The 115343-nt window shown below is 40.5% G+C and carries 125 protein-coding genes and 1 riboswitch; of the genes, 79 read left to right on the forward strand and 46 right to left on the reverse strand.

The features are described 5' to 3' along the window. Positions 1-104 precede the first annotated feature (104 nt). Together Q4567_RS01910 and tolC are read right to left on the reverse strand one after the other, a co-directional pair. Entirely contained in the window at positions 105-947 is an 843-nt protein-coding gene (locus tag Q4567_RS01910; RefSeq protein ID WP_216048981.1) for an ion transporter, read from the reverse strand. A gap of 125 nt (positions 948-1072) precedes the next feature. Beyond that, on the reverse strand, positions 1073-2410 hold the full coding sequence (tolC, locus tag Q4567_RS01915; protein ID WP_216048980.1) for an outer membrane channel protein TolC: 1338 nt from the start codon (positions 2408-2410) through the stop codon (positions 1073-1075). Between the two features lie 356 nt (positions 2411-2766). On the opposite strand from tolC, the gene nudF reads away from it, so the two are divergent. From nudF to Q4567_RS01950, 7 genes are all read left to right on the forward strand, one after another. Further along, entirely contained in the window at positions 2767-3402 is a 636-nt protein-coding gene (nudF, locus tag Q4567_RS01920) for an ADP-ribose diphosphatase (RefSeq protein WP_303499148.1), read from the forward strand. Next, positions 3389-3835 (forward strand): DUF1249 domain-containing protein, encoded by a 447-nt coding sequence (locus Q4567_RS01925; protein WP_216048978.1) that lies wholly within the window; start codon positions 3389-3391, stop codon positions 3833-3835. Before nudF ends, Q4567_RS01925 begins: the two co-directional genes overlap by 14 nt. An 11-nt stretch (positions 3836-3846) precedes the next feature. Further along, positions 3847-4602, forward strand: a complete 756-nt coding sequence (locus Q4567_RS01930) for a metallophosphoesterase (protein ID WP_303499149.1) — start codon at positions 3847-3849, stop codon at positions 4600-4602. Next, positions 4603-5178 (forward strand): YqiA/YcfP family alpha/beta fold hydrolase, encoded by a 576-nt coding sequence (locus Q4567_RS01935; RefSeq protein ID WP_303499150.1) that lies wholly within the window; start codon positions 4603-4605, stop codon positions 5176-5178. It begins immediately after the preceding gene. A gap of 178 nt (positions 5179-5356) precedes the next feature. After that, positions 5357-7246 (forward strand): DNA topoisomerase IV subunit B, encoded by a 1890-nt coding sequence (parE, locus tag Q4567_RS01940; RefSeq protein ID WP_216048975.1) that lies wholly within the window; start codon positions 5357-5359, stop codon positions 7244-7246. A 47-nt stretch (positions 7247-7293) separates the two neighbouring features. Further along, positions 7294-7803 carry a Tfp pilus assembly protein FimT/FimU gene (locus Q4567_RS01945; protein ID WP_216048974.1) on the forward strand — a complete coding sequence of 170 codons (510 nt, stop codon included), beginning with the start codon at positions 7294-7296 and terminating at the stop codon, positions 7801-7803. A gap of 128 nt (positions 7804-7931) precedes the next feature. After that, positions 7932-9251, forward strand: a complete 1320-nt coding sequence (locus tag Q4567_RS01950; protein ID WP_303499153.1) for a hypothetical protein — start codon at positions 7932-7934, stop codon at positions 9249-9251. Here Q4567_RS01950 and Q4567_RS01955 read toward each other — a convergent pair. Further along, a complete protein-coding gene (locus Q4567_RS01955) occupies positions 9246-9581 on the reverse strand; it encodes a hypothetical protein (RefSeq protein WP_216048972.1) in 336 nt (111 codons plus the stop codon). The two genes, Q4567_RS01950 and Q4567_RS01955, sit on opposite strands and share 6 nt — an antisense overlap. A 190-nt stretch (positions 9582-9771) precedes the next feature. Beyond that, positions 9772-10101: a hypothetical protein gene (locus Q4567_RS01960; protein ID WP_216048971.1), complete on the reverse strand. Its 330-nt coding sequence runs from the start codon at positions 10099-10101 to the stop codon at positions 9772-9774. A gap of 123 nt (positions 10102-10224) precedes the next feature. Between Q4567_RS01960 and Q4567_RS01965 the strand changes: the two genes are divergently transcribed. Then, positions 10225-10413, forward strand: a complete 189-nt coding sequence (locus Q4567_RS01965; protein WP_216048970.1) for a hypothetical protein — start codon at positions 10225-10227, stop codon at positions 10411-10413. On the opposite strand, the gene epmB is transcribed toward Q4567_RS01965, so the two are convergent. Beyond that, positions 10414-11439, reverse strand: coding sequence for an EF-P beta-lysylation protein EpmB (epmB, locus tag Q4567_RS01970; RefSeq protein ID WP_303499156.1), 1026 nt, complete (start codon positions 11437-11439; stop codon positions 10414-10416). It abuts the gene before it with no gap. 32 nt (positions 11440-11471) lie between these two features. Between epmB and efp the strand changes: the two genes are divergently transcribed. From efp to Q4567_RS01990, 4 genes are all read left to right on the forward strand, one after another. Beyond that, entirely contained in the window at positions 11472-12041 is a 570-nt protein-coding gene (gene efp, locus Q4567_RS01975) for an elongation factor P (RefSeq protein ID WP_216048968.1), read from the forward strand. A 52-nt stretch (positions 12042-12093) separates the two neighbouring features. Further along, complete coding sequence (gene epmA / locus Q4567_RS01980; RefSeq protein WP_216048967.1) at positions 12094-13071, forward strand: elongation factor P--(R)-beta-lysine ligase; 978 nt, start codon at positions 12094-12096, stop codon at positions 13069-13071. Between the two features lie 174 nt (positions 13072-13245). Then, positions 13246-14385: a GGDEF domain-containing protein gene (locus Q4567_RS01985; RefSeq protein ID WP_303499159.1), complete on the forward strand. Its 1140-nt coding sequence runs from the start codon at positions 13246-13248 to the stop codon at positions 14383-14385. Continuing rightward, positions 14382-14900: a GNAT family N-acetyltransferase gene (locus Q4567_RS01990; RefSeq protein ID WP_216048965.1), complete on the forward strand. Its 519-nt coding sequence runs from the start codon at positions 14382-14384 to the stop codon at positions 14898-14900. The genes Q4567_RS01985 and Q4567_RS01990 overlap by 4 nt, the downstream gene beginning before the upstream one ends. Before the next feature lie 23 nt (positions 14901-14923). Here Q4567_RS01990 and Q4567_RS01995 read toward each other — a convergent pair whose 3' ends face one another. Both Q4567_RS01995 and Q4567_RS02000 read right to left on the reverse strand, forming a co-directional pair. Next, entirely contained in the window at positions 14924-15523 is a 600-nt protein-coding gene (locus Q4567_RS01995) for a peptidylprolyl isomerase (protein WP_216048964.1), read from the reverse strand. A 12-nt stretch (positions 15524-15535) separates the two neighbouring features. Further along, positions 15536-16675, reverse strand: a complete 1140-nt coding sequence (locus tag Q4567_RS02000) for a methyltransferase (RefSeq protein ID WP_303499161.1) — start codon at positions 16673-16675, stop codon at positions 15536-15538. 24 nt (positions 16676-16699) lie between these two features. On the opposite strand from Q4567_RS02000, the gene Q4567_RS02005 reads away from it, so the two are divergent. Both Q4567_RS02005 and Q4567_RS02010 read left to right on the forward strand, forming a co-directional pair. Next, entirely contained in the window at positions 16700-17320 is a 621-nt protein-coding gene (locus Q4567_RS02005) for an alpha-ketoglutarate-dependent dioxygenase AlkB (RefSeq protein ID WP_303499162.1), read from the forward strand. Between the two features lie 140 nt (positions 17321-17460). After that, positions 17461-17784: a BolA family transcriptional regulator gene (locus tag Q4567_RS02010; RefSeq protein ID WP_216048962.1), complete on the forward strand. Its 324-nt coding sequence runs from the start codon at positions 17461-17463 to the stop codon at positions 17782-17784. Between the two features lie 67 nt (positions 17785-17851). Here Q4567_RS02010 and Q4567_RS02015 read toward each other — a convergent pair whose 3' ends face one another. Genes Q4567_RS02015 through Q4567_RS02025 form a run of 3 tightly spaced genes read right to left on the reverse strand, consistent with a single transcriptional unit; the run spans position 17852 to position 20623 of the window. Next, positions 17852-18760: a cobalamin-binding protein gene (locus tag Q4567_RS02015; RefSeq protein WP_303499163.1), complete on the reverse strand. Its 909-nt coding sequence runs from the start codon at positions 18758-18760 to the stop codon at positions 17852-17854. A 2-nt stretch (positions 18761-18762) separates the two neighbouring features. Next, entirely contained in the window at positions 18763-19791 is a 1029-nt protein-coding gene (locus Q4567_RS02020; protein ID WP_303499165.1) for an iron ABC transporter permease, read from the reverse strand. Continuing rightward, positions 19784-20623, reverse strand: a complete 840-nt coding sequence (locus Q4567_RS02025) for an ABC transporter ATP-binding protein (RefSeq protein ID WP_303499166.1) — start codon at positions 20621-20623, stop codon at positions 19784-19786. Before Q4567_RS02025 ends, Q4567_RS02020 begins: the two co-directional genes overlap by 8 nt. A gap of 126 nt (positions 20624-20749) precedes the next feature. Further along, positions 20750-20900: riboswitch (cobalamin riboswitch) on the reverse strand. 116 nt (positions 20901-21016) lie between these two features. On the opposite strand from Q4567_RS02025, the gene Q4567_RS02030 reads away from it, so the two are divergent. The 16 genes from Q4567_RS02030 (at position 21017) to Q4567_RS02105 (ending at position 36749) form a co-directional block, all read left to right on the forward strand. Next, a complete protein-coding gene (locus Q4567_RS02030) occupies positions 21017-21556 on the forward strand; it encodes a TRAP transporter small permease subunit (protein WP_303499167.1) in 540 nt (179 codons plus the stop codon). Further along, positions 21556-22914 carry a TRAP transporter large permease subunit gene (locus Q4567_RS02035; RefSeq protein ID WP_216048960.1) on the forward strand — a complete coding sequence of 453 codons (1359 nt, stop codon included), beginning with the start codon at positions 21556-21558 and terminating at the stop codon, positions 22912-22914. Before Q4567_RS02030 ends, Q4567_RS02035 begins: the two co-directional genes overlap by 1 nt. A 19-nt stretch (positions 22915-22933) precedes the next feature. Further along, positions 22934-24031 (forward strand): TRAP transporter substrate-binding protein, encoded by a 1098-nt coding sequence (locus Q4567_RS02040; protein WP_216048959.1) that lies wholly within the window; start codon positions 22934-22936, stop codon positions 24029-24031. A gap of 160 nt (positions 24032-24191) precedes the next feature. Then, positions 24192-25370, forward strand: coding sequence for an enoyl-ACP reductase FabV (fabV, locus tag Q4567_RS02045; RefSeq protein ID WP_216048958.1), 1179 nt, complete (start codon positions 24192-24194; stop codon positions 25368-25370). Positions 25371-25851: 481 nt separating this feature from the next. Continuing rightward, the gene (locus Q4567_RS02050) at positions 25852-27192 is read left to right on the forward strand and encodes a Na(+)-translocating NADH-quinone reductase subunit A (RefSeq protein ID WP_303499169.1); all 1341 of its coding nucleotides are present in this window, start codon (positions 25852-25854) and stop codon (positions 27190-27192) included. Positions 27193-27195: 3 nt separating this feature from the next. Next, positions 27196-28404, forward strand: a complete 1209-nt coding sequence (locus tag Q4567_RS02055) for an NADH:ubiquinone reductase (Na(+)-transporting) subunit B (RefSeq protein WP_216048956.1) — start codon at positions 27196-27198, stop codon at positions 28402-28404. After that, entirely contained in the window at positions 28394-29152 is a 759-nt protein-coding gene (locus Q4567_RS02060; protein WP_216048955.1) for a Na(+)-translocating NADH-quinone reductase subunit C, read from the forward strand. Before Q4567_RS02055 ends, Q4567_RS02060 begins: the two co-directional genes overlap by 11 nt. An 11-nt stretch (positions 29153-29163) precedes the next feature. Continuing rightward, complete coding sequence (locus Q4567_RS02065) at positions 29164-29796, forward strand: NADH:ubiquinone reductase (Na(+)-transporting) subunit D (RefSeq protein ID WP_216048954.1); 633 nt, start codon at positions 29164-29166, stop codon at positions 29794-29796. Between the two features lie 3 nt (positions 29797-29799). Beyond that, positions 29800-30408 (forward strand): NADH:ubiquinone reductase (Na(+)-transporting) subunit E, encoded by a 609-nt coding sequence (nqrE, locus tag Q4567_RS02070; RefSeq protein WP_216048953.1) that lies wholly within the window; start codon positions 29800-29802, stop codon positions 30406-30408. 26 nt (positions 30409-30434) lie between these two features. Continuing rightward, complete coding sequence (gene nqrF, locus Q4567_RS02075; RefSeq protein ID WP_216048952.1) at positions 30435-31667, forward strand: NADH:ubiquinone reductase (Na(+)-transporting) subunit F; 1233 nt, start codon at positions 30435-30437, stop codon at positions 31665-31667. Between the two features lie 80 nt (positions 31668-31747). Continuing rightward, on the forward strand, positions 31748-32779 hold the full coding sequence (locus Q4567_RS02080) for an FAD:protein FMN transferase (protein WP_303499172.1): 1032 nt from the start codon (positions 31748-31750) through the stop codon (positions 32777-32779). A gap of 27 nt (positions 32780-32806) precedes the next feature. Further along, positions 32807-33040, forward strand: a complete 234-nt coding sequence (gene nqrM / locus Q4567_RS02085) for a (Na+)-NQR maturation NqrM (RefSeq protein WP_216048950.1) — start codon at positions 32807-32809, stop codon at positions 33038-33040. Between the two features lie 163 nt (positions 33041-33203). Beyond that, positions 33204-34100 carry a hypothetical protein gene (locus Q4567_RS02090; protein ID WP_216048949.1) on the forward strand — a complete coding sequence of 299 codons (897 nt, stop codon included), beginning with the start codon at positions 33204-33206 and terminating at the stop codon, positions 34098-34100. A 59-nt stretch (positions 34101-34159) separates the two neighbouring features. Beyond that, positions 34160-35227: a DNA polymerase IV gene (gene dinB, locus Q4567_RS02095; RefSeq protein WP_303499174.1), complete on the forward strand. Its 1068-nt coding sequence runs from the start codon at positions 34160-34162 to the stop codon at positions 35225-35227. A gap of 143 nt (positions 35228-35370) precedes the next feature. After that, positions 35371-36540 (forward strand): MFS transporter, encoded by a 1170-nt coding sequence (locus Q4567_RS02100; protein WP_303499175.1) that lies wholly within the window; start codon positions 35371-35373, stop codon positions 36538-36540. Positions 36541-36542: 2 nt separating this feature from the next. Continuing rightward, positions 36543-36749, forward strand: coding sequence for a DUF1653 domain-containing protein (locus Q4567_RS02105; RefSeq protein WP_303499177.1), 207 nt, complete (start codon positions 36543-36545; stop codon positions 36747-36749). A gap of 96 nt (positions 36750-36845) precedes the next feature. Here the strand turns inward: Q4567_RS02105 and Q4567_RS02110 are convergent, their stop codons facing one another. Continuing rightward, positions 36846-39803: a TonB-dependent receptor gene (locus Q4567_RS02110; RefSeq protein WP_216048945.1), complete on the reverse strand. Its 2958-nt coding sequence runs from the start codon at positions 39801-39803 to the stop codon at positions 36846-36848. 456 nt (positions 39804-40259) lie between these two features. On the opposite strand from Q4567_RS02110, the gene Q4567_RS02115 reads away from it, so the two are divergent. After that, positions 40260-41342: a sensor histidine kinase gene (locus Q4567_RS02115; RefSeq protein WP_303499178.1), complete on the forward strand. Its 1083-nt coding sequence runs from the start codon at positions 40260-40262 to the stop codon at positions 41340-41342. After that, positions 41335-42090: a LytTR family DNA-binding domain-containing protein gene (locus Q4567_RS02120; protein ID WP_216048943.1), complete on the forward strand. Its 756-nt coding sequence runs from the start codon at positions 41335-41337 to the stop codon at positions 42088-42090. The genes Q4567_RS02115 and Q4567_RS02120 overlap by 8 nt, the downstream gene beginning before the upstream one ends. A 26-nt stretch (positions 42091-42116) precedes the next feature. On the opposite strand, the gene Q4567_RS02125 is transcribed toward Q4567_RS02120, so the two are convergent. Next, positions 42117-43847: a Na+/H+ antiporter NhaC family protein gene (locus tag Q4567_RS02125; protein WP_303499180.1), complete on the reverse strand. Its 1731-nt coding sequence runs from the start codon at positions 43845-43847 to the stop codon at positions 42117-42119. Between the two features lie 165 nt (positions 43848-44012). Between Q4567_RS02125 and Q4567_RS02130 the strand changes: the two genes are divergently transcribed. Together Q4567_RS02130 and Q4567_RS02135 are read left to right on the forward strand one after the other, a co-directional pair. After that, the gene (locus Q4567_RS02130) at positions 44013-44870 is read left to right on the forward strand and encodes an MBL fold metallo-hydrolase (protein ID WP_303499181.1); all 858 of its coding nucleotides are present in this window, start codon (positions 44013-44015) and stop codon (positions 44868-44870) included. Beyond that, complete coding sequence (locus Q4567_RS02135) at positions 44846-45331, forward strand: GNAT family N-acetyltransferase (protein WP_216048940.1); 486 nt, start codon at positions 44846-44848, stop codon at positions 45329-45331. The genes Q4567_RS02130 and Q4567_RS02135 overlap by 25 nt, the downstream gene beginning before the upstream one ends. A gap of 544 nt (positions 45332-45875) precedes the next feature. Here the strand turns inward: Q4567_RS02135 and Q4567_RS02140 are convergent. Together Q4567_RS02140 and Q4567_RS02145 are read right to left on the reverse strand one after the other, a co-directional pair. Beyond that, entirely contained in the window at positions 45876-47528 is a 1653-nt protein-coding gene (locus Q4567_RS02140; protein ID WP_216048939.1) for an amidohydrolase, read from the reverse strand. A gap of 14 nt (positions 47529-47542) precedes the next feature. After that, a complete protein-coding gene (locus Q4567_RS02145) occupies positions 47543-48526 on the reverse strand; it encodes a serine/threonine dehydratase (protein WP_216048938.1) in 984 nt (327 codons plus the stop codon). Positions 48527-48713: 187 nt separating this feature from the next. On the opposite strand from Q4567_RS02145, the gene Q4567_RS02150 reads away from it, so the two are divergent. The 3 genes from Q4567_RS02150 to Q4567_RS02160 all read left to right on the forward strand — a co-directional run bounded on the left by Q4567_RS02150 (position 48714) and on the right by Q4567_RS02160 (position 50402). Further along, a complete protein-coding gene (locus Q4567_RS02150) occupies positions 48714-49085 on the forward strand; it encodes a PH domain-containing protein (protein WP_216048937.1) in 372 nt (123 codons plus the stop codon). Between the two features lie 83 nt (positions 49086-49168). Next, a complete protein-coding gene (locus tag Q4567_RS02155) occupies positions 49169-49912 on the forward strand; it encodes a tRNA1(Val) (adenine(37)-N6)-methyltransferase (protein ID WP_216048936.1) in 744 nt (247 codons plus the stop codon). A gap of 112 nt (positions 49913-50024) precedes the next feature. Next, positions 50025-50402, forward strand: coding sequence for a hypothetical protein (locus tag Q4567_RS02160; protein WP_303499185.1), 378 nt, complete (start codon positions 50025-50027; stop codon positions 50400-50402). A 106-nt stretch (positions 50403-50508) separates the two neighbouring features. Here Q4567_RS02160 and Q4567_RS02165 read toward each other — a convergent pair whose 3' ends face one another. The 4 genes from Q4567_RS02165 to Q4567_RS02180 all read right to left on the reverse strand — a co-directional run bounded on the left by Q4567_RS02165 (position 50509) and on the right by Q4567_RS02180 (position 54475). Continuing rightward, entirely contained in the window at positions 50509-50919 is a 411-nt protein-coding gene (locus Q4567_RS02165) for a biopolymer transporter ExbD (RefSeq protein ID WP_216048934.1), read from the reverse strand. A 129-nt stretch (positions 50920-51048) separates the two neighbouring features. Next, a complete protein-coding gene (locus Q4567_RS02170; protein WP_303499186.1) occupies positions 51049-51831 on the reverse strand; it encodes a CLCA_X family protein in 783 nt (260 codons plus the stop codon). A 7-nt stretch (positions 51832-51838) separates the two neighbouring features. Then, complete coding sequence (fldB, locus tag Q4567_RS02175; protein WP_216048932.1) at positions 51839-52381, reverse strand: flavodoxin FldB; 543 nt, start codon at positions 52379-52381, stop codon at positions 51839-51841. A 177-nt stretch (positions 52382-52558) separates the two neighbouring features. Next, on the reverse strand, positions 52559-54475 hold the full coding sequence (locus Q4567_RS02180; protein ID WP_354667877.1) for an alkaline phosphatase D family protein: 1917 nt from the start codon (positions 54473-54475) through the stop codon (positions 52559-52561). A gap of 135 nt (positions 54476-54610) precedes the next feature. Between Q4567_RS02180 and Q4567_RS02185 the strand changes: the two genes are divergently transcribed. Next, positions 54611-55723 carry a hypothetical protein gene (locus Q4567_RS02185; protein WP_252729249.1) on the forward strand — a complete coding sequence of 371 codons (1113 nt, stop codon included), beginning with the start codon at positions 54611-54613 and terminating at the stop codon, positions 55721-55723. An 82-nt stretch (positions 55724-55805) separates the two neighbouring features. Here Q4567_RS02185 and msrA read toward each other — a convergent pair whose 3' ends face one another. Beyond that, positions 55806-56342 (reverse strand): peptide-methionine (S)-S-oxide reductase MsrA, encoded by a 537-nt coding sequence (msrA, locus tag Q4567_RS02190; RefSeq protein WP_216048930.1) that lies wholly within the window; start codon positions 56340-56342, stop codon positions 55806-55808. Positions 56343-56558: 216 nt separating this feature from the next. On the opposite strand from msrA, the gene Q4567_RS02195 reads away from it, so the two are divergent. Both Q4567_RS02195 and Q4567_RS02200 read left to right on the forward strand, forming a co-directional pair. Beyond that, positions 56559-57293: an SDR family NAD(P)-dependent oxidoreductase gene (locus Q4567_RS02195; RefSeq protein WP_303499188.1), complete on the forward strand. Its 735-nt coding sequence runs from the start codon at positions 56559-56561 to the stop codon at positions 57291-57293. Between the two features lie 194 nt (positions 57294-57487). Next, a complete protein-coding gene (locus Q4567_RS02200; protein ID WP_216048928.1) occupies positions 57488-58909 on the forward strand; it encodes a sodium-dependent transporter in 1422 nt (473 codons plus the stop codon). Between the two features lie 86 nt (positions 58910-58995). Here Q4567_RS02200 and Q4567_RS02205 read toward each other — a convergent pair whose 3' ends face one another. Then, complete coding sequence (locus Q4567_RS02205) at positions 58996-59808, reverse strand: SDR family oxidoreductase (protein WP_303499190.1); 813 nt, start codon at positions 59806-59808, stop codon at positions 58996-58998. A gap of 17 nt (positions 59809-59825) precedes the next feature. After that, positions 59826-60605: a DUF2884 family protein gene (locus Q4567_RS02210; RefSeq protein WP_216048926.1), complete on the reverse strand. Its 780-nt coding sequence runs from the start codon at positions 60603-60605 to the stop codon at positions 59826-59828. A 331-nt stretch (positions 60606-60936) separates the two neighbouring features. Here Q4567_RS02210 and Q4567_RS02215 point away from each other — a divergent pair, with 331 nt between their 5' ends. Continuing rightward, positions 60937-61119, forward strand: coding sequence for a hypothetical protein (locus Q4567_RS02215; RefSeq protein WP_216048925.1), 183 nt, complete (start codon positions 60937-60939; stop codon positions 61117-61119). Positions 61120-61228: 109 nt separating this feature from the next. Here the strand turns inward: Q4567_RS02215 and Q4567_RS02220 are convergent, their stop codons facing one another. From Q4567_RS02220 to Q4567_RS02235, 4 genes are all read right to left on the reverse strand, one after another. Beyond that, positions 61229-62470, reverse strand: a complete 1242-nt coding sequence (locus Q4567_RS02220; RefSeq protein ID WP_216048924.1) for a mechanosensitive ion channel family protein — start codon at positions 62468-62470, stop codon at positions 61229-61231. After that, entirely contained in the window at positions 62470-63366 is an 897-nt protein-coding gene (locus tag Q4567_RS02225) for an acyltransferase (RefSeq protein WP_216048923.1), read from the reverse strand. The genes Q4567_RS02220 and Q4567_RS02225 overlap by 1 nt, the downstream gene beginning before the upstream one ends. Positions 63367-63372: 6 nt before the next feature. Further along, on the reverse strand, positions 63373-64275 hold the full coding sequence (locus Q4567_RS02230) for an acyltransferase (RefSeq protein ID WP_216049200.1): 903 nt from the start codon (positions 64273-64275) through the stop codon (positions 63373-63375). Positions 64276-64375: 100 nt separating this feature from the next. Beyond that, entirely contained in the window at positions 64376-64933 is a 558-nt protein-coding gene (locus Q4567_RS02235) for an HNH endonuclease (RefSeq protein ID WP_216048922.1), read from the reverse strand. A 356-nt stretch (positions 64934-65289) separates the two neighbouring features. Here Q4567_RS02235 and Q4567_RS02240 point away from each other — a divergent pair, with 356 nt between their 5' ends. Further along, the gene (locus tag Q4567_RS02240; protein WP_303499421.1) at positions 65290-66585 is read left to right on the forward strand and encodes a ribonuclease J; all 1296 of its coding nucleotides are present in this window, start codon (positions 65290-65292) and stop codon (positions 66583-66585) included. Between the two features lie 19 nt (positions 66586-66604). Here Q4567_RS02240 and Q4567_RS02245 read toward each other — a convergent pair whose 3' ends face one another. From Q4567_RS02245 to Q4567_RS02255, 3 genes are all read right to left on the reverse strand, one after another. Next, a complete protein-coding gene (locus tag Q4567_RS02245; protein WP_303499193.1) occupies positions 66605-67174 on the reverse strand; it encodes a pyridoxamine 5'-phosphate oxidase family protein in 570 nt (189 codons plus the stop codon). A 109-nt stretch (positions 67175-67283) separates the two neighbouring features. Next, a complete protein-coding gene (locus tag Q4567_RS02250; RefSeq protein WP_216048920.1) occupies positions 67284-67808 on the reverse strand; it encodes a DUF6436 domain-containing protein in 525 nt (174 codons plus the stop codon). Between the two features lie 9 nt (positions 67809-67817). Further along, the gene (locus Q4567_RS02255) at positions 67818-69311 is read right to left on the reverse strand and encodes a methyl-accepting chemotaxis protein (RefSeq protein WP_303499196.1); all 1494 of its coding nucleotides are present in this window, start codon (positions 69309-69311) and stop codon (positions 67818-67820) included. A gap of 380 nt (positions 69312-69691) precedes the next feature. Between Q4567_RS02255 and Q4567_RS02260 the strand changes: the two genes are divergently transcribed. Next, the gene (locus Q4567_RS02260) at positions 69692-70813 is read left to right on the forward strand and encodes a zinc-binding dehydrogenase (RefSeq protein WP_303499198.1); all 1122 of its coding nucleotides are present in this window, start codon (positions 69692-69694) and stop codon (positions 70811-70813) included. 232 nt (positions 70814-71045) lie between these two features. Here Q4567_RS02260 and Q4567_RS02265 read toward each other — a convergent pair whose 3' ends face one another. Both Q4567_RS02265 and Q4567_RS02270 read right to left on the reverse strand, forming a co-directional pair. Next, a complete protein-coding gene (locus Q4567_RS02265; protein ID WP_303499199.1) occupies positions 71046-71606 on the reverse strand; it encodes a CBS domain-containing protein in 561 nt (186 codons plus the stop codon). A 147-nt stretch (positions 71607-71753) separates the two neighbouring features. After that, entirely contained in the window at positions 71754-72047 is a 294-nt protein-coding gene (locus Q4567_RS02270) for a hypothetical protein (RefSeq protein WP_216048916.1), read from the reverse strand. A gap of 322 nt (positions 72048-72369) precedes the next feature. Between Q4567_RS02270 and dusA the strand changes: the two genes are divergently transcribed. From dusA to Q4567_RS02335, 13 genes are all read left to right on the forward strand, one after another. Next, complete coding sequence (gene dusA / locus Q4567_RS02275) at positions 72370-73401, forward strand: tRNA dihydrouridine(20/20a) synthase DusA (RefSeq protein WP_216048915.1); 1032 nt, start codon at positions 72370-72372, stop codon at positions 73399-73401. Positions 73402-73624: 223 nt separating this feature from the next. After that, entirely contained in the window at positions 73625-73912 is a 288-nt protein-coding gene (locus tag Q4567_RS02280) for a hypothetical protein (protein ID WP_216048914.1), read from the forward strand. A 14-nt stretch (positions 73913-73926) separates the two neighbouring features. Next, on the forward strand, positions 73927-74088 hold the full coding sequence (locus tag Q4567_RS02285; protein ID WP_216048913.1) for a hypothetical protein: 162 nt from the start codon (positions 73927-73929) through the stop codon (positions 74086-74088). Positions 74089-74243: 155 nt separating this feature from the next. Next, on the forward strand, positions 74244-74663 hold the full coding sequence (locus tag Q4567_RS02290) for a MarR family winged helix-turn-helix transcriptional regulator (RefSeq protein ID WP_303499201.1): 420 nt from the start codon (positions 74244-74246) through the stop codon (positions 74661-74663). 454 nt (positions 74664-75117) lie between these two features. Then, the gene (gene pspA / locus Q4567_RS02295; RefSeq protein WP_216048911.1) at positions 75118-75777 is read left to right on the forward strand and encodes a phage shock protein PspA; all 660 of its coding nucleotides are present in this window, start codon (positions 75118-75120) and stop codon (positions 75775-75777) included. A 96-nt stretch (positions 75778-75873) separates the two neighbouring features. Then, the gene (locus Q4567_RS02300; protein WP_216048910.1) at positions 75874-76074 is read left to right on the forward strand and encodes a PspC domain-containing protein; all 201 of its coding nucleotides are present in this window, start codon (positions 75874-75876) and stop codon (positions 76072-76074) included. Between the two features lie 24 nt (positions 76075-76098). Next, on the forward strand, positions 76099-76428 hold the full coding sequence (locus tag Q4567_RS02305) for a hypothetical protein (protein ID WP_216048909.1): 330 nt from the start codon (positions 76099-76101) through the stop codon (positions 76426-76428). Between the two features lie 181 nt (positions 76429-76609). Further along, entirely contained in the window at positions 76610-77068 is a 459-nt protein-coding gene (locus Q4567_RS02310; protein ID WP_303499203.1) for a copper chaperone PCu(A)C, read from the forward strand. Positions 77069-77124: 56 nt separating this feature from the next. After that, entirely contained in the window at positions 77125-78117 is a 993-nt protein-coding gene (locus tag Q4567_RS02315; protein ID WP_216048907.1) for a DUF2333 family protein, read from the forward strand. Between the two features lie 4 nt (positions 78118-78121). Continuing rightward, entirely contained in the window at positions 78122-78880 is a 759-nt protein-coding gene (locus Q4567_RS02320) for a TIGR04219 family outer membrane beta-barrel protein (RefSeq protein ID WP_216048906.1), read from the forward strand. A 114-nt stretch (positions 78881-78994) separates the two neighbouring features. Next, positions 78995-80818, forward strand: a complete 1824-nt coding sequence (locus tag Q4567_RS02325; RefSeq protein ID WP_216048905.1) for an assimilatory sulfite reductase (NADPH) flavoprotein subunit — start codon at positions 78995-78997, stop codon at positions 80816-80818. Further along, positions 80818-82527: an assimilatory sulfite reductase (NADPH) hemoprotein subunit gene (gene cysI / locus Q4567_RS02330; protein ID WP_216048904.1), complete on the forward strand. Its 1710-nt coding sequence runs from the start codon at positions 80818-80820 to the stop codon at positions 82525-82527. Before Q4567_RS02325 ends, cysI begins: the two co-directional genes overlap by 1 nt. Next, positions 82520-83284 carry a phosphoadenylyl-sulfate reductase gene (locus Q4567_RS02335; protein WP_216048903.1) on the forward strand — a complete coding sequence of 255 codons (765 nt, stop codon included), beginning with the start codon at positions 82520-82522 and terminating at the stop codon, positions 83282-83284. Before cysI ends, Q4567_RS02335 begins: the two co-directional genes overlap by 8 nt. 71 nt (positions 83285-83355) lie before the next feature. Here the strand turns inward: Q4567_RS02335 and yghU are convergent, their stop codons facing one another. Next, positions 83356-84216, reverse strand: a complete 861-nt coding sequence (gene yghU, locus Q4567_RS02340; RefSeq protein WP_216048902.1) for a glutathione-dependent disulfide-bond oxidoreductase — start codon at positions 84214-84216, stop codon at positions 83356-83358. An 87-nt stretch (positions 84217-84303) separates the two neighbouring features. After that, positions 84304-85203 carry a TIGR03899 family protein gene (locus Q4567_RS02345; RefSeq protein WP_216048901.1) on the reverse strand — a complete coding sequence of 300 codons (900 nt, stop codon included), beginning with the start codon at positions 85201-85203 and terminating at the stop codon, positions 84304-84306. Between the two features lie 213 nt (positions 85204-85416). On the opposite strand from Q4567_RS02345, the gene Q4567_RS02350 reads away from it, so the two are divergent. After that, positions 85417-87642: an EAL domain-containing protein gene (locus Q4567_RS02350; protein WP_216048900.1), complete on the forward strand. Its 2226-nt coding sequence runs from the start codon at positions 85417-85419 to the stop codon at positions 87640-87642. 51 nt (positions 87643-87693) lie between these two features. Here Q4567_RS02350 and Q4567_RS02355 read toward each other — a convergent pair whose 3' ends face one another. Beyond that, positions 87694-88275, reverse strand: coding sequence for a uracil-DNA glycosylase family protein (locus Q4567_RS02355; protein ID WP_303499206.1), 582 nt, complete (start codon positions 88273-88275; stop codon positions 87694-87696). A gap of 100 nt (positions 88276-88375) precedes the next feature. On the opposite strand from Q4567_RS02355, the gene Q4567_RS02360 reads away from it, so the two are divergent. Next, positions 88376-88687 carry a pyridine nucleotide transhydrogenase gene (locus tag Q4567_RS02360; protein WP_216048898.1) on the forward strand — a complete coding sequence of 104 codons (312 nt, stop codon included), beginning with the start codon at positions 88376-88378 and terminating at the stop codon, positions 88685-88687. A gap of 230 nt (positions 88688-88917) precedes the next feature. Here the strand turns inward: Q4567_RS02360 and Q4567_RS02365 are convergent, their stop codons facing one another. After that, positions 88918-90033 (reverse strand): fatty acid desaturase, encoded by a 1116-nt coding sequence (locus tag Q4567_RS02365; RefSeq protein ID WP_216048897.1) that lies wholly within the window; start codon positions 90031-90033, stop codon positions 88918-88920. Positions 90034-90179: 146 nt separating this feature from the next. Between Q4567_RS02365 and fabR the strand changes: the two genes are divergently transcribed. Continuing rightward, a complete protein-coding gene (fabR, locus tag Q4567_RS02370; protein ID WP_216048896.1) occupies positions 90180-90797 on the forward strand; it encodes an HTH-type transcriptional repressor FabR in 618 nt (205 codons plus the stop codon). A gap of 6 nt (positions 90798-90803) precedes the next feature. Here the strand turns inward: fabR and trmA are convergent, their stop codons facing one another. Next, positions 90804-91904, reverse strand: coding sequence for a tRNA (uridine(54)-C5)-methyltransferase TrmA (trmA, locus tag Q4567_RS02375; RefSeq protein ID WP_216048895.1), 1101 nt, complete (start codon positions 91902-91904; stop codon positions 90804-90806). Between the two features lie 216 nt (positions 91905-92120). On the opposite strand from trmA, the gene Q4567_RS02380 reads away from it, so the two are divergent. Then, on the forward strand, positions 92121-93530 hold the full coding sequence (locus Q4567_RS02380; protein WP_303499209.1) for a DUF5610 domain-containing protein: 1410 nt from the start codon (positions 92121-92123) through the stop codon (positions 93528-93530). A gap of 68 nt (positions 93531-93598) precedes the next feature. On the opposite strand, the gene Q4567_RS02385 is transcribed toward Q4567_RS02380, so the two are convergent. The 5 genes from Q4567_RS02385 to Q4567_RS02405 all read right to left on the reverse strand — a co-directional run bounded on the left by Q4567_RS02385 (position 93599) and on the right by Q4567_RS02405 (position 96725). Further along, positions 93599-95821 carry a GspE/PulE family protein gene (locus tag Q4567_RS02385; RefSeq protein ID WP_303499211.1) on the reverse strand — a complete coding sequence of 741 codons (2223 nt, stop codon included), beginning with the start codon at positions 95819-95821 and terminating at the stop codon, positions 93599-93601. 62 nt (positions 95822-95883) lie between these two features. After that, positions 95884-96096: a hypothetical protein gene (locus Q4567_RS02390; RefSeq protein WP_303499212.1), complete on the reverse strand. Its 213-nt coding sequence runs from the start codon at positions 96094-96096 to the stop codon at positions 95884-95886. 4 nt (positions 96097-96100) lie between these two features. Beyond that, on the reverse strand, positions 96101-96313 hold the full coding sequence (locus Q4567_RS02395; RefSeq protein WP_216048891.1) for a hypothetical protein: 213 nt from the start codon (positions 96311-96313) through the stop codon (positions 96101-96103). A gap of 73 nt (positions 96314-96386) precedes the next feature. Continuing rightward, complete coding sequence (locus Q4567_RS02400) at positions 96387-96542, reverse strand: hypothetical protein (RefSeq protein ID WP_216048890.1); 156 nt, start codon at positions 96540-96542, stop codon at positions 96387-96389. A 15-nt stretch (positions 96543-96557) separates the two neighbouring features. Next, on the reverse strand, positions 96558-96725 hold the full coding sequence (locus Q4567_RS02405; protein WP_216048889.1) for a class IIb bacteriocin, lactobin A/cerein 7B family: 168 nt from the start codon (positions 96723-96725) through the stop codon (positions 96558-96560). 459 nt (positions 96726-97184) lie between these two features. On the opposite strand from Q4567_RS02405, the gene rpsJ reads away from it, so the two are divergent. The 13 genes from rpsJ (at position 97185) to Q4567_RS02470 (ending at position 104142) form a co-directional block, all read left to right on the forward strand. Continuing rightward, positions 97185-97496, forward strand: a complete 312-nt coding sequence (rpsJ, locus tag Q4567_RS02410) for a 30S ribosomal protein S10 (RefSeq protein ID WP_006002183.1) — start codon at positions 97185-97187, stop codon at positions 97494-97496. 18 nt (positions 97497-97514) lie between these two features. Next, entirely contained in the window at positions 97515-98153 is a 639-nt protein-coding gene (gene rplC / locus Q4567_RS02415; protein WP_216048888.1) for a 50S ribosomal protein L3, read from the forward strand. 17 nt (positions 98154-98170) lie between these two features. Next, the gene (gene rplD, locus Q4567_RS02420) at positions 98171-98776 is read left to right on the forward strand and encodes a 50S ribosomal protein L4 (RefSeq protein WP_216048887.1); all 606 of its coding nucleotides are present in this window, start codon (positions 98171-98173) and stop codon (positions 98774-98776) included. Beyond that, positions 98773-99075, forward strand: coding sequence for a 50S ribosomal protein L23 (gene rplW, locus Q4567_RS02425; RefSeq protein ID WP_216048886.1), 303 nt, complete (start codon positions 98773-98775; stop codon positions 99073-99075). The genes rplD and rplW overlap by 4 nt, the downstream gene beginning before the upstream one ends. Before the next feature lie 14 nt (positions 99076-99089). After that, positions 99090-99914: a 50S ribosomal protein L2 gene (gene rplB / locus Q4567_RS02430; RefSeq protein WP_216048885.1), complete on the forward strand. Its 825-nt coding sequence runs from the start codon at positions 99090-99092 to the stop codon at positions 99912-99914. Positions 99915-99929: 15 nt separating this feature from the next. Next, complete coding sequence (gene rpsS / locus Q4567_RS02435; RefSeq protein ID WP_014107406.1) at positions 99930-100205, forward strand: 30S ribosomal protein S19; 276 nt, start codon at positions 99930-99932, stop codon at positions 100203-100205. A gap of 11 nt (positions 100206-100216) precedes the next feature. Continuing rightward, positions 100217-100546, forward strand: coding sequence for a 50S ribosomal protein L22 (gene rplV / locus Q4567_RS02440; protein WP_008845781.1), 330 nt, complete (start codon positions 100217-100219; stop codon positions 100544-100546). Positions 100547-100556: 10 nt separating this feature from the next. After that, positions 100557-101258, forward strand: coding sequence for a 30S ribosomal protein S3 (rpsC, locus tag Q4567_RS02445; RefSeq protein WP_216048884.1), 702 nt, complete (start codon positions 100557-100559; stop codon positions 101256-101258). 5 nt (positions 101259-101263) lie between these two features. Then, a complete protein-coding gene (gene rplP, locus Q4567_RS02450; protein ID WP_216048883.1) occupies positions 101264-101677 on the forward strand; it encodes a 50S ribosomal protein L16 in 414 nt (137 codons plus the stop codon). Further along, positions 101677-101865, forward strand: coding sequence for a 50S ribosomal protein L29 (gene rpmC / locus Q4567_RS02455; RefSeq protein ID WP_216048882.1), 189 nt, complete (start codon positions 101677-101679; stop codon positions 101863-101865). The genes rplP and rpmC overlap by 1 nt, the downstream gene beginning before the upstream one ends. Next, positions 101865-102125 carry a 30S ribosomal protein S17 gene (gene rpsQ / locus Q4567_RS02460; protein ID WP_216048881.1) on the forward strand — a complete coding sequence of 87 codons (261 nt, stop codon included), beginning with the start codon at positions 101865-101867 and terminating at the stop codon, positions 102123-102125. Before rpmC ends, rpsQ begins: the two co-directional genes overlap by 1 nt. A 159-nt stretch (positions 102126-102284) precedes the next feature. Then, positions 102285-103052, forward strand: a complete 768-nt coding sequence (locus Q4567_RS02465; RefSeq protein ID WP_303499214.1) for an ABC transporter substrate-binding protein — start codon at positions 102285-102287, stop codon at positions 103050-103052. Positions 103053-103338: 286 nt separating this feature from the next. Next, positions 103339-104142 (forward strand): ABC transporter substrate-binding protein, encoded by an 804-nt coding sequence (locus Q4567_RS02470; protein WP_216048879.1) that lies wholly within the window; start codon positions 103339-103341, stop codon positions 104140-104142. Positions 104143-104189: 47 nt separating this feature from the next. On the opposite strand, the gene Q4567_RS02475 is transcribed toward Q4567_RS02470, so the two are convergent. Next, positions 104190-104744, reverse strand: coding sequence for a TMEM165/GDT1 family protein (locus tag Q4567_RS02475; protein ID WP_216048878.1), 555 nt, complete (start codon positions 104742-104744; stop codon positions 104190-104192). Positions 104745-105147: 403 nt separating this feature from the next. Between Q4567_RS02475 and Q4567_RS02480 the strand changes: the two genes are divergently transcribed. Continuing rightward, positions 105148-105684 (forward strand): prepilin-type N-terminal cleavage/methylation domain-containing protein, encoded by a 537-nt coding sequence (locus tag Q4567_RS02480; RefSeq protein ID WP_216048877.1) that lies wholly within the window; start codon positions 105148-105150, stop codon positions 105682-105684. Positions 105685-106057: 373 nt separating this feature from the next. Beyond that, complete coding sequence (locus Q4567_RS02485; RefSeq protein ID WP_303499216.1) at positions 106058-107923, forward strand: GGDEF domain-containing protein; 1866 nt, start codon at positions 106058-106060, stop codon at positions 107921-107923. Positions 107924-108145: 222 nt separating this feature from the next. Here Q4567_RS02485 and Q4567_RS02490 read toward each other — a convergent pair whose 3' ends face one another. The 3 genes from Q4567_RS02490 to Q4567_RS02500 all read right to left on the reverse strand — a co-directional run bounded on the left by Q4567_RS02490 (position 108146) and on the right by Q4567_RS02500 (position 109681). Continuing rightward, complete coding sequence (locus Q4567_RS02490; RefSeq protein WP_303471664.1) at positions 108146-108616, reverse strand: Dps family protein; 471 nt, start codon at positions 108614-108616, stop codon at positions 108146-108148. Positions 108617-108750: 134 nt separating this feature from the next. Then, positions 108751-109143 carry a DUF6768 family protein gene (locus Q4567_RS02495; RefSeq protein WP_216048874.1) on the reverse strand — a complete coding sequence of 131 codons (393 nt, stop codon included), beginning with the start codon at positions 109141-109143 and terminating at the stop codon, positions 108751-108753. Position 109144: 1 nt separating this feature from the next. Next, a complete protein-coding gene (locus Q4567_RS02500; protein ID WP_216048873.1) occupies positions 109145-109681 on the reverse strand; it encodes an RNA polymerase sigma factor in 537 nt (178 codons plus the stop codon). 267 nt (positions 109682-109948) lie between these two features. Between Q4567_RS02500 and Q4567_RS02505 the strand changes: the two genes are divergently transcribed. The 4 genes from Q4567_RS02505 (at position 109949) to Q4567_RS02520 (ending at position 113810) form a co-directional block, all read left to right on the forward strand. After that, complete coding sequence (locus tag Q4567_RS02505; RefSeq protein ID WP_216048872.1) at positions 109949-110770, forward strand: spondin domain-containing protein; 822 nt, start codon at positions 109949-109951, stop codon at positions 110768-110770. Positions 110771-110992: 222 nt separating this feature from the next. Further along, entirely contained in the window at positions 110993-111814 is an 822-nt protein-coding gene (locus tag Q4567_RS02510) for a LytTR family DNA-binding domain-containing protein (protein ID WP_216048871.1), read from the forward strand. 399 nt (positions 111815-112213) lie between these two features. Beyond that, positions 112214-112771, forward strand: a complete 558-nt coding sequence (locus Q4567_RS02515) for a helix-turn-helix domain-containing protein (RefSeq protein WP_303499217.1) — start codon at positions 112214-112216, stop codon at positions 112769-112771. Positions 112772-112874: 103 nt separating this feature from the next. Next, the gene (locus tag Q4567_RS02520; RefSeq protein ID WP_303471015.1) at positions 112875-113810 is read left to right on the forward strand and encodes a DMT family transporter; all 936 of its coding nucleotides are present in this window, start codon (positions 112875-112877) and stop codon (positions 113808-113810) included. A gap of 64 nt (positions 113811-113874) precedes the next feature. On the opposite strand, the gene Q4567_RS02525 is transcribed toward Q4567_RS02520, so the two are convergent. Then, positions 113875-114348 (reverse strand): 3TM-type holin, encoded by a 474-nt coding sequence (locus tag Q4567_RS02525; protein ID WP_216048868.1) that lies wholly within the window; start codon positions 114346-114348, stop codon positions 113875-113877. Positions 114349-114523: 175 nt separating this feature from the next. Continuing rightward, complete coding sequence (locus Q4567_RS02530) at positions 114524-115102, reverse strand: paraquat-inducible protein A (protein WP_216048867.1); 579 nt, start codon at positions 115100-115102, stop codon at positions 114524-114526. Positions 115103-115343 lie beyond the last annotated feature (241 nt).

Here is a 115343-nt window from a genome sequence, read left to right on the forward strand (position 1 = left end):
CTGATTTTACAGATATTTTTTGTTGATTGTTTTTATTAAGTTGTTGAATCTGCTCGTGAATGTCATTTAATTGTTTGTTTGCCAACACAACGGATTGGTGATGTTCAGTTACCTTCTGATTTTACAGATATTTTTTGTTGATTGTTTTTATTAAGTTGTTGAATCTGCTCGTGAATGTCATTTAATTGTTTGGATAAGTCAGCAATTGTCGGTTCGCCTAACTCCAACATCTTATCATTTCGTGCTTTTTGGTTTTCCTGTTCCATGACATTAACCACAATACCTATCACCATGTTTAGGAAAGCAAAGGCACTTAAAAATATGAAGGTTAAATAAAATATCCAGCTAAGTGGATAAACCTCCATGGTTTCATACATCACGTCAGTCCAATCTTCAAACGTCATGACCCTAAATAGAGTTAACATGGAAATTGTAATATCACCCCATAGCACAGGGTTAATTTCTTCAAATAAGGTGCTTCCAATTGCTCCATAAATATAAAAGATTATAAACATTAATAACATGACATAGCCGAGTTGGGGCATGGCTTTGACCAATGATGTTAACAGTAGGCGCAGTTCAGGAATAATAGAAACCATTCTGAGCACCCTAAAAACCCTTACCAAACGGGCTATTATTGCCATGTCGGTGTTGTCTGCAGGAATAATACTTACCAATACAATTAAGGTGTCAAATATATTCCAAAGACTTTTAAAAAAGTCTCGTTTACGAGGTTCCGCAAAAAAACGAATGGTTATTTCAGCGAAAAAGAAAAAGGTAATAAACCAATCCAAAAAGGTGGTGACCGATATTAGAGTCGGTGACATTTCATAAGTTTTCGCGCCAACTAGTAAGGCCGAAAAAATAATTACCGAAATAACCACAAGTTCGAAAATTTTGTTAGACCGAATCTTTATAAATTTAGCTTTTATTGCAGACGCATTCATGTCAGTTGGAGTCCAAAGAAAGAGTTAAACAAAGCGCCGATATATTATCAAACAGCATGACAAGGTGAACATAAAAAATCCGCTAGCGGCAAAGCCGGTAACGGATTTTTTGCACGTTAATGGGGTTAAGAAGCGGGTCTTAACCCTCGGTTAATATCTTCTAAGTCTTGTTCTGTTAGGTTACCTGCAGAACGTTTCAAGGTCATTACTGCGGAGATGAAATCATAACGTGCGCTGGCAAGATTCCGACGCGCATCAAACAGGTTACGAGTGCTGTTAAGCACATCAACTATGGTGCGCGTACCTACGTCAAATCCTGCTTCAGTGGCTTGGAGCGCACTTTGTGCTGAAATAACCGCTTGTTCAAAAGCGCGAATCGTTGACGTTGCTGCCACTACATCATTATAAGAACTGCGAATAGAGCGAACAGTCGAACGATGGGTCAACTCTAAATTTTCACTGGCTGCAATGAAATTGTATTTTGCTTGGGCCGTTTGCGAGCTCACACTGCCACCTGAGTAAATAGGCACATTTAAGCTTAGGCCTATCGAATCATTGTCTCGTGCCGGTAAGTCAATACCAAGAACTTCGGTATCATCACTGCCAATTGAGGCCGTGAGGCTAACTGTTGGATAATGGCCAGCTCGAGCGTGTTTAATGTCATCTTTGGCTATTTCAGTTGCCAATTTACTCACCATTAAATCCAGATTCTTTTCTTCGGCGATGGAAAGCCAGCCATCTACTCGCTCTGGAATGGGTCTTGAAGCTGAAAAGCTTTCAGTATTGAGTACCGACAAGTTATCGTGATACTTGCCAGTGATTTCTCGCAATTCTTCTAATCTAAGTTCAACTAAATTTTCAGCCACAATTTCTTGTGCAACCGTATTATCGAAATTAGCTTGAGCTTCATGCACATCAGTAATTGCAGTTAATCCTACTTCAAAGCGTTGTTTAGTTTGTTCTAACTGACGTTCAATCGCGCGCTTTTCTGCTTGCACAAATTCTAAGCCATCTTTGGCACGAAGTACCGCCAAATAGGCAATCGTGGTTCTAACAATAAGCTCTTGTTTGGCCAATGCAAAAGTGGTGTCACTTTGCTGAGCAATTTTTTCTGCTCGATTTAGACCAACCCAATTCTTATGGTCATATACCGACAACGAAAGGTTGATATCCCAACCCAAATTGGTTGTGTCAGTGGTAATTATTGATGGCGACGAACTGTCGTTTGAATAATTAAGTGATTCCTGAGAACTTTTACTATAGCTAATAACACCAGAAACTTGAGGCAATAAGTTCGCCCGACTGATTGATATGCCTTCAAAGGCTGCGTCGCGATCAGCTTTCGCTTTATTGATCGTGGGATCTTGTTCCAGTGCGCGTTGATACACCTGATAAAGATCATCTGCATAGGCTTGAGTGGCCACGCTAAAGCCAATAAGCAGAGACAGAATTGATTTTTTCATTTGCTTTCCTATTTATGTTCCGTAGTGTATTGCATGATGCTAGTTTATTCGATTATTTTTATTTCGATTCAAAGTGTAAGTAAATCAAGCGTTAACCGAAATCGATAAGTGGTAACAGTATCCCTTGAAGTGTAACAGAATATGTTAGCTAGAACCTATGCTCTGTTGCCATTTTACTTCGCTTTTGTACTTTGCTAAGCAAGCTCGCGTATTTTCCCCAATGTTTTGTGCAAAATATCGGTACTTTCTTGGGAAGCAAAGCTGCAGCGAAATTAATAATGCTATTAGGCTATGGGATAGGTTGTATATCAAGGTAATTGAACTGATAAATTAGCAGATCTGTATTAAATTTGGGGATGAATAAATTGAAGCCTTTTCCAACGTTTACTAAAAACGATGTAAAACTAACTAAAACTGCACCACTTTATAGTGGCTTTTTCAAACTGATCGATTATCAATTTAGCCATCGTTTATTTGATGGCGGGTGGAGTAGTTCAGTTAAGCGTGAAGTGTTAGAGCGAGGACATGCCGTTGCTGTCTTATTGTTTGACCCAATTCTAGATGAATTTGTTTTTATCGAACAATTTCGTATTGGGGCTTATGCCACTAGTGAATCGCCGTGGTTGATTGAGATTGTTGCTGGCATGATTGAGAAAGATGAAGCCATCGAAGAGGTATGTCGTCGTGAAGCTTTCGAAGAAGCGGGTGTTACCATAAAACGTCTACACAAAGCATTGAGTTACCTTTCAAGCCCCGGTGGGACCACAGAGCGGATTCATATTTATGTAGGTGAAGTGGACGCGTCAACTGCCCATGGTGTACACGGACTCGATCATGAAAGTGAAGATATTTTGGTACGTCGCGCGACTAAGTTAGAAGCAATTGATTGGCTAAACGAAGGGAAAATCGATAACGCTGCTACGCTTATCGCGTTACAATGGTTTCTTATTAACGAACAAAAAGTACGTAATACTTGGCATGAAAACACTTAGTCGACAACGCAAATATGTTCCAAACTTACCGTCATTGCTGGCGGTGTGTGAGGCTAATTATGCGCGTTTGCTGCGTTTGTTACCTGACTGTGACACTGTGACACTAAGTTATACTTTTGAAATTAACGATGGTTTGTATTATCGCGTAAAAATTATTGATAGTAGTCGTTATACCAGTACTGTTGAGTTAGCCCAGTTGGCGGATGGCGTGCCTGCTTTTTTACGTCCAGTGATGCAGATTCGGCTATATCATGACGCCAACGTAGCGGAAGTACTCAGTGCGCAACACATTGGCTCACTCAAACCCAGCTATGCCTACCCCAATACTAATATGCACCAGCCCAACGAAAAAGAAATGACCAACCGATTTCTTGCTGAATGGTTATCGTTTTGTTTGCGTCACGCTGAATCAATAGGCTCTTCAGAGATTTAGCGTAAATTATCATGGCAAAGATAGTCCAACTAAGTGATTGCCATTTGTTTAAAGACAAAAACAAATCTGGCTACAATAATATTAATCCCTACCAAACCCTCAAGTTATTGTTGTTACGGGTTGAGCAACTCAATCCCGACGGGATAATAGTAACCGGTGACATTTCAGGTGACGATAGCGAGCAAAGTTACCTGCACTTTTTGGATTTGATGGAACAGTTTAACCTATCCCACAACCTAAAAGTTATTGCTGGTAACCACGATCAAACTGGTTTATTTGATAGCCTGTTAGGCCAATTTGATTTAGCAAAGGGGCAACCTTGGCGACAAGACAACTGGTTTATTCATGGTGTAGACACTCGTCATCAAGGGACTTTGGGACAGGTTGGTGCTGCTGATTTACAAAGTTTGATAAATAAGTTGCAGAATCATCCTGACGATTTTCATATGATTGTTTGTCACCATCACCCGATTGAGTGTGGTGGTTGGATGGATAAACATGAATGGCTCAACCGTCACCAATTTGTTCATCAAATAAAGCAACTGCCGCAAGTGAAGTTAGTCGCATACGGACACATTCATAATGATATACAACAAAATCTGCATGGCTGTTGTTTTCAATCTAGTCCGTCTACTTGTTGGCAATTTGCGAATATGGCTGATTTTGCACTAAGCGAGGAAATGCCGGGTTTCAAGGTTTATCAATTGCATAACGATGGGACTATCGATAACCAAACTATCCGCTTGCAACAGGAGCAATTAGGTTAAATGGAAAATGTACTAATTTATATTCACGGTTTTATGAGTTCGCCGCAATCTGTTAAAGCTCAACAAACTCTAGCTTATGTGCGTCAACACCATCCAGAATTGACAATGGAAGTACCGCAAGTACCCAACTATCCGCTAGATGCAGCTCAAATGTTGGAAGCCTTGGCACGCAAATATGAAGGTAAAAAGCTAGGTTTTATTGGCAGTTCTATGGGCGGGTTTATGTCCACTCATTTGGTTGAAATGTTTGGTGGCAAAGCCGTGCTGATCAATCCTGCGGTGCGTCCCTTTGAGTTATTGAAAGGATTTTTAGGCACTCATATCAATCCCTACACTGCTCAAGAATTTACCTTACAAGAACCGCATATTCAGCAGCTTGTTGATTTAAACACAACTGAATTAAAGGATCCGCAGGCGTATTGGGCACTATTGCAAACTAATGATGAAACCTTAGATTATCGTCAAGCAGAACAAAAATATGCGAATAGTCGCCTGACCATTGAACAGGGAGGCGATCATAGTTTCCAAAACTACGGCGATCATTTGCCAGAAATATTTGAATTTTTGCTGACATAACTTAATTCATCTGCCCCTAGTCTTTCTTTGTCTTATTGGGAGGAAAAATTGAATGTTATTTTTGCCTAAAGAAAAACACAATATGTTGATTGCTCAGTGCATCTTGAGTTGGTAACATCAGTAGCAGTACAGGTGTGACCAATCACCTCCTTTTGGCAACAAAAATCGAATAAAAAGCATGTCAAACCAATATAATTCTGATGCAATTGAAGTCCTTAACGGATTAGATCCAGTTAAACGTCGTCCGGGGATGTATACGGACACCACTCGCCCTAACCACCTTAGTCAGGAAGTTATCGATAACAGTGTCGATGAGGCCTTGGCTGGATTCGCCAGTAATATCAAAGTCACTTTGTTTGAAGACCAATCAGTGGAAGTGGTTGATGATGGTCGTGGTATGCCGGTGGATATTCACCCTGAAGAAGGGATTTCAGGTGTCGAGCTGATCATGACTAAATTGCATGCCGGTGGCAAATTTTCCAACAAGAACTATCAGTTCTCTGGTGGTTTGCATGGTGTGGGAATATCGGTTGTGAACGCATTATCTACCCGTGTAGAGGTAGTGATTCGACGAGACGGTAATGTTTACAGCATGGCGTTCGAAAATGGCGAAAAGGTCGAAGATCTCAAAATAGTGGATACCTGTGGTAAACGTAATACGGGAACTGGCCTAAAGTTCTGGCCTGATCCAGTGTATTTTGATTCCGCTAAATTTTCAGTTACCAAGTTATTGCATATTTTGCGTGCCAAAGCGGTTTTATGTCCAGGCCTTAAAATTAAGTTCGACAATAAAATCAGTAAAGAAAGCCATGAATGGCATTATGAGGACGGCTTACGGGACTATTTATACCAGTCAGTCAGTGAATATATCTCATTACCTGAAGATGCACCTTTCGTAGGTAAACTGGCAGGTAATCATGAAGCCGCAGATTGGGCGGTGATGTGGTTGCCAGAAGGTGGCGAGTTAGTGACTGAAAGTTACGTGAACCTGATTCCAACAGCGCAAGGAGGTACTCACGTAAACGGACTGCGACAGGGGCTGCTTGAATCCATGCGAGAGTTTTGTGAATACCGAAACTTATTGCCTCGTGGTGTGAAATTATCACCAGAAGATATCTGGGATAGATGTGCGTATATCTTGTCAACAAAAATGCAGGACCCGCAATTTGCTGGACAAACTAAAGAGCGATTGTCCTCTCGGCAAGCCGCAGCCTTTGTTTCAGGGGTGGTTAAAGATGCCTTTAGTTTGTGGCTGAATCAACATACTGACGTGGCAGAATTGCTGGCTGATATGTGTATTAACAATGCCCAACGTCGTTTACGTCAAAGTAAAAAGGTCGCTCGTAAAAAGGTCACTCAAGGGCCAGCGTTACCGGGTAAGTTAACCGACTGTACCAACCAAGATATTGAGCGCTCAGAATTGTTTTTAGTGGAAGGTGATTCCGCTGGTGGTTCAGCTAAGCAGGCTCGAGATCGGGTTTTCCAAGCTATCATGCCGCTGCGCGGGAAAATACTGAATAGCTGGGAAGTTGATTCTTCACAAGTGCTGGCATCCCAAGAGATCCACGACATTTCGGTTGCTTTAGGCATAGATCCAGACTCAGAAGATTTAAGTGGGCTACGTTACGGCAAAATTTGCATACTTGCCGACGCAGACTCCGATGGATTGCATATTGCAACACTACTGTGCGCTTTATTTGTGCGTCACTTTAGAACGCTAGTTAATCGCGGGCACGTATATGTTGCCATGCCGCCGTTGTTTAGAATAGATGTGGGTAAAGAAGTTTATTACGCCCTCGATGAAGGTGAGAAGCAGGGGATATTGGACCGTATCGAGGCTGAAAAGAAACGCGGTAAGGTTAATGTGCAACGATTTAAGGGGCTGGGTGAAATGAACCCTATGCAACTTAGAGAAACAACAATGGACCCCAATACTCGTCGTTTAGTCCAACTTACTGAAGGCGATGCTGGTCAAATGATGGAGCTAATGGATATGTTGCTTTCCAAAAAGCGCGCGCCAGATCGGAAGGTATGGTTGGAATCTAAAGGCAATATGGCTGAGGTTTAAGTAATCATAATTAGCTACATAAAAGTGACAAATAGACAGGTGAATGTGTGAATTTAGTTCAACGTGGTTTTACGCTGATAGAGTTGATTTTAGTTATTGTGATATTAGGTATCCTAACGGTGTTTGCTGCACCAAAATTCGTCGGAATTTCAAGTGATGCAAAGATTTCGGTGCTAAATGGTATTGCTGGAAATATGCGTACCACCGTTCGTTTAGTGCAAAATAAAGCCAGAATCCAAGGGCTTGAAACGTCTACAGTGAATCCTGGTGATGGTCAATCAGAGCTGATTGTTGATTTTGGCTTTGCGGAGACTGAACTCTACTTTGGGAATCTTTGCCCGGAAGCCGAATCTGAATTAGGCGATTCTGTGGATTTCTTCGAATTCATGGATATTTCATCAGACGAAGATTTAGAAACGCGAACCACTAATCAATACGCATTAATAGGTTACGCTGTACCTAGTTCAGGTGTTCCTACTGACCAAGGTTGCTACGTGATCTATGATTCTTTTGCAGAGCCTGACTGTACTATAGAAGTCGTCGACATAGACTGTTAAAAAGTGACTTATAGTTCAGGCTTCAAGCAGAATACAGAGTTGGTTTCCCATCACATAAATTAAGTAAATCGGTAAAACAAGTATGAATTTTATCAGCTCGGTGTTGCAAGTTGTTTGGATGTCACCTTATGTCAAAAATCATTAAATTATGCAAAGTACTATTGCTAACTTTAGTTGCATGCTTAATTATTTTAACGGTGTTAATTGTTGAATCAAAGCCCATTGTCGTTGCTAACGCATCTGTACAAGTGGATGATGCAGACACCATAAATTTACTGCTTTCTCAAGCACGACAAGTCACTCGTAAGCGCTACATTCCCCAAACCATTGTTATTTCCAAAGCGCAAATGAACAGTATTGTAGGCTTTTTACAACGCGCTGTTCCGGAGTTCTCAGGGCAAATAGACACAAGTAAACAAAAGCTAGGCGTTAAATTTAGCTATAAAATTCCCATCAACTGGCTAACAGCTTATGTTAATTTCGAAGGTGAGTTAGTCCCAGCTCAGGGCATTAAAGTGGCTAATGTACATTTAGGTGATTTACCCATTTCAGGGGACTGGGCTATTTCGATGATGACGTTTATTATCAACCGCTGGACCAAAAGTGATTTGGGAGACTTGGCGTTAAATCAAGTCTCTGAAGTGACTGTTTCTGCTGATGAACTAAACGTTAGGCTAATTCCTATTCATGAGTTTTTGGTTAGTTTAAATGAAATTAAAAACGGTCTGTCAGGCAGCGGTGATGAGGAACTTAAACAAAGAGTTAGCTATTATTTGACGTATTTAGACGGATTGAGTTTTTCTCAACATCCAGCAGGGTTACCATTAGCAGATTACATCAATCCCTTATTCAAAAAAGTAAAGGTTAGAACGGCTAAGTCGTCAGCGGTACTAGAAAATGAATCGGCTTTACTAGCCCTAGCGATTTATGTAGGTCATCACCGCATGGCCAATTTTATTGGTGACGTGCAACCATATCAAAACAAAGTGGTTATGCCTTATTATCGGCCCCTTTTAAGAGGGCGTAGTGATTTAACTCAACATTTTGTTATTTCCGCAGCAATCAAAATTTTAACCCAACAGGGGATAAGCAATGCTGTGGGCGAATTTAAGGAGTTGATGGATAGGGCTGAAGGGGGATCAGGTTTTAGCTTCGCTGATTTAGCCGCTGATTTGGCCGGTATTAAGTTGGCAGTTATGGCGATAGATCCCCAATATGCGGAAGCATTGCAAGATGCTTTGGCACAAGTCCAAAGTGAAGATCAGTTCTTCCCTATCATTGATAACTTACCCGAGGGATTGAGTAAGGACGTTTTCAGCCGGCAATATGGCAATGTCGAAAGTGAGGAATACAAGGAGGTTGTGCGCAGTATTAACCGGCAGATCGAAAATCTTCCCCTGTACCAAGATCTTACTATCAAAGAAAGTGACAGTAATAACCTGCTATAGAAGATCTTGAATAGAGCGGTAGACTTCTGTGGCTTTTTCGGTAGTCAGATTATTGCGAGCAGCTGAACCAACGCTACTGGAAACGCGAATAAATTCAGTACCAGAAAGTGCCTCGGTTTGGTTACTTTGACTGTTCATTTGGGCACTTTGGTTTCGTTCATTTTGTGTTTGCTCGTTTTGTTGTAAAATCCGAGCCTGAGCTGACAGTTCAACTTCAGGTTTGTTGGCATTCCCAATGCCAAATGCATTCACACTAGACTCTCTACCGTTAGCAGCACTAGAAAGAGATTTAGATAGATTATTCAGGCTGTTACCTGCTGTAATTTCCATACTCATACCTCCAAATATTAAACATGCAAAACATTTATGCTCAGTTTATTTAATTTGCTTTTTATTGGTGAGAGATCCCTTTATTTATTATGGTCTAATATGCTCAAAAAACAACCTATCTTGTTGGTTATCAGTTACGCCATTTTGATAGGGGGCTCGGTGATTATTAAGCTATGGGAACAACCAGCACTTACAAGGTGGTTTTTAATTGGCTCAAGGTGCTCAATAATAATTCCATTTTTTTGACAATCTCAGGCAGCGAACTTTCAAATTGCGCTTGATCCGCGGTTTCCAAGCTGGCTACCTCAGCGGCGAGTTCTTTAACGTAGGGCATGAAACGTTTGCTTTGAACTGCAAAGCCGGCATCTTCAGCAAAGATATGATTAAACTTGCCTTTTCCAGATTGTTGCAATTTAGATAATGCTTCATCTGCATCTATCGACTTACGATAAATGAGCTGCATATTTTCGGTTAATTTTTCAAATAACGGGCGAAGTGTACTGTTCGATTGTGCGGACATGAAAAATGATCTCAATAAAGTGAAAAAAAATACTCAAGGAAGTTTTTTGTGGGCCGATAACGACCGTGGACGGGTAATTTTGCCTGTTTTTTTTAAATTGCTACAAGCAATGAGGTAATTGGTATGGAACTTCAGGGTGTAAATACATCTGGAACTACCGGTGCGTCCCTTGAAACAAAAGCCTTGCAACTCGCGAAATCAAATCAAGAGACACAAGGCCAGGCGACGCTTCAGTTGTTGGAATCAGCGGCTGACGTACCAAAAGTTTCTTCAAATCCTGCACTTGGGTCGAACGTAAATACATTCGCCTAATTAAGGATGAAGATGTAAGTCTAGAGGTGTCTTGCCAGGTTGTCCGCCAATTTCTCTAACGAGTTTTGGGACAAGAAATCCTGGCAAGCGCTTTATCATTTCAGCCATGATTTCCCTTGCCTGATTTTCGCTCACATCAAAATGCGAAGCACCTTTTACTTTATCTAGCATGTGCAGATAATAGGGCATCACCCCTGCTTCAAATAGGCGTTCACTTAACCCTATTTGACTCTCCGCAGTGTCATTCACCCCTGCGAGCAAAACGGATTGATTCAACAGTGTTACCTGTTTTTCCCGGAGTAAATTTAATTTTGCAATCAAATTTGAGTCTATTTCATTAGCATGGTTAACATGCAGTACCATAATTACTTTTAAACGAGACTGTGAAATCCAACTGGTCAATTGAGAGTCTATTCTATTGGGAATCACCACGGGTAAACGTGTGTGTAATCTTAGTCGTGTAATATGGGGAATTTGTTCAATTTGATTGGTAAGCCAAGCCAAAAAGTCATCTTTAGCCATTAACGGATCACCACCGGAGTATATAATTTCATTTAATTTTGAATCTTGCGCAATATAATCCAAGGCTTCCAACCATCCTTGTTTATTTAAACTATTTTGCTGATATGGAAAATGCCGGCGAAAACAATAACGACAATTGACTGCACAGCCACCACGCACCATCAGCAGAGCTCTGGTTTGATATTTGTGTAGTATCCCTTGCTGTGGGGTTTCTTGCTCTTGCAACGGATCCACAGTGTATCTGGGGTCTTCAAGGAATTCCTCATATAATGGGAAGACCTGCTTAAACAACGGATCTTGGGGATCTCCTTTGCTCATTAAACGAGCAAAGTGTCGTGGGACACGCATGGGAAAAAGTGATCTAGCCTTAATATTTTCGATCTGTTTTTCCACTGGAATATCAAGATATTCCAGCAGTTTTTGCGGATCATTAAAACTAGTTGCCAGTTCTTTTTGCCAGTTACTCTCTACAGAGATGGATTTTTTAGGTATTATCAGCGCCAAACGAGTACTCAATCGATTAATTTAGAGGATTTATGGCTAATTACAGCACAAATGAATTCAAAGCGGGCTTAAAGATAATGCTCGACGGCGAACCTTGCAACGTTCTTGAGAACGAATATGTTAAACCAGGTAAAGGTCAGGCCTTTAACCGCGTTAAAATTCGTAAACTTATTTCCGGTAAAGTGTTAGAAAAAACATTCAGATCCGGTGATAGCGTCGAAGGTGCAGACGTAATGGACACGGAACTTACGTATTTGTATAACGATGGCGAATTCTATCATTTTATGAACAACGAAACTTTCGAACAGATTGCCGCTGACGAAAAAGCAGTTGGTGAAAATGTGAAATGGCTAGTCGAGAACGACAATTGCACAATCACCTTGTGGAATGGTAGCCCAATTGTTGTTACGCCTCCAAACTTCGTTGAACTAGAGATCACAGAAACTGATCCTGGTTTGAAAGGTGATACTGCAGGTACAGGTGGTAAACCAGCCACTTTGGTCACCGGTGCAGTAGTTAGGGTACCTTTGTTTGTACAAACTGGCGAAGTGATAAAAGTTGACACTCGCAGCGGTGAATACGTTTCACGGGCTCAAAAGTAGTCTACCTTTCTAGAGCCCAATCTCAATTGGGCTCGCAATTTATCTGGTTTTTATGAATTCATCAGTTAACTGGCGACCAACCGCGTCTATTCAAACTTTGAAAAAACGGGCTGAGATTAACGCTCAGATCCGCCAATTTTTTGCACAACGTAATGTATTAGAGGTGGAAACGCCTGCGTTAGCCCACGCCGGTGTCACTGATATACATTTGCACGCATTTAACACTCAATTCAATAGCCCTCTGAACCCAGAACCCGCAAATTTATTTTTGCAGACATCCCCAGAATTTGCCATGAAACGACTTTTGTGTGCAGGTAGCGGCTGTATCTTTCAATTGTGTAAATCTTTCCGCAATGAAGAGGCTGGCAAGCAGCATAATCCAGAATTTACCATGTTAGAGTGGTATCGAGTGGGTTTTAACCATTTGCAGTTAATCGACGAAGTCGATGCGCTATTACAACTCGTACTCAAAACAGAACCACTTGACAGGTTAAGCTATCAGCAGGCGTTTCTTACATACTGTGATATCGATCCCTTGACCTGCAGTTTAGCGGAGTTAAAACGCAAAGCAGAATATTTTGGCTTTGCTAATATCGCCCAAGTAGAGAATTCGAAAGATGTGTTGTTGCAACTGCTTTGTAGCCAAGTTGTCGAGCCTAAAATTGGATGTTTAAGACCTGTGGCATTAACCCAGTTTCCCGCATCACAAGCTGCATTAGCGCGGTTGAATAAAGATGATCCACGAGTTGCTGAGCGTTTTGAAATTTATTTCAAAGGATTAGAACTTGCCAATGGGTACCATGAACTGGCCGATGTGAAGGAGCAACAAACACGATTTGAACGGGACAATCAAGCTCGTATACAAAATGGATTAGGAAAGATTTCTTTAGACCCGCACTTTATGGCTGCTATGGAAAGTGGTTTACCTGATTGTTCAGGCGTCGCGCTGGGAGTTGATAGGCTAATTATGCTTGCGTGTGAGCTCAATAATATTGAACAGGTAATGAGTTTTTCCATTAATAACGCCTGATTCAGGAATCTGAACTTATATTTAGTGGTTTGGATCGACAAAATACGTGGTATGCCATCCAATTTTTGTTAAACTAGAAGTGATGGATTTTTAATCGACGCACTAACAAGTATTGCTTTGTTTGTTCTCCAATAAAATGAAGTACACATAGGTTTCGATTTTACGAGTGGATTGATGTCACGACTTTTTCCCAAACCAAAACCTGCTTTTCTGGCAGATTATTTGGTTCACAGTAATTCCAATAACATTCAGTATGCCATTTACTTTTCTTGTTTGGCATCAGTGGTTTTCGGTATTCAATTATTAAATCACCTTCGCCTTGGTGGTGATATGCTCTTTGCCGCCAACATGCCATATACCCTGTTATATATGGTTTCTTTTGTTTTCGCAGCGTGTAATGTTTTGATGTTACGCAAGTTAAAAGCACTCCCTAGGTTGTCATCATTTGTCAACGCCATTGAAATTCTGTTTACTGTGTTTTTTGCCAGTGTAGGTGTTTTCTGGTCGCTACTGAGTGTCAATGATGGACATGGCATAGCGCCTTTTATTGTTATCATGATGCTACTGTGCTTTTCGCTGCAAGGGCACCTAAGTTATTTGTTGAGCATTCTCGGTTTTGCCTTTCTAGGGCTTATTATCGGATTGCTTGTAAATAGTCTAAGCCGTGATATTTGGTTCGATATAAGTCTCGGTTTTAGCAGTACGCTAGTGTGTTTTGCAGTGGCTCATTTAATTGAAAAAAGTAGATTGAAAAGCTTTGAAGAGATTTCTAAATTAAGCAGTACAAACCGGCAATTACGCACCCTTACTCAACAGGATCATCTGACTAAACTGCTTAATCGCAGAGCTATTGATAGTGCGCTAAAAAGGGAAATGGCCAGAAGTGAACGTTTTGATCATCCGTTGTCTCTGTTAATGATTGACGTGGATAACTTCAAACAAATTAATGATGGGTTTGGTCATGTTTTTGGTGACCAGATACTTATAGATATCTCAAGAAGCATCAAAAAACACGTCCGTGATGTTGATTATGTAGGAAGAATGGGCGGCGACGAATTTTTGGTTATCTTGATAGAAACTAACCCAAACAATGCGTTGCAAATTGCAGATAGAATGCGAAACGAAGTGCGGTCGATAAATAGCCAAATATTAGAATGTAATATTTCAATCAGTGTTGGTCTCACAGCTATGCAGGGGGAGAGTGTTGTCGCCTTGCTAGAAAAAGCCGACAAAGCACTATATTTAGCTAAAAAAGCCGGCAAAAATAAAGTCCGTAGTGTTTTCTCGCAAACCAATGAAATGACCAATTTATGAATTGTAAAGGTACCCTAGTTGCGCAGACAGAACGTTTAAATATACGCAAAGTCACTTTAGCAGAAGCTTTCTTTATTTTAGAATTAGTGAATGACCCAGATTGGATTCGGCACATCGGTGACCGCAACATTCACAATCAAGCCGATGCCCGCGAATTCATTGAAAATGGCCCTTTTGTGTCTTATCAGCAAAATGGCTACGGTTTGTACGTATTCTGTGATAATCGAAAAAACCGGCCTATGGGAATTTGCGGTATGTTAAAAAGACCCTTCCTAGACCACCCTGACATTGGCTATGCAATTTTGCCCGCGTTTAGGCGCAGAGGCTTGACACTAGAAGCTTGTAACGGTGTATTACAAGCCGATTGTAAACGTTTAGGCTTAAAAACCGTGCACGCTATGATTTCAGCAGAAAATACACAGTCAATCAATCTAATTGAACGCTTGGGTTTTAAGTACACCAAGATCGTTCAACACCAAGCAGAAGACACTATGCTGTTTACCTATTCAAAATAGCGCTTAACTCTAAATTTGAATAACTACAGTGGTGGTAAAATTGTCACTTTGTTTAATATTACCGGTTCTATTGGTACATCGGCCCAACCTATAATGGCGTCATATTGGGTTTCTACCTGAGAAATAGCATCTAAAATATCTGTGCCTTCAGTGACATAACCAAATACGGCATACCCCCACTTCCTACCAGGATCTAAGCTCTCATTGTCACTGAGATTAAAATAAAATTGACGATTTGCCGAGTGGGGATCATTCGAACGCGCCATAGCTATGGTATAGGTTTGATTTTTTAGACCGTTTCCAGCTTCGTTGTAAATATCCGGAAACTTGGACAAATCTTTGAAGTCTTTATCATAACCTCCACCTTGCACAACAAAGTCGGCGATGACCCTGTGAAAGATAGTCCCTTCAAAGCTGCGCTTATCCACGTAGCGTAAAAAATTGTTCACTGTGATGGGGGCTCTAGATCTATCAAGCTCAACGACAAAGTCGCCCATGGTCGTATGCATCATCACTCTTGGGTAATAATTATCAGGTTGAATTTGTGAACCATCGTCTTTGGGTTTTGCGTGGGATAAAAACGTGACTAAGATGAATGTCAGCGTTAACAAACAGTTTTTCATGATAATTACTCTCTACTTCAACGAAGATAAAATACTAAATTTTTTGTCACTTGAAATAACATTATAGCCACCAAATAAGCGCTTTAATTTTTGCGGATATTCTAAATGCCTATTGCCGATTATCCGTAACTCACCACCCTTTTTGAGTTTTAAGTGCGCATCTTCAAACATTTGGGTCGCAATGTGATCAGTGATGGTATTCAGTTGATGAAACGGTGGATTACAAATTACCATATCAATTTGTGTTTGATTTTCCAATTGTTCAAGGCAGTTGCTAACGATAAAACGTGCTCGGTGCATCTGTGTCGGCAAGTTATTTTGCACATTGAGTTTAGCTGATGCGACAGCCATGTATGATTCATCTATAAAAATGACTTCTGCATTGTCATATCGTCTTAATATGCATAAGCCTAAAACGCCGTTTCCACAACCCAAATCAACTACGGTTTTAGCTGTACAATCCGGTAAATTATCAATTAATAAACGAGCGCCAATATCAATTTGTTGACGAGCAAACACATTTGCATGATTGTTAATGGTAAAAGGTTCTTGGTCCATTTTCCAAACAGTAGGATAGGGTGACGGCTTTTGCTGTAATCCAAGATTAGGTTCACAAAAGACTAAGCGAGCCTTTTTCTTAGCTAAGGATGTATGAGTTTTTCCGAGGTACTTTTCAAACAGTGATAAGGTCGATTTTTGTATCATCTTAGCTTTAGCTGCAGCCACTATTTTAGTTTTTGCTGAAACCACGCTTTGTAACTGAATTAACTGATGTTCTAGCAGCGCTAGCGTTTTGGGTATTTTGATGATTACCCAGTCTGGCTGTTGCGGCATTTGCGCTAAACTATCAATATAGGTGATCTGGGTATTGTCTAAGTTATTTAGACTAATATTTTGTTTACATGCCATCTGGGAAACTAGAGAATCACTCACATGGTGAATGTTGGCGTCGTGCAACCAGCAGCTTAGCGCGCCAAAATCATCATTCAGGATAACAATATTGGTTTGATCGATATTGTCTTGGTTTTGTTGAATATGATCGAGGATCAATTCGTCTGCGGCATCCCATGCTTGCCAACTAGGGTGAGTAAATCGCTTTGGATAGCGGTATAATTGCAGGGACTTTCCTAAAAAGTTAAAGCTAGTGTTCATTTCAGCAGGATTCACGTGAGTTATATGCAACAGGATTTATTTTCATCCCACCAAGCAGGCCTTACTCAAATGCCGATGAAAGATGCAGATGTGCATTATCAGGCAGATTTTTTGGAGCAGGACACTGCCACTGAATTGTATCAGAAATTACAGACTAAATTAGCTTGGCAACAAGATTCAATTCAAATCTATGGACGAACGGTGGCGATTCCGCGTTTACAGGCATGGTACGGAGATCAAGAGGCTACTTATCAGTATTCAGGTTTGAGTATGCAACCTAATCCTTGGATCAGCGAGTTGCAACAGCTTAAAAAGACTTTAGAGCAAGTTTGTGAAACCCATTTCAATTCTGTTTTGGCAAATTGGTATCGCAACGGGCAAGACAGCATGGGTTGGCATGCCGATAACGAAATAGAACTAGGTAGACAACCGATTATTGCCTCATTAACTTTAGGTCAAACCCGTGATTTCGATTTTAAACATATGCAAAGCGGTCAGAAAGTGAGATTACCACTGCACAATGGCAGTTTGTTAATAATGGCTGGAAATACCCAACAATTTTGGCAACATAGCCTTCCTAAACGCAGTCAATTAATGGCAGGACGCATAAATCTGACATTTCGCAAGATATTTCAACAAATTTAGTCGTTATAAGAATAGCCGAGTCATCGACCGGAAATTATATCTATCAGACTCAATCACTTAGTCGAAAACATGAAAAAATAGTTTTTTAATTTTTCCCGAACAGGCTAAATTTATAGTTAGACACACAGAGGGACCACATCATGAATATCCAAAATAATATTGAAAAGAAGTTGCTGTCGCATTTCAATCCAGCACATTTGGAGGTTATCAACGAAAGCTTTATGCACAATGTACCTAATGGCGCTGAAACCCACTTTAAAGTGGTTTTGGTCACGCCTGAATTTGCTGGTAAGCGTTTAATTAATCGCCACAGAGCGGTAAACGCAGTCCTCAAAGAAGAGCTTGCGGAGCAAATACACGCTTTGGCGTTACATACTTACACTGGTGAAGAGTGGCAGAGTTTGTACGGTAACTCCCCAGATTCACCTAATTGTTTAGGCGGCTCGAAACAAGCGGCATCTTAATCTGAGATAACTTAAGGAGTGTCTCTTAATTATAGGAGCGCTCCATTTTCTAAAATTATAGATTACTTCAGCTTTGCTGCTGTTGATAGTATCTCCTAGCCAGTTGAATCTGCTCACAGATAACCTGAACTTCATCCAATACTCGTGTCGTCATTCGATATAGCCTGTCTGCATCAGGGCGAAATACAAAATCGTTTTTTACCGCCGGCAAAAAATCGAATTTCTGCCAATCATAAAGTCTACTTGCTAATTGTTTATTTGCTTTAGGTTGAATAATAACCTGCGGCATTTTACTAATTACTTGCTCTAGCGACACGGAAGGGTAGTCATTCGATAAATCAGCAAAGATGTTTTGTGCGCCGCAAATATTTAAGTGTTGCTGTGGCCATCCATTTCCCGCAATGGTTTGTAGTGGCGCTGACCATATTTCGAAAAAGACTGAAATTGGAATTTGATTGGCATATTGCTCGCGCAATTTTTTCAAGCCCGTTACATAGGTGTCGGCTCGCAACCGGGCTACCGTTTGTCTACCCGTCACTTCGCCAAACATGAGGAGTTCTTTAGCGACATCTTCTAATTGTTTGGGGTCAGAATAAATAACGGGAATGCCAAACTGTTCTAGTCTGGCTAAATCTTCCAGTGGGTTTCCACTTCTCCAAGCAATCACGATATCGGCTTTCAACTTCAATATTTTTTCGATTTGCAAACGACTATGATCTCCCACTCTGGGCAGTGTTTTAGCTTGCTCTGGATAGTCGGCATATGAACCAGTAGCTATTATTTGCTTGCCAGCACCTATGTCAAATAGCAGCTCTACAATATGTGGTGCCAAGGCTATTATTTTTAAATTTTGTTTATCCGTTTGTAATGACTGCTCAGTACCTTGCGACGCTAAACAAATCGAAGTAGAGAGTAGGGCGCAGGCTAAGGCAAAGAGCCCATAAATAAACCTGACTTTGATGATTTGAAAAGGCAACTTTAACGTCCTCGGTTTTTTTGTAGGGCAAATAAGAAAAATAGGCTGCCAATTGCGGAGGTGATAATCCCAATGGGGATTTCTTGGTTGTCGACTATCACTCTGGCGACAACATCGACCCAAATTAAAAAACTACCGCCAACTAGTACACAGCCAATTATTAAATTTCGGCTAGTTACCCCAAACCAACCTCGGACAATATGCGGGATCATTAATCCAACAAAACCAATTCCGCCGCAATAGGCCACTATGCATGAGGTGAGTGCTGCGCAAATGACTAAAACCATTAGACGCAATGAGTCTACTTTAATTCCTAATGTTTGCGCATTTTCATCACCTAACAACATTGCGTCTATGTGACGACCGAAAAGCCACAATAAAACAACACTAATAGTGACGATGGGGAGCATAATCCACACGAACCACATTTGTGCATTGGCTAAACTTCCGAGTAACCAAAAAATGACTTTATTGGCAGCAAAGGGCTCAGCCATGAATAATAAAAAATGACTTAAAGCGCTTAGCATAAACGAAACGGCCACACCGGCTAAGAGTAGATGCTCGGTGCGATTTCCAAATAATTTACGGGATAGTATCTGAACAATAGTGACAGCTAGAAAGGCCCCTAAAAAGGCAGCTAAAGGCAATGCATAAGTAAAGGGGATTTGCGCTAGAAAAGCAAAAGTTGAAGAGTATGAAGCTAAGCTACCATTGAATAGTAGGGTCGCAATACTTGCTCCTAACCCCGCTCCTGAAACCACTCCGAATAAATAGGGATCCGCCAATGGATTGCGATAGACATTTTGTAATGTTGCCCCGGCGACAGCTAAACCTGCTCCAACTAAAAAACCAACAAGCACGCGAGGTAGTCGAACTTGCCAAAATATAACGTCATCAACCTTAGCTGGGCAATTATTTAGCACACATTGAAATACGGTGAGCACATCAAGGTCTGCTGCGCCAAAAAACAATCCACAGAAAATACTCAGTAAGCTGAGGCTGGTAAGAATCCCCCATTTACTCTTAGACATCGACTGAGCCTCTATTCTTCTCATAATCGTCAAAATCAATATCAGGAGGATAAAACTCGATTCTTATTTTATTCGCACCTGGCTTTTCAATAATTTGACAGGGGGTTTTGAAAACCTGCTGCAATCGCTGTTGGGTCAACACATCTTTAGGATAGCCAAAGGCTAATAACTGACCTTGAGCTAAAAGCGCGATTTTGTCACAGTAATCGGCCGCGTGATTTAAGTCGTGCAGGCTCATGACTATAGTGACTTTGTTTTGTTTCGCTATTTTGCGCAATAAGGATAATATTTGATGTTCATAATACACATCTAAGTGGTTTATCGGCTCATCTAACACAAACAGTCCCGCACCTTGAACTAACGCTCTGGCAATTTGCCCTCGCTGTTGTTCTCCCCCCGACAACGAACTAAATAGTTGATGACTTTTCTCCCTTAAACCAACCTGTGCGATTGCTTCAGTAACCCTTGCTTTTTGTTCTGAGGATACCTTGGAAAATATAGATTGATGAGGAAGTAAGCCCATACTAACTATTTGTTCAAGGTTTAGATTGAAAACACTCGCATTGAATTGATTCACTACTGCTATTTGTTTAGCTCGGGTAATTGCGGAAAGGTTTTCGAGCGCTTTTGAGTGCCAAAATACCTGTTGCTCAGAAGGATATTGACCAGAAATTAATTTTAGTAATGTGGTTTTACCCGCACCGTTTGGCCCTACCACAGCAATTAGCGCTCCCTCTTCTACCTGAAACCCAATATCAGATAATATTTGCGTATCAGCAATATAGTAATTGAGCTTATTCAGTTTGAGCATTGGTGTGACAGTCTTTCCCATTTTGTTTTATCGAAGGGATGTTAAGCGATGTAACAACCTATTCGATGTTTAAAATTATTGGTATTTAGGGAAATCGCAACGAAATGATTATGCAAGTCGATCGTGTATTCCCGCACGCTAGAAAAAAGGTATAAGTAAAGATGCGGCTGGTATCTGACTCTCAATCGGCAAGAATGCCAATTAATTACAGTTGCGGGTACAGTTTTGGATTTACACCAAATTCCCATTTTGTTTTCACTGAAGCGCAGGAAATAAAACTACCCTGTGCGTAACTTGGAGTGAAAAACCGAATCTATTATATAGCCAAAATATAGCAATCTTTGTCCTTGTGCCCTAGCGTTATTTGCTAAAAAAACGTTTAATATCGTACAAATAGAATAATAAGACAGGTATATGGGAATGTTTAACGCCGCTTCGCTATCGCGGACCATTGACGTTATTAACGATAATATATGCAAATTAGTTAGCTGGTTTACTTTGTTTATGGCGTTAATCACATTGCTTATCGTGATATTAAGGTATGGCTTCGATATTGGCTGGATTGCGATGCAAGAATCTGTAATGTATTTGCACGCTTGTGTGTTTTTATTAGGTAGTGCCCATACGTTGCGGGTTAATGACCACGTCAGAGTCGACATATTTTACAGTCGATTCGATACCGTTAAAAAAGCTAAAATAGATACTTTTGGTACATTATTTTTTATGCTGCCGGTTAACTTATTTATTTTTATTATTTGTTGGGATTACGTGGCATCTTCTTGGAATATTATGGAAGACTCACAAGCAGCTGGTGGCTTACCAGCGGTGTTTCTACTCAAAACCTTCATACTTTTATTTGCCGCGCTCATGGTTTTGCAGGGAATTTCAGAATTAATTCGCAATATCAGCGTTTGTTTAAATCACCCTAAAAACGTGATTACTGAGGATAAATAATGGAATACCTCTCTCTGATTATGTTCTTAGTTGTTTGCTTCACGTTGTTACTGGGCTATCCAGTGGCATATACGTTAGCTGGAACCGCTTTAATTTTTGCGGGTGTGGGTGCATTATTTGGTGTTTTTGATACCGCTTATTTGCAAGCGGTACCTAGCCGTCTTTATGGCATAGTGACAAATCAAACTTTAATCGCCGTGCCCTTGTTTGTTTTTATGGGGATCATGTTAGAAAAATCCAAAGTCGCTGAAAATTTATTAATTGCCATGGGTCAAGTATTTGGACGGTTGAACTCCGGTTTGGCAATTTCAGTGGTGTTGGTTGGTATGTTACTGGCCGCGAGCACCGGTATTGTAGGCGCTACAGTGGTCACTATGGGCCTGTTGTCACTACCGACAATGTTGAAACAAGGATATTCACCTTCATTTGCCACCGGAGCAATTTGTGCCACAGGCACATTAGGGCAGATTATACCGCCTTCCATCGCGCTGGTTTTGTTAGGTGATGTGTTATCTAGTGCGTTTCAACAGGCACAGCTTAATATGGGGATATTTTCACCTGAGTCTGTATCGGTAGGGGATTTGTTTGTTGGAGCCTTAGTACCCGGTATGATTTTAGTGGCGATGTACCTGCTATACGTGGTGGTGTTTGCCAATAGACACATCGATAAAACGGTCCGAAACGAACAACGAGAAACACAAGCTGAGGTCAGTCTTGCAGGCGCTTTATTCCCACCTTTGATCTTAATATTTGTGGTGCTAGGGTCTATTTTAGGTGGCTTCGCAACACCCACTGAAGCTGCTGGGGTCGGAGCTGCTGGAGCTCTGGTACTGGGTTTGGCCAAGAAACAGTTTAGTTTAGAAAAATTGAAAGAAGTGATGTTGGGTACTACTCGTGTCACTGCGATGGTCTTTTTGATTCTTATTGGTGCTTCGATATTTTCATTGGTTTTCCGCGGCTTTGGTGGTGAAGAGTTGATTGAACACTTCTTTGAACAGCTTCCCGGTGGTGCTTTTAGTGCGGTTTTACTGGTCATGGTTGTTATCTTTTTACTCGGATTTATTCTTGATTTTATTGAAATTACTTTTGTTGTAGTGCCAATAGTCGCGCCGGTTCTACTGGCTATGGGGGTAGATCCAATCTGGCTCGGTATTATGATTGCCGTCAATTTGCAAACTTCGTTTCTGACACCACCTTTCGGATTTGCTCTGTTTTACTTGCGAGGTGTAGCGCCAGCAAATGTTCAGACCACTCAAATATACAAAGGCGTGATACCCTTTATAATTATTCAATTACTATTATTGATAGGCTTGGCTATTTGGCCGGATCTGGTAACGTGGCTGCCTTCGATTTTGTGACCCCTATGGATTCAATTAAATGAAAACCTTTAAGTTTGTATCTTTATTTTTTTCGATTGCTCTTCTTGCTTCCTGTGGTGGCAAGTCATCGTCCGATTCTAATGCCACTGAATCGCAACAAACCTATCAGTGGAAACTGGTTACTTCGTGGCCGAAGAACTTTCCAGGTTTAGGAAGAGCCCCAGAGACATTTGCTAAACAAGTAGAGCGCATGTCTAACGGCCGCTTAAAAATTAAAGTGTTTGGCGCAGGTCAAATGGTCCCTGGATTTGAAGTCTTTGATACTGTTTCTAGTGGTGCCGCTGAAATGGGTCATTCAGGATCATATTATTGGAAGGGGAAAGCCCCAGCGGCACAAATATTTACCGCTATTCCGTTTGGCATGAATGCCACTGAGTTTAATGCTTGGCTGCACTACGGTGGCGGCATAGAAATGTGGCGAGAATTATATGCCCCATTTAATTTAATCCCCTTTGCAGGTGGCAATACCGGCGTACAAACTGCGGGTTGGTTTAAAAAAGAAATTAATAGCGTTGAAGATTTGCAAGGCTTAAAAATGCGGATTCCAGGGCTGGGAGCTGAAGTTCTTAAAAAATTGGGTGGTATCCCTGTGGCGTTAACTGGAGGGGAATTATTCACTTCATTGCAATCTGGTGCCATTGACGCAACTGAATGGGTTGGGCCTTACAACGATTTATCTTTTGGTTTATACAAAGCCGCGAAATACTATTATCACTCTGGCTGGCATGAACCTGGCGCTAGTTTAGAGTTCATTGTTAATAAAAGTGCCTATGAAGCTTTGCCTGATGATTTACAGGCCATTATCGAGGTGGCTACAAGAGCTGTGAATCAAGACATGTGGGATGAGTATACCGCGGCTAATAATGATGCCGTTCAAGCGCTTGTTGAAACCCATGGTGTTGACATGCGCCCTCTTCCTAAAGATGTTATTGCTGCTTTACATGCTGCTAGTATTGAAGTCATGCAAGAACAATCCGCTGCGGATCCTACGTTTGCTAAAATTTACGCGTCTTATCAAAAGTTCCAAGAAGGCGTATCTAAGTATCACCAAATTTCTGAGATGGAATACTATATTAATCGACAACAAAAAAAATAAACTAGCTGTTCAGATTTGTTGTTGTTGCAATGGCTATTACAATAGGCCTTTATAGTGTAAAAGCTATTCTGAAACCTATTGAAAATTTTTTTTATAATGCGGTTTTAATAGATGACTGGCTGTTTAAAATGTTCGGTAAAATTTTTGAGGAAAATAGACTATGGTAATTAAGCCCAAGGTACGCGGCTTTATCTGCACTAACGCCCACCCAGTAGGTTGCGCTGCAAGTGTTGAAGAACAAATCGAGTATGTTAAAAGTCAGGGAGATTTAGGAGATGGTCCCAAAAACGTTTTAGTTTTGGGATGCTCAACAGGTTACGGCCTTGCGTCTCGAATCGTATCTACTTTTGGTTATGGGGCAAAAACCCTTGGTGTTTGTTTTGAAAAGCCACCTTCGGAAAGAAAAACGGCGACGGCCGGCTGGTACAATACTGCTGCATTTCATCAGCAAGCAAAAGACGCTGGTATTTATGCAAAAACCATAAACGGTGATGCATTTTCCAATGAAATCAAACAACAAGTGATTGAAACTCTTAAAGCCGACATAGGTAAGGTTGATTTGGTTATTTATAGTTTGGCTTCTCCTCGCAGAACCGACCCAGAAACTGGTGAAGTGTATAAGTCTACTCTTAAGCCTGTTGGACAAAACTATAAAACCAAAACCTATGACACCGACAAAGATCTGATCCACGAAATTGAATTAGAAGCGGCCAATGAGGAAGAGATTGCCAATACCATTAAAGTCATGGGTGGTGAAGATTGGGAGCTATGGTTGAACGCTCTAGCTGATGCTGATTTGTTGGCGGATAACTGCAAAACAACAGCCTATACCTATATAGGTAAAGAGTTAACTTGGCCAATATATGGTCAAGCGACTATCGGTAAAGCTAAAGAAGATCTTGATCGTGCCGCGAGTGAAATTATTAAGCAGCATAGCGACAAAAATGTTTCGGCTTATGTCTCTTCTTTGAAAGCATTGGTTACTCAAGCAAGTTCAGCGATTCCAGTAATGCCTTTGTATATATCGTTAATTTACAAAGTCATGAAACAAGAAGGAACCCATGAAGGTTGTATTGAACAAATCACTGGTTTATTCCAACAAAAACTGCTGGTAGATTCTCCTGAAACTGACGAAGCCAATCGACTTCGTATGGATGGCAAAGAAACCAACGAAGCTACTCAGGCTGTTATCAAAGGTTTGTGGGATAAAGTCACACAAGATAACTTCCATGAACTAAGTGATTACGCAGGTTATCACCACGAGTTCTTGAAATTGTTTGGTTTTGATATTGACGGTGTCGATTACGAACAGGATATCAATCCATTAGTAGAATGGTAGATAGCCTTTAGAACTATTTCTAATGTTATTCAAAACCCTAATTGTCGCTCGCGCATTAGGGTTTTTTAACAATTTAGTTACTTGTTAAAAAGGTGAGTGCTGTGCATAATTTGCACTATATTTAGAAAATCCCTAAATATTATGCGGAAAATCCTTATTTAGCCGTAAATAGCGTAGCGTAAACAGCTGGAATAATGCTAAAATTCCAGAGTTTACTGACATGAGTTTCTTTAATTAGTTCATAAGTGACTCAATTGCTCAATCATTCTCTTGCGAGGTGTGGACCAATACGGATTTTATTTCTGTGTTCACCTGGTTAAGGATTCACACTCAACAAAAGACAAAAATAGTTGATAAGTAAGATCACCTTTGAGTTTTCAAGCGAAACTGCGGATGTCACCATTCTTCGCATTATTTAGCCAGAATTCAAAATTGATATTTCTTTCACTTTAATTTTATTTTTACAAGACTGCGGTTGCATATGATAAAAATCAAGCAAGGGTTAGACCTTCCTATTCAGGGGGCTCCTAACCAAACAATTCAAAACGGCCCGAACGTCACTCGCGTGGCTGTCTTGGGGGAAGAATATGTTGGCATGCGTCCTACCATGTTTGTTCAGGTAGACGATGTTGTAAAGAAAGGTCAGGCTCTTTTTGAAGACAAAAAGAATCCTGGTGTTCTCTTTACTGCGCCAGCAGCGGGCAAGGTAGTTGAAATTAATCGTGGAGCAAAACGTGTTTTGCAATCTGTGGTTATTGAATTAGCTGGTGACGAGCAAGAAACCTTCGACAAATATGACGCTGGACAATTGAGTTCAGTAGCACGTGAAAAAGTTGAAGAGAATTTGGTTAAGTCAGGCTTGTGGGTTGCATTCAAAACGCGTCCATACAGTAAAGTGCCTGCACTGGGAAGTGAGCCAAAATCAATTTTTGTTACCGCAATGGATACCAACCCATTGGCCGCCGATCCGCAAGTAGTAATTGCTCAACGCAAAACTGATTTTGAAAACGGTTTAGCGGTATTGAAGCAACTTACCTCTGGCTCAGTATTCGTCTGTAAGGCTCCTGGCGCTGATATTCCTACTGGTTCAACTCCGGTTGAAGTAGAAGAGTTTGCTGGTCCACATCCTGCAGGTTTAGCTGGTACTCATATCCATTTCTTGGATGCAGTGGGTGCAAGTAAAACCGTTTGGTCGATTAACTATCAAGATGTCATGGCATTTGGTGCCTTGTTTACTTCTGGTGAGTTGAATAACCAACGCGTGGTTGCTATAGGTGGCCCTGCGGCGAAAAATCCTCGTTTGGTGAATACTATCCTTGGTGCTGACATTGAACAGTTAACTGCTGGTGAAACAGTGGGTGATGATGTTCGAGTGATTTCAGGTTCAGTGCTTATGGGAACGCATGCTCATGGCGTTCACGGTTTCTTAGGCCGTTATCACACGCAAATTTCATTATTAGCTGAAGGCCGTGAGAAAAAATTCTTAGGTTGGTTAGCGCCAGGCAGTGACATGCATTCTGTTACTCGTGCCTATCTAGCGCATTTATCACCTAAAAAACTATTTAGTATGACAACGTCTACCAATGGCTCAGACCGTTCCATGGTACCTATTGGTAATTACGAGCGCATTATGCCGCTGGATATTTTACCAACTTTGTTGCTTCGTGACATCATTTCTGGTGATACCGACAGTGCGCAAACACTGGGCTGTTTGGAGCTTGACGAAGAAGATTTGGCGTTGTGTACGTATGTTTGTCCGGGTAAATACAACTACGGACCTATTCTACGTGACTGTCTCACCACCATTGAGAAAGAGGGTTAGGTCATGGGATTAAAAGCCTATTTAGAAAAAATAGAACCGAATTTCGAAGCCGGTGGTAAATATGAAAAGTTTTATGCGCTTTACGAAGCAGCAGCGACTATTTTTTACACGCCAGGTAAAGTAAACAAAGCATCTACTCACGTACGTGACAGCATAGATCTTAAACGCATCATGATCATGGTATGGATGGCTACTTTTCCAGCTATGTTTTACGGTATGTACAACGTTGGTGCTCAAGCTCATGAAGCATTGTTACTTGGTGCTGGCACCTTGCCTGATATTTGGCAAGCGAATTTGTTTAGCGCATTAGGTGGGCAAATTGGTGTTGAAGGTACAGGCTGGTTAGGCATGATGTCCTACGGTGCGTGTTTCTTTCTTCCTATCTATGCCACTGTATTTATTGTTGGTGGATTCTGGGAAGTGTTATTCGCTTCTGTGCGTAAACATGAAATAAACGAAGGGTTCTTTGTTACCTCAGTGTTGTTTGCATTGACCCTACCGGCAACGATTCCACTATGGCAAGTTGCTTTAGGTATTACTTTCGGTGTTGTTATTGCCAAAGAAGTCTTTGGTGGTACAGGTCGTAACTTCTTAAACCCAGCGTTGTCTGGTCGTGCCTTCTTATACTTTGCATATCCTGGGCAAATATCCGGCGACCAAATTTGGGTTGCAGCTGACGGTTATTCTGGCGCAACTTGGTTGAGCAAAGCTGCGTCTGGCGAGATGGACTATACCAACATGGACCTTTGGTGGAACTCGTTCTTCGGCAATATTCCAGGTTCGGTCGGTGAAGTATCGACGCTAGCCATCATGCTTGGTGGTCTATTTATTATTTATATGCGCATTGCCTCATGGCGAATCGTTCTGGGTGTTCTGTTAGGTGTTGCTTTCTTTGCATCTCTATTGAACTTTGTAGACAGTAGCACTAACCCAATGTTCGCGATGCCGTGGTACTGGCATATGGTAACTGGTGGATTAGCGTTTGGTATGTTCTTTATGGCAACAGACCCAGTTTCAGCTTCTTTCACTAATAAAGCTAAATGGGCATATGGTTTCTTAATCGGGTTTATGACAGTGATGATTCGTGTACTTAACCCTGCATTCCCTGAGGGTGTGATGCTAGCCATATTATTTGCAAATTTATGGGCGCCACTATTCGATTATTTCGTGGCTCAAAGTAACATTAAGCGGAGGGTTGCTCGTGTCGGATAAGAAAAAAGAAACCTTAGGCAGAACTATCGGTGTTGTAGTCGCTGTATGTCTAGTCTGCTCAGTTGTTGTTTCTGGCGCAGCCGTAGGCTTGCGAGAAATGCAACAAACAAACGCTGCCAATGATAAGCGTAGTAATATTCTTCAAGCTGCTGGCCTTGAAACAACAGCAGAATGTGACGTTCCTTGTACTTTTAATAAGTTTGTTACTGAACGTTATGTTGATTTAGCAACGGGTAAATATGTTGAAGTTGAAGAAGACTTCGATATGTATAAAGCGGCTAAAGAAGAAAAGTACAGTGTTAAAGTCGAAAACAGCAACGTCGGTTTCCAACGTCGCTCTAGCGTCGCCAGTGTTTATTTGATTGAAAATGAAGCCAATCAAGTCACTCGCATCGTTTTACCTGTTCATGGTTCTGGATTGTGGGATTTGATGTATGGTTTCCTTGCGATTGATGCTGATGGCAACACCGTTCGTGAATTGGTTTACTATCAACAAAAAGAAACACCAGGATTAGGCGGTGAAGTACAAAACCCTAGCTGGAAAGCGAAGTGGGACGGTAAAAAACTGTATAAAGATGGTGATGTGGCAATTCAGGTTAAGAAAAATGCAGGATCTGGCAACGACTACGCTGTTGATGCACTATCCGGGGCAACCTTAACCAGTAACGGTGTGCAGAACACATTGACATATTGGTTGGGTGAGAATGGTTTCGGACCATACCTCAAAAATCAGACTTGGAAATCATAGGGCGAAGCACAATGGCTGAAACTAAAGAAATGAAAAAGGTGCTGTTCGGACCCATTCTGGACAACAACCCCATCGCATTGCAAGTGTTAGGTGTATGTTCTGCACTTGCTATTACTACTAAATTAGAAACTGCATTGGTTATGGCTTTAGCCCTGACCTCAGTAACGGCATTTTCTAATTTGTTTATCTCTCTAATTCGTAAGCAGATACCTTCTAGCGTTCGGATTATTATTCAAATGACAATCATTGCATCTTTGGTAATCGTTGTTGACCAAATTCTAAAGGCGGTCGCGTACGATATTGCTAAAGAATTATCGGTATTCGTTGGTTTGATTATTACTAACTGTATCGTAATGGGGCGTGCAGAAGCCTACGCAATGAAGAGTCCACCTTTCATGAGCTTCCTTGACGGTATTGGAAATGGCCTAGGCTATTCTTTAGTACTTATTATTATCGGTACAATTAAAGAATTGTTTGGTTTTGGTACCATTCTCGGTTTCCCAATTTTACCGCTAGTACAAAATGGTGGCTGGTATCAAGGTAATGGTCTATTAATTCTACCTTTCAGTTCTTTCATTTTGATCGGTGGATTAATTTGGTTTATTCGTACCATTCGTCCTGAACAAGTCGAACCTAAGGAGTAAGACATGGAACATTATTTAAGCCTTTTTGTTAAGTCTGTCTTCATTGAAAACATGGCATTGTCATTGTTCTTAGGTATGTGTACTTTCTTAGCAGTATCTAAAAAAGTAAAAACTGCTATGGGACTTGGTGTTGCGGTTATCGTAGTGTTGGGTATTTCAGTACCTGTAAACCAAGTAATTTACGTAAACATTCTTGCTCCTGGTGCACTTGCTTGGGCTGGTTTCCCTGATGCAGATTTGAGTTTCTTAAACTTCTTAACCTTTATCGGTGTTATCGCAGCATTAGTTCAGATTCTAGAAATGAGTTTGGATAAGTTTTTCCCAGCGCTATATAACGCGTTAGGTATTTTCTTACCGCTAATTACCGTTAACTGCGCCATCTTTGGTGGTGTAGCTTTCGCCGTACAACGTGAATATAACTTCACTGAAAGTGTGGTTTACGGTATCGGTAGTGGTGCAGGTTGGGCAATCGCGATTACCCTACTAGCGGCAGTACGTGAAAAATTAAAATATGCTGATATGCCTGAAGGCATACGTGGATTAGGCTCTGTGTTTATGATTGCAGGTCTTATGGCATTGGGTTTCCAGTCGTTCACTGGCGTAGCCCTTTAAGCGAAGACACTAAGGAGTATTTGTAAATGAATCCAAATGAAATTTACCTTGGTGTAGGTATGTTTATTGCCATTGTATTGGCACTCGTACTTATCATCATGTTCGCAAAGTCTAAGCTTGTACCATCAGGCGACGTGACTATCACTATCAATGGCGACCCTGATAAAGCCATTACGGCTTCACCTGGCGGCAAGTTGCTTGGCGCTTTGGCTGATTCAGGTATTTTCGTATCATCTGCGTGTGGCGGTGGTGGCTCGTGTGGCCAATGCCGTGTTGATATTAAATCTGGTGGTGGCGAGATTTTGCCTACTGAACTGGATCACATAAGTAAACGTGAAGCGAAAGAAGGTTGCCGTCTATCTTGTCAAGTTGCGATTAAACAAGACATGGATATTGAATTACCAGAAGAAGTCTTTGGGATCAAAAAATGGGATTGCGAAGTTATTTCTAACGATAACAAAGCAACCTTCATCAAAGAACTTAAATTGGCTGTGCCAGATGGTGAAAGTGTTCCTTTCCGTGCCGGTGGTTATATTCAAATTGAAGCTCCACCTCATCACGTTAAATACAAAGATTACGACATTCCTGACGAGTACAAGCCTGATTGGGAACGTTTCGGCTTCTTTAATATCGAATCTAAAGTAGACGAAGAAACTATCCGTGCATATTCAATGGCTAATTACCCAGAAGAAGAAGGGATAATCATGCTGAATGTGCGTATTGCTACGCCTCCACCGAACAATCTAAGCTTGCCTGCGGGTAAAATGTCTTCTTATATTTGGAGTTTGAAAGAAGGCGATAAAGCCACTATTTCTGGTCCATTTGGTGAATTCTTCGCTAAAGACACACAAGCTGAAATGGTCTTTGTGGGTGGTGGTGCAGGTATGGCGCCAATGCGTTCTCATATTTTTGACCAATTGCGTCGACTTAAGACTGACCGTAAAATTACCTTTTGGTATGGTGCTCGTTCGCTACGTGAAATGTTTTATGTTGAAGATTTTGATATGCTTCAAGCAGAAAACGAAAACTTTAAATGGCACGTTGCCTTATCTGACCCTCAACCAGAAGACAATTGGGAAGGTGATACTGGATTTATCCACAACGTATTGTTGGAAAACTATTTGAAAGATCATCCAGCGCCAGAAGATTGTGAGTTCTACATGTGTGGGCCTCCTATGATGAATGCTGCAGTCATCAATATGCTTAAAGAATTAGGCGTTGAAGACGAAAACATCATGTTAGATGACTTCGGTGGCTAATATCTAAATGGAAAGTTGTAAAGAGGGACATTTATGTCCCTTTTTTTGTGAGCATTAGTGTTATTAAATGAGCTTGTTATATGAATAAAGTGAAATCCCTTGGCCTACTATTATGTGTTTTAGTGGTAATACTGGTTGTTTGGAATACTCCTAAAAGTGCTGGCGAAATCCATTTGTCAGGTGCGACTATGGGGACTAGCTACAATGTGAAAGTTCTTGCAGATGTGGGTTTGCCTCCGGAAGAATTACAGCAAAAAATTGATGACCTGTTGGTCGATATCAATAAGTTAATGTCAACCTACGATCCTAACTCCGAGTTGTCCCGCTTTAATCAACAACTTAGCTCTGAACCCTTTAAAATGTCGCCAGCTACACTAACAGTATTAAAGGAAGCGAAAAGGCTAGGGGAAGTCAGTCTGGGCGTACTGGATGTAACTATAGGACCTCTAGTTAATTTGTGGGGCTTTGGACCTGAAGCCCGACCAGAAAAAATTCCTTCACAGCAGACAATCGATTCGCTTAAAGAACAAATTGGCCTGAACAAGTTGGTTATCCAAGATAACTATCTAATTAAACTGCAGCCTGACTTGTACGTGGATTTGTCGACCATTGCAAAAGGTTATGGTGTAGATGCTGTAGCTGAATTATTGGAGTCTTACGGTTACAAAAACTATTTGGTAGAAATTGGTGGCGAGATGCGCGTGGCCGGTGTAAAGAGCAATGGTTCAGGTTGGCGTATTGCGGTTGAAAAGCCAGTCAATAACGAACGCGCTGTACAGTCAATCCTCACAATTGGGAATAACGCGGTGGCAACGTCGGGAGACTACCGTAATTACTTCGAACAAGATGGCATTCGTTACTCCCACTTGATTGATCCCAGAACTGGCTACCCTATTCAGCATAACTTGGTTGCGGTAACCGTTGTTCATCCTTCTTCTATGACTGCAGATGGTTTAGCGACGGCTTTAAATGTATTGGGGAAAGACGATGCACTGCGAGTTGCGAAAGAACATAACCTAGACGTGATGTTAATTACGCGAGAAAAAGGTAGCTTTAAAGCGTATACTACCGGAAAGTTTGACGAATATATTAACGCTGCAACTGAGCAGTAATTTAAATTAAAATAGTTAGGATATAGTGTGAGTACATTTATTTTAGCCTTTGTGTTTTTTCTCGTTGTGGTGCTAGCCATGGCAGTAGGTTACATATTCCAGCAAAAAACAATTGCAGGAAGTTGTGGAGGTTTAGGTGCGCTAGGTATTGCAAAAGCTTGTGACTGTCCAGAACCGTGTGACCGCAAAAAAGCGCGCTTAGAAAAAGAAGAAATACGCCAGAAAAAACTGGCCGAATGGAAACAGAACCAAATTTTATAAATTCTGAGATGAAAATTATCACAAGGTTGTAAGTTTTATTACAACCTTGTACCTACCAAAACTTAAACCGTTTTTCCGCTATTTCCCAGCTGGTTGCAAGATAATATACTGCAAAATAAATTACTTTTACTACACTTAGTAAAAAGCTAAGCAGGGAAAGAAAATGCCTAAAGAAACCCCAATAGAACGTCGCAGACGCATAGCAGCGCATACCGGCATCACCAGTTTACGAACTGATTTTTTACATATTTGCAAAAAACACCCTGATAGAATTGGCATCATCACAGAAGGCGATTCTTGGTTTGCATACCCTAAGAAGTGGGTTGCATTTGGTGGCGATATTAACGTTATCCATCATATTGAGAATGTGGTTTCTAGAACAGATAAAGTCAACTTACTTAGGCTGGCAAGTAATGGCGATGAAGCGGTTAATATGATGTCAGGTCAGCAAAAAGCAGACCTATCTTCAGTTTTGCAACAGAGTGCTCAATACGTGAAGTTGATTTTATTCTCTGGCGGCGGCAACGATATTGTCGGTAAACGTGACATGCCAATGATTTTGAACCAATACGAAGAAGGATTTAGCGCTCAGGACTGCATTCACGCTTCACGCTTTAACCGCAAAATGGATGCAATCATGTTAGCTTATGATCAGTTAATTGATTTACGTGACGAGTATAATCCTCAAGCAACTATCATTACCCATACTTACGATATTGCCAAACCGAGTAAAGACGGCGCTGAGTTTTTTTGGGGGCTGATAAAGACAAAACCTTGGATTTATCCTTATTTAATAGAAAAAAATATACCACTAGAGTTACATTTGCCGATAGTCGAAATTCTTTTAGGTACGCTAAAAACGCGACTTCAAGCGTTAGCAAGTCGTCCGGAACATTTGAATAAGCTCATTGTTGTGGATACCCAAGGAATTTTGCGACCTGGTAATAAAACAGATTGGCTGAATGAAATTCATCCTACAGAGTCGGGCTTCAAAAAAATTGCCAAACCTATATATGCGCAAATGAAATCACTAGAGCCTGAACTTCCTGCATTCAAATGACTTGACCTGAATTTACCATTACTGTATAAAAAAACAGTTTAATGGTTTTGGTTGAGGTTATGCGCAAAATTATTCATATCGATATGGATTGCTTTTATGCAGCAGTAGAAATGCGTGATAATCCTGCGTTACAAAATGTACCTATTGCTATCGGAGGTCGATCTGACAAGCGAGGTGTTATTTCAACTTGTAACTATCCCGCTCGCAAATTTGGGGTACGTTCTGCGATGGCTACGGCACATGCGCTTAAACTCTGTCCTAACCTTGTTATGGTGCCAGGTCGTATGGAACTATATGGACAGATTTCCAAACAAATACGCGCCATATTCCAACGATACACCGACAAAATAGAACCGCTGTCTTTAGATGAAGCCTATTTAGATGTTACTGACTCCACATTATTTTCCGGCAGTGCCACTTTAATCGCAGAAGACATACGTAAAGCGATTCAGAATGAAATAGGATTAACTGCTTCAGCTGGTGTTGCGCCTATCAAGTTTGTGGCAAAAATTGCCAGCGATGAAAACAAGCCCAACGGCATTTGCGTGATCACGCCAGAAACACTTGATGATTTTGTAAAAAAACTGCCACTAGGGAAAATTCCTGGAGTGGGTAAAGTGACTGTGCAGAAGTTGCATAATTTAGGCTTATACACCTGCAATGATGTGCGCACTTATCCCATTGAGCAGTTAATTAAGATCTTTGGTAAATTTGGTCCGATAATTTGGAAGCGTAGCAATGGCATAGATGATCGCGATCTCAGTTTATCTCGTGAACGAAAATCCGTTGGTGTTGAGCGCACACTACATGAAGATATTCAGACCAAAGAACAATGTTTGCAAGTATTAGAAACCCTCTACCCTAAATTGGAAGAACGATTAAAAACAGCCCGCAGTGACAACAAGATTCAAACTCAAGGTGTGAAACTAAAGTTTAGTGACTTTCAACAAACCACTGTTGAGCACCGATGTTCTGAATTAGATAAAAACTATTTTGTTGAATTGCTTGATGAAGCCTTTAGTCGCAAAACCGAACGTGGAATTCGCTTAGTTGGCTTGCATGTAGGCTTACCAACTAAAAGTCGGTTTCAGCAAATGGTGCTGCCTTTTGATTCAGCCCTAACATAGCCATAGTGCGCTAACTTGTTTGCAGCAAATGTAGTTAAATGATGTTTAACAGTTGCACTTTAAACTATGTTATTTTCAAGTATGCGTTTTCACTCTATTAGGTAGTTAATACTTTGTTTTCCCTCCCTCGAAATGTTTGGATTTTGACATTTATACTTGCCTTAGCGATGAGTGCGGGAGCGATGATGGTAATGGTAGGAGGCCTTGTTGGAGCGAATTTAGCCCCCTCTGTTGGTCTTTCCACGTTGCCGGTAGCAATGATGATCATAGGTACCGCTTTTGGCGTCATACCCGTTACTCGTTGCATGGGAAAGCTAGGTCGAAAACCTGTTTTTTTAGCCGTTGCTGGATTGGCTTGTTGTGCCTCATTGCTTGCTGCATTGAGTATATATATTGCACATTTTATATTATTTTTAGTGGCTACTTTTTTGTTAGGGATAGCAATTTCTGGGTTTCAGCAAATCCGCTTCGCCGCTATGGAGTCAGTGACCTTTGAACGTGCCCCTAAAGCTGCATCCACTGTACTACTTGGCGGCTTAGCCGCAGCCATCATAGGTCCGGAACTCGCCACTATTGGTAATCAATTATTGGCAACCCCATTTGTTGGTTCATTCGTTTTAATGGCCGTACTTTGTTTGATTTGTATAGGGTTATTCGGCTTATTTAAAGAGACCCATACCCCGCTGCAACATACAGGAAAGCAAAAAGTTGTTATTCGTGATGTCTTGTCTAAGCCTTCTTTCATTATTGCGGTTTCTGCATCAGTGGTAGGTTATGCACTCATGAGCTTTATCATGACAGCAACACCTGTGCATATGCATATCAATACTTTGTATAGCTTAGAGCAAGCTAAGTGGGTAATTCAAAGTCATATTCTGGCGATGTACATTCCTTCAATATTCAGTGGTCTGTTGATTGCAAAACTCGGCGTTTATCGGGTGATAGTGGCGGGTCTTATTATCTACTTGGTAACCATTGCGGTTGGTTCAATTGACAGTCAACTGATCAATTACTGGGTCGCTCTCATTTTATTGGGTATAGGCTGGAATTTTTTATTCTTAGGTGGAACTGTGCTTCTGCCGCAAACACATACTATTGAGCAGAAGTTCCAAGTTCAGAGTATTAATGAATTCGCTGTTTTTAGTGCTCAAGGCATGGCTGCGTTGGGAGCCGGTGCACTACTCTTTGCTTTAGGTTGGAAGGGGTTAATGCTAACTAGTTTTATGATTATTTGTTGCCATCTAATTTTGCTGTCTTGGCAGGCTTGGCGGATTAGATCAGCAACAGTATTGGAATTGAATGGAGAAGGGTAAGTATGCTAAAAGCAGGTAAGTATCGTCATTACAAAGGCAATGATTACGAAGTGATTGGGGTTGCTAAGCACTCCGAGGATGAAACCGAATTAGTGGTTTACCGTCCACTTTATGGTGAAAGAAATTTATGGGTAAGGCCATTGGATATGTTCATTGAAGAGGTTGATGTTGAAGGCAAACTTATTCCGCGGTTTCGATTTATCGATTAAAAGCAAAGCTGTACCGCCTTGAGGCTTAAAACAGACAATCAAAACGGAGCTATTTAAGCTCCGTTTTAGGTTTGTGTTAATGGCTAGATAACAGTATCAAAACTTAAATTTAAGACCTGCTTTATAGATTCTACCCAAAACTTCATAGTTGCTTGGAAAGGTGTTGCCCGAATTTGAACTGGTGTCACCAATATCATTGCCTAAAACCGGTGGTTCCTTGTCAAACATATTATCTATACCCAAAGTAAAGGTGGCGTATTTGGTAAAACTATAACTGGCAAATATGTCGAAGTAGTCATAAGAGTCGATTTTTCTGAATGCTTCGAATCGTAGTTCGCGTTCTCCTGGTTCTACATCCACAGAATTGATATGTCTCCACAATAACGAAACAGTAAAGTCATCATATGACCAAGTTGTACGCTGGATCCAACGTATATCAGATAGCGGATCACAACTGGTGCCATAATATCCTTTGCAGTCTAGCACTGGTACTGTGTCTGAGCTTTGTGACTCCTGGGTTAAGTATTTATTGATGTTACCTGAGATAGCGAGATTACCCATGTCATCTAAATCAAAATTCATGTTGAATCCAATTTCAATCCCTTCAGCACGAAGATACTTCAAATTGGTAGTAAATTGATTTACACCCGCCGCAGAACCGGTTAAGTCTCCTCCAACACGATTGATTTTGGCACATTCACCAGCGTCACCATTGATATAACATGAATCAAGTATTTCCTGCGCGGAAAAATTACCAATGATCCCAGAAATATCGATGTCGTAATAATCGACCGATAATGTAAAGTCGTTGGCCCAATCAAAATCTGGGGTCCACACGAAACCAGCAGTGAAGGTGTCTGCTTCTTCTGGTCCTGGCGGATTACTGGGTGAACTGCCGTTAAAGGTATTGATTTGACCCGAGATAATGTCGGGTATCACGCCTACTTGCGCTTCAGTCATGCCAGTTGAGACACATAGTGCTGTTAATGCCGCGTCAATATTTCCTGCATTGGCTATCGAGCAGGGATCAATAACGGCATTATCTAAACCAGATGTGACAGGGGAAGCCAGTTCACCTACGTTTGGCGCTCTATTGGCTTTTTGTTGCATCACTCGCAATAACAGTGGCCCTACTGGACGCCAATTGAATCCTATTTTCCATGATTCTGCAGTTCCGATAGTATCAAAATCTGAAGTCCTAAAACCGAATTCTAGATCCATGGTTTCAGCAAACGCAGCACCATCGAACACGGGTAGAATCCCTTCAAAATAAAATTCATCAACTTTAAAACCACCTTTAATTGGAAGCAAGTTACCTCCAGCTCCACCTTGACAGCTAGCTGGGGTTTCTTTTAAACATTCATCCGGCTCCAAAATACCAGTCTCCGTCCTGTTTTCAAAACCAAAACTCATGGCTAGTGGAGCCCCAGCAGTGGGTAACTCAATGAAGTCTACTGGGCCGGTAAGTACTAGGGATATAATTTCTTGTTCGTATTTTTGTTGCTGTAAAGCAATCGCTCTAGCGTAGGCCGAAGCCGCATCTGTAATAGTGCCAAAGCCGCCAAATAAATTAATAGGAACACAAGTTCCACCCACTGCACAGGTGACACCATCACGGGTATCCAATGCATTTTGGATGTTACCAAGATTGGTATAGCCGTCACGCACTGTTGTGCGGTTTGACTCACCATACTGGTAAGAAAAATCATAATCCCAGTCGGCTACTAGTTCACCACGAATACCGGCATTAATTTGCCAAAGTTCGGCATCATAGCGTTCGGAACGTGGGCCTAATTCTAGGGTTCGTCTACGTAATCTAACGGTTAGAGAATCCTCTGTATCCACAATTCCATTGTTGTTAGCATCATTCCAACTGCCACCATTTAATAAGGTTCCATCACCTACAGCGGCATTCGCGCCATCAAGAATAAAGTCTAAAGCCTGTGTGCCAATGAGAGGGTTGTATAGCGGTAAATTGAAACTGCTACCAAATGTACCGGAAGGCGCGACTTGCTGAACCACTGTGGTATTAGTGAAGTTAAACGATGAGTAGAATTCCATGTGATCGTTTATTTCATAGTTAGCAAGGGCCGTTGCGCCATAACGTTGAGCTGGCGTTTGATAATAATTAAATGGGTTAAAGTTGAATAAACTACAGTTTGAACCAAGGGTACCGTCCTCTCTAAACTGTCCACTTACACCGGTTCCTATTAATTCAAATCGAGTGGGGATTGCAGTAGTTGAACCGCTACCAGATAAATCCACAACGTTTGGACCGCCACAACCAGCCGGCGGCGGTGTGGCTACATCTCCGTTTAGAAACTCTTGATAACCGGAACCTGTGTTGGAATTAATACCGAATAATCCTAAGGAACGATCGCCGAGCAGTACTGAGTCCCGTTCCATCCAGCTAATTGATAAAACCGCATTCCCTCGGCTGTCGTCAAAGTTAGCGCCAATGGTAAGAGACATATTGTCTTGGTCGCCATCACTTTCGCTACTTTGCGAGTGATTCATATCCAGAGCAACACCTTGAAAGTTGTTCTTCAGTACAACGTTCACTGCACCAGAAATGGCGTCAGAACCATAAACGGCAGAAGCTCCCCCGGTGACTACATCGATTCTGTCAATTAGTGCCGTAGGAATGTTGGCGGTATCTACTTGGCCATTAAAATTAAATGGCACCATGCGTTTTCCATTTAGCAGTACTAAATTACGTTGCGCCCCTAAACCACGTAAATCTATGGTTGCAGCACCTGCGGTGCCATTATTTACGTTGCCACCATCGGCGGGAATAGTAGAGGGTAATGAGCGAATTATTTTTTCAAACTCGGGGGTTTGTAAATAACCAATCTCTTCCTCTCCCAAGGAAAAAATAGGACTGGATGATTCAACTCCGGGTGACAAAATACGACTACCTGTTATTGAAATCTTTTCTACATCGGTCGTGTCTGTAGCTTCTTGAGCGGCAACAAATGATGTACTAATTGCTGCCATCGAGCTAGCACAAAGTGCCAACTTAATTGATCTGGCTAGTTTTGAGGTGATATACATTTTTAGCTCCCCAATGGGTCTCAATGGTTAATTGGACTCACATTTTTTGTATAGTTAGTTTGTGACAAAAACCACTTGTCTAGAGATAAGCTATGCGCTATCTCGGAGTTGCTCTAGGTGGTTTCCGTCAAGCGTTGTAAGTGTGTGACCAAAGGAGTGTTTTGCGTGTTGAAGCGGGGGAACTTTCGATGAACGGCGGCTGTGCAGGTTTAATTGTCGCCCAATAAATTACTCGGAAATTAATTAAGTTATTGAAAATTAGCGATTAAATTATATTTATACGATTTTTGTTGTGCTTTAGGCTGGTTACTTCTAAAGTTTTAATTGAGATGGCTTTGGGGCGAGTGGGGACAGGTTGTGATGAATAGTTAACCCACTTTAATGCAATTTTATGTGTGGATTATTTATGAAAACATCGATATGTTAAAAAAAAGCCAACGATAAAGAATAATTGAAATGGCCCATTCAAAACTTATTTTTAATCGCTATTTCTGGTTTGCCAACACCTTCTTTTGGTTGGCTGTTCACGCCCTTTACACACACGTTAAATTTTTAGCGTTTGAGCAAAATGACAAAAATCCAAATTGGACTGAACTTTGGATCGCGATAAGTCCTTGGTTTATTATTTGGATAGGCGTGACCGCCATTATCTTTAAGCTAGTGCAATACACAAGTCACTCATCTCATTCAACCACTGTTAAAGTTTTTTTCCACTTAAGTTGGATGGTGTTTATTCTATTTATCTATTGGGGCACGGCGCATCTACTCATCATCGCCGTAACAGATCGAACAATGGATGAGTTTTCGTATTACTTTCTGCGCACCATAACTCAGAATGCACAATTGGATATTTCTATGTATTTAGGAGTGCTTGGGGCAGCGATGGCATTGCGTTTTTATCATAATGCAGTGCAAGAAAGTCTTGAATTGAAGCGTTTGCATCATGAACTCACCCAAGAACAGTTACGGACTTTACGTTCTCAGCTGAACCCCCACTTTCTGTTTAATGCATTGAATACTATTGCCAGCTTAGTGCGCTTAAAACGTGAAAAGGATGCAGTAACAGCCCTATCCGAATTGAGTATTATGTTACGTAAAATACTCGAAACTAAAAATCATGATGATATTAAGATCAAAGATGAAGTTGCTTTTATAAACAGTTATTTAGCGATCCAAAAAATGCGCTTTGCAGATAAATTAGATACCCATATTCATGTGCAGCCAGAATGTCTCGAGCTGACTATTCCGAACATGCTTTTGCATCCTTTAGTTGAAAATGCGGTGCAGCATGGTTCCCAATTAGAGTCGAGTCGAAACCTTTTGAATTTAGATATAAGTCGTGATGAAAACGAACTTAAAGTCGTGTTAACCAACAAGGTTGCAAGGAACGATAATCATTGTGGCTTTGGAATTGGCCTTAGCAATACCCGTGAGAGGTTAGCTCGATTATATGGGCAATTTCGTTTGGAATTGCATCCACTTGAAAACGATTTATTCGAAACCTTATTAGCAATACCGATAGGAGGACAAGATGCTTAATGTTCTTATCGCAGACGATGAATATTTGGCTCGGGAAACTATCAAAGTATTATTATCCAACGAATCAGATATTGGCAATATTTATGAGGCCGAAGATGGCAATCAAGCACTCTCACTGGTCAGCGAATTTAAACCTGACGTGGTATTTTTAGATATTGAAATGCCAAAAATATCGGGTATCCAAGTTGCTAAACATGTACCTCCTGAAAGCGTTATTATTTTTGCAACCGCTTATAATGAGCATGCTGTAGAGGCATTCGAACTCAATGCGATTGATTACATTTTAAAGCCTTACGATGATGAACGTTTTTTTAAAGCGCTGGAGCGGGCTAGAGCAAAAATCACCGGTGAGCAACAAGATGACTATGCTAAATTGAGTGAGGCCATTCAGCAGATGCTTTATGAGCAGCAAAAAGCGTATCGTGAAAGATTAGTAATACGAGATCCTGGGCGAATTCGTTTAATTGATGTGGCTCAAATTACCTTTATTTCTGGGGCGGGAAATTACGCCGAAATTCATCTTGATGATGGCAAGCATGTATTGCATCGAGAAACACTTTCGACTTTAGAAGAACAGCTTAATCCCCAAGAATTTGTGCGAATCCACCGTTCATCTATTGTCCGTCGTAGTGCAATAAGTGAATTACGGCCGAATGATAAAGGAGATTATTCAGTGATTCTACAAAGTGGTGAGGTGTTAACCCTATCTCGTCGAAATAGAGTGAAACTCGACGAGTTAACCAACTAAACAGAGAACGTTATTTCAGCTTAAGATTAACTCATAAACAGCGCGCATAACGTCCATAAAACCGCGGCAATCGAAGCGGCAAATGTAGCAGGAACAAGTTGTGTTTTCACATGATCCATTAAATCGCAGCCAGTTGTCATGGAACTTAAAATGGTGGTATCCGATATCGGTGAGCATTGGTCGCCATACACGCTGCCATTTAAAACAGCAGCAAAACAAATCATCATAAATACTTCTGGATTAGCTAACATTTCGTTTTGAGAAATGTCCCACACCAAGGGCATCGCTAATGGGAATGCAATGGCAAATGTTCCCCAACTTGTACCTGTGGAAAACGCGATGATCATGGTGAGTAGTTGTAAAACCACCGGTAAAATCCAAAACGGTAGCTCTTCGCCTAGTAGATCTACTAAATAAATTCCGCCGCCAAGTTGTTTGCTGATAGTGCCGATGGTGATAGCTAACATTAAAATGACGGATGCAACAACGACTCCTTTCCAGCCTATACCAAGCCCATTGAGCATTTCGCGAATTTGCATACCTTTACCCAGCGCGAAGAGCACAGCGATGAGTAACGCACCGCCAAAAGCCCAGTGAATTTGTGGGGTACCGGTGAATATAAAGGTTACCACAGCAATCCCAATTAGACTGACTAAAGGAAAAACAAACTCGATCCAATGAGGGTTATACCCTTCAGGCACGCTCGTCTCTTGCAGTTCTTTTGCGCTAATAGGGGCCGCGTCTGGAGCATCTAACTGGCCGGTCAGTCTGGCCCTAGAAATGGCTTTTCGAATTGGTGCACCGGAAAAAACGGTGAATTCTAAGCTAAGAAGGAGAGTACCAATTACTGCAAAAATGCCGTAAAAACTAAATGGAATACTGGAAAAAAAGAAAGCTATTCGGTCGGCTTCAGTGGCTAAGAATGCCACCCCTGGAACAAATATAAATGCCTGAATATATGCAGGCCAGGCGTTAAATGCGATCACTGCTGCAATAGGCGAAGCGGTGGAGTCAACCACATAACTCAGTTCTTCATGGCTCACATTCGCTTTGTCAGCCATGGGCTTGACAGTGGTACCAACTAATACAGTACTCATGGTGCCACCTTGGAAAAACAACACCCCTAACATCCAAGTTACTAGCTTTGCTGAACGAGGACCGGTGACAAAGCGTTCACTCATCATTTCCGCAAACGCTTGTGCCGCGCCTGTTTTAGACCAAATTCCCATCAGCCCGCCCAGCAACCACAAATACAATATTAAAATTGAGGCTGCGTCAGTGGTGGCCATATTAGGTATTAAAACTTCTTGGCTGATATCAAACTTGCCTAACATAAAAGCGCCCACAACGATCCCGCTAAACAAGGCAAGCAGAGGTTCTCGGCTGATTAAGCATAGGGCGATCGCGATGAATGCTGGTAACAGCGACCATACTTTAAAGTGATAATCTGCGCGAAGTAAAATAGGGTTTTGACCGACGTCTGAGATGACAACCCACTGTTCTTTTATTTCTGGTTCTGAGGTCAGTAAATTTAGTTTATGCTGGGCCAGTGGCGATAGTTCGTAAGGAGTAACGTCGCTAATAATTTGTTCATTACCTTGCTTTACGTATGCCCATTCACCTTGTTCTGTTAAGTAGGTTTGGTATTGTATCCTTGATTCGACCCAAGTTGCTGAAACATATAAATTGACATACAAAGCGCCTATTAAACCTAAAATAATACATAAAAAGGTCAACTTATTTTGCAATTTATTCATTCTAGCGCCACTCTAAGTAATTATGTCTTTAGCAAATTGAGAAAGTAATAGTCTAGCATCCAAGGAGGCTAAACTTCTAAGCTAATTAGGCACTATTGTCGTTAAATGCTAACGATTAGTTGAGCTCTTAATATTCATAACTGATTAAACACATAGGATAGGAAAATGCGTAAACAAGTTGTTTTATTGACGTTTCTGTTAACTGGATTTTTAACTACGTCTGGCTATGCTCAAAATAATCCTGATGACGTTACTATGAAGTCTGAAAATTTGGGGGATTCAGTCTATATGCTAACGGGTATGGGCGGAAATATTGGGGTATCAGCCGGTGAAGATGGGCTTCTGATTATTGATGACCAATATGAACCTATGGCAGAAAAAATCTCTGCTGCTTTAGATTCAATTCTGAAAGACAAGTTAAGGTACGTGATTAATACCCACTATCACGGTGATCATACTGGCTCAAATGCGTATATGAAAGAAGTCAAAGATGCCACTATTTTCGCCCACGATAATGTCCGTGTCCGACTGCTAAACAAAGAGGAGCATAAACACTCGGAATTGCCTGTCGTCACTTATTCTCAAGGTGTTACCTTTCACTTTAATGGTGACACACTAAAAGTAATGCATTTATCCAACGCTCATACCGATGGAGACAGTGTCGTTATGTTTGAAAAAGCCAATGTTTTGCATACTGGTGATTTATTTTTCAATGGGCTTTTTCCCTATATCGATATAGACAGTGGGGGCTCAGTAAAAGGTTACATTGCCGGGGTAGAAAAACTGATTAGTATGATTGATGATGATACTAAAATTATTCCAGGTCATGGACCTTTAGGCGACAAGGCGCAATTACAGGCATTTGTTGAAATGATTAAACAAACATCTTCGCAAGTTAAACAGTTGAAGATAAATGGATTGCCAGTTGAAGATATTATAGACGCGGGATTAGATGATAAATGGAAAGAATGGAGCTGGGCTTTTATCAATGAAGAAAAATGGATAAGAACACTTTACCGTTAATTTTAGTCGAGGCCTCCGAACAGGATATAGCTAGCCTTTGTGGGTGGTTTGTCAGTTTTGATGAAATTCGTGATTGGGGGGGACCTAACATCTCCTTCCCCATTAGCTCCCGCAGTCTAATTGTAGAAACTAAATTAGCGCAGGGAAGGAGTTATAAGCTAATAGATACCAAAAACAACATGCTCGCTTTTGGGCAGTGTTATGAACGACTTGGAAGGTGTCACTTAGCCCGTTTGGTTGTCAATCCTCAGAACAGAGGCTGTGGTGTTGGTAAGCAACTCGTTAAGCAACTACTGACTCAAGCCCCCGAATACCTAGTAACTAAGGGCTTTTCGTTATTTGTATGGCCTCATAATAAAGTCGCTAAGAAGCTGTATCAATCTTTGGGTTTCCGGCGAGTAAATTATCCGGAATCTATAACACCTGAGATGGCTAAGTGTGACTATTTAATTAAAGACTAAATAACAGATTGAAATAATCAGCACTAATCAGGTTAAAACAACGCAAGTTTGGGGGTTGAAAACAAAATCAATCAACGCCGCCATGCAAAACATTCGTTTTCAAATCTAAAGTAACTATTTAATTTTACCCTCGCAGTCAACTCTGAGTACAAAATTTCCCATAGCAATCAAGCGCATGTACAAATAATGAACAATTATATGAGGGCGAAAAAGTGAAAATATATGCGCATAAAATAGGCACTCGTTTGAACGGTACGCCCTAATAAAGTGCTAATGCACCAAACTGGTATGATGTGCGTCAAAAGACACTAATGTGAAAATATTAAGCTGTTGATTTTTATAGATAAAAAAGTTGGCACTGAAGCTGCTAAGTAAGCTTTGATTACGCATCTACGATAGAAAAGTTATGTGTGTAACCATTGATAATAAAAATAATAAACAATGTTGAAATACTTCAAACGCAGCTAAGTTGTTTGAGGCAGGAAGGCAATACTACCCGCACAAATTTTCGTGTCCTGTGGTTTGTGCGGGTTTTTTCCTTCTATTATTCTTTACTATTCTCATATACGCGTTTACCAGCAACCCAAGTTTCCACTACGTTAGTTTTCCAAAGTTCTTTCTTATCAATTTCGAAGATATCCTGATCTATCAAAATGAAGTCAGCCCATTTACCTTTAGTTAATCCACCTAACACTTTTTCTTGATGAGCGGCATAGGCTGCATCTATGGTAAAGCCTTTAAAAGCTTGTTGGAGACTTAAAGCTTGACTAGGAATCCAACCTTCGACAGGTTGGTTGTTTCTATCCTGACGGGTGACAGCTGCGTGAATGCCATAAAATGGATTAGCTAATTCAACTGGAAAATCTGAACCTAGCGGCAATGGTGAGCCCTGATCAATGAAGCGTTTCCAAGCGTATGCACCACGTAAACGGTCTTTTCCTAAACGGTCTTCAGCCATGTTCATATCGCTGGTGGCATGGGTAGGTTGCATGGAGGGAATGATGTCTAGTTGTTTAAAGCGTGGGATATCATTCAAGCTGATAACTTGAGCATGTTCCACTCTATTGCGCAGCTCTTTACCGCCAACGGTTTTGAATGAGGCTTCAAATTGATTTAAGGCTAAGTGATTAGCGAGATCACCAATAGCGTGCACATTGAGTTGAAATTTGTGCTTGAGTACCAAATCAAAAAGGGGTTTAAATTGTGCTTCCTGCATGACCATCAGCCCCTTATTGTCAGCTGCATCTGAATAGTCTTCGAACAAAGCTGCTCCACGACTACCTAGGGCTCCATCGGCCATGGCTTTGACACTTCTAATCGATAAAAAATCGTCGGGATCATTAAAATAACCCGCCTCGAGTACTTCCTGTAAACTGGGATCTTCAAACCAGAACATTGCATAAATACGCACAGCTAAACTTTCTGCTAAGGCTTTTTGTTTAAAAAAATCATATTCTGATTTGCTTATTCCAGCGTCATGCACATTGGTTATACCCACTGAAAGTAAGTGCTGTGAAGCGGCTTCTAAGCTAGCTTCAATGCTGTCGTTACTTTCTTCTGGTAGATGTTCCGATAGTAAATCCATCGCCGTATCTATTAATACACCTGATGGATTTCCTTGTTCATCTCGAATGATCTTGCCACCTGGCGGATCCAAAGTGTCTTTGTCTATGCCCGCGATTTGCATTGCTTTACTGTTAACCCAAACGGCATGACCATCCACTCGACTTAAAATAACAGGGGTTTCATTCACATATTCGTCAAGCAGTTGTGCTTTGGGAAATTGTTTGTCTGGCCACAATACTTGATTCCATCCGCCGCCTATTATCCACTCTAAATGTGAGTTTGCTGCTGCATATTCGCCTACCTTAGAGGCTGACAGTTGTGCAGATTGCACATCGCGTAAGTCAACTTCTAGCAATGAGTAGCCAAGGTATAATAAATGCCCGTGCGCATCAATTAAGCCCGGTAAAAGGGTTTTTTGGCGGCCATCAATAAATACACTATCTGGATATTGATTCATTAAGGTTTGATCGCCGATGGAAATCACTTTGCCGTTTTCAAAGACTATATGAGAAAACTGGATCATCGCTCCATCATTATTGAGGGTATATCCTTTAACATTGCCTACCATTGTTGGTTTAGCATGTGTAAAAAAGCTAAGGAAACAGACAAGCAGTACAAGTAAATTTTTCATAAATCCTCTTATTTTTATAAGCTAGGTAAATGACCTAGGTAATCGACGGACCAAATTTGTTGCATTTTTTTATGATCAATATTTCCGCCCGATAACAGCACTAATATTGTTTGACCTTTCGGTTGATGTTTTAACCACTCAATGACGGCCTGCATCGACATAGCGCTAGTGGGCTCCATATGCAGCTTGAGTAAATGTTGTAACCACTGAGTCCAGTAAGCGATATCAGGTTCGGATACTTCCACTATACCATCTAGCATTTTTAGTACCGCAAAAGTATGCTCACCTATTGATGGCGTCGCAGCCCCATCGGCCATGGTTTGCGGTGGTTTGTTCAGCGTTATTATTTTATTCTGACGTAAAGACTCTGCGGCATCGTTGGCTACCAGTGGTTCTGCCCCCAATATTTTTGCCGATGGACAAAGGGCTCGAGCCGCAATTAACGTACCTGATAATAGTCCACCGCCACCACAGGGCGCAAATATCGCGTCTACATCACCTGTTTGTTCGAGTGCATCCACTACCAAGGTGCCCTGTCCAGCGATAATGTCGGGGTGATTAAATGGAGGTATCCACAAGGTTCCTGGTTCTATGGATGCCTGTTTTACTGCATCGTCTGCTTCTAGTCGAGTTGGGTATAGCGCTAGTTCAGCACCATAATACCGAGTAGCTTGTGCTTTTACTGCCGATACATTTTCGGTACTAAATATTTTCGCTGGAATACCATATAGGCTGGCTGCGTATGCAACTGCTTGGGCATGATTGCCTGAACTATTGGCAACCACACGTTCTGGTAAAGCATTCTGTTCGGCTAGTTTGGCCAAGGTATTAATAGCACCGCGCACTTTGAATGCGCCGGTTCGTTGTAAACATTCTGCTTTAAATAAGATTCGGCTGCCCAACCATTCATTCAATAACGAAGATTCAATTATTGGGGTTTGATGTATCATTGAAGCAATCCGTTTGCGGGCTTGAACAATGTCAGAATAGCTTGTCATCTAGACTCCTTTTTTCGCATATTAAGTCGTTATCTACAGATTTTATGTATAGTAAGCGGCTTACTTCGTCTGACGTTTATTTTTGATTTCCTAGTGAAGCATAAACTCGACACAATGGGTATAGGTGTATTGTGTTTTGCAACCAATCCCCTATGCTTAATACCGCAACATGAATCAGGAGACAAAAATGGGATTGTTAGACAAAATAATGGGGAATGCGTCAGAAATTAATGTGGCTGACGTTAGTGAAGAGTTAGCTCCTATCATAGGGGCAAGTGAAACCATAGAACGTGTATTTAAAGAAATCCGTGATATGTACGTCTTTACTAATAAGCGTTTGATATTAATAGATAAACAAGGTTTAACTGGAAGGAAAGTCGACTATCACTCAATTCCTTATCGGGCAATTACCCAATTTAAACTGGAAACCGCAGGACATTTCGATTTAGATGCTGAGTTCAAAATTTGGATATCTGGAATTGATGAGCCAATTGAAAAAGAATTAAATAAAAATGTGGTAGTTGGCATTCAACGTACCCTTGCCGATTATATGTTTTAAGCGATATAGCCAAATTAGGTGGGAATGATTTTCCACCTCGTCTACTTTATGAATAGCAGCGTGCAAGTAAGTGATCCTCCCAAATGATCCCCAAAACTAAATTTAACGGATTTCGATTTAAACAATTCGATATTGAACATAAAGATTGTGCCATGAAAGTGGGAACTGATGGGATATTGTTAGGAAGCTGGGTGGCGAAAGGCAATTACTCTTCTATTTTAGATATTGGAACCGGCAGTGGCTTAATTGCGATTATGTTGGCGCAACGAGCTGCCGAGCAAAGTCACATATTGGGCATAGATGTTGATGAGAAAGCGGTTTTACAGGCTCGAAAAAATGCGAACAACTGTCCGTGGACAACAAAACTGTCTTTCCAACATACAGCTTTGCAGCAATTACCTAGGTCATCTCAATACGACTTAATTGTGAGCAATCCGCCATACTTTGAAGGAAAAATGGGAGAGCTAGAAGTCACAGACGCTAATTTCATGACTGAATCAAGAAGGCAAGCTAGACACGATACGCGCTTAAGCCTCGCCGAATTATTCCACTCAGTATCTAATTTATTAACACCGCATGGGCATTTTTACTGCATATTACCGTTGCAAAGTGGCGATATCTTTACTCTTGCTAAGCAGCAAGGCCTTTTCTGTCAAATGCTAACAGTGGTGAAATCAAATCCTTCTAAGCCGGCAATACGTCAATTACTAAGGTTTGGATTTAGTCAAACAGAGCTAATTACAAAGGAATTCAGTATACATAACCAACAAGGCGCTTATTCCGATGAATACCTAGATCTTTGTCGGGACTACTATATTAATTTTTGAATCGGCATGGTTACTTTAAGTTGCTTTGCTGAAGGTTTTTTATACAAACAATTTTCTCTTAGCATATTTGTTGCTATATTTAATTTAGATGGTTTAGATAAAGTGGTGATGTATGCGTGATATTGAACTACCGGATTCAATCTCTAACTTAGCCGATAAGCTGCAAATTGTTGAAATTGTATGGCAAGGTATTCCGTTTCAAATTCCCAAATTTGCAGTTTACAGTATCTTAAATAACCCCGTTTTCGACAGATTTATGTATCGTAATGGGCGACGTGTGGCACTAATCAAACTTGGGCGCTATGAGGTGCCAGTAATTGATCCATTTCGAGGCAATATTGATAAGCCACCTGAGCATGTTGTTATCATCACTCACAGCAAGGGAGATAGGTTTGGGTTGTATGGTTATCCTGCCGATCATGTGGCTGATGATGTCTGTGTAGCCAGAAACCATCGTTCGGTCAAACGTATTATTAAAGACTTTGTTTAGTTAAGTTAACTATGACCTGAATAATTCTCAAGTTTGAGTCATGACAAAGTAATAGCCAAAAAAAAGCCCTTCAATTGAAGGGCTTTTAAAATCAACTTGAATCTTATCAGCTGTCTTTAACAAGAATTGACACTTTGTCTATTCCTGCTTCTTTGGCTTGGTTCATTACTTCAACCACGATACCGTGCTTGGTTTTTGAATGAGCCTGGATCGCTGCAGAATCAGTATTATTCTCTGCTAAAAAGCTTTGGATGTTTGCCACAACACGACGGATATCAACTTCACGGTTATCCATTACAATGGTACCTTGCTGATCAATTCGTATCGCCAATGTTTTTGCATTACTTGGCGGCGGCGGCGCATCTGGAGCCTTTGGACGATTAGCCATCAAGCCAGCTTCTTTCACAAAAGACGTCGTTACAATGAAGAAAATCAACATAATAAAAACGATGTCTAGCATGGGGGTCATATCAATTTGAGCTTCGTCATCAGCGGAGCCGTGCTTTTTCTTTCTCATAAATTCAACCACAGTTACTAATCGTTAATGTCCTAGTATAGAATCACTTTGGTGTCAGAGTAAATGCGTTAAATGAAATTTGTTGCTAGATTTTAGCAATTAATTTTAATTTGAGTTTAAAATTGCCCGTTAATTGAGCGCTTTCCCCAAAATTCTAAAATATTTCAGTACACTAGCGTTACTTTCTAACCTATGTTTTTCAATCGGATATATTCCTACTTGTGCTTCTACAGTTTGTTTTGTGCCTTGCACTAGGAATGCATTTTTAACGTTTTGATCCTGAATAGCCGCTTCAAACGCCCTTGCAGCCATCTCTTGTGGTTGAGCGAAATAATACAGTTGCATGCTTTTATCTGCTTGTACGCATCGTGTGACATATTCGCTGGGCTCGATTCCATTACTGTCTAAAAATAAGGTTTGAAACCAATTCGAGAGGGTTTGGTTTAAAGGATGTGAATGCATTATGGCATCTTCTAACCAAAGACTAGAGGCAAATGCATGGGGTAGGTTTGTGGAATACATTTTAGCGCTAATGTAATGATCGAAACCATGGAACCACTCATGGGCTAGGGCGCCGCCACCTGCATTTTTAGCTAAGGATAGTTGTCTCTTAGGTGCATGATAATGTGCGCTACTGTGCTTTTGTCCGCCAATCCCAAAAGCCAGTGACAAAGTACCATTGAGGGAAATGACTTGCTCATTGACTTGCAAGATGTCCATTAAGTCACACAGCGCATCGAAAAATAGGTTAGCCGCTAACTGTTGCTCCGATTGGGTTACCCATTTTCCGATTTGAATCGTCTTGAAACCGAAAATTTTACGAATATCTCCAAAACTTACGTCCGCTCCCGCCCGATGCTCTGCACCGTTTCGATAAAAAGGTCGCTGAATTCTAGGGATAATATCCGACATTAGATGGCTAGCTTAGTGGAATTTCAGTCAGCAGTTGTTCACACCATTGACTGATACGTTGTTCGCTTAAGTCGTATTGGTTTTCATCATCTAATGATAATCCAACAAAATGACTTTTATCTGCAGTCAGTCCTTTGGAATGATTAAACTCATATCCTTGATTGGGCCAATAGCCTATAAATTCACACTCAAGCACTGCTAACTCGTCGTGTAACATTCCTAGCGCATCCTGAAACCAGTCGGCATAACCAATTTGGTCTCCTAATCCGAACAAGGCAACGGTTTTTCCTTTTAAGTTCAGGCTTTTAATATCATCCCAAGTCGACTCCCAATCTTCCTGCAATTCACCAAAATCCCATGTGGAAATGCCGAACAACAATATGTCGAATGATTGTGCTTTGCTCAATGCTACGTCTTTTATATTAAATAGTTGAACAACAGGGGCATCGAAAAGTTCGTTGATTTCTGATTGGATTTTTTCTGCGGCCATTTCTGTATAACAGGTGGTAGAACCGAAAAATAAACCAATGTTTAGGGCGTTTTCTGACATTTTTTTCCTCATACTAATTCCGATAAGGGATGCGTTATTTAGAAACGCTCCTAAACGAAATAGGTATTAACGATTACTCAACCATTATTGTCTCTGTATGCGCTATCAATATCCAACGATTTTTTATTTTTATCTGTTAGCAGCCGTTTTAACTACTGCAGAGTCGATGATGTGGCGTCAATCTTTTTTGATAAAAGTGACTTGCTCACCATTTGCTAATAGAACAGAGGCTTCTACTTCGGTGCAATCGTCGTTTACTTTCAATTGGCCTATTCCCGCTCCGTTTAGAAGCGTTCTTATTTGTTGGTTGCTAGGACGGCGATGGCGAATAGTCATGTTGCGACGTTGTGTGAACCAGTTCAACGGTGACTTTGGACCGAATAAAATCTGATTCAGTCTATCAAACCAACTTATTAATTTTTCTGGAAACTCGTTTTTAATACCGCTACTGGTTATCTGAGTGATGTGGGGGCTGTTGCGTCTGAATTTTAGGGTTATATCGTAGACAAAGGAATAATGTACGTCACCAGATAAGATCACAAAATTGGGGGGCGTTTTGTAATGCCGGAAAATATTAAGAATCACACTCGCAGTGCCTTTGTGCGCCATCCAGTTTTCCGCATCAACCATTAATGCTCGACCAAAAAAGGTAAAAATGCGCTGAATGGTCTCAATCAGTTTAACACCGAATATCGGTGCTGCGGAAACCATAATAACCGCGGGTTGATCGATCAACTCTTGTTGTAAGTCGCATAACGCTTCCCAGTCCATCAATCCTGAAGGTTTACTTAAACTTGATTCCGAGCGCCAACGCTGAGTCCGCGTGTCTAACACAACAATTTTCGGGTGAGTGTTCAAGGTATAATGCCATTGGTCCCAGTGCAGCAAAATATCAATAACCTGATCATGTTGTTCGATACCACTATCGCTGAAAAAAGGCAGTAATTTTTCTGTGAGCGGAGAAAGTTTTGTTACATCATTGCCCCAACCTTGGCACAGCCAATATCCAATTAAGGCATTACCAACAATGCGTTTAGCAAACGCATTGTTATAAACCGCTTCCTCCCAACCTCGGGTTAAGTTCCAATCGTCGGTAATGTCATGGTCGTCGAATATCATATACACAGGAATATGCGCCATTGCTCGGCGCACTTTAGGTAACCCCTGTTTAAATTCTTCTACCCAATGCAATTCTTCTGCGTAGGTAGCTTGATATTGAGGGGCGATATTGTCTGCTTCAAGTTTGCTAAAACGCCACATTTCAGGAGACCATATTAGCGCGTACATACCTATTACTTCTGCGAAGCTTATCAAATGGTTATTTGCATTTACCGAAGTAAATATCGGTTTCTTTTTACCCTTGAAAAAGTAAGACATTACGTTTTCAGTTGTATCATTGTCAGGTAACAAAGTAGGGCGTTGGTAATAACAATTTTCATCAGTTGGTAATTGCTTACTACTATCTATTGTCGCCCCTGACAGTTCTTCTTGGAATAAACCTAAATACTCAATAACTTGGTTAATAGCGAATAAAGTCGGGCCTGCCACATCATCAATATAAGCCTGATCGCCAGATAATATGAGTAAATCGGGTGCTGAGGCTTCATCTGCAAATGACTGTTCCAAAGCCTGATCAATAGATAGCATCCCATCCTTACTATTGTGATGAGGTTTACGGCAGGAGCCATGTAAGACGTTATTGATTTGCCTATTAAAAAAGAAACTCGGAGAGCTTTGCTGGTTATACACTATGTCAGGCATCAATTCTTGCAAGGTTTTACGAATGCCTTGGTTATCGGTAAGGGTAATGTCGTAAAAATAGCGGGTCGCTTCCGTTAACGATTCAGAAAGTGCTAAGGTAGTGACGTAAATGAACGCATTTTTGCCTACTCTGACGATATTTGAGTGTTCGTCAATATTCTGGTGATATAAGATATCAGACTCTTTGGTCCAGACTTTAGCATCGAATTCGTATTTGTGACTAACTAGCATCCACAATGTAATACTAGTTTCATCAATTGCACGAAGAATAGGTCCCGCAATAATCGGGGGCAATTCTTTGGGAGGATGTTGAGAAAGTCTTGATTTTACCAAAGCAATATTAAAAATAGTCGAAATTTCTATTCAGTTTGCATTAGTTTTAAGCGAACAAGCAAATAGTTTTCTGATTTACTTGCTATTAATAAATTAACAACTTATAAAACCTGCCGAAGGATGAGGAAAGGAATAATGAAGAAACTGAGTCTAATTTTTTTAGTTGTTGTTGGACTGGCGGGGTGCGCGGAAGAGAAAGAGCAGAAATCACAAAGTATTCCTTTGCAAGGTCAGTGGTTAACTGAATCTACTGGCGATGTGATGCTTGATCCACAAACTTCCGGACTTAAAAGTTGGCGTGGGAAATTACTTTCTGTCTCTGATGGAAGTGCGGATATTTCTCAGCGTAAGCAGCTACATGTTATCGAGCCTAAAAATGCACTGGTTTTAGAAGAATCACTGTTATTTGTTATGTCGGAAGCTGTTCAGCAGAGTTGTTTTGCCGCATATTTAAATGATGCGCCTGATCTAGAGGCACTTGCCGTTGATCCGCGTAATGATAAAGTGTTTGTGGTTGTCACCGAAGATGCGACTCGTGGTGAAAGCATGTCTGAAAGTTGTTTTGAAAAATATCGAAACAGCGGTTCAACTGACTATCCAACATTGTTAGTGCGACTTGAGCTACAAGACGACAATTCATTGTTGATCACGCATGTAAGGCCATTACAGTTTGAAGCATCATTAAACATTGGCAATTTCCCCAATGACGGTATCGAAGCGATGACTTTTGGACCCGATGGCACTCTTTATTTGGGCTTGGAGAAGGACAAACAAGTAAACGCTCGAATCTTCTCAGTCAAAGTCGAAGATTCTTTTTGGGCATCTGATGACTTTGTTCAAGTAACTGATTTGGAGCTCAGATTACCAAAGTTTGAATCCGGTAATCATCCGATTAATGCCATGGACTATTTGCCTAGAACTAATCACCCTGGCTATTTAGTTGCTGCCGCTAGAAATGATAACAATATTTGGTTGGTTGATTTAAAAAAACAACACGAAACCAAAATTATCCCAGTTCACTATTACGCACCTACTAATTCTAATGATCCTAATTGTGGTCAATGGGAGTTAATGAATAACGCTTCTTTAGAGGGGTTGGCTGTAGTGGGAGATAAAATTTGGATGATCAACGACCCGTGGAAAAAATATTACAAAGAAAACGTTGTTTGTGAAACGAATCGAACTAAATACGAACAAATGGCGCCGCTGTTATTTTCTATGCCTATCGATCCTAATTGGTTTAACTAAATAAGAACCAGCGTAACCGACGAGTTAAATACTTATCGGTTATGCTGTTTGTTATTCGAATATCCTGATAGTTAAAACGTTGTCATTTCAATCGACTGGCAAAGTTCTTTTTAAATTTCGCTAATTTAGGGGCCACGACCATATTGCAATACTGGTTCTGTGGGTTGTTAGTGAAATAATCCTGATGATAATCTTCGGCTTGGTAATAATTGTTGATTTCCGTGACTTCGGTAACGACAGGGTCTGGCCAGATCTTTTGCTCTTCAATTTCCGCGATAATCTCTTCGGCTAATTTCTTCTGTTCATCATTATGATAAAAAATAGCACTTCTATATTGGCTGCCTACATCATTGCCTTGTCTATTTAATTGGGTGGGGTTGTGCAAAGAAAAGAATATTTCCAATACATCTCGAAACGAAATTTTATCCGCATCAAAATTGACTCTCACCACTTCAGCATGGCCCGTTGAGCCACTGCAAACTTGCTCATAAGTTGGATTATCAATGTGACCTGCAGCATAACCTGAATAAGCTGATTGGATGCCATCAACAGAGTTGAATGCTGATTCAATACACCAGAAACAGCCGCCTGCTAGGGTTGCTTGTTGAATATTTGCCATTTTTTCCTCAGAAAATAAGTTTTCGTGAATTGTTGCACTTAACATGGTAACGAATTTAGTTTAGTTCAAGGCATCCACAACAGATAGTTTTGCGTACTAAGATTATCATTGCCCGCTTAACCCTCTCTTATTTTGCTTAGTGATGTGCATGGGAATAATTGAGTTAGCGGAAAGGGGCAAGCTATTGCGCTCTAAATACAGAGGTAAAATTCAGTTATGCAAAAAACAAATGCGCTAATTATTGGCAGTTCATCAGGTATTGGTGCCGAGCTTGTTCGTCGATTGTGTCATAACAGTCACTTTGATGTTGTCCATGCTGTATCTAGAAGACCCGATAAAATCGAACATCCAAAACTCTGCACTCATCAACTAGACAGTGTAGATGAAGTGCAAGTAGAGAACCTTTGTAAAGAGTTGCAAGCATACGGTCAATTTAGCCTGGTTATTTGTTGTATCGGCGTTCTTCATGCCGACGACATAACAGGGGCGGTGAGGCCAGAAAAAAGGCTAGAGGATGTTACAGCTAGACAATTGGAATACTACTTTAAAGTAAATACTCTGGCGCCTATGATGTGGTTAAAACACCTGCCTATGCTTTTTTCTAAATCGGTTCATTCTCAAGTGGTTTTTCTATCGGCCCGAGTAGCCAGTATAGAAGATAATAAACTGGGAGGTTGGTACGGTTACCGAGCCAGTAAAGCCGCGTTAAACATGCTCGTGAAAACTAGTCAGGTGGAATACAAACGTCGATTTAAAAACGTAGAACTTATCTGTTATCACCCAGGTACAGTAGATACGGGGTTGTCTAAACCTTTTCAATCCAATGTGCCAAAGGAAAAGTTATTTAGTGTGGATTTTACTGTGCAAAGACTACTATCACACCTGCAAACATTAGACTTCAACCAAGCTCCGCATTTTATTGATTGGGATAATCAACCGATTCCATGGTGAAATGTGGGTGTTTTATCAATATTACGCTGCATATCTGCTGTGTTTTAATTTTTGGCAAACCTATATTTTTAAGTAAAAGACATTTTAAAATTAGCCTGTTAACATCGTCATTCTAACCTAAAAACAATAAGGGTGATTAAACTGCGCTGTAGTCTACAGTAAGGGGTAATCAACCAACAAAAAAGGAAAATATTATGGCAGCAGATCGCGAACAGTTTGGTTCTCGTCTCGGGTTTGTTTTGGCTGCGGCAGGGTCCGCTGTGGGTATTGGCAACATGGTGGGATTTCCAGTTGCTGCCACCAAAAATGGTGGCGGAGCATTCTTGCTCATTTATGCCGTTTTTGTGATGTTAATTTGTTTACCCGTGATGTTGGCAGAGATGTCTATTGGACGGCGAAGTCGAATGGATCCCCTCAATGCTTATGTCAAACTTAGCCAAAATCAGTTGCATTGGCGGATAGCGGGATGGTTGTCAATTATTACGCCTTTTATGATCGCGGTATTTTATCTGGTCATTACCGTGTGGATCTTTGGTTACCTGTTTCAAATCGCGATGGGTAATTTAGATAAATTAGCCGATCCTTCAACATTTACTGATTTCGTAAAGTCTTCGCAGTTATTTATTTACATGGTTGGTGTGTTAGCTGTGGTGTACTTAATTTTGCAAGGAGGGGTAAAACAGGGGATCGAAAAAGCCGCAAAAGTGATGATGCCCGCCTTGTTTGTCATGCTAATCGGTCTGGTTATTTTTGTACTTACCCTAGACAATGCCTTTGCTGGGGTGGAATATTATTTGGTCCCCGATTTCAGTAAAATTGATGCATCTGTGGTCAGCGCCGCATTATCTCAAGCGTTCTTTTCCTTATCTTTGGGGATGGGGATTATGATCACCTATGGTTCGTATTTAGATAGCAAAAGTGATGTACCAGGTTCGGCCAAATTCGTTGCTTTAGCGGATACAGGGGTGGCCTTCATTGCAGGGCTTTTAATTCTTCCAGCGGTATTTTCGTTTAACCCTAATACCAATACAGCAGAGTTGAGTGACTCCTCTGTAGGAATGATTTTTACCTTTTTGCCTAAGATATTTTTAGCTTTACAGGCCTCCATTGGCTACGTTGGAGCAAGTGTTGTCGCCGGTTTGTTCTTCTTACTGGTATTCTTTGCCGCCATAACCTCTTTGGTTTCAATTTTCGAAGTGCCAGTGGCATCCTTTATGGAATCGAAAAAAGTGGGCCGGAAAAAAGCGTTGGGCGTAATGGGGCTGTTATTGGTTGTGACCTCTGGGGTGACGACTCTGTCATTTGGTATTTGGGATCCCGTCACCTCATTGACGAGTTACGCAGGACAGAATAAATCCTTGTTCGACATTATTGTTGATGTTTTTTATGACACAATTTTGCCGTTAAATGGATTGCTAATCTGTCTATTCGTGATTTATCGTTGGAAAAAAGAGAATTTTAATGCAGAGTTAGACCAAGGAGCTCCTAGTTACAAAGGCAGTTTCTTTGAAAAATACGTCGACTTTTCGGTGGGAACCTTTATCCCGCTAATCCTATTTTTAGTCTTTATTAATACTGTCGCACTGAAGTATTTCGGAAAAGCGCTGATTGGATAGTTAGGTAACTAACTTCAAATTAAAGCCGGTCAACAGACCGGCTTTTTTACATCTGATAAATATGAATTTGAGGTTTTAGGTTGGCGCTAAAGCATATCGTATGGACTAGGGTAGGCTAAGGTTAGCTCAAGTGCGTTAATGGTGAGGTCACAATTGATGCGTTTGCCTGAGGGCGCAGAGGTGACAGGGGTAAATTCAGGAGGCGGCAAGCCTAAAGACGTTGCGGCATCAGTATAATATTGCTGTCGGGTTGGGTGCTCAACACTACTTAAGTGATAAGTCTGGCCAAACTTATTGTTTGTAATTATCTTTTGAATGGCGCTAATCACGTCTTCCCGGTGTACAAGGTTGATAGCTTGCTGACCATTTTCAATATTTTTCCTGCCACTTAAACTACGTACAGGATGTCTATCTTGTGAGACCAAACCTGCTAATCGAAGAATACAGGCGTTTTGCTGGAATAGATCGCGAATCCAATTTTCAATCTCGACATGAGCTTTGCCACTGTTGGTGTGTGGAGCTACTGGTGAATATTCGTAAATTATTCCATCGCGATTACCATAGACCGCAGTAGTTGAAATGAAAATAACCTTTTGCACACCTTTTTGTTTGGCCGCAGTGACTAATGCTTGCATTTGATTATTGTATTCAGTCAACGTTGGTGATTTGCGACCTGGCGGTATATTCAGGATAAGAGTTTGCACATCAAACAAGTTGCCTAGTTCAGGGCTGTTTAAGTTATCGCCCAGAGCATATTGGAACGCTGATACACCCATATCCTGTAACTTTTTGACGTCAGAGGCAGAACGTTTTGTGGCCACAATTGAGTGGCCACTTTGAGTTAATGCTTGGGCAAGTGGTAAACCTAACCAACCCGCCCCAATAATTGCTATTTTCACGATATTTATTTTGCCTTTTACATTTTATAATCTGACTTTACGGTAATCAGATTTAATCCTGACAACTCTTGCATTGAGTTTTGAAGTTTATTTTCAGCATAATCAATGCTTGCTAAACGCATGCAAAAAGCATCGGCTTTTTGTTCTAACTTTTCTGCTCTGGCTTCAATCTTTTGTTCGATATTTTGGCCAAAGTTATCCATACGTTCATCGAAAGCATCTGTATCACCATCACCAAATATAAGTTCGGTTCCAAGGGCAATCATTAAATGGCCAATGGATGCGGTAACCACTTCTTCCACTGTTTCTTCAAAATCTTGTTGCCACTGCGCACCTAAAAAATCGCCATCTGAAAAGTTAGCAGAATCTATATGAATGCTGCCATCATCAGCGTAAAAGTTGAATTCAATTTTTTCCTTAATTTGATCTAATTTTTCTTGGATCTTATCCACTGCGTTGCTGTCCGTTCCCAGCAAATTACCCAAAACTTCAGACACTGCAACATTGGCTATTGCTACACCATCTAGGGCAAGTTCAGCCGCTACTGGGACTGCATCGTAGATACCATTGTAGTATTCAGATACCCACCTTTCTTGGTCCCTGTTTACATCCATGCGCTGGCCGTTTACAAATAACGCTTCGCCAGCATCAATTTTAATTACATCATTGGCTTCAGTCGTTATGGTCAATACGTTGTTTATTAAGGAAACTTGACCATCCATGCTAACGTCACACTCATTTGCGGCCGCGGTGCCAGAGAGCAACAATATACTTGCGGCGATCACTGATTGTTTCATAATTTTTTCCTCTACATAAATTAACTAATTAGCACAATGACCGCTAGCGACCACTGACTGTGTTGATTGAATTTATTAATAAGGTAGCAACACTCTGGCCAGTTTTAATTAGTTCAGTATAATCAATTAGTTAACTTATTTTAGAATTGTGAAGTTGGTAATATGACCTACGATGAATAGGAAGAAATACTAAAAGTTAGTCAATTTAACTATATTCTTTTGGCTATTATATATTGAAGAAAATTTTAACTGTTTGATATAGATCACTCCCCCAATTAGACGTTTTGGTGCATAATGTACGGAGTTTAACGTTAATTAACTTGGAGATAGCATGGTTGATGCCATTTTATTTGGAATAACAGTTCTTGTGTTTGTTTTGGGCGCAACCTGTTTGATTATGGGTTTTCTACCTTCACCTGCTGGTGGAATGCGTGAGAAAGTTGAGTATGGATTCTTCGGTGTGACGGGATTGGTTGCGACTTTGTTGTTGTCCGTAGCCCTAGCCTGGAGCTAAATCTAAGCTTTTTAATCAATGATATTAACGCTGACTAAAGTTTTCCTCTAAATGGATGCAAACAGTCAGCGTTATTGTTTGCAAGACTAGGGCGCAATCCCTGTATTGATTATTTGTCGCTAACTCTTTGATAAGCTCTCAGATTAAAAATAGGTAACATAGCTAAACAGTGATCAAAAATATCTGCCTGCACCCCTTCATAATTTACCCAATTTTTATCTGCACAAAAGCAATATATTTCCAAAGGTAGTCCGGTTTCAGTTGGTGGCAATTGACGAACCATCATGGTCATATCTTTATTGAGTTGCATATGATGATGCAAATACGCATTAACGTAGGCTCTGTAAGTACCTATGTTGGTTAAACGGCGACTGTTTAATAAATCTTGCTCGTCAATATGTTGTTGGTCGTGATAATCGCGCAGCAACTGGATTTTAGATTCAATATAGTCACTGATATATCGGATTTTTTTGTACTCGCTAAGCGTTTCAGCATCACAGAACTTAATACTACTGATATCTATTTTAATCGCGCGTTTTATTCGCCTCCCGCCCGACTCAGACATGCCGCGCCAGTTTTTCACCGAATCACTGATTAACGTATAAGTGGGTATTGTTGAGATGGTTTTGTCCCAGTTCTGTACTTTAACTGTGGTTAATCCAACTTCTAATACTTCACCGTCAGCACCGTATTTTTGCAGTTCAATCCAGTCGCCCGTATTCACCATTCGGTTCGCTGCAATTTGAATTCCCGCCACAAAACCGAGAATAGTGTCTCTGAATAACAATAATAATATGGCTGTAACAGCACCAAGACCTGAAAGTAACAGTAGGGGAGATTTATTGAGTAAATTAGAAATAATAAGCAGTACAGCAAGGATCACGACGACCAGTTTAGCCACTTGAATAAAGCCGGTTATCGGCGCTCGTTTGGCCAAATCTGACGCGTTATACACGTCTTCAATTGTGTTAAATAGCGCACTACTAGACCATACAACTGAGACAGCTATATAAATCAACATGGTTTTTTGAATAAACGCGTAAAGAATATTAGATACGTCAAGCAAAACAGGGGTTAATAAAAATATAACCAAAGCAGGAACTATGTGGCCTATACGCTGGAAAAACCCATGTTTATGGAGCTCATCATCCCAATTATTTCGGCTTAATGAAACGATTCTCGAAATACGCCCGCGCATCAACAAACGGGTTAACATGAAAGCGATTGTGGCCAGACCTAAAGAAAGTAAAATAGCGGAGGTTTGATACAGCCAACTATGCTCAGTGATGCCTACATCAATTGTACTTAAATTCGTCAGCAACCATTCTTTGACTTTTTCTTGTTGAAGCATTATTTCGAGCTACCTAATTGTGATATGAATTTATCTTTACTGGCCCACAAATCATTTAGCCAAATCTGGAACCGTCCTTTAAACTCCGCATCGTTGAAATAGTCTCCAATAACATCATCCGCCACGGGGAGTACATCAATGTGCACAACTATGCGGGTAAGATTGCCGCACAGCATATCCATCATTGGATGTTGGTTGTTTTCAGGATACAAAATGGTGACATTCAAGATATTAGTAAATTGGTCGCCCATAGCCGCTAATGTAAAAGCTACACCTCCGGCTTTAGGGGGAAGTAAATGTTGGTACTGGCTGGATTTAGCCCGCTGCTTTTCTGGTGTGAATCTTGATCCTTCAACAAAGTTGATTACCGTAGTTGGTGTGCTTTGAAACTTCTTACAGTATCTACGGGTGGTTTCAATGTCTTTGCCTTTTAAGTGGGGATTCTTCTCCACGAACTCTCTGCTATAGCGCTGCATAAAAGGCATGCCAAGGGCCCAGGCTCCTAAACCAACAAAGGGCAACCATATGAGTTCTTTCTTGAGGAAAAATTTGGGGGCGGGGATCCGCGATGCGGCAAACTCAATCAATAAAATGATATCTAAATAGCTTAAGTGATTTGGCATCATCAAATACCAGCTGTCTTTGCTCAACTCCCCTTCTACAGAACAGTCCCATTGGACGTTGTTGGTCAGTCGTATGAGTTTGACACTAACCACCCCAAACGCAAACATCATAAAATGCATCATTGGACTGAGCAGTGATGCTACCCATTTAAATGGGAGTATAAACTTAATTACCCCCAAAATAATAATCAACGCTGCCCAAAAACCAAGATTAAGTATTTGTAATGCAAAATGGATTGGGAACATCAAAAAAGCAGGGATAAAACTCAACATAACACTCTATTTACTCGAAGACATAGTCGTGAGAGTGTGATCTTTTTCAGACCACAATTGATTTAACCAACGTTGGAATCGAGCGCGTTGTTCGGGGTTGTCAAAATAATCCATGCCAAAGGCATCGCTATTAAGAATGTCTTCGACGGACAAAATTCTCACTTTTACTTGTATTTTTTTGACCCTACCACACACAAAGTCCCAAAAAGACGGTATACCTTCTGGATAATATATTGTTACGTCCAAAAACTTGTGCAATTGATTGCCCATGGCACTAAGCACAAACGCCATCCCGCCAGCTTTAGGTTTTAAAAGGTGTTTATAGGGACCGTTGATTCGCTTCAACTTTTCCTCTGTTAACCGTGTGCCTTCTACGAAGTTCATAATACTGACTGGTTTAGTGCTGAACTTTTCACATGCTTTGCGGGTACTTTCCATATCTTTACCCTTCAAATGCGGGTTCTTGGCTAGAAAAGACTTCGAATGACGACTCATAAAAGGAAAATCTAACGCCCACCAAGCGATACCTAAAAATGGTACCCAGATTAATTCCTTTTTTAGAAAGAATTTAAGAAAGGGAATTTTGCGATTAAAAATACGTTGTAAAACAAGAATGTCGACCCATGACTGATGATTAGACGTCACTAAATACCAGTCATTAAGTGTAAGTGTTTCAACGCCTTCTACATCCCACTGGGTATTGGAAGTGATTCGTTGATTTAAGTTATTCACGCCAATCCAAGCAGTTGCACAACCATCTAACGGATAACTAACCAACTTTTGCCAAGATTTAATTGGGATCAACTTTAAAAATGAAAGGATCACAATGGGGATGACCCAAAAGACAGTATTAAAAAAATAAATAATGACAGATATGGTACCAATAAAATGACCAACAATATTGCGGATAGACACGCTAGAATAGACCCCATTTCTCAGAATTAATGGGCGATATTGTAAACTAAATTGTGGGCTTTGTTGCAAACAATTATTGTGATTCGGTAGACGATTACAAAATTTGATCCAGCCAACTTCTATTTCGTGAAAAGTGATTCCCCAAAAAAGCCATTTGGTCAGCCAAAATACGTCGATTCATCAGGTAAAATCGCTCATACAAATTGGGTGTGAAGGGCACTGCAATTAACGACATTTGAGCTTCTTCAGGAGTACGCGCTGCCTTGTGGCAGTTACAGCGTGTGCAGGAAGTTGCTGAGTTGGTCCACACATCTTTTCCGCCGCGAGAGCGAGGGATAATATGATCGCGAGTGAGTTGGGATGATTTAAATTTTTGTCCGCAATACATGCAAAGAAAGTTGTCTCGACGGAATAGATAACGATTACACAGGGAAATTTTGCCGTCCAAGTTCGTCACTTTTCCTTCGCAACCAATAATTGAAGAAAGCTGAAGTCGACTCTGAATTCCTTGATTATTCCAGCCACCAAGCATGACTTTTTTGCTTTCACCCAGCTCGAATAAAACCCGATCTTGGGCATAATACTTGGCCGCTTCTTCAGGTGTTATCCACGCTTGCGGCATACCAGATTTGTTCAATCGCAATACCAACATAAATTTCCCCAACTCGCTGTAGTTGTTTCAAGCTCCCTGAAAAATGGTCGATTGATGATTACTTGTATTGTCTACAAACCACTTTGTCAGGAATTTGAGCCTGTAATTATAATTATGGTTCCAAATCGGTATAAATAATATACAGCTACTGTGACAGATTTAGTGCAAAAAATCTAACAATACAATTTTCTTTCGATTCAAATATTTATTTGCGTTTAAACATAATCTTTTTGTGAAGCTAGTGCATAATAATGACTTGCAGTTGAATCTATAAAAGGATGCTATTTATTCAATCTTATATTCCAGGACAAAATGATCTGTGGTTCTTGCCGTTAGGTGGTACAGGCGAAATCGGTATGAACATGAATCTTTTTGGACATAACAATCAGTGGTTAATGGTAGATTGTGGTCTCACTTTCGATGAACCATTAACCTATAAAGAAGGATTTGCAGTTGGACCAAAACATGATGTGGTCTGTGCCGATCCCTCATTTATAACTCGTCAAAAAGAAAATTTGGTTGGCATAGTTATCACTCACGCCCATGAGGATCATATTGGTGCCTTACCGCATCTTTGGCAACGCTTTAAGTGTCCCGTTTATACAACCCCTTACACCGCTGAAATACTTCGTCGGAAATTGCGAAATAGCGCTAATCAAAATATGCCAATTATTGAAGTGGTGTCTGAGCAAGTTGTTGATATTGGCGTTTTCAATGTGCAATGGATGCCAATTACACACTCTATTCCAGAACCCCATGCGTTAATTATACGGACTGAAGCGGGGAATATTTTCCATACTGCGGATTGGAAAATTGATAGTCATCCGGTTACCGGTAAAGCTTTTAATGAACAACCGTTTAAGTCACTGAGAAAGCAGAATATTTTAGCCATGATTTGTGATTCAACCAATGCCACAAAAAGTGGATATTCTATATCCGAAGGGGCTTGTTATCGAGGATTGAAGCAGCTAGTGGATGAAGCACTTGGCCGTGTAGTCGTGGGCTGTTTCAGTAGTAATATTGCGCGATTGATTACCCTAGCGAAAATCGCCAAACAAACAGGACGATATCTAGCGTTGCTTGGTCGCTCATTGCAAAATACCGTAGGGGCCGCCAAGGCAACAGGGCATTGGCCTGAAGATTTAAGCATAATTGACTCTTATCACAGTGGCTACTTGCCGGCTAACGAAGTATTGGCTGTCGCTACAGGTAGTCAAGGTGAACCAAGGGCTGCCATGTCTAAACTGGCGCAAGATCATTACCGTGACTTGTCACTTGATGAGGGGGACTTGGTCATATTCAGTTCTATTGTCATTCCTGGAAATGAAAAAGCCGTTGAGAATCTGATCAAGGCGTTCAAAGCGCGTAACATAAACACTGTTTTGTCTGAAGACTGTGAGTTTGCTATTCATGCTTCGGGTCACCCTTGTGAAGAAGAGTTGAAATTAATGTATAACTGGGTGCGTCCACAAGTTGCAGTGCCGACTCACGGTGAACAAATGCATATGCAAAGAAACGCTTATTTAGCTAAGCAGTCAAATGTTTTACGCACGTTAACCGGCAATAATGGGGATATATTTTTGCTGGCTCCACAATTAGGAGTAAAGCGCCAAGCGGTAAAAACAGGGCGTATTGCGCTGGATAACAATTAAATACAACATGCTTCGAATTCTATGGGTTTATCTTTAGTGTTTGCCATGCATGATTGCTATAAATGTAGCGATTTCGCTTATGTGGGGTGAGTTTGAGCTGAAGATGATCAACTTCGGAGACCGAAAATAATAGCAAGGCAAAGTTTACACTTACTTCGTCTTGGTTAACGTTATCACTTACTTGAGCTTGGTGGATGTCATCAAGACCTAAAATTTCGCCGGGGGTTTCCCAAGAATACGACTGTTGCGCGCTAGAAGACAGGTTTTGCCAATGTTGTAAACGCAGCGACTGATGTTGCTCATTTTGGAAATCTATAATCTGGATATTGCAGGTTAAGCGGTACTGCTCTCTGGATTGACTAAAATACCAACATATTTGAGCTTGGTTATGGGTCTGAATTTGATTGATTTTATTGCTTCGTATATCGGTGTGGATAAGTAAAGACGTAGTAGTATTCAAAAAACCACGAAAAACGACGGTTCTGACTTCTGGCTGGTTTTGATTATTAGTAGTCGCTAGTTGGATATATTTTGATTCAGGTCTAGTTTGGCTATCAACTATTGAAGTCTGTAGTTTTTTTAACCACATTATCGAGTCCATATTTTCATTCATTTTTTCAATCAACTTCCGTACTTTGGCCTACCAGCATTTGCCTAAATATATTCTGGTTAATGTCCTAGACTAACATGTTGTTTGCTTAAGATTGGCAATAACATCCTTCGCCATCAGTGACCACTGTGGCACCTAGATGATTATTTGCGACTATGGTTTTAGCTATTGGTTCTATTAAACTTGTCCGAGAGCTACACAGATAACCAGTGGAATAGGGGCCTAAATATCCTAAATTACCTGACTCATCAAAAATAACCACTGCTGGGTAGGATGGAATTAGTTTTTTCAGGTTGGCGTTATTTTTAGGATCAATTGTTTGCACCTTGTAGCCATTTTCAGCAAAGGTAATATTGAGTTTACGAATATGGGTTTGTGACAGTTTATTGCAACTGCAAGATCCCCCTTGAATATGAAAGACCGTATTGTTTATCGGTTGTAAGGCGCCGGAAAAAACGGATTTAACTTTGTCATCAAAGTCTTGTGACATTGAGGCTAGCAGCAATGATTGCTGGGGGTCGAAACTCGTCACCTTATTTTGAGCAAAGTAAAATAATGCGAACAGACTTGCACCTGCCCACATAATCACAGCTAAGATCCCTTTAATTGTCATCGGTTAGTTTCATCTGAATTTACTAAGACTTTGCATTAATTTGCTTGATATGAGCTCTAACTGTTGAGTTTCATTGGAAACAGATTGCACTAATGCGGACTCTTTCTGACTAATTGAATCCAATTGCCCCACAGAGTTGGCGATATTGTTAATCACATTGGTTTGGTTTTCCACCGCGCTCTTCAAACCATTAGTCACCTCATCAACGTGTTCGATATTTGATTGTACGCTTTGCATTAAATTAAGCGCTGAATCAGCTTGTTTACTGGTGGTGTTTCCTAAAGTCATACATTCCTGCATAAATAAACTAGACTGTTTGGAAGATGACAGCAGTCTTGCCATGATTTCATTGACTTCTTCGGTACTGGTTTTTGTTCTCGAAGCTAATTGACGAACTTCATCGGCAACTACTGCAAATCCGCGTCCTTGCTCACCCGCTCTGGCCGCCTCAATCGCAGCATTTAGTGCTAGTAGGTTAGTTTGGTCTGCTATAGATTGTATGGTTTCTAAAACACTAGAAATGCTATCGCACTCATTGGCCAGGTCTTCAATACTTTTACTGGTCTTTGAAATGTTCTCAACTAATTTGCTCACTTCGGTATTTGCGTTCGTCATCTCCGTTTGCGCTTTTTCGGTATCCTGTCTGGCATCACTAGCGCGATTATAGGTTTCTATGGCTAAATCCGATATGCTTGTGGCAGAATCCGATAGCTGCTCAGAAGCATTCGCAATAGCGGATATTTCGGAGTTTGCGATTGGTTTAAATTCTTGTAGTTCATTTGAAGCAGCTTTGGTGGAACTCGCATTTTTGTCTATTTTTTCCCCGAGCATCTCCACTTCATTGACAATAATTTCAAAGGATTGAATTAATTGATTAAAGGCAATGACTGATTGGCTTTTAGAATTGGGGTTAGAGCGATAAGTCAGATTAAATTTGCCGTCACCTGTGGCAATGCCGCCAACACTTTTTAACAATTCATGGGCAGCTTGGGTGTTAACTGCGTTCTTTTTACTCATCCAGGCTAAAATCACACCTTGCGCAATAGCATAAGCAAAATGCACTAACAGTAAGGTGAAAAGTAGTTCACCATCTAACAGCACATATAGGGGCGCACCAGCCTGCTGTAAAAAGAAAAAGCCTAAATGGTGCACTGCAACGACAATAATTGCGGTAATAAAAATACGCCAATTTTGATAAAAAGCTAAAAACGACATCAACACAAATATGCCAAAGTGAATTTCAATCGCGCCGTGCATCTGCTGAATATGCAAAGCTGAAAACAACATGAAGCTGACAGCAACTACGTGCTGAGTAATTTCGGCTTGCGCGTTTTTATTGATCAAAAGTAGTGGAATAATAACGGCAGGAATGCCTACCACAGCCGCTTCAAGCCAAGTTCCATAAATGGGAGCGATGGCGAAGCTGATCAGTAATAGTATTGGTAAAACAAAAGTCACAACCTTGTTAGCGCTGTCTATCCATGGTCGGTTCATGCTATTCATTTCGTATATCCACATTTTTGTTGAAAATAAAATGCTAAGTTTGCAGGTGAATTTGCTTATTTAGCCTTTAAAATGAGAACGGAAAGTTTTAAATGCAGATGAGCAAACGGTATATTATTCTTTGCTTCAATGTGTACCTTGAACTAGCAGTGCTAGATAAAGCTTAAGCACTTTCTAAAACGTTGAATAATTGCGGTTCTTAAATTATCCGTAGCAAATTAAGCTTTCATTCGTTCTTTCAATATTCTCTTTATCGTTGTTTAATAAAGTTACATTAATGTAACTAATGTAGATCAAACAAATATTATCATTCGAATATCTCAACGCTTAATGTTAGCTTGGATTTATACATTTTGCCTTTACATTATGAGAGTTAAAATATGACAGTCACGAAACAATTATTCACCGAAATTACTTCAAATGGCCAACTAACCGTTTCTTTAAAAGAACGAGAAATACCCGCTTTGAAGCCTCATGAAGTTATGGTTCAGATCCAAGCCGCACCTATTAATCCGTCCGATATGTGGCCAATGTTTGGTCCAGCTAACGTATACGAAGGAACCTTTAATAAAGATCAAATGGAATTTACTGCGCCAGTTGCACCAGCGATGCTTGCTAGCGTGCGCTCAAGATTGGATCAGGTTTTACCAATAGGTAATGAAGGGGCTGGTAAAGTGGTCGCCACTGGAGACAGTGAATCAGCCAAAGCCTTGATGGGGAAAACGGTCGGCGTATTAAGTGGTGCAACTTACTCTGAGTTGTGTGTTGTGCCATTTCAAGCATGTATTGTCCATAATGAAAATACCTCAGCTAAGCAAGCGGCTTCTTCTTTTGTTAACCCATTAACCGCTTTAGGTATGGTAGAAACTATGCGTGCAGAAGGACATTCTGCTTTGGTACATACAGCAGCTGCGTCGAGTCTAGGAATAATGCTGAATAAAATATGTATTGCTGAAAATGTTCCGTTAGTGAATATCGTTAGAAAACAAGAGCAGGTAGAAATACTAGAAAAGCTTGGGGCAAAATACATTTGTAATTCCTCAAGTGAAAACTTCAAACAAGATCTGTATGAAGCAATCGAAGCTACCGGAGCCACATTGGCCTTTGATGCAATTGGTGGTGGCGACTTAGTCAGTAATATACTCGCAGCAATGGAAAGAGTGGGAAGTAAAGACGCCAAAGGATTTAATACTTATGGTTCAGCTGATAACAAGCAGGTGTACATTTATGGTGGATTAGACTTTTCTCCAACAGTGTTAAATCGCGCCTATGGCATGACATGGGGTATTGGAGGCTGGTTGCTAATGCAATTCTTAGGCAAACAAAGTCCACAAAAGGTAAAACAATTACATCAGCGTGTTGCTAATGAAATCGATACAACTTTCGCCATTGATTTTACCGATGAACTGTCTTTTGAGCAGGTTCTAGAGCCTTCTGTTATTGCCAAATATATGGCAAAGAAAACCGGCGAGAAATTTTTACTCAACCCCAGTTTAGGTTAATTTCAGTCGGTTAAAAAACTAAAAATAGTGAAGGATATAATTACCCTTCACTATTTTTTTTGGTTTGTTTTGATATCGAATGTTGCGGTGAATTCTCATTGCAAATAGCTTAACTAATGCATGACTAACGCTTTGCATACCTACTTCTTTATGTAGAGTGCAAAGCGTTAAGAAGTGTGAGCTTTACCCAACAAGCCACATCCCATCTGAATGTTAGATAGGATGGGAATTATCACGCTGCAGCTACATTGAATAAATCAACGAAGGATGGCTGTAATTGAATATCTACTGGTAATTTCAACAGCCTTGCGACATCGCTTGCTGAAATCAACCCACGAATTTCGTGATTACTCTTATCAATTACCAAACAATGTTGTTGATGATTATCCCTCAGAGTTTCTACTACATCACCAACTCTGGCTGTACTTAATTCCTCGTAAGCGAAAGCTTTAAGCGTGTTTCTTGGACGCATAAAATCGGTGACGGTAATTTCTTCCCGAGGTTGATTTTTGGTAACTTTCGCAAGTATTTTCTGCTCGGTTAAGTCACTTAATGCAATAACTCCAATGAAGTTCTTTTCACTATCAAGTACCAGTTTCATTCTAACATGTGACTTTTTCATCAGATCTTCAAGTTCCACAGCTTTCGCTGTGGAATCGATAACCAAAGGCATGAACTGCTTGAAATCAGTGAAAATAGACAACGCATTTGAACGCATTGTGATGCTAGTGTTTTCGGGGGGCCAAACGAGTTTGTCTACAGATTCAGTGTTATAGAGCGCTAACTTTTTCATTTGCACGCTCCTTTTTAACACTTTTTAACAGATTGCTTTTTGTTTTAGACTGAATAAATGCACAGTCGACACGATAACGAATTAAAACGTCAGTTATACTCATGGGAATACCCTCTGATTTTATAAAATTAAAAAATTGTTTTTGTATCAGATGGATATAGAGGGCGGACCGCGTATAAAGTCAGCATTTTTGAATACAATAAAAGCTGCATTTTGCTGATAAGCGAAGGGGGCATAGCTGACTAGGCTTGACGATGAAGTGAATGAATTTAAGGTCGCATCGAAATCAAAGTCTAAAGGATCAAGACTAAATATTTGCGCCTGTTCTACTATTGAACTGGATTGGTCGACTGCACCTTGTTGATTCTCAAATGCTACTGATGAGAAGCTAAAACTAGCTACCCACGACATCAGCAATATATTGAACCAAAGGGTTTTCATCAAATTCTTACTCTTTACTACTTAGTAATTATTTACAGACAGTGACATTAATCTTAACTGTTTGGCATCTCCAAAAGTGTTTGGTTCACCCGAAAATGCAAACAAATATCAAGTTGTTCAAAATTAGGAGAAAAAGTAATGCCTATGCAATTGCTTTCTCCCAATCTGTTATATGGTAAAATACGCCTATAAAGTGGCTATGTACAAATTTTTCAACCCATTAAATCGACCAATTGTCGTAGATGTTAAAAAATTGTCACAATTTCGCATATTAATTTAACTATAGGTTTATAACCTCGATATTTTAGGCAACTGGATTCCATTGAATACTTCAATCATCAACCGCACCATTTCAATCGCGCCAATGCTGGATTGGACTGATAAACATTGTCGTTATTTTTTACGACAGATTTCACAACACTCTTTGCTTTATACCGAAATGGTGACAACGGGGGCTATCATCTTTGGTAAGGGCGATTATTTAGCTTTCAATGATGAAGAGCATCCAGTTGCGCTGCAATTAGGTGGTTCGGATCCCGTGGATATGGCTCGCTGTGCGCTGCTCGCACAACAACGTGGTTATGATGAGGTGAATATTAACGTTGGCTGTCCGTCTGATCGTGTACAAAATGGACGCTTCGGCGCTTGTTTGATGGCTGAGCCAGAAACCGTTGCTGCATGTATTAAGAGTATGCAGGCCGAGGTAGATATTCCAGTGACTGTGAAATCTCGTATTGGTATCGATGAAATGGACGAGTATGAAGATTTGACCAGATTTATCGAACAAGTCGCGGGTGCTGGTTGCGATACCTTTATTGTGCATGCCCGTAAGGCTTGGTTAAAGGGCTTAAGTCCGAAGGAGAATCGCGACATACCGCCTTTGATGTATGAGCGTGTTTATCATTTAAAAGAGCAATTTCCAGATTTGCACATTAGCATTAATGGTGGAGTGAAGACGTTAGACGATGTGGCCTTACACTTAAAATATATAGATGGGGCAATGATAGGTCGCGAGGCTTATAGCAATCCGTATATTTTAGCCGAGGTTGATAAGCTTTTTTACAACGATAACCATGCTATTCCAACTCGTCATCAGGTTGTTGAAAAAATGATTGAGTATGCAGAGGTCCAATTAGAGTTACCTCATACCCGAATCTGGCACATAGCTCGGCATATGCTCGGTTTATTCCAAGGACAACCTGGTGCGCGTATTTGGCGCAGATACTTAAGTCAGAATGGTACTCAAAAAGGTGTCGGCATTGAGTTATTGCATGATGCATTAGATACTCTGGATGAAGCTCAATTCCAAGCGGAACAATTTCGCAATACTCATGCACCTGACCAAGTTGGTTAAAAACGCTAAGTGACTTGGTCAAAAACACTAAAATATTATTTTTTACTTCAAAAAAATGTTATTTGGTTTATTTGTCGCGTCCCATGTTTTTTGAAAATCCTTTAAAAAACAAATGGATGCAATTTTTTTTAGTAGTTGGCACAACTATCGCAATAATGATTGCGACTTAACTAGTAACTGAATAATCAGTTACACATACAGCACAACTACTAAGGAAATTATTATGTTTAAGAAAATCACAGCAGCAACAGTACTTATCTCAGGTTTATTCGTAGCTTCATCTGTACATGCAGCAAATGTATCAGTAGAACAACTTGTTGGTTCACTTATTTCACAAGCAGTTAGCGTTACTAAAGAAGAAATATCATACGGTGTTGAAGAGGCCATTTTGACAGTAAACAATTCAATTGGTTTTGAGTCTGATTCACAAGATTATGTAACTAACGTAACCATTACAGATTTAAACAGTGACACTGAACTTAAAAAAGAAGAAAGTGATAAAGCTGAATAGTAAGGAGACTAACTATGTTTAACCACATACATCTACTTACTCTATTATTAGCACCGGTAATGGCCTACCTCGCAGCAGCATTAGTATTTAGTCTGGTCGAGTGTAAAAAGAACAGCCATGCAGTACCGGTTAATGGTTCTAATCTCCAATATCATGACGGTCGCAACGCGCAGTAGAGACCGTCATCTTTTATTTAAATTACCCTCTCGAAATTTATCCATCCTTAGCTTAAATAACTTTCCATCCTGTCCGCTTTGTCATCTAAAATAATGGTTCACTAAATTAATTGTTGATATATACTTGATGTGTCAATTAATAATTTGGATATGAAATGAAAAAACTAACTGACTCTATGTCGCTGTTAATCAATTTGAACTTAGCTGCTGTAAAGGTTAATAAAAAGCTTGATCGTAGTTTAAGTGTGCACGGGGTTAGCTTTAGTGAGTACATGGCATTGCATGTTTTGTCTAATCAACCGATGCACACAATGAGTCGAATCGCCTTAGCTGAAGCTTTAGGTATGACAGCTTCAGGTGTAACACGTATGTTGAATCCTCTAGAAAAAATTCACCTCATTGAAAAACAAAAAAATCCAAGAGACGCCAGAATAAGTTTGGTTAAGTTATCGGCCACAGGTGCTACATTGTATGAAGATGCATCTGTCAGCTTTAAACACTTTTCTGAGAATAGTGTATCTGACTTAAGGCAATATCAAATGGAGTCTGTTCTGGAAGTACTTAAGAAGTTTTAGTTGCCCGTCCGTTTCAAACCCTAGTATTAGGTTTAGCGGACTTGCTAAAAGTACTATTCACTTTTCAGAGGTTTGTTGGTCTGCCTAGTGAGATCGCGATCTCTCTAAAGATATGTTGTGCGCCGACAACATACTCCCATCACTATGACGTTTTTTTCACGCCCTTAATTCAGACATCGAACATTTATCTGCCGCTATTTTATAACGCTTTCCTAGTTTTAATATTTTGACCAACTAATTAGCGAATTTGACTAATATCCTAATTTGAAATTCAAAACGTATTTTTTAAATTCAGATGGCAATATTAAAAGTAGATAATAAACAATGGTTTAGCTGTATTTGAAAGTTTGGCACGTAGTTTGTAATAAGAGAAGTACTGGTAAAGAAAATTGAATTTAGAATTATCAAAGTAATTCAAAATACAACACTCATATAAATCTCGGAGGATCGAAAAATGGGTATGTTCACAAGAATGTCAGACATAGTACAAGCAAATCTTAATGCCATCTTAGACAAAGCGGAAGATCCACAAAAGGTCATTCGCCTAATAGTGCAAGAAATGGAAGAGACCTTAGTAGAAATACGCTCAGTTGCGGCAAGAAGTTTAGCTGATAAAAAACACTTAGTGCGCAAACAGGAAAAGCTAGAGGGACAAGTTAAAGATTGGCAGAGCAAAGCCACAGTCGCGCTTAAAAAAGAGCGTGAAGACTTAGCTAGAGCCGCTTTAGTTGAAAAAAACAAAGCGCAAGAGTCGTTAAAATTGCTAACCAAAGAAATGGACGTGGTTGAAGAGGCTATTGCTAAATTGCAAGACGACACTTCACGTTTGCAAGAGAAACTTAAAGAAGCAAGAAGTCGTCAAAAAGCGTTGGATATTAGACAGCAATCAGTGTCAGTACGTCTGAAAGCGAAAACCTCTCAGAGTGTTGAGAAAATTGACGATGCAATTGCTCGGTTCGAACATTATGAAAGTCGTATCGACGACTTAGAATCACAAGTCGAAGCTTATGATTTGGTATCTGAAAGCCAATCTTTAAGTGCGCAAATCGAGAAGCTTGAACAAGACGAAAATATCGAAAAAGAGTTGGCTGCGCTGCGCAAGAAAGTCGCGTAACAAAGTCGGCTTGGCAATCTCTAAAATGTTTATTCGTAAGGCCTGAAATTTTTGGGCCTTCGATTAAAACGTACTAATTTCTGTAGGAGTATCAACATGAAAGACTATTTAAATACAAATCAACTATATCGTGACACGGTTCGTGGCAAAATTAGCGGCGTATGTGCAGGCATTGCAACGCATTTTAGTGTTGATGCTTGGATTGTAAGAATCGCAGCTATCGCAGCCTTTATTTTTATGCCAATGGTTGTTGGTGTGGCTTATCTGTTAGCGGTTTTGTTAATTCCAACAAGATAACCTTAGTTTCGTAGGGAGAATGCGATGAAAAATCTTATTTTAGCTATTTTGATTGCCGTACTTATTACTTACAGTTGCGGTATCTTGGTTAGCGAGTGGTTTGATTTCTCGATTCACTTAGATGAGCATATATTTGGTCCGATGGAGTCGGTTGTAGGGGTTACCGCTATTGGCGCCGTATTGGCCATTGTTGGTGTTATTGTCGCTATCAGCGTGTTTGGTGCCATAGCATTGGCTTTGTTTGTTGCGTTTGTGGCTATGTTATTGGCTGGCGTTACTGTGTTTTGGCCAATGTTACTGGTGATTGCCTTCATTATCTGGTTAGTAAAAGACAAGCGGCCAACTCAATATTAACGGTAAAAATCGCCGGGCCGCATGAATACCAATTACCGTTATTAACCGCACAACATAATCTGCCGCCATTATTAGGTGAGACGATAAACAACTCACAACTGAAAAAGCGCTGACTATTCTGGTAAAAGCGCGTGAATTAATTGATAATTACGGGAAATTTATTATTCAGGAAAGGCAGTTTATGAAATTCGTCAAGCAGCAACCGTGGTTGATTTTCATCGGATTATTGGTTTGTAGTTTTGCTAGCTCTGCAAATATCAAAATATCAGATGCAACAGTACGTTTATTACCGCCAACAGTTCCTAATACAGCTGCTTATTTTAAAATCCAAAATACTTCCAACAAAGATGTGGTTCTGGTATCCGCCAGCACCGACATTGCTGAAAAAGCTGAATTGCATGCTCATGTTATGGAAAACGGTATGATGAGTATGCAACAACAAGAACAAATTAAAATACCAGCTGGGGAAACAGTCGCCTTCAAACCTGGTGGTTTACACGTAATGATATTTGGTCTTAAAAAGCCATTGTCAGAAAATCAAAGGGTTTTAATTACCTTGGTCAGCGAAGATCAAAAAACGATTCAGGTAGAAGCAAAAGCGGTTATGCCCGGAAAAGAAAAGTCACATAGCCATCATTAGAATAGATGATGTTATGCGTGTAAGGTGTCATTAATTCAAAATACAGGAAGCATATTATGCAACGTTTTTTAAATGCGAAATGGCTCACCACCACTTTCCTAATAATTGTGTTTATAGGTTGGTTAGTTTCTATCTATTGGAGTTCAGAACCTGATTCGTTCAATGTGAGAACGGAAGCTCAATCATATGCTCAAGCGAATTCGGAAAATGTGGTTGTAGGTTACACAACAACTCATACACTGATTCGTGTGGTGGAATCGTTAATGGATAAACCAGGTGGTTATTTATCAAACGACGTTATGCCGCCGGGAATATTCATGGATAACATGCCTAGATGGGAATTTGGAGTGTTAGAAATGTCCCGTGATCTTGCGTTGGCAATGCGCAAAGATTTTAGTCGCTCGCAGTCACAATCTATGGAAAACCCAGAGTTAATAAAAGCGCAGCCAGCGTTAAATATGAATCACCTGAGTTGGATGCTTCCTTCAGCAGAGTCAATGTACCAAGACGCGCTTAAAGATTTGTATGCTTATCGAACTGATTTGGCTGATAAAGGCCAAGGCAGTGCGCAATTTTTCTCTCGAGCAGATAACTTGAGGGATTGGTTGAAGCAAGTAGAAAAACGATTGGGCAATCTTTCACAGAAGCTAAGTGCCAGTGTCGGCCAAGAAGTGCTAAACACAGATTTAGCTGGGGATGCGCAAGCTAGACAGTCTACACCTGAACCTAAACAGCGTTATGAAAAAACCAGCTGGTGGAAAACCGACGATAATTTTTATGAAGCAAGAGGTGCCGCATGGGCTCTGATTCATTTTCTCAAAGCGGTAGAAGTCGATTTTGCTGACGTGCTTGAAAAGAAAAATGCCACAGTCAGTTTGCGTCAAATTATTCGTGAACTCGAATCTACTCAACAGACAATTTGGAGTCCGATGATTTTAAATGGAAGTGGCTTAGGTATGTTAGCTAATCACTCATTAGTCATGGCGAACTATATTTCCCGAGCAAATGCTGCTTTAATCGAATTAAATGAACTGTTAAATCAAGGATAAAAGAGTGAAACATAGAGTCAAATCATTAATTTTAGCCGCATCCGTAGTCGCTGTACCTGCCCAAGCAGATACTCTACTCGGTTTGTATGTGGGTGCCCAAGGCTGGAATATGGATACCGAAGGTGGATTTGCCAACGATGCTGATATAACCAGATTTAATTTTGATACTGAAACTAAGTCGAGTTTTTATGCCGCATTAGAGCATCCGATCCCGTTGTTACCGAATATCAAAGTACGTCAAACAACCCTAGATACCAGTGGCGATATTACACTAAATAGCACTTTCACCTTTAATGGTGAGATTTTTAGTGTAGACACGGCGCTGACCACGGAAGTGGATATGAGCAATACCGACTTTATTTTGTATTACGAATTATTTGATAACGATTTGATTAGTTTTGATTTCGGCATCAATGGGAAATACGTAGACGGTGAAATATTTGTCAGAGAAACGGCGGACGCCTCTAACTTTGCCAGAGAAGAGTTTTCTGGCGTTGTGCCTATGGTGTATTCAAAACTTTACATTGGCCTACCTTTTACCGGCTTAGGAGTTTACGCGGAGGGCAGTTATTTGGCGATAGATGACCACTCTTTGAGTGATTATGAAATCGCGTTAGCTTACGAATTTGTCGATAATTTGGCGATTGATATGACGCTACAACTGGGCTACAGAGCGACTTCTTTAGAGTTGGAAGATCTAGATGATATCTACTCAGATTTAGAGTTTAGTGGTGCATTTGCCGGGATCGAAATACACTTCTAAGTCAATAAAGTTTGGTTTTAAGTCCAATAAGTAATAAAAAATCCTATTTAGGTCTTTCCTGTTAATAATAAAAAACGCTAACCTGCTTGCATCAATTAAAAGGTTAGCGTTTTTATGTCTTCAAAGAACAATCAGGCACTTGTGCCAACTGCTGTTATTAACGAATCACAATGGCAACAAATTAATAGCGCCATCGCGCCGCTAAACAATGACCAGCTTACTTGGATGAGCGGCTATTTGGCGGGTTTAGCACATCAACAAACCGGTGGGCAAGTCGTTGCGCCTGCTGCAACTGGTGCCGTTGTTGAAAAGCAACTTACAATTCTTTATGGATCACAAACTGGCAATGCCAAAGGTGTTGCCCAAGACTATAAAGAAAAGGCAGAACATGCTGGTTTGAAAGTCAACTTACTGAGTATGGCTGACTACAAAGCTAAGCAGTTGAAAAGTGAAACTCATCTACTTATCGTGGTCAGTACTCACGGTGAGGGCGATGCGCCAGATGATGCAGTTGAGTTACATGAGTTTGTTGGCAGTAAAAAGGCACCAAAACTGCCAGAATTAAATTTTGCTGTAGTTGGCTTAGGTGATAGCAGTTATGAATTCTTCTGCCAGACCGCAAAAGACTTTGACGCCCGTCTTGAAGCCTTGGGGGCCAAACGCATTACTCCAAGAGTCGATTGTGACGTAGATTACGAAACTGTAACCAACGCATTTTTTGATCAAATAGCCATTCAGTTAAAAGAAGAATTTGCCGCTAGTCAAGCGCAAGTTGCACCTGTCGCTGGGGCTGTAGTTAGTACTTCTGGAACGGCAAGCAAATCAGAATATTCTAAGAAAAATCCATTTACGGCTACTTTATTAGAAAGTCAAAAAATCACTGGGCGAGATTCAATTAAAGATATTCGTCATATCGAAATTTCTCTTGAAGAATCTGGTATTCAATATCAACCAGGTGATGCATTAGGAATTTGGTTTACCAATGACGAAGCGCTAGTTGACGAATTATTGAAGCTTGTTGCTGTTGATGAAAATGAAACCGTGGTGGTTGGCAAGGATACTCTTAGCGTTAAACAGGCGTTAATCGAAAAATTTGAGTTAACCTTGAGTTATCCTACATTTGTGAAGAGCTATTTAGAGTCTGCTCCGAATGAAAAATTACAAGCATTATTCGATGATAAAGCGAAGCTAAGAGAGTATTTAGCGGATAAGCAAATTGTTGATATTGTGACTGATTTCCCAGCAAAAATTAGCGCTGAGCAGCTGGCTAGAGCACTCAGGCCCATTACCCCAAGACTGTATTCAATCGCTTCGAGTCAAGCAGAAGTAGATGATGAAGTGCACCTTACTGTTGCAATGGTTGAATATGACGTCAATGGCAATGTGCGCCAAGGTTCAGCTTCCAACTTCTTGGGGAAACGCCTAGAAGAAGGTCAAGAGCTCAAAGTGTTTGTCGAACATAACAATAACTTCCGTTTACCACAAAACCCAGAAACACCGGTGATCATGGTTGGTCCAGGCACAGGAATCGCTCCGTTTAGAGCTTTCATGCAACAGCGTGCAGAAGATGATGCCGAAGGTAAAAACTGGTTGTTCTTTGGAAATCCAAGTTTTACTCAAGACTTCCTATATCAAACGGAATGGCAACGTTTTGTTAAAGATGGCGTGGTAGACAAAGTAAGTTTGGCATTCTCCCGTGACCAAGAGCAAAAGATTTATGTACAGCACCGCATTTTAGAAAATGGTGCTGAGTTATTTGATTGGCTAGAACAAGGCGCGCATTTTTACGTATGTGGTGACGCGACCCACATGGCTAAAGATGTTCATGATGCACTTTTGACTGTTGTTCAAGAACACGGTGGTAAAAGTGAAGAAGATGCTGAGGCGTATTTAACCGAAATGCGTCGTAGTAAGCGTTATCAGAAGGATGTGTACTAATGGTTTCCGATAAAAAGTTTATAGTTGAAGGTAAATTGGCAGAAAACGAGCGTATTAAAGGCGATAGTAACTTTTTGCGCGGGACGATTGCCCAAGACCTTAAAGACGATTTGACCGGTGGCTTTACCGCTGACAATTTTCAGTTAATTCGATTCCACGGTATGTATCAGCAAGATGACCGTGATATTCGTGCTGAACGAGCGAAACAAAAACTAGAGCCATTACAAAATGTGATGTTGCGCGCACGTTTACCTGGAGGAATTATTTCTCCAAAACAATGGTTAGCAATCGACAAGTTTGCAGAAGAGCATAGCCTTTACGGCAGTATTCGTTTAACTACTCGTCAAACGTTTCAGTTCCATGGTGTATTAAAGCCACACATTAAAATGATGCACCAAATGCTTGATAAAGTGGGGATTGATTCAATCGCCACCGCTGGCGATGTAAATCGGAACGTGCTGTGCACGTCAAATCCAGTGGAGTCTGCAGTACATCAAGAGGCGTACGAATGGGCTAAGAAAATTAGTGAACATTTGCTGCCTAAAACGCGCGCTTATGCTGAAATTTGGTTGGATGGAGAAAAGGTCGAAACGACTGAAAATGAGCCCATTCTAGGAAATAACTATCTACCGCGTAAATTTAAAACGACAGTGGTTATTCCACCGCATAACGATATTGACGTGCATGCAAATGACCTTAACTTTGTGGCCATTGCTGAAAACGGCAAACTAGTTGGTTTTAACGTATTAGTGGGCGGCGGCTTAGCCATGACCCATGGTGATCACTCTACTTATCCTCGTAAGGCTGATGACTTCGGTTATATCCCATTGGATAAAACCTTGGATGTCGCAGCTGCTGTTGTTGGTACTCAGCGGGACTGGGGGAATCGTGTAAACCGTAAAAACGCGAAAACCAAATACACTCTTGAACGTGTTGGGGTTGAGAACTTTAAAGCTGAAGTTGAAGCTAGAGCGGGCATTGAGTTTGCGCAAAGCCGTCCGTATGAGTTTACTTCTCGTGGAGATCGTTTCGGTTGGGTTGAAGGCGTTGATGGCAAATACCATTTAACCGTTTTCATTGAAAACGGCCGTATTCTAGATTACCCAGGGAAAACCTTAAAAACAGGCTGTGCTGAAATTGCTAAAATTCACACTGGTGATTTTCGTTTAACCGCGAATCAAAATCTGGTTATTGCTGGCGTGCCTGCTGAGCAAAAACAGGAAATTGAATCTTTAGCCAGAACTCATGGCTTGATTTCAGATGACGTGAGTAATCAACGATTAGATTCCATGGCTTGTGTTTCATTGCCGACTTGTCCTTTGGCAATGGCGGAAGCAGAACGCTATTTACCTGATGCGGTAACGGATATCGAAGGTTTGCTGGCTAAACATAATGTCGCTGACCGCAGCATAATATTCCGTGTTACTGGTTGTCCTAATGGATGTGGTCGAGCCATGCTTGCAGAAGTTGGTTTGGTTGGAAAAGGCCCTGGTAAATACAATTTCCACCTCGGTGGCGATCGTCAGGGTACGCGTATCCCCAAAATGTACAAAGAAAATATTAGCGAGCAAGAGATTTTAGCTCACCTCGACGAACTTATAGGTCGTTGGGCTAAAGAAGGTAACCAAGACGAAGGTTTTGGTGACTTTTTGATTCGCGCTAAAGTCATCGCTCCGGTTGTTAATTCAGCCAAGGATTTTTATGCCTAACGCAGTATTCCAAAATTCAGCCGAAAATGCTCATGCAGCAGATTGGATTAACAGTCTAGACACTGAGCAATTCGCTGAGCTTAATGCAGATCTTGAAAAACAAACACCTCAACAACGGGTGGTTTGGGCGCTCAAGCATCTGCCAGGTGAGCACATCGTTTCGTCTAGTTTTGGTGCTCAATCAGCGGTAATGTTACATTTATTATCTCAAGAATATGCCGATATTCCTGTTGTCTTAACTGATACCGGTTATCTTTTTCCTGAAACCTACAAATTCATTGATGAGTTAACGGAGCGATTAAAGCTTAACTTGAAAGTGTATCGGGCTCCAGAGTCCGCTGCATGGCAAGAAGCTCGTCACGGGTTATTATGGGAACAAGGTATCGAAGGTATTGAGAAATACAACAAGATGAACAAGGTTCTACCTATGCAGCAGGCTTTGAAAGAGCTGAAGGTTGGAACTTGGTTTGCTGGTTTAAGACGTTCTCAGTCAGACTCTCGTGAAAACTTAAATGTGCTGCAAAGATTAAACGGACAAACCAAAGTTTATCCAATTATTGATCAGTCAAACAAAGCACTGCATCAGTACTTAAAAGCACATGATCTGCCTTACCATCCACTTTGGGAGAAAGGTTTTGTGTCTATTGGTGACTGGCATACTTCGAAAGCTTTGGAAGCTGGTATGAGTGAGCAAGATACGCGTTTCTTTGGATTGAAGCGCGAATGTGGGTTGCATGAGTTTGGTGACGGCATTTAGCGGGGATAAATCCCCGCCTACAATGTAGCATGGGCTTTAGCCCATGATTAATTTAAGAAACAGCCGGCACTTTATCCAATTTTGTCTTGGGTTTTGGTATCAAAATCACTGGCATCATGACGCTCATGCAACTGTGATTCTGGTTCTCCCCAAGTTTTATTTACCATGCGACCACGCTGTACTGCTGGACGCTCAGCAATCTGATCTGCCCAGCGGATAACATTTTTGTATGTATGGGCTTCAATAAATTCAGCTGCATCGTAAGCTAACCCTTTGACTAAAGCGCCATACCAAGGCCAAGTTGCAATATCCGCAATCGTATATTCATCACCACACATGTACTCGTTGTCAGCCAGTAGCTTGTCGAGCACATCAAGTTGACGTTTTATTTCCATGGTGTAGCGATCTATAGGGTATTCAAGTTTTTCAGGTGCATACGCGTAAAAATGACCAAAACCGCCGCCTAACAAAGGCGCACTAGCCATTTGCCAGAATAACCATGATAGACATTCTGTGCGTTGAGTGGGGTCTTGAGGTATGAATTCGTTAAACTTTTCAGCCAAATACAACAGTATTGAACCTGATTCAAACACGCGAGTAGGTGGTGATGTGCTGTGATCAACAAGGGCTGGAATTTTAGAGTTTGGATTAGCGGCCACAAAACCACTGCTAAACTGATCGCCTTCTAAAATATCGACCAAAAACGCGTCGTATTCCGCTCCTTTGTGCCCTTTTTCTAACAGTTCTTCTAGCAATACAGTCACTTTAACGCCGTTTGGTGTCGCTAAAGAATAAAGTTGCAAGGGATGTTTGCCCACTGCTAACTCTTTGTCGTGAGTTGCACCGGATATTGGCCTGTTAATATTTGCAAATTTCCCACCGCTTTCTTTATTCCAAGTCCATATTTTAGGTGGGGTATAAGAGTCACTCATTTTAGCTCCTGATAAAATTAGATAAGCGTATAGGATCGCATAGAATATTTAGATTGGGGTCAATTGAAAAACTTAAAGTAATGAACTTCAATTTAATTCAAACTCACCTGAAAGTAATACTAACAGGTCATCAATATAGTGTTTATTGGCAGTGCTATTTATCAAGCGCGCTAGTTCAGAGCCAATTGAGGTAAATTTATAATATTGTAGGCTTAATCCTCTTTTTTTCGGGGCTAAATGAAAGCTTTCGCTGGCACAGCGATATTGAAATCTACTCTGTATTTCAAGCTCACTAGTCTCTATTTCACTATTATAAATTAACCCTAGATCCATTAACGATAATAGGTCAGGGTAGGCTAAACCATATGCGGCTAAATTTATTTGTTCGTTTTTAATCAGTCTAAACACTGACAAAATATTAGGTTTTCGATGATAACCGTAGATGATTTTTAAACCGTGTTCACCTTTTCGTCTACTTGCCATTCCTACCGCTAACTTGAGGATTTTGGCATCTCTATGGGTTAAGTTTTTTAAAGTATGTAAGGTTTTAAGTGAAAAAGAGCCGGGAACGCTTATCTCTACTGTGAAAATTTTAGCCCATAATTCTTGCATTGCTGGTGAATTGATATTTTCTGCCATTTCGCTAAAACTGAAGAACCAATCGGGATCCAGTTCATCTTGAACTGCTTGCTCTTGGCTGAAATCTGTCGCTAAAGTAAGTATACGTTCTAAATTTTTTAATTTTCGTTGTGCTTTTACAAACTGATGGCGACTCACCTTTTTATGCAGGTCTTGTTCAATAGCGCTCTTTTGCCCTATTGCAATGCCCGCCCTACTAAACCATTGCAGCATTTTGGTTTTCACCTGTTTAGCGTGCTCGGTGCTGGCTTTTTGTGTCGATGACACCTGCCCTTGCGCAGTGCTTTTGGCAACGGAATCTTTCCCCTGTAAGAGGTTGGGAGGTGGGATATTGGAATCTATTTTCATATAAGTGAAATTGACCTAGATAATAGGAGAATGATTATACCCGAAATCCACAACAATTGACGAATTCGACTGACATTATGAAATTGTGACAAAAACAAGCGGTTTTGCTGAATTTTGCTACAATTATTATTCCTCTTTGCTGCATATTGAGATATGTTTAAGCTGTAAACAATAGTATTCACCAATTATGGTGTTCGTATAGTGGAAGGATGAATGTCTCCAACGGATTATGAAAATGATGAATTGATTTTCTTGGAAGAAGACGAATCACAGGAACAAGAGACTAATTTCGGTCGCTGGAATGTGTTAGTAGTTGACGATGACGAAGAAATTCATTCAGTAACCAGATTAGCTTTGTCTGATTTACAGCTCAATGACAAAAAGCTACATTTTCATCATGCTTACTCAGGAGAGCAAGCACTCACTATCATTGAAAAGTTAGGCAGTAAACTAGCCATTATTCTTCTCGATGTCGTAATGGAAACCGATGATGCTGGGTTAGTGGTCGCGCGCAAAATGCGCGAAGAACTTAAATTAATGGAACCCAGAATAATCCTGCGAACAGGTCAGCCTGGTTATGCACCAGAAGAAAGTGTCATTAAAGAATACGATATTAATGATTACAAAACAAAAACCGAACTTACTCGCAGTAAACTGGTTACTACAATAATCGCCTCTCTTCGTTCGTATCAGCAAATACTCACCATAAATCAAAGTCGCCAAGGCTTGGAAAAAATTATTCACTCCTCAGCTAACCTATTAGAAGAGCACTCAGTGAAGGGGTACTGCGAAGGCATAGTAACCCAAATTAGCTCATTAATTGGTCTAGATGCTGGCGGTGTTGTCTGCGCGCGGGCTGGTGCTATTTTAGATAAAGAAGATAACAGCGTGTATGTGTTAGGGGCCGCTGGTGAATTTGCCAAGTACATCAATGAAAGTTTAGATAACCTGCACGATAAAAAAATCGTTGATTCAGTAAGTCGCTGTTTAAGCAAAAAACAACACTTATATGAAGACAATTACTCGGTCTTGTATTTAAACAGTTCCGGTTACGATGCCGCGGTTTTTCTCAATGCAAAAAAGCAGATCAATTCACTAGACCGAAAACTGCTAGAGGTGTTTTTACACAGTATTTCCATCGGCTATGAAAATGTAAATCTGTTCCACCAATTGCGCACAGCAGCATTTAAAGACTGGTTGACCAAACTGCCCAATCGTAATGAATTCATCAATATGCTTGATGAAACTGCAGTAATGACAAGTACCGGTTACAACGTAGTCGCGTTGCTTGATATTAAGCATTTTTCCGATGTAAATGATGGATTAGGACAAGATGCAGGGAATAACCTGCTAAAAGCTGTATCTAAGCGAGTTCAGGACAGTTTAGGGGCAAATGTCAGAATGGGCCGTATCGGTGCTGATGTTTTTGGTTTGATTGGTTCTGAAGAAGTGGTGAATCCTGAACGAGTTAACGCATTGTTTGCGTTCCCGTTCAAGGCTGGAGATCACACCTTACCTATTAATATAACCATGGGCTTTTGTAAGTTAGTAGATGATGAATGCTCTGGTATTAATTTATTAAAACAAACTAATATTGCCCTAAATCGAGCGAAAAAAGATCTCAACACCAATTTTGGTTATTACGAACCGGAAATGGAAGAAAAGACGACTTGGCGATTAGGTTTGATTCGCCAGCTACGAACTGATTTTTCTGCACGCAAGTTAGAAGTTTGGTATCAACCGCAAGTAGATTTAGTCACTGAACGTGTTGTTGGTATGGAAGCGTTGTTGCGCTGGCCAACTGAAAATGAGGGCTTTATTTCCCCTGCGGTATTTGTTCCGTTGGCAGAGTATTCGGGTCTGATTATTGAAATTGGTGCTTGGGTTTTAGAGGAGTCATGCTGTCATCTCAAAGAGCTTATAAACAAAGGTTACACCGATTTGCGCATGGCTGTGAACATTTCCATGCCGCAATTCAGAGACCCAGACTTCATTCAAACGGTTAAAACGTCAGTAAACGACAATTCAATAGTGCCGGCGCAATTGGAATTGGAAATTACTGAAAGTGTTGTGATGGACGAACCGCAAATTGTTGTAGAGTCACTCAAGGAACTTAAAGAGTTTGGAGTGAAAATCGCCATTGATGATTTTGGTACTGGATTTTCATCAATGAGTTACTTGCAGCAACTGCCATTAGATCGCTTGAAGGTAGACAGGTCATTTATTAACGAGATAAAGCCCAATAAATCTGCATTCATTGCCGAAACTATTGTAACTTTGGGTAATCGTCTTGGTTTACAGACAATTGCTGAGGGTGTAGAAAAACGAGAGCAAGCTAGCTATATGTTAAAGTTAGGCTGTGATGAAGCGCAAGGTTATTTATATGCAAAGCCGATGGCATTTGATGAACTTGTCAAATTTTTAGATAGCTATCAATAATATATCAAACTCTTTTTGCTAAGTTATCCAAAAGGAAATTGCTCATTCGCTCTAGGTATTATCCTGAATGATTGTTTTAACTTCAGGTAAAACAGATTCTTCAAACCAAGAGTTCTTTTTTAACCAAATATTATTCCGTGGTGAAGGGTGGGGTAACACTATGTATTCTGGCAAATAGTCTTGCCAGTTCCTGACTCTGTTAGTGACACCTAACTTGTCGTTTAAGTAGTAATTTTGTGCATATTGACCAATCAAAAGGGTTATTTTGGGTGTAAATGAAGATAGCAATCTTTGATGCCAAATCTCTGCACACTTTTTTATGGGGGGAAGATCTCCAGAAGATGACTTTCCAGGATAACAAAACCCCATGGGTAAAATAGCGACGATATTTTCGTCGTAGAAAGTTGCTTTATTCATACCTAACCATGTCCTTAATCTATCTCCCGAAGCATCGTTCCATGCTAAGCTAGAATTATGGGCGGCGAGACCAGGTGCTTGACCAATTATACAAATTTGGCTATTCGCACTTCCTTGAATGATTGGGTTAGGTTGCAACGGCAGAATATTCACACATTCTCGGCAGTTTCTTGCTAAATCAAAGTCATTTTTTTTCAATAAATTACACTCTGTCATAATACTGTCATAAAACTATGGTCCGTATTTCTTGGTACCATCCATAGTCTGTGTTATATTCTCTTCATCGGAAAACCGATGAATTAATAGGAGTAACACAATGCGTAAATTATTTTCTCTTCTTGCCGTCTTATCTTTAGGAACGGTTGCGCATGCTCAAGCCGATCAGTTAAAAACCTTTGATTGTGTAGACAAGCAATCGTTTGAAGTGAATAGTCAATGCATGGCAAATAAGATTAGCCAAAATATGACTTATCGAAACGTGCAAATGGACATTGCTGAAAAAGCAAATATTCAAAGTGATGCAATTATGGCCACTATAAAATATTATCCAAAAGACGCGTTAATCGAAGTTGTCGCTCACCGAGATGCGTTAGCGGACCAATCGCTAACAGCAGCAGTGCAACGCTAAGTTATTAAGCTTTTAAAAAAACCTGACAATCGTCAGGTTTTTTTTGTTTCGTATTTTAGCTTTCGACATTCGCGGGGCTAAAGCACCCGCCTACATATAGCAATCAAACCCAACATCAAATCTAAATGTAGCATGGGTTTTAGCCCATGAAATCTACCTAAACCGCAGGTCGTGCCATAAACATCACTAGCAAAAAACTTTGTTCAGTTTAGGGTTTATTAAAGCCAACGCTAAGCCATTTGATAAAGTTCGTAGAACTTTTGCTTCTGCTGCAACATACTTAATTTCAGTTCTTTGTATTTGTTTGCCAATTCAAAATTGTCGTAACTCTTTTTGATCCGCGCTTGATTAAATTCCAACAACTTTTTCTTAGTCGCATAATAATCACTCATTTTGGCAACTAGCACATCGTACTCATGTTGTAGTTTAACCATAATTTCTTCAGCGTCTGGTAAATTAGAGATTTTCTTCTGCGTACGTTTCATCATCATTTCAAAACGGGCTTTTTCAATTCTTTCTTCAGGGCAACGACGAAGGTTTTTCGCCAGTTTTAGCGCACAAAGTCCACGAATCAACCACTTAGTTGGATCAAATTGCCACCAATGGATGCCGTTTCGGTAATCGTACTCAAAAATATGATGATAATTGTGATAGCCCTCACCAAAGGTGAAAAAGGCTAAGATACCATTGTCTCGAGCAGTGTTTTTATCTGTGTAAGGCTGTTTACCCCAAATGTGCGCAAGGGAGTTGATAAAGAAAGTCACGTGGTGAACAACAACTAATCTAAAAACGCCAGCTAGCAGCAGCATGCCTAATACGTCGCCATTTAAAAATCCTAATGCGATTGGAATTCCAAAGTTAGTCGCTAACACTATGGGTAAATAGTATTTATGTTGCCACATGACAATAGCGTCTTTTTGCAAATCTCTACAGTTTTTATAATCATCAAAGCGGTGTGACTCATAATCTCTGAGCATCCAGCCTATGTGAGAAAATAGAAATCCACGTTTAGCGGAATAGGGGTCTTTGCCATTTTGGTCCACAAATTTGTGGTGAACTCTATGATCCGAACTCCAGTGTAAAATACTATTTTGCAGTGCCATAGCACCGCCAACCGCTAATATGAATCGAACAACAGAATTGGTTTCATAAGCTTTATGGGACCATAATCTATGGTAGCCGGCCGTTATTGACATGCCTGAAAAGTAGATCAAGAAAACACATGTAATCACTTCAAACATGTCGAAACCATTGAAATAGGCTTCTAATGGTACGCCAATAACAGCGATTACACCGGTAATAAGAAAGACCAAAATGTTGGTCAGTAGCAGAGGAGGTTTATTCATTTAATATACTTTTGAGCTTACAACTGTACGCTAATTTATCCTGAGCTAGGTATTTTATCAAGTAAATAAATTGAAAAGACTGTTAACCTGAGGTGTAATTCAAGCTGATAACTTTATCATTAGTGTAAAACACCTGAGGGCAGTAAGTGATTCAAACTCGACAGCAACAAAAGTTAAAAACCCGTCGTGCAATCATAGATGCAGCTTTTGGTCTGTTAGATGAACAACATAGTTTTTCAAGTATGAGTCTCAGGGAAGTGGCAAGGGCCGCTGGTATCGCGCCTACGTCCTTTTATCGTCACTTCAAAGATATCGATGAGTTAGGGTTAACGCTAGTGGATGAAGCTGGGTTAACTTTGCGTCAATTAATGCGTCAAGCTAGAGTAAGAATAGCGTCAGGAGGCGGAGTTATTAGTACTTCAATAGATACGTTTATGGAATTTATCTCGGCTAACAGCAATATTTTTAGATTGTTATTAAGAGAACACACTGGGACCTCAAACGCCTTCAGAGCTGCTGTGTTCAGAGAGATTCAGCACTTTACCGAAGAACTGACCGACTATACTGTGGCAACAACTGGTTTAAATAGAAAACTCGCGAATTTACAAGCTGAAGCAATGGTTAAACTGGTGTTTAGCACTGGTGCTGAGGCGCTGGATTTAGATCCTATTCAAAGAGAACAATTGGCGATTCGATTAAAAATTCAGTTAAGGTTCATTACAAATGGCTCGTTAGAGTTCGCTAAAAGCAATGAACCTATTTAAATCTTGTTAGTTTTTTCGCACTAAATATACACCGGCTTCAACGTGGTGGGTATAGGGGAACTGGTCAAATAGAGCAAAACGATGGACTTCATGAGTTTTGCTTAATAGGTCCAAATTATTTTGCAAGGTTTCTGGGTTACATGAAATATACACGATATTGTTATATTTACTGATCATTGAAACTGTTTCATCATCTAAACCTGCTCTTGGCGGATCGACTAACACTGTGCGGCAATCGTATTGGGCTAAATCCACCCCTTCTAGTCGATTGAATTTTCTTATCCCTGCTTGGGCTTGTACAAACTCTTCGCTAGACATACGAAGAATTGTCACATTGTCAGCCTGATTGGCGCTGATATTATATTGTGCTGCAGCAACTGAGGTTTTTGAAATTTCGGTGGCTAAAACCCGTTTGAAGTTTTGCGCCAAGGGAATGCTAAAGTTGCCTAAGCCGCAGTATAATTCGAGTAAATCACCTCCGCTATTTGCGGTAACATCAAGTGCCCATTCAAGCATTTTTTGATTAACCAACGCATTTGGTTGAGTAAAGCTATTTTCAACCTGCTTAAATTCATAGGTTCTTTGTCCTATAGGTAAACGCTCGATGACAAAATCTTTATCCACTATGACTTTTTGTTTACGGGCTCGACCCACTATATCTATTGGATAGTGCTGTCTTAGCTGTTTTAAAATTTTACTTATCTGTGCATGCCAGCTTTCATCTAATGGCTTGTGGTAAAGCAGGGAAACGACAATTTCACCACTTAAAGTACTTAAATAGTCGATTTGAAATAGTTTGCGTCGCGCTATTTCATTGTCTTTTAATAGCACCACCAAATCGGCCATTACTTGATTGATCAGTTTACTCGCGGGAGGAAATTGATCGACGCGGTATTTCTCTTTGCTTTGTTGGTCGAACATGATGTGAAACAGCTCATCACCTTCATGCCAAACACGAAACTCCGCACGCATTCGGTAATTCAGAGTTTGCGAAGCGAACACTTCTAATTTGGGCATTTTAAATTGGCTAAACTGAGCGCTTAAAGCTGTCACTTTTTCATCGAGTTGAGCTTGGTAAAATTGGGGATCTATTTCTGTTGGACGCATCAAAAACTCGATTAGGTTGGCATTGAAAGAAGATTCGCGAATTTTAAAGATTTCCTGCGCGCTTGCAAATGCAATTTGGTTTTTGTTTTACCGTACATAGGGTAAAGCACTAATTTGACTGAGTATTTCCCATATTAGCGGAGTTATTTAATTTAATTTCTCAATAAAGTGAATTTATAGCCGATACTATTACATGAGGATAGTGAGGTATTGCACATGAATTTCGGTGAAATTAAAGCGTTTATGGGAGATAAAACTCAGGTTAATCCCAATGACGCTGTGAAAAATCAATTGCGCGAAGCGGGTTTAAGACAAGCCGAAGCGGGTATAAGTGCGCCTGCAGAATCTACGGTTAGCAAACTCAGCTCGCAAACCACAGTCGGGTTAAGAATTTACAATAACTCGCTCAATCAAACATTACAAATTGATGAGAAGCGTGCCAATCTTAAAAACCCAGAAGAAACTAACAAGAGTCTGTTTGACTTCGAGGAAGTGGCCAAGAATGTGCTCCAATTTGTTGGTGGAGTGATATCTGGCGCTGCTCGTAATGGGGCAGATGAAGAAACATTAGTTAGTTTATTCGAACAAGCACGTTCCGGTGTTTCTAAAGGTATTAAGCTGGCTGAAAAAGATTTATCTGGTTTTATGAACGAAGAAATTTCCGACGGAATAGGCCGAAGTGCCGATTTGATTGAACAGGGAATTCAGCGTTTACAAGATAAACTCTTCGGTAGTCAGAGTGATCCAGAAGATAGGGAATTGCAATCAGATACTTCGTTAATAACAGAGAGTCTTTCTGCCTCCAGCCAACAAAATGGCGAATTACAGATCCGCACTCGAGACGGTGATGAAGTGGTTATTCGTTTCGAAGATTTAAAACAATTCGAATTAAATCGACAGGTTTTATTGCAACAAGAAAAACAGATTAAGCAAGAACCAAACATTGAGCACAATGATGTATTGCCACGGGCTGGTATTGACAGTGCTGGAAATGAAACAGTAGAAACTGCCAACAACGAAGCTGAAGAAGTATCAGCTCAATCTAATACTCAATCTGAAACGTCTCAAGCGGCCACTAAACAAACAGAAGTGCAGCAGTCGGTGTTTATTGCACAGAATAATTACAGCTTTTCTGTATCTGGAGAGTTAGACGAAAGTGAGTTGCAGTCCATTGGCCAGTTAGTTTCTGATGCTAATGATTTGGCTACGACGTTTTTTGATGGTGATATCGAACGGGCCTTCGAACAGGCCTTAGAAATTGGTTTTGATGAACAGGAGCTAACCAGCTTCGCTTTACAGTTAACTCGACAAGAGCAAGTGGAAGTAGTTAAAACTTACGAGTCAGTTTCACATTACAGCGATGAGCAAGGTAGTCAAGAACAGTCATCAAAGCCGGTGGAGAGAGTAAGTGATTACTTACAAAAAATGTTGAATGTGTTTGAGCAATCACAGCAAAAGTTAGCCGATGGTGATCAGTACGAAACTTTGATTAATAGCATTATTAATGAAGTGCAGGATTTAGGTACAAATGATTTGGTGTCGGCAATCAATGATTTTCATGCATTCAATAAACAGTTATTGAATAATTTGCCCACTGCAAATCAATCATCTGAATCTGAACAATAGTTTAGAGACTAGTGCCACAGTTTATTAACAGGCTGTGGCACTAGTGCATAAACTGAAGTGCCTTTGGATTAATCAGCCCCACTGATGATCTGAATTTGCGCGATATCAGTGTCACCCTTTAAGACTTTCAAAATACCGTCTTGGGTAAGAGTACGCATACCGTCTCGCATTGCCTGGGCTTTCATTTCTGTTACCGATGCTTCTTTGTAGACAAGCGAGCGAAGATCTGGAGTCATGGTGAGAAGTTCATGTACACCGGTTCTTCCTTTATAACCAGTGTCACCGCAATCATCACAACCTTTTCCTCGGTGCAACCTCAATGGCTCTTGAAGATCCAGTTCTTGAAGATATTCTTCACCGTATTGACGGCGGATAAATGCCATGTCTGTTTCGGAAGCTTCATATTCTTCTTTGCAGTTAGAGCATAATGTACGAATCAAACGTTGCGCCATAATACCAACACAGGCATCAGAAAAGTTAACCGGATCTAATCCTAAATCTAATAATCGGGTTATTGTTTCTGGCGCTGAATTTGTGTGCAGAGTCGAAAGCACCAAGTGACCGGTTAAGGATGCTTCAATACCGGCATGAGCGGTTTCTTTATCCCGCATTTCACCAATCAGGATGATATCCGGATCGGCCCGCAAGAAAGCCCGCAATGCATTAGCAAAGGTAAAACCTATTTTGGGACTGACCTGAACTTGTTGTAAACCAGGTTGGGTTATTTCCACCGGATCTTCGGCAGTCCAAATTTTCTTATCTGGTGTGTTTAAATATCCCAATATTGCATGCAAAGTGGTAGTTTTACCTGAACCAGTTGGACCTACAACTAGCAATATTCCATGGGGCTTTTTGATCATTACCCGCAACATGCTCATATTTTTTGGTGAGATGTTCATTTTTTCAATAGGCAAGGCGCCACCTGAGGCCAATATCCGCATGACCACGCCTTCGCCGGCTACTGTGGGTATTGTCGCGACCCGAACTTCAACCAATTGGCCAGACATTTTAAATGCCAACTTGCCATCTTGAGGGACACGCTTTTCTGCGATGTTCAAGTTTGACATGATTTTTATACGGGCAATGACCGCACTATGGTGGGACGCTGGAACTTGTGTAATATCTCGACAAACACCGTCGATACGCATTCGTACCCGAGTTGGACCGTTCTTTTCTGGATCCACATGAATATCTGACGCATTTAGTCGTTTTGCGTCGTGCAGAACACGACTAACCAAACGTACCACTGCAGGAGCATCATCCGACATCTCCTCACTGGTATCATCTAATTCTTCACTACTGGTACCAATTTCGTCCAGTATTTCATCCATCTCGCCTGGCGTACCACCACCACCGCCTGCCCCTAAATATTGTAAAACTTGATTGGGCAAGCCTACGGAGATTTCATAACTGTCTATCCCTAATGCGCTTTCAATTTCCATCAAAAGTGCAGCATTGTTAGGTTCTGCCATTAAAACTATCGGGTTTTCAGAGGCGTCTGCTAACACCACAACGTAGTTTCGTTTTAAATAAGACAGGTTTAATTTATTGCCACTTTGTAATACGTGATATTTCTCAGGAAGATAACTAATATAAGGAACTTGATAGTGAACTGATAATGCATTACCCAATTCATCTTCAGGGATACGGGCTTCTGATACCATGCGTTGGATTAACTGGCGGATATCTTTACTGGATTCAGTAAATTGTTTGAGATCTTTTTCAGACATCAATTTGCGATGAACAAGATAATCAAACGGATTACTGGTGCCACCTAACTCATAACGAAATTTATTGCCTAATATTTCTGACAACGAATTCGCTAAGCGCAGGTCGGCATCACCAAAGGAACCTACTTTTTTATTAATAATCTGCATTACGCCCATCAACACGCCGGCGTTCAAAATCGGCACACAAATGATATTTTCAGTTTTAAAGGAACTGTTTTTATCAAATTTGTCGGCAAACTTTAGGCGAGGATGTATTTCCGCGAGCTCTTGCGCATTATAAGGATCACTAATCAATAATGGTTTTTGACTCAGTGCAACATACCCAGCTATGGACTGGGGACTGATAGGAACTTTAATTTGAAGTGTCTCTTTACCCGTTTTAAAACGGGCAACCAAGTCTTGATGTTGACGCCTGCGTTGAAAAATACTCATACGCTGAGCTTCAAACAAATTCAGAATAATCGGTTCCAATTGCTGATAAGCATCCATCAATGAAGGATGTGCTTCTAACAATCTGTCTATTTTTTGAAGAGTCTCTTCAATCACAAGTTCTGTTGCCATCTACTACGGTCAGTGTCATTACTTATTCCCTAACTATAACTGAGTGTAATCATTAACAAAACCTAAGATTTAGATTGCTTCTCATCGGACTCGCTTGGTTTCACATTTTGGTTGAATAAAAAGCCCATAATGCTTAACAGCATTGCGCCATGCATAATAGGATTTGCGAGTATATCAGTTCCTTGTCCATACCAGTCACCGATTGCCTGTATGAAGGCGAATCCAATCGCTATATAAAATATCCAATTTATAAAGGTGATTAATTTAGGTGGCATATTATTAGCCTTCATTGCTATCTGTTTTTGAGGATTTTTCTGTTGTGTACTCATTGAACAAAAAACCGCAGATGATATAGAGCAAAGCGGTTTGTAAATTGGGATTAGTTGACATATCAATATCATTCACAATCCAACTATAAGTCGCACTCCAGAGATTAGTAGCTATCATAAAAAATAAAATAGCATTGGCGAATATTATAAATTTACGGTCCATAACACTTCCTTAAAAATTTTTGTTTTATAAAAAATAAAAGGGGAGGCGTATCCCCTTCTATCATTGAGCTAAATCAGTGGAATAAGTTATATATGGAGATCCCAAGTTGGTAACCAGCTTTTCCTCCGAACACATACCCAACACCGTAGCCGATAGCGTAACCTGTGACTTCGTTGTCGGGCATTCCTCCTGAAACTTCTACTAATTCAATTTTATTTAATTCGATCATAAAAGCTCCTTTTAATTAATGAGTAGCATCATACCAACCGAAACCAAGCCCTCTGCCAAATGCCATGAGCCCTGGTAGGCTGTTAATATAGCCTACCGCTGACATGCCGGCGCCAAAAGCCACAACTAAAGGGGCTACACCACCATTCACTTCTTCTAATTGCATTACATTCAATTCTCGCATTTGCGAATTCCTTTTGATTAATTAAAATTCGTCGTATGGCTAAACATCGCCTACGAACTCTTTATTGCGCTAATGTGGTTGTTAATACTTTCCTACATCAATGCAATAACAAAAGGTTAGTGAAATGGTAACTAAAATACACCTGTCCCTTGGTACAGTTTTTTATCGCTATTATTTCTCTTAATTGTTGTACTTATATAAAAACCTTCTAAACTCGACTTTTATTAGTAATAGGCGTTGCAATAAATCTTCATACATGTATAATTCGCGCCCACTCGCCCTGATGGGTAGTGATTTCAGCCCTATCAATAATTAACCATGTAAGTGGAGAGTTTGAGAAAAAGCTGAAATATTATGAACAAGACCCCAATTGTGGGTCATCGGTTTACATGCATCCTCCCACCTAATGAAAGGTTGGTGTGGATGGTTTTTTTTGTTCTTTCGATTGGAGCTTAATCGATGCCAAATCAAAGAATTCGTATTCGTTTGAAAGCGTTTGATCACAAGTTGATCGATCAGTCTACGGCTGAAATCGTTGAAACTGCGAAACGTACAGGTGCTCAGGTTAGCGGTCCTATTCCACTACCTACTCGCAAGGAACGCTATACAATATTGGTTTCACCTCACGTGAATAAAGACGCACGTGATCAGTATGAAATCCGTACACATAAGCGTTTGGTAGATATCATTGAACCAACTGATAAAACAGTTGATGCATTGATGAGATTGGACTTGGCTGCCGGTGTTGATGTTCAAATCAGCCTGGGCTAACAAGAGAGGGTTTTAACAATGGCGATTGGTCTTATCGGTCGTAAAGTAGGAATGACGCGTATCTTCACTGAAGATGGTGTTTCAATTCCTGTGACTGTTATAGAAGCGACCCCAAACCGTGTGACTCAGTTACGTACTGAAGAAACAGATGGGTATCGCGCGCTACAAGTAACCGCTGGTGATAAAAAAGCAAACCGCGTTAATAAAGCTTCAGCAGGTCATTTTGCTAAAGCTGGCGTGGAAGCGGGCCGTGGTTTATGGGAGTTTCGTTTAGACAGCAACGAAGGCGAAGGTATTGAAGTAGGCAGTGAAATTACTGTTGAAATCTTTGCTGAAGCTACAAAAGTTGATGTTGCAGGAACTTCTAAAGGTAAAGGTTTTGCCGGTGCTATCAAACGTTGGAACTTTAGTCACCAACGTATGACACATGGTAACTCTTTGTCTCACCGTGCTCCTGGTTCGATTGGCCAAAACCAATCTCCAGGTAAAGTTTTCAAAGGGAAGAAAATGGCTGGCCAATTAGGCAATAAAGCTGTGACTACTCAATCTTTGGAATTAGTACGTGTTGACGCAGAGAACAACCTTCTTCTAATCAAAGGTGCAGTACCTGGTGCTCCAGGCAGTGACGTTATCGTCAAGCCTGCAGTTAAAGCGTAACGTCTGGGAGTTAAGTGATGGAATTAGTATTGAAAGACGCGAATAGCGCTCTTGAAGTCTCCGAAGCAACCTTTGGACGTGATTTTAACGAAGCGCTAGTACACCAAGTAGTAGTGGCTTACGGTGCAGGTGCCCGTCAGGGTTCTAAAGCACAAAAAACACGCTCTGAAGTTAGAGGCGGTGGCAAGAAGCCTTGGCGTCAAAAAGGTACAGGTCGTGCCCGTGCTGGTACAATCCGCAGCCCAATTTGGGTTGGTGGTGGCCGTGCGTTTGCAGCCAAACCTCAAGATCACAGTCAAAAAGTAAATAAAAAGATGTACCGTGGAGCTATTCGTAGCATCCTTTCTGAATTGGTACGTCAAGATCGCTTGATTGTGGTAGAAAAATTTGGTGTTGATGCACCTAAAACAAAAGCATTGATTGCTAAGCTTGACGAACTTGAGCTTAACGACGTGTTAATCGTAACGTCAGAAGTAGAAGAGAACTTGTTCTTGGCTGCTCGTAACTTGTATAAAGTTGACGTTCGTGATGTTCAAGGCATTGACCCAGTAAGCTTAATTGCATTCGAAAAAGTGTTAATCACTGCCGATGCAGTTAAACAGCTAGAGGAGTCGTTAGCATGATCTCTGAAGAGCGTTTACTTAAGGTGCTTTTAGCACCGCATGTTTCTGAAAAATCAACCATGGCTGCTGAAGGCAACAACGCTGTTGTTTTCAAAGTCGTAAAAGACGCAAACAAAGCTGAAATCAAAGCTGCAGTTGAAAAACTGTTTGAAGTTGAAGTTAGCAGTGTTCGTACCTTAAACGTGAAGGGTAAAACCAAGCGTCACGGTCAGTCTTTTGGTAAGCGTAACGACTGGAAAAAAGCATACGTTGTGCTTAAAGAAGGTCAAGACATCGACTTCGTCGGTGGCGAAGCTTAAGAAGGGGATTTGATATGCCATTATTAAAAGCTAAGCCGACTTCTGCTGGTCGTCGTCACGTAGTTCAGGTTACAAACCCTGATCTACATAAAGGCGCACCTTACGCACCATTGCTTGAGAAAAACAGCAAGTCTGGTGGTCGTAACAACAATGGTCGCATTACTGTGCGTCACATTGGTGGTGGTCACAAACAGCATTATCGTTTAATTGACTTCAAACGTAACAAAGATGGCATTCCAGCCAAAATTGAACGTTTGGAATACGATCCTAACCGTTCAGCTAATATTGCACTTGTGCTTTATGCTGATGGTGAGCGTCGTTATATTCTTGCTCCGAAAGGTGCTCAAGCTGGACAACCTATACAGTCTGGCGCTGATGCTCCGATCAAAGCGGGTAACGCCATGCCAATGCGCAACATCCCAGTAGGTACAACTGTACACGCTATTGAGATGAAGCCTGGTAAAGGTGCTCAAATTGCTCGTTCTGCAGGACAATATGCACAAATATTAGCGCGTGCCGAAGGTTATGTAACACTTCGTCTACGTTCTGGTGAAGTACGCAGAGTTCTAGCTGATTGCCGCGCCACTATTGGTGAAGTTGGTAACGCTGAACACATGCTACGTTCACTGGGTAAAGCTGGTGCAACACGTTGGCGCGGTGTGCGTCCAACAGTTCGTGGTGTAGCCATGAACCCAGTAGATCACCCACATGGTGGTGGTGAAGGTCGTACCTCTGGTGGCCGTCATCCAGTTTCACCTTGGGGTGTACCAACTAAGGGTAAGAAAACCCGTAGTAACAAGCGTACCGATAAACTTATCGTACGTCGTCGTAACAAGTAACAGCGAGGATTCACCATGCCACGTTCTCTCAAGAAAGGTCCATTTATTGACCTGCACTTGCTGAAGAAGGTAGAGGCTGCAGTGGAAAAGGGCGAAAAGAAACCAATTAAGACTTGGTCTCGTCGCTCCATGATCATCCCAGATATGATTGGGTTGACCATTGCGGTCCATAACGGTCGCCAGCACGTACCTGTTTTCGTCTCTGACGAAATGGTTGGCCATAAGTTGGGCGAATTTGCTCCAACGCGTACTTACCGCGGCCATGTCGCGGATAAGAAAGCGAAGAGATAAGAGGAAAAATTATGGAAGCTTTAGCTAAACATCGTTTTGCCCGTTCTTCGGCTCAAAAAGCACGCTTGGTTGCAGATCAAATTCGCGGTTTACACGTTGAAAAGGCGCTTGAAGTTCTGACTTATAGTCCGAAGAAAAGTGCTGCTCTAGTCAAAAAAGTACTAGAGTCTGCGATTGCGAACGCTGAACACAATGAAGGCGCAGACATCGATGAGTTGACTGTCGCAAAAATCTTCGTTGATGAAGGCCCAACTATGAAGCGTATCAAGCCAAGAGCCAAAGGCCGAGCTGATCGTATCTTTAAACGCAGCAGTCATATCACTGTTGTAGTAGCGGACTAGGAGATTAGAAATGGGACAGAAGGTACATCCTACAGGTATACGCCTGGGTATCAGCAAACCATGGACGTCTACTTGGTACGCTAACACAGCGGAATATGCAGACAACCTGTTTAATGATCACCAGGTACGTAAATACCTGACTAAAGAATTGAAAAACGCGTCTCTTTCAAAAATCGTTATCGAGCGCCCAGCAAAAAGCATACGTGTGACTATTCACACAGCTCGCCCTGGTGTTGTAATCGGTAAGAAAGGCGAAGATGTAGAGAAGCTTCGCAAATTTGTATCTAAGCTAGCCGGTGTGCCAGCTCAGATCAATATTGCTGAAGTGCGTAAACCTGAACTAGATGGCCAGCTTGTTGCTGACAGTATTTCTAGCCAATTAGAACGTCGCGTAATGTTCCGTCGTGCTATGAAGCGTGCTGTACAGAATGCAATGCGTCTTGGCGCTAAAGGTATCAAGGTTGAAGTAAGCGGTCGTTTGGGCGGAGCAGAAATTGCACGTTCAGAATGGTATCGTGAAGGTCGTGTACCACTACACACTTTCCGTGCTGATATCGACTATGCAACTTCAGAAGCTTTGACTACTTACGGCATCATTGGCGTAAAAGTTTGGATCTTCAAAGGTGAAGTACTAGGCGGATTGCCTCTTACGCAAGAGCAACCTGCTCAAGCACCTAAGAAGAAAGGCCGTTCTGCTAAGCGTGAGGGCTAATAATTATGTTACAACCTAAACGTATGAAATTCCGCAAAATGCATAAAGGTCGCAACCGCGGCATGGCAGTTGCGGGCGGCAAAGTTAGCTTTGGTACTTACGGATTGAAATCAATTGGCCGTGGTCGTATGACTGCTCGTCAAATTGAAGCAGCCCGTCGTGCTATGACTCGTCACGTTAAACGTCAAGGTAAAATTTGGATTCGAGTTTTCCCTGACAAGCCAATTACTGAGAAGCCTCTAGAAGTGCGTCAAGGTAAAGGTAAAGGTAACGTTGAGTACTGGGTATGCCAAATTCAACCGGGCCGTGTGTTATATGAGATGGAAGGTGTTCCAGAATCATTGGCTCGCGAAGCGTTTGAATTGGCAGCGGCTAAATTGCCATTTAAAACAACCTTTGTAACTCGGACGGTGATGTAATGAAAGCTGAACTGAAAGCCAAAAACGTAGAAGAATTGAACGCAGAGTTGTTAAACCTTCTTCGCGAACAGTTTAACCTACGTATGCAGCACAGCACTGGACAGTTGGAAAAGACTGACCAGCTACGTAAAGTGCGTCGTAACATTGCGCGTGTTAAAACCATTCTGACTGAAAAGGCTGATAGCTAATGACTGAACAACAAATTCGTACAGTTCGCGGTCGTGTGGTAAGCAACAAGATGGATAAAACCATTACTGTTGTTGTTGAACGTTTCGTAAAACACCCTATTTATGGGAAGTTCCAAAAGCGTTCGACTAAACTTCACGCCCATGACGAAACTAACCAGTGTAACGAAGGTGACGTAGTAACTATTACTGAATGTCGTCCTTTGTCAAAGTCTAAAAACTGGACTTTGGTTGACGTAGTGACTAAAGCTACTGCTATTTAAGTAGAGCTTTACGTAAAATTAGAAAGCCGCTCATTGAGCGGCTTTTTTGTTTTCGGCTTATATTAAAAAATGACCATCAAACTGCCTATTATTAATATAAGTGTAAAATTGGACAAGACTATGGCTATACTGTGGAGGTCTTAAATTTAAAATAATTATATGATTAAAGCTGTTCAAATAATGATGATGCTGATTGTCGCCACATCGCCTTTGCGCGTCATGGCAGACACCTTTGTATCCCACTGCCGAGATTTTCCGCCGGAATTATATTTTGATGGTAAAAAGTGTATAGGTGTTATTCCTGAGCTAGTTGAAGACGTTCTCAACGAGTTAGGTCACGATATAGATTGGATTTATGCACCGTGGATACGATCAATGAAAGAGGCCAAACGCGGTAATGTTGATTTGTTAGTTCGACATTCTATGACCGAGCAGCGTCTGGCTGTTTTAAAGCCGATTAATTACGGGATTAGAAAAAGAACTCTGTCTTTTTTTAAATCCAACGAATTTAAAGGTGATATAACCTCCTACGAAGATTTACAACACGTCAAATTGGGCGCGATTCGTGGTGTTTTTTACTCAGCCGAATTTTCTAAACTTAACCAAGATAAGCTGATATTGGTCGGCAGGACTGAGCAATTAATCGGCATGTTAGAGATGGCAAGAATTGATGTTGTAGTAACTTCACCGTCACACAATATCGATTTATTTGAAGGCCGTTTCGAAAAGGTGTCCTTTGAAGATGCTTTTTTAAATTATTATTACATTAGTATTCCTAGAAATTCTAAAGCAATCCGCTTTTATGATGATATAGCCCGAGTTATGCTTAAGTACCGAAAGACAGGTCAAGTTAATCGGTATTTTCAGAAATATGGGGTATCTGTACCCGAACAAATTTTTTCTGAAAAAGAGGTTAAACCATACTAAAATTTCATTCTGAACATCGCATAGTTTTACAATGTTCGTACACTATTATCACTATCTTCAGGAGTTGTCTGCTCGCAACAAATATTTAATCTTGGTTTTGCTGTAGATTGTGTAAGGAATCAAATCGAAACACGAATATTATGGGTACTATCTATATCCATGGCTTCCATTTTGGGCGAGATAGCAAGTTCGATAAAAGTTTGCTTCAGAGCTTCTAATCTATATAGTCCTACTAAATTCTGTGATTAAATTAAAGTTAGCGTTTTTGTCGTTCGAGGTTTTAGAAGTGCTAAAGTGTTTCAGTAAAATATTGCTTGTTGGCAGTTTAATCTTTTGGGGGACGCTTAACGCCAGCCCAAATTCAGTTCAAAAAAATGGCGCAAGCAAAATTCTATTTGCGATAAATGATCCAGGTTCACCACCGTATTTATATTTTGATGATGAAAATCGCCGATACCAAGGAATCATTGTAGACTTTTTCAACAGTTTTACAGAAGAAAACAGATTTGATGTACAGTTTTTAGATTCTAGTAGAGCCAGAAACGAATACTTGGTTTTAAATGGAAAAGCTGATCTTTTTCTATCAAGTCCAGTGTGGTTAGATAATCCTGACGAAGTCCTATATAGCGATGATTTGATACTTCACAAAACTTTTTTGTATTCTGTGAATCAATTTAGTCAGCCATTCTCATTGTCTACCTTACCTAAATCATTAATTTGTGCACGCAGGGGATATATATATCCATCCTTAACTCAGTTATTCAAGGATAAAAAACTTATAAGGGTAGATTCAAGTTCACAAATAGCTATCGCCAATATGCTAGTGAAAGGCCGTTGTGATTATGCTGTTATGAATGAGTACAATGCCAACGCTGTACTCAACCAGAAGCAATTTTGTGATACTACTTTTTATCAATCACCTAATTCTATTCATGAAGCTCCGATAGCCTTCGTGATAAATAAACAACGCAGCGATATTATTTCCAACTTGAATCAGCAATGGCGTATTTTTCAAAATTCCGGTCAGTTGAGTGATTCGATTCGCTTTCACGGTGGAGCTACTGAATTAGCATCTAAAACAAGCTGTTAGCATCTATGGGCAATTACTTTGTTAGACTAGACTACGCCATTGATTTTCTACCAAATAAAACTTGATACTCCAATAAGACAGAATAATATTGCAGCTGCTATGTGGACAGCCTTCACAGGCAGTCTTTGCATTAGTTTCTTACCTAAAAATATAACCGGCACATTGGCAATTAACATTCCTAAGGTTGTCCCTGCAGTAACCAGCCATATAGATTGATACTGCGCACCTAACAACACGGTTGCTACTTGTGTTTTATCACCAATTTCGGCAATAAAAAACAAAATAAAGGTCGCGATAAATGCCCCATATTTATCAAACTGATTTGTTGTTTCTTCGTCTTTATCGGGGATTAACAGCCACAGACCGACGGCGATAAAACTAGCCCCAATAATCCAATTTGCGATGTCAGAAGACAAAAAGTTGCCGATGTATAAGCCAAACCAGGCGGATATACCGTGATTGATCAAAGTGGCTATAATTATTCCAGCTACGAGCGCGCTTTTATTTCGAAATTTAATTGTTAGGAGTAATGCAAGTAGCTGGGTTTTATCGCCTATTTCGGCAAGGGAAACGGTTAAAGTTGAAGTGAAAAAAGCTTCCATAAATGATTCTCTGCGGGGTAAAAAAAGGTACAAAGCCATTCGCCCGCTGTTCGAATCACATTGCACCTCAGGTCTTGCCGATATCCTAGTGGATACAAATCTACCATATGCCGTTTTCGCACAATTATGTTGACAGATTTACTCAATGAATTGAGCAGGCTACTCCCCCGAAGCGATAATTGAATTTTAATTTGTTACACATAAATTGCAATGGCTTTTTTTATATTGTTTGAAATTCCTCATTACTGTAGTTTGCACTTCTTTTTATGCTTAAAAAATATTCTAATTACTTGTTTTTAATCTTTATTTATTTTATCGTTTCAGCCTACTTTCAATAAATTACTCTACTGAATCCGCCTTTCAAGAATGGAAAAAAGAAAGGAAAAGAGCAAGGAAAAGAACTTTGTTAAAACAACGTGGTTTTACACTCATAGAACTCATCATTGTCATTGTGATATTAGGGATTTTAGCGGTTACCGCTTTGCCACGTTATATCAACTTGTCTGATGACGCGAATCTTGCCGTTATGAAAGGTGAGACGGCGGCGTTTAAGTCTTCTGTTGATTTGGTCCGCAATACTTACTTGGTAAGGAAAACGAGTCCGATAGTTGTGCACGGCTCAACTGTTGAAATTGATAGCACCTCCGAATGGCCTACTGGCACCGGTGTCGGAACGGCTCTGTGTATTAGTTTGTGGGATAGTTTGATGGAAGATGCAGCAACCATGAACGCAATTAGTAACAGCAGCCCCCAAGTCACTGGGTGGAGTGCGATTGGATTAAGCAATGTGTGTATTTATGGGAAAAAATACAACGACAGTACCTTTGCGTCTGGTGATCTTCCGCACTTTGCATATTTTATTAATGATGTAGCTGGTATAACTTTATTGGGTCAGACATATGCCGGCTCAGCAGGTGAAATTCAAAAAGTTAATATGTAGACCAGATACTCACTCTGGTGCGCCTAAGCGCAATCAGTATTAAGACGATTTAGCCGACACTGCCGCAATAACGCCTTGCCTATAATTATCGGTTTTTCTATGATTATCTCGAATTCATGCCTTTCCAGTAACAAACAAGTTTAGCATTCACACATCCAAGCTTTAGGATATCTACACGCTTTTCATAAGGGCAATAATGTTCTCAAAAGCCACTTTGATTGTACTTTCTAAACCTAAATTAGTATTTATGTGTTGCTTATTTTGCACGAATAAACAACTATTTACGTATCTGTTTTTTTAAGCATATAGTGGGCAGTTACCATTTATGACGTTGCGCTCAATTAATATTCCACCTCTACTGGCAATAATGCTTATGTTCTGTAGTTTTTTAGTCAGAGCAGAAACTGCGTTTTTCTTTCAACATGCTGATAATCAAACTCCTTTTTCACAAATACACGCCACATTAGTAAATCGTATTGCTGATTCTGCAACCGTTGAAGAGCAGGTGAAAAACAATTTCTCTTTGGCATCGTTGTTATTGCAATTTGATCGGGTTGAGTTGCTAACCGAAGTGTTAGATGAGTTGGCTGAGCTGGGTGTAGGCCAATCCAATGATGTGAATTCACTCAAGTGGCAGATATTTAGGGGGTATAGTTACTTTTCATTAAGTCAATATGTTGCTGCAGATACCTCTTTTAACCAAGCGAAAGACATACTGGATATTTTAAACATCGCAAATAAACAGCAACCTGAGTTGATTTATCTTGCTGCCGTATTGACCATGTACAGCGGTATCAATGATGGGTATTTGCAACGTTACACTAAGGCTACTGAATCACTGTCTGAGGTGAACCATATTGCCAACGCTAATAATTGGTCGATACTTTCTGGGCTATCTCTGTACTACAGTGGCGATGTAAATTACGAGCTGAAAAATTACGAACAAGCTGAAGTTTTTTATCGATTATCTAAACAAATGTTTGCCGAACATGACACCATATTTAGGGCCATCTCATTAATGAGTGAAGGGCAAATGATCAATATTGTAGGCGACCGAAAACAGGCATTCTTTTTATTGGATAATGCAATTCAGGTATTTGTCAAAATGGAAGATATTTCTTCTTTGGCGTATGCCTACCTGCTTAAATCGTATTTTCACAGTAAAGATGGTAATGATACCGAAGCCTTGAGGTGGATTGGCGAATCTGTGACTTTACGGGAAGAATTGAACAACCCAGTCACTATCGCTAACTCTTACGTGCATTACAGTTCAATTTTAAACGCTAATGGGTTTCTTGACCGAGCTTTAAGTTACGCTGAAAAAGCTGCGTTAATGGCTGCCGAAACCGATGATTTAGCAGGCCAATGGGATGCATTTAATCAATATGCAAGAATACTAAACGAAAAAGGTGAATTTCAGAAGGCCTACGATTATATGTATAAGTCGGAACGTGCTCTTTTGGCCAAAGCTCGATTAGATATTACAAGTCAAACCGCAAGATTAAACAGTGAATTTAATTTGGCACAACAACAACTGGAAAATCAGTTTTTAGACGAAAAGAATGAATTGTTACAAACCCAGTTAGAACAGCAAACGCAATTGCAAAAAAGACAGCAATGGATAGTCCTTGGTTTAGTGGTTTTTACCGTTATTGTGATGTTATTTCTTGCGATAATATACCAGCTTTATCGCAAAAATAAACGCCTAGCCATATTGGATAATCTGACTGGATTACGCAATCGCAGGAGTATCTTGGAATCCGGGGAGCAGGCCTTTGCTATTAGTAAACGTTACAAACAGAACTTATGTGTACTGATGCTCGACGTGGATAATTTCAAATTAGTAAATGACAATTACGGACACGCTGAAGGAGATAAAGTGCTGAAGTTCGTTGCTTCAATTTGCAAAGAGGCATTACGGGCTTCCGACTATGTAGGGCGAATTGGTGGTGAAGAGTTTCTATTCGTTTTACCAAATAGCAGTGAAAAAGAAGGCAATCAATTAGCCAAACGTCTTTTCCAAAATATTCAAGAGCACATCTCACAAGCGGGTTTAAAAGTGGGCGAGGTTACTTTTAGTCTTGGTTTGGCGGCAAACTTAGAGCAGTGCAATGACTTTCTTGAGCTCGCCAGCTTAGCTGACGCAGCACTTTATGAAGCCAAAGCCAAAGGTAAGAATCAGGTGCAAACATACACAGATGAGATGCAGTTTAAACACAAAGTAGAACCTACGGGCTAATTTGACTGTTACTTGCTTGATGGAATAACTGATTCAAAATGCGGCCTGAGTTAACCAGATTGTCTGGTCTACTAGGCAGTCAGAATCCCAACATTTTGCATACGTCAGAAACAAAATACCGTCTTTGTCCACTTCAAAATAAATATTAAGTCGACAAGACGGTAAGTATGATAATGATGCACAGTTAGCCTACAAGTTTACAATCAAGTAGGTTGCCAACTACTATCTTAGAGTTGCTCTAAGCATCCATGCGGTCTTTTCATGTACACGCATTCTATCTGATACCAATGCTGCAGAAGATTCGTCATCTGCATCTTGAGCTACTTTAAGGGCCTCTCTACAAGTTTTAACCACTTGCTCATGACCCTGCAATAGAATTTTAACCATTTCTTCTGACGCGGGGACGCCATCGACTTCTTTAATTGCGCTCAGTTTTGCAAACTCTTTATAGGTCCCTGGTGCAACCATACCCAAAGTCCGGATCCGTTCTGCTATATCATCAACAGCAACCGCTAACTCAGTATAATGTTCTTCAAACATCAAATGTAACTCTCTGAATTGAGGACCCGTCACATTCCAGTGAAAATTATGGGTTTGGAGATACAAGGTATAGCTATCTGCCAGTAACTTTTTCAAACCTTCAGCGATTTGATTACGATCTGTTTCATTAATACCAATGTCAATTTTCATAATTTCTCCTTGTTATCTAAGAATCTGCTAATCAGTATAGTCGTTTAGAAAATTTTGTATAATTAGTTTTATCGATTGAGTATATCGCTTCACTATATCAATCTCTCAATATATAAACGTTTAATGTCAGAAAAAGTTCAACCGTCAAATTTATTATTATTAATCAATTGGTTGGATAACAAAGCTAGCTGTAGCTCAACTCGTTTAACTTCTCTGAGTACAGACAATCGATTTAATTCCATGAACAACCATAAGCGCATAGCTGCGAAGATGATAAAAGCCACAAGTGTTCCAAGCAGCCAGTGTAATTTAATTCCAATATTTTGTTCATTGAATAGATTGAACCCGAAATAAATTGCCAATCCTATGAATATAACTTGCAGGGAAATAATCGCGATGGCCGTAAATTTGAATGTCCCTTTAAAGCTTCGACCAATAAGTTGCAATGTATTTGCTTCTTGTTCAGATACCTTTTCAGCATTGCTTTGTTGTTGCATGGCCGCTAAAATTTTTTGATTAATATCACTCATTTTAATGTCCTTTATTGCTTAGTTTAAGTTTTTGTCGAATCCCATGCAGCCTCGATTTCAATGTACCTACCGGGAGTCCGACAATATGGCTAATCTCGGTTAGCGTAAACTCTTCAAAATAGTGTAAGTACACTAACTGGTATGCGTTGTTATCTAGATTAGAAAGATCAACTTCTGGTGTGTTGTCTAGCAACTCAACTTTCTCGATTTCAAGGTATTGACTTGCTTCAAGTGCACGGGCTTTGTGACGCTCTTTTTGTAAATGTTTGATGGAATCAGCGCACTTGTTTTGTAGTATTTTAAAAATCCATTTAGGAAAAGCCGCAGGATCTTTAATTTTTTTAATATTCCTGCACATATCAAGCAACGCGTTTTGGATTGCATCATTTGCTAAGTGTTCGTCTTCCAGAAGTCTTGACGCATAACCAATTAATTTGGGATACCAGACACGAAGCAACTGTTCGAGTGCTTTTTCATCGCCCATTTGAGCGTTTATGACTAACCACTCAGTTAAAACTGTTTCACTATTTCTTTTCATACTTTATAGGTCTGTCAATAAGCTCAAGCGGTTCAGTATTTCTTTAATCTTTCGTGATTCGCCCGCGATACTTTTGTGATAAATCATTCGTAATCTGACAATTGCTAGTAGTTATCCCTCATTGCTTGACGATTAGTAGTGAATTTATTAATGCCAATGTTTCTATCTCTAACATTAATAAGACAAACGAAAGGGATGTAAGCCACGGGAACGCTTTAAATATTGTTTCAAAAGCGTGTTTACTTAGAATATTGGAAGATCATAATTATGAAAACATTAAACAAAGGAATTATCACTACTGCTTTGGGGGCATGCCTAAGCCTCTCAGCCAATGCTACAACTATTCAGGTGCAGGTTAGCAGTTTATTTGACGATGGAGGTTTAGCTATGACGCCAGTCTGGTTAGGCTTTCATGACGGTATGTACGATGCTTTTGACGCAGGCTCTGTGGCGTCTTCGTCATTACAAAGTTTAGCGGAAAATGGCATGACTGCGGGGATTGAAGCGGATTTTGCAATGAGTAACCCAATGGGAGTTCAAAGTGTGTTAGCCGCTCCCACTGGTGCGGCGCCCGTTTTTGAGCCGGGTGAAACGGCAACTAGCGGATTGTTAGAAATAGAAGCGATGAGCAGTGGTTATTTCAGCTTCTTATCCATGCTTATTCCTACAAACGATGCGTTCATTGGCAATGACAACCCAATGGCATATTCACTATTCAATGACGATGGTAACTTTGTAGGATTGGACATCTTAGTGCTAGGTTCATCAGTCTACGATTCTGGTACTGAATTAAACCGAGGATTTGGTGCGCCTTTCTTGCAAGGAGCTGAGGCCGAAGCACGTCAAAACGAAAATGGGGTGGTCACCTTTCACAACGGGCTTGAAGTCTTACCCGGAGGATTAGCTATCATCGGTGGAACTACTGCCACAGGTTATACTCTAGACCAAGCTGCTGCCGATTTTACAGCATCTGGTTTTGAAGTGGCACGCATCACCGTATCACAAGTTCCGGAGCCTGCAACGCTGGGCTTTTTTGCTATCGGATTATTGGGTTTGATGGCTCGGATTAAACGTAAATTAGCTGACTAATATTATCTGCTGCTGCGCACTTGGGTGGCAGCTTTTCGCATATCCTGAATCCAAAATTATTTTTCAACTTATAAGTTGGCGTTAGCGGTTTACGCGAGGCTCAGCACTGCTCTATCCTTTTTATTTGCTAAATCCCATCAACACCTTGTTACATCTTGAATTTGCAGGTCACCAGTGAGGCATCACAATAGTACCCACATGCAAATTTTATGGGGAAATTTGATGGATACCATTTCAGCAATAGTTGTTGAAGATAAAGCCGTTATAGATAGATGCTTGACGCCTCGTTTAACGGCATTCGAAAACATTAACGTATTAGCCCATTGTGATAATCAAAAGTGTGGCTATAGCTATATTCTTGATTACCAGCCTGATGTCGTGTTTGTTGATATCGAAATGCTTGGCGCAAGTGGTATTGAACTGCTAGATAAGCTCAATGGAGCAATAGTACCACTACCTAAAATTGTTTTTGTCGCAGCATCTAGCGAGTTTGCGATGCAAGCGTTTGAATACAAGGTGTTTGATTATTTATTAAAACCCATCTCCAATTGCCGTCTTAAGGCTTGTTTAGATAGGCTAGGAAATGCATTGTTAGAGAATCAAGCGTTGCTTGCGCAAACTAAACTTAATCAATTGTTGTGTAGTAAAACCGGTAAGTCGTTGGATGGTTTTATGCAATGCCTAGAACATTCGAAGCAAGCTACACTAACGGATTTGCAACAAACTATTTCAATTAAAAGCGGCACTCAATGGTTACGGATCAAGCTAGAAAACATTTTGTGGATTGAAGCCGCTGGTGACTATATGTGTATCCATACTCTTGATGAGACACATATAGTGCGTAAAACACTTCGCCAATTTGAAGCCGAATTGGATAAAAGGTGTTTTCCAAGGATCAATCGGTCAAGCATTATAAATTTGAACCAGATTACACATCTAACCCCTAATTCAAATGGCGAATATATGGCCAGATTAGTCTCTGGCGTTGAGCTCAAGGTAAGTCGTAAATACAAGCTTAAACTGAGCGCACTAAATTTAAATTGATTTAGCGACAAATTTATCGGAATTATAGCAACTGCTATTAACAGGAAGGGGAGGTGAATTAACCGCGTATTATGTCGTAAACGTCAAATAAGCTAACATTCCACTTTGCTAGCTGAATTGCGACTGTTTTAGGATGACAGAGGCTAATGAATTTGCGTAATATTGCTTTCGACACTGTCATTCTGGCCTAGTAGATTACAATAGTTCAATGGCTAGAGCTTGAAGTAAACTGAAATTGATAAGGTTTTTATGCCAAACCATCTGTCTATACGGTCGTACAGTACTAAGCCAACTAATCATAGCCACACATTCAATCAATTGGTTTTGCCTCTCAGAGGCGTTATCAACATTAAAGTAGGTAACTTTAACGGCAAGGTAGCGCCAGGTGAGTGTGTCGTTGTGAAAGCCAATGAATCTCATCTTTTTACGGCAAATACTGAAGCTAGGTTTGTAGTCGCTGATATGCAAGTTCTGCCAAAAAACCTGGAACTGTCAGAACAGGTTGTTTTTACAATTAATTCAAGTCTTATCAGTTATTTAGGATTTGTCGAGAATCAACTTGAATACCAGCTAAGCCCGTCTCTTGAGCAAGCGATGTACGAAACTTTCTTTCTTATATTGAGTGAACAAGCTTTACTACCAAAAGTGGATAGACGAATTGGCGCTACTATTGCCTACATAGAACAGAATATTGCCAACAAACTACAAATTAAACACTTGGCTAAAATTGCATGTTTGAGTGAAACACAACTTAAAAAATTGTTTAAGCAGCAGACTGGTACTACTGTAATGACATATGTCACCACCTTAAGGATGGAAAAAGCTCAGGCATTACTGCGCCATACGGATTATCCTTTGCAACTAGTTGGTGAAAGGGTCGGATTTAGTGATCTTTCGAGCTTTAGCCGAAAGTTTTCAAGCTATTTTGGTCTTCCTCCAACAAAATTTAAACATTAAATTTAGTCTGCTTCGTCAAAGAAAGTGTCTTATTTGTCAAATTTTTTGAATTTTAAAGGCGTATAGTTTTACTACCATTAAATACACATTCTCACATTTTGTTATGTCTCAGCAATTCCACGTTTTTAAAAGTATTTTTGCAATAGTTATTGCTAGCTTTCTTTGGGGAACCACTGGGGTAGCAGCAAGCTATGCGCCAGATATTAGCTCATTGGCGATAGGGGCTTTTTCGATGGGTATCGGCGGCGTGCTTTTGGTGTTTTCTGCCCGTTCCAAGTTACGCGCTGATTTTAGATTAATGCTCGCGTATCCCCATTTCGTGTTGTTCGGAGGCGCGTGTGTCGCGATCTACCCGTTAGCCTTTTATACCTCGATGCGATTTTCTGGTGTTGCTATTGGTACTGTCATTTCTATTGCTAGTGCACCTTTTTTTGCTGCATTGTATGAACGGGTTATTAGTAAAAAGAATATTTCTGTTCAGTGGATTGTGAGTTTTGTTATCGGCGTTATTGGAATTGTCCTGTTAGTGATTGGCAAAACTGACGGTTTAGTCACATCAACTCACCAAACCTTACAATATGTGGGGATTATTTTGGGTTTATTGGCAGGGCTAACCTATGCTGGCTATTCTTGGGCAGCTAAACATTTGATTGAAAAAGGTATTGATTCACAATCTTCGATGGCAGGGTTATTTGGCTTGGCTGCATTGTTGTTACTACCGTCTTTATGGTTTACCGGTGCTAATTTATTTTCTACCGTTACAAATACCTCGGTTGCTTTGTACATGGCCTTTTTTCCGATGTTTCTAGGGTATTTATTGTTTGGATTTGGCTTGAAACTTGTTGATGCTAGTCGCGCCACGTTAATAACGCTAATCGAGCCCTTGGTTGCTACTTTTTTAGCGGTTATCATTGTGGGAGAAGATTTTAAGTTGATTGGTTGGTTTGGTATGGGGCTGATTTCGCTGTGCCTAGCATTACAAACGGTGAAGTTTAAACTTCAGCCTCAGATGGACTCGGTGGTAATATCGAAAACTTAACATGCAGATGGTAATGTTTTCCCCATAGTGACTTCATGGTCACTATGGGAATATTTGTTCTGGTTTATTTTCCTTCATTCTCTACACTTGGTTGTTTGCGCATAGATTGGGCTATTTTTTCGCCACTTCTACCGACAACATAACCGCCTACACCTACGGTTAACAGCGTAAACAGTTCCTCTGGCAGTTCTAACATTGCCACTTTGTCGGTAAACAGATTGAGGTAAGGAAACAGAATGTAGTTATTCGCTACAATAAAAATAATCACCATCATTAAGACCGGCCGCCAATTTCTCTGTATCCAACTTTTGCCTTGAGCTTCGGCGACAATGACGGCTTGCTGAGCTTGAAGTACTTTAGTTTCATACTCTAAAACTTTGTGCTCCAACTCAATCATCTTAAGTTGTACACCAGCCCTAATTTCATCGAGTTGTTTTTTAAGTACTAAGCGTTCTTCATCTGAAGTGTGCACATTATCAATCAAATCTGCAGCTGGCTTAAAAATACCGCCAATAAATTCCATAATTCCAATAGCCATAATGACTCCTTTCTTTAGTTAGGGTGAAATTTACCGGTTATTTACTGCGACTGTTTGCCACTGTTTACAATGGCGATTGTCTTAACCTGTCCTAATATGTTTAACATTTTTTTAGATTAATTGCTGCATTTTTAAACAACTTTTGATTGTGTATAAAAATAAACGTGAATAGTTTTTACATAAGCGCTTTTGGTTTAGAGGGCTGCGCCCCCCGCATTGCGAAATGCGTTCCTAATAAAGATAGTAAACAATAACCAGCAAAATAGTAGAATCCTTGGCCTGCATTAGATAGTGTTTGTGTGCTGATATCTAACGACATTTTAAATCCGAATACCGCAAAATTATGAGAGTCAGTTGTTTCTGCGTGGTTAGTGGATAAAATAGCGAGGAAAACCGCTACAACAAACACATCAGCCATCGACCATTTCCCAATGCTTGAAACCACACTTAAAAAAGCCCGTTCTAGCCTTGTACCAGGTTGGAAATAAGCGACACAAACCATGCTCGTTTTTATCAGTGGTATCCCCACTGAAAACAGTAAAATTAGTGCCGCGACTAATATTCTTTGGTCGTGCCATAACTCATCGATGGTTGCCATTATCGATAGCTCTTTATCGACAATACTGGAGCTCAGAGTCGATCCCCCTAATGATGCAGCCATCTCCATATCTAACGAAAACATAGGTAATAATATTCCAGGGAAAAACAAACCTATTGCAAGAATATTTAGTGCAAAACCAATATGACGTTTCAAAGCATAATCCTGTGAGTGTATTCAATATGGGACAAATATACCCTAATCATTTTTGAAATCAGTTGTTGGTTTAAAAAAAATTAGATATTTATGAAAGTGATTGAATTCCGAGTCTGTTTTGACCGAAGTTGATTTAGCTGTGATGACTTTGCATCACCTAAGTTTGTTTTATATTGCTTGTAAAATTAATATCACTTGGGAGCTAGCAAGGCTGTGAATTCAGTTTGATATCTTTTGAGTT

This window comes from Aliiglaciecola sp. 2_MG-2023, from assembly GCF_030548145.1.
GTDB classification, from domain to species: domain Bacteria; phylum Pseudomonadota; class Gammaproteobacteria; order Enterobacterales; family Alteromonadaceae; genus Aliiglaciecola; species Aliiglaciecola lipolytica_A.

Excerpts from the sequence above, each read along its gene's own strand:
- Q4567_RS01910 (WP_216048981.1), bottom strand. The coding sequence starts at position 947 with ATGAATGCGTCTGCAATAAAAGCTAAATTTATAAAGATTCGGTCTAAC.
- tolC (WP_216048980.1), bottom strand. The coding sequence starts at position 2,410 with ATGAAAAAATCAATTCTGTCTCTGCTTATTGGCTTTAGCGTGGCCACT.
- nudF (WP_303499148.1), top strand. The coding sequence starts at position 2,767 with ATGAATAAATTGAAGCCTTTTCCAACGTTTACTAAAAACGATGTAAAA.
- Q4567_RS01925 (WP_216048978.1), top strand. The coding sequence starts at position 3,389 with ATGAAAACACTTAGTCGACAACGCAAATATGTTCCAAACTTACCGTCA.
- Q4567_RS01930 (WP_303499149.1), top strand. The coding sequence starts at position 3,847 with ATGGCAAAGATAGTCCAACTAAGTGATTGCCATTTGTTTAAAGACAAA.
- Q4567_RS01935 (WP_303499150.1), top strand. The coding sequence starts at position 4,603 with ATGGAAAATGTACTAATTTATATTCACGGTTTTATGAGTTCGCCGCAA.
- parE (WP_216048975.1), top strand. The coding sequence starts at position 5,357 with ATGTCAAACCAATATAATTCTGATGCAATTGAAGTCCTTAACGGATTA.
- Q4567_RS01950 (WP_303499153.1), top strand. The coding sequence starts at position 7,932 with ATGTCAAAAATCATTAAATTATGCAAAGTACTATTGCTAACTTTAGTT.
- Q4567_RS01955 (WP_216048972.1), bottom strand. The coding sequence starts at position 9,581 with ATGGAAATTACAGCAGGTAACAGCCTGAATAATCTATCTAAATCTCTT.
- Q4567_RS01960 (WP_216048971.1), bottom strand. The coding sequence starts at position 10,101 with ATGTCCGCACAATCGAACAGTACACTTCGCCCGTTATTTGAAAAATTA.
- Q4567_RS01965 (WP_216048970.1), top strand. The coding sequence starts at position 10,225 with ATGGAACTTCAGGGTGTAAATACATCTGGAACTACCGGTGCGTCCCTT.
- efp (WP_216048968.1), top strand. The coding sequence starts at position 11,472 with ATGGCTAATTACAGCACAAATGAATTCAAAGCGGGCTTAAAGATAATG.
- epmA (WP_216048967.1), top strand. The coding sequence starts at position 12,094 with ATGAATTCATCAGTTAACTGGCGACCAACCGCGTCTATTCAAACTTTG.
- Q4567_RS01985 (WP_303499159.1), top strand. The coding sequence starts at position 13,246 with ATGTCACGACTTTTTCCCAAACCAAAACCTGCTTTTCTGGCAGATTAT.
- Q4567_RS01990 (WP_216048965.1), top strand. The coding sequence starts at position 14,382 with ATGAATTGTAAAGGTACCCTAGTTGCGCAGACAGAACGTTTAAATATA.
- Q4567_RS01995 (WP_216048964.1), bottom strand. The coding sequence starts at position 15,523 with ATGAAAAACTGTTTGTTAACGCTGACATTCATCTTAGTCACGTTTTTA.
- Q4567_RS02000 (WP_303499161.1), bottom strand. The coding sequence starts at position 16,675 with ATGAACACTAGCTTTAACTTTTTAGGAAAGTCCCTGCAATTATACCGC.
- Q4567_RS02005 (WP_303499162.1), top strand. The coding sequence starts at position 16,700 with ATGCAACAGGATTTATTTTCATCCCACCAAGCAGGCCTTACTCAAATG.
- Q4567_RS02010 (WP_216048962.1), top strand. The coding sequence starts at position 17,461 with ATGAATATCCAAAATAATATTGAAAAGAAGTTGCTGTCGCATTTCAAT.
- Q4567_RS02020 (WP_303499165.1), bottom strand. The coding sequence starts at position 19,791 with ATGTCTAAGAGTAAATGGGGGATTCTTACCAGCCTCAGCTTACTGAGT.
- Q4567_RS02025 (WP_303499166.1), bottom strand. The coding sequence starts at position 20,623 with ATGGGAAAGACTGTCACACCAATGCTCAAACTGAATAAGCTCAATTAC.
- Q4567_RS02030 (WP_303499167.1), top strand. The coding sequence starts at position 21,017 with ATGGGAATGTTTAACGCCGCTTCGCTATCGCGGACCATTGACGTTATT.
- Q4567_RS02035 (WP_216048960.1), top strand. The coding sequence starts at position 21,556 with ATGGAATACCTCTCTCTGATTATGTTCTTAGTTGTTTGCTTCACGTTG.
- Q4567_RS02040 (WP_216048959.1), top strand. The coding sequence starts at position 22,934 with ATGAAAACCTTTAAGTTTGTATCTTTATTTTTTTCGATTGCTCTTCTT.
- fabV (WP_216048958.1), top strand. The coding sequence starts at position 24,192 with ATGGTAATTAAGCCCAAGGTACGCGGCTTTATCTGCACTAACGCCCAC.
- Q4567_RS02050 (WP_303499169.1), top strand. The coding sequence starts at position 25,852 with ATGATAAAAATCAAGCAAGGGTTAGACCTTCCTATTCAGGGGGCTCCT.
- Q4567_RS02055 (WP_216048956.1), top strand. The coding sequence starts at position 27,196 with ATGGGATTAAAAGCCTATTTAGAAAAAATAGAACCGAATTTCGAAGCC.
- Q4567_RS02065 (WP_216048954.1), top strand. The coding sequence starts at position 29,164 with ATGGCTGAAACTAAAGAAATGAAAAAGGTGCTGTTCGGACCCATTCTG.
- nqrE (WP_216048953.1), top strand. The coding sequence starts at position 29,800 with ATGGAACATTATTTAAGCCTTTTTGTTAAGTCTGTCTTCATTGAAAAC.
- nqrF (WP_216048952.1), top strand. The coding sequence starts at position 30,435 with ATGAATCCAAATGAAATTTACCTTGGTGTAGGTATGTTTATTGCCATT.
- Q4567_RS02080 (WP_303499172.1), top strand. The coding sequence starts at position 31,748 with ATGAATAAAGTGAAATCCCTTGGCCTACTATTATGTGTTTTAGTGGTA.
- Q4567_RS02090 (WP_216048949.1), top strand. The coding sequence starts at position 33,204 with ATGCCTAAAGAAACCCCAATAGAACGTCGCAGACGCATAGCAGCGCAT.
- dinB (WP_303499174.1), top strand. The coding sequence starts at position 34,160 with ATGCGCAAAATTATTCATATCGATATGGATTGCTTTTATGCAGCAGTA.
- Q4567_RS02105 (WP_303499177.1), top strand. The coding sequence starts at position 36,543 with ATGCTAAAAGCAGGTAAGTATCGTCATTACAAAGGCAATGATTACGAA.
- Q4567_RS02110 (WP_216048945.1), bottom strand. The coding sequence starts at position 39,803 with ATGTATATCACCTCAAAACTAGCCAGATCAATTAAGTTGGCACTTTGT.
- Q4567_RS02115 (WP_303499178.1), top strand. The coding sequence starts at position 40,260 with ATGGCCCATTCAAAACTTATTTTTAATCGCTATTTCTGGTTTGCCAAC.
- Q4567_RS02120 (WP_216048943.1), top strand. The coding sequence starts at position 41,335 with ATGCTTAATGTTCTTATCGCAGACGATGAATATTTGGCTCGGGAAACT.
- Q4567_RS02125 (WP_303499180.1), bottom strand. The coding sequence starts at position 43,847 with ATGAATAAATTGCAAAATAAGTTGACCTTTTTATGTATTATTTTAGGT.
- Q4567_RS02130 (WP_303499181.1), top strand. The coding sequence starts at position 44,013 with ATGCGTAAACAAGTTGTTTTATTGACGTTTCTGTTAACTGGATTTTTA.
- Q4567_RS02135 (WP_216048940.1), top strand. The coding sequence starts at position 44,846 with ATGGATAAGAACACTTTACCGTTAATTTTAGTCGAGGCCTCCGAACAG.
- Q4567_RS02140 (WP_216048939.1), bottom strand. The coding sequence starts at position 47,528 with ATGAAAAATTTACTTGTACTGCTTGTCTGTTTCCTTAGCTTTTTTACA.
- Q4567_RS02145 (WP_216048938.1), bottom strand. The coding sequence starts at position 48,526 with ATGACAAGCTATTCTGACATTGTTCAAGCCCGCAAACGGATTGCTTCA.
- Q4567_RS02150 (WP_216048937.1), top strand. The coding sequence starts at position 48,714 with ATGGGATTGTTAGACAAAATAATGGGGAATGCGTCAGAAATTAATGTG.
- Q4567_RS02155 (WP_216048936.1), top strand. The coding sequence starts at position 49,169 with ATGATCCCCAAAACTAAATTTAACGGATTTCGATTTAAACAATTCGAT.
- Q4567_RS02160 (WP_303499185.1), top strand. The coding sequence starts at position 50,025 with ATGCGTGATATTGAACTACCGGATTCAATCTCTAACTTAGCCGATAAG.
- Q4567_RS02165 (WP_216048934.1), bottom strand. The coding sequence starts at position 50,919 with ATGAGAAAGAAAAAGCACGGCTCCGCTGATGACGAAGCTCAAATTGAT.
- Q4567_RS02170 (WP_303499186.1), bottom strand. The coding sequence starts at position 51,831 with ATGTCGGATATTATCCCTAGAATTCAGCGACCTTTTTATCGAAACGGT.
- fldB (WP_216048932.1), bottom strand. The coding sequence starts at position 52,381 with ATGTCAGAAAACGCCCTAAACATTGGTTTATTTTTCGGTTCTACCACC.
- Q4567_RS02185 (WP_252729249.1), top strand. The coding sequence starts at position 54,611 with ATGAAGAAACTGAGTCTAATTTTTTTAGTTGTTGTTGGACTGGCGGGG.
- msrA (WP_216048930.1), bottom strand. The coding sequence starts at position 56,342 with ATGGCAAATATTCAACAAGCAACCCTAGCAGGCGGCTGTTTCTGGTGT.
- Q4567_RS02195 (WP_303499188.1), top strand. The coding sequence starts at position 56,559 with ATGCAAAAAACAAATGCGCTAATTATTGGCAGTTCATCAGGTATTGGT.
- Q4567_RS02200 (WP_216048928.1), top strand. The coding sequence starts at position 57,488 with ATGGCAGCAGATCGCGAACAGTTTGGTTCTCGTCTCGGGTTTGTTTTG.
- Q4567_RS02210 (WP_216048926.1), bottom strand. The coding sequence starts at position 60,605 with ATGAAACAATCAGTGATCGCCGCAAGTATATTGTTGCTCTCTGGCACC.
- Q4567_RS02215 (WP_216048925.1), top strand. The coding sequence starts at position 60,937 with ATGGTTGATGCCATTTTATTTGGAATAACAGTTCTTGTGTTTGTTTTG.
- Q4567_RS02220 (WP_216048924.1), bottom strand. The coding sequence starts at position 62,470 with ATGCTTCAACAAGAAAAAGTCAAAGAATGGTTGCTGACGAATTTAAGT.
- Q4567_RS02225 (WP_216048923.1), bottom strand. The coding sequence starts at position 63,366 with ATGTTGAGTTTTATCCCTGCTTTTTTGATGTTCCCAATCCATTTTGCA.
- Q4567_RS02235 (WP_216048922.1), bottom strand. The coding sequence starts at position 64,933 with ATGTTGGTATTGCGATTGAACAAATCTGGTATGCCGCAAGCGTGGATA.
- Q4567_RS02240 (WP_303499421.1), top strand. The coding sequence starts at position 65,290 with ATGAACATGAATCTTTTTGGACATAACAATCAGTGGTTAATGGTAGAT.
- Q4567_RS02245 (WP_303499193.1), bottom strand. The coding sequence starts at position 67,174 with ATGTGGTTAAAAAAACTACAGACTTCAATAGTTGATAGCCAAACTAGA.
- Q4567_RS02250 (WP_216048920.1), bottom strand. The coding sequence starts at position 67,808 with ATGACAATTAAAGGGATCTTAGCTGTGATTATGTGGGCAGGTGCAAGT.
- Q4567_RS02255 (WP_303499196.1), bottom strand. The coding sequence starts at position 69,311 with ATGAATAGCATGAACCGACCATGGATAGACAGCGCTAACAAGGTTGTG.
- Q4567_RS02260 (WP_303499198.1), top strand. The coding sequence starts at position 69,692 with ATGACAGTCACGAAACAATTATTCACCGAAATTACTTCAAATGGCCAA.
- Q4567_RS02265 (WP_303499199.1), bottom strand. The coding sequence starts at position 71,606 with ATGAAAAAGTTAGCGCTCTATAACACTGAATCTGTAGACAAACTCGTT.
- Q4567_RS02270 (WP_216048916.1), bottom strand. The coding sequence starts at position 72,047 with ATGAAAACCCTTTGGTTCAATATATTGCTGATGTCGTGGGTAGCTAGT.
- Q4567_RS02280 (WP_216048914.1), top strand. The coding sequence starts at position 73,625 with ATGTTTAAGAAAATCACAGCAGCAACAGTACTTATCTCAGGTTTATTC.
- Q4567_RS02285 (WP_216048913.1), top strand. The coding sequence starts at position 73,927 with ATGTTTAACCACATACATCTACTTACTCTATTATTAGCACCGGTAATG.
- Q4567_RS02290 (WP_303499201.1), top strand. The coding sequence starts at position 74,244 with ATGAAAAAACTAACTGACTCTATGTCGCTGTTAATCAATTTGAACTTA.
- pspA (WP_216048911.1), top strand. The coding sequence starts at position 75,118 with ATGGGTATGTTCACAAGAATGTCAGACATAGTACAAGCAAATCTTAAT.
- Q4567_RS02300 (WP_216048910.1), top strand. The coding sequence starts at position 75,874 with ATGAAAGACTATTTAAATACAAATCAACTATATCGTGACACGGTTCGT.
- Q4567_RS02305 (WP_216048909.1), top strand. The coding sequence starts at position 76,099 with ATGAAAAATCTTATTTTAGCTATTTTGATTGCCGTACTTATTACTTAC.
- Q4567_RS02310 (WP_303499203.1), top strand. The coding sequence starts at position 76,610 with ATGAAATTCGTCAAGCAGCAACCGTGGTTGATTTTCATCGGATTATTG.
- Q4567_RS02315 (WP_216048907.1), top strand. The coding sequence starts at position 77,125 with ATGCAACGTTTTTTAAATGCGAAATGGCTCACCACCACTTTCCTAATA.
- Q4567_RS02325 (WP_216048905.1), top strand. The coding sequence starts at position 78,995 with ATGTCTTCAAAGAACAATCAGGCACTTGTGCCAACTGCTGTTATTAAC.
- cysI (WP_216048904.1), top strand. The coding sequence starts at position 80,818 with ATGGTTTCCGATAAAAAGTTTATAGTTGAAGGTAAATTGGCAGAAAAC.
- Q4567_RS02335 (WP_216048903.1), top strand. The coding sequence starts at position 82,520 with ATGCCTAACGCAGTATTCCAAAATTCAGCCGAAAATGCTCATGCAGCA.
- yghU (WP_216048902.1), bottom strand. The coding sequence starts at position 84,216 with ATGAGTGACTCTTATACCCCACCTAAAATATGGACTTGGAATAAAGAA.
- Q4567_RS02345 (WP_216048901.1), bottom strand. The coding sequence starts at position 85,203 with ATGAAAATAGATTCCAATATCCCACCTCCCAACCTCTTACAGGGGAAA.
- Q4567_RS02350 (WP_216048900.1), top strand. The coding sequence starts at position 85,417 with ATGTCTCCAACGGATTATGAAAATGATGAATTGATTTTCTTGGAAGAA.
- Q4567_RS02355 (WP_303499206.1), bottom strand. The coding sequence starts at position 88,275 with ATGACAGAGTGTAATTTATTGAAAAAAAATGACTTTGATTTAGCAAGA.
- Q4567_RS02360 (WP_216048898.1), top strand. The coding sequence starts at position 88,376 with ATGCGTAAATTATTTTCTCTTCTTGCCGTCTTATCTTTAGGAACGGTT.
- Q4567_RS02365 (WP_216048897.1), bottom strand. The coding sequence starts at position 90,033 with ATGAATAAACCTCCTCTGCTACTGACCAACATTTTGGTCTTTCTTATT.
- trmA (WP_216048895.1), bottom strand. The coding sequence starts at position 91,904 with ATGCGTCCAACAGAAATAGATCCCCAATTTTACCAAGCTCAACTCGAT.
- Q4567_RS02380 (WP_303499209.1), top strand. The coding sequence starts at position 92,121 with ATGAATTTCGGTGAAATTAAAGCGTTTATGGGAGATAAAACTCAGGTT.
- Q4567_RS02385 (WP_303499211.1), bottom strand. The coding sequence starts at position 95,821 with ATGGCAACAGAACTTGTGATTGAAGAGACTCTTCAAAAAATAGACAGA.
- Q4567_RS02390 (WP_303499212.1), bottom strand. The coding sequence starts at position 96,096 with ATGCCACCTAAATTAATCACCTTTATAAATTGGATATTTTATATAGCG.
- Q4567_RS02395 (WP_216048891.1), bottom strand. The coding sequence starts at position 96,313 with ATGGACCGTAAATTTATAATATTCGCCAATGCTATTTTATTTTTTATG.
- Q4567_RS02400 (WP_216048890.1), bottom strand. The coding sequence starts at position 96,542 with ATGATCGAATTAAATAAAATTGAATTAGTAGAAGTTTCAGGAGGAATG.
- Q4567_RS02405 (WP_216048889.1), bottom strand. The coding sequence starts at position 96,725 with ATGCGAGAATTGAATGTAATGCAATTAGAAGAAGTGAATGGTGGTGTA.
- rpsJ (WP_006002183.1), top strand. The coding sequence starts at position 97,185 with ATGCCAAATCAAAGAATTCGTATTCGTTTGAAAGCGTTTGATCACAAG.
- rplC (WP_216048888.1), top strand. The coding sequence starts at position 97,515 with ATGGCGATTGGTCTTATCGGTCGTAAAGTAGGAATGACGCGTATCTTC.
- rplD (WP_216048887.1), top strand. The coding sequence starts at position 98,171 with ATGGAATTAGTATTGAAAGACGCGAATAGCGCTCTTGAAGTCTCCGAA.
- rplW (WP_216048886.1), top strand. The coding sequence starts at position 98,773 with ATGATCTCTGAAGAGCGTTTACTTAAGGTGCTTTTAGCACCGCATGTT.
- rplB (WP_216048885.1), top strand. The coding sequence starts at position 99,090 with ATGCCATTATTAAAAGCTAAGCCGACTTCTGCTGGTCGTCGTCACGTA.
- rpsS (WP_014107406.1), top strand. The coding sequence starts at position 99,930 with ATGCCACGTTCTCTCAAGAAAGGTCCATTTATTGACCTGCACTTGCTG.
- rplV (WP_008845781.1), top strand. The coding sequence starts at position 100,217 with ATGGAAGCTTTAGCTAAACATCGTTTTGCCCGTTCTTCGGCTCAAAAA.
- rpsC (WP_216048884.1), top strand. The coding sequence starts at position 100,557 with ATGGGACAGAAGGTACATCCTACAGGTATACGCCTGGGTATCAGCAAA.
- rplP (WP_216048883.1), top strand. The coding sequence starts at position 101,264 with ATGTTACAACCTAAACGTATGAAATTCCGCAAAATGCATAAAGGTCGC.
- rpmC (WP_216048882.1), top strand. The coding sequence starts at position 101,677 with ATGAAAGCTGAACTGAAAGCCAAAAACGTAGAAGAATTGAACGCAGAG.
- rpsQ (WP_216048881.1), top strand. The coding sequence starts at position 101,865 with ATGACTGAACAACAAATTCGTACAGTTCGCGGTCGTGTGGTAAGCAAC.
- Q4567_RS02465 (WP_303499214.1), top strand. The coding sequence starts at position 102,285 with ATGATTAAAGCTGTTCAAATAATGATGATGCTGATTGTCGCCACATCG.
- Q4567_RS02475 (WP_216048878.1), bottom strand. The coding sequence starts at position 104,744 with ATGGAAGCTTTTTTCACTTCAACTTTAACCGTTTCCCTTGCCGAAATA.
- Q4567_RS02485 (WP_303499216.1), top strand. The coding sequence starts at position 106,058 with ATGTTCTGTAGTTTTTTAGTCAGAGCAGAAACTGCGTTTTTCTTTCAA.
- Q4567_RS02495 (WP_216048874.1), bottom strand. The coding sequence starts at position 109,143 with ATGAGTGATATTAATCAAAAAATTTTAGCGGCCATGCAACAACAAAGC.
- Q4567_RS02500 (WP_216048873.1), bottom strand. The coding sequence starts at position 109,681 with ATGAAAAGAAATAGTGAAACAGTTTTAACTGAGTGGTTAGTCATAAAC.
- Q4567_RS02505 (WP_216048872.1), top strand. The coding sequence starts at position 109,949 with ATGAAAACATTAAACAAAGGAATTATCACTACTGCTTTGGGGGCATGC.
- Q4567_RS02510 (WP_216048871.1), top strand. The coding sequence starts at position 110,993 with ATGGATACCATTTCAGCAATAGTTGTTGAAGATAAAGCCGTTATAGAT.
- Q4567_RS02520 (WP_303471015.1), top strand. The coding sequence starts at position 112,875 with ATGTCTCAGCAATTCCACGTTTTTAAAAGTATTTTTGCAATAGTTATT.
- Q4567_RS02525 (WP_216048868.1), bottom strand. The coding sequence starts at position 114,348 with ATGGCTATTGGAATTATGGAATTTATTGGCGGTATTTTTAAGCCAGCT.